At 65.6% G+C, this 113,323-nt stretch carries 108 protein-coding genes, 2 tRNA genes and 1 pseudogene (2 of these 111 only partly in view); 63 read left to right on the top strand and 48 right to left on the bottom strand.

All coding sequences use genetic code 11. The features are described from left to right. The 5 genes from RPC_RS22185 to RPC_RS22165 all read left to right on the top strand — a co-directional run. Positions 1-500: the 3' end of a four-carbon acid sugar kinase family protein gene (locus RPC_RS22185; protein ID WP_011474831.1), read on the top strand. 751 nt of this gene lie to the left of the window's left edge; only the last 500 of its 1,251 coding nucleotides appear in the window; its start codon lies off the left edge, out of view; it ends in the stop codon at positions 498-500. Beyond that, entirely contained in the window at positions 497-1,504 is a 1,008-nt protein-coding gene (pdxA, locus tag RPC_RS22180) for a 4-hydroxythreonine-4-phosphate dehydrogenase PdxA (RefSeq protein WP_011474830.1), read from the top strand. The genes RPC_RS22185 and pdxA overlap by 4 nt, the downstream gene beginning before the upstream one ends. A gap of 284 nt (positions 1,505-1,788) precedes the next feature. Further along, positions 1,789-2,565: a DeoR/GlpR family DNA-binding transcription regulator gene (locus RPC_RS22175; RefSeq protein WP_011474829.1), complete on the top strand. Its 777-nt coding sequence runs from the start codon at positions 1,789-1,791 to the stop codon at positions 2,563-2,565. A gap of 220 nt (positions 2,566-2,785) precedes the next feature. Further along, complete coding sequence (locus RPC_RS22170; RefSeq protein ID WP_011474828.1) at positions 2,786-3,244, top strand: helix-turn-helix domain-containing protein; 459 nt, start codon at positions 2,786-2,788, stop codon at positions 3,242-3,244. A 3-nt stretch (positions 3,245-3,247) separates the two neighbouring features. Next, positions 3,248-3,838, top strand: coding sequence for a PIN domain-containing protein (locus RPC_RS22165; protein ID WP_011474827.1), 591 nt, complete (start codon positions 3,248-3,250; stop codon positions 3,836-3,838). A gap of 254 nt (positions 3,839-4,092) precedes the next feature. On the opposite strand, the gene RPC_RS22160 is transcribed toward RPC_RS22165, so the two are convergent. Next, positions 4,093-4,167: transfer RNA gene (locus tag RPC_RS22160), tRNA-Thr, on the bottom strand. A 132-nt stretch (positions 4,168-4,299) separates the two neighbouring features. Further along, complete coding sequence (locus RPC_RS22155) at positions 4,300-4,743, bottom strand: nuclear transport factor 2 family protein (protein ID WP_011474826.1); 444 nt, start codon at positions 4,741-4,743, stop codon at positions 4,300-4,302. A 44-nt stretch (positions 4,744-4,787) separates the two neighbouring features. Here RPC_RS22155 and RPC_RS22150 point away from each other — a divergent pair, with 44 nt between their 5' ends. From RPC_RS22150 to RPC_RS22095, 12 genes are all read left to right on the top strand, one after another. After that, positions 4,788-4,985, top strand: a complete 198-nt coding sequence (locus RPC_RS22150) for a hypothetical protein (protein WP_041802205.1) — start codon at positions 4,788-4,790, stop codon at positions 4,983-4,985. A gap of 90 nt (positions 4,986-5,075) precedes the next feature. Then, positions 5,076-6,731, top strand: a complete 1,656-nt coding sequence (locus RPC_RS22145) for an FAD-dependent oxidoreductase (RefSeq protein ID WP_049766152.1) — start codon at positions 5,076-5,078, stop codon at positions 6,729-6,731. A 409-nt stretch (positions 6,732-7,140) separates the two neighbouring features. Then, entirely contained in the window at positions 7,141-7,965 is an 825-nt protein-coding gene (locus RPC_RS22140) for an alpha/beta fold hydrolase (protein WP_011474824.1), read from the top strand. 202 nt (positions 7,966-8,167) lie between these two features. Beyond that, positions 8,168-8,827 carry an NAD(P)H-binding protein gene (locus tag RPC_RS22135; RefSeq protein WP_011474823.1) on the top strand — a complete coding sequence of 220 codons (660 nt, stop codon included), beginning with the start codon at positions 8,168-8,170 and terminating at the stop codon, positions 8,825-8,827. 275 nt (positions 8,828-9,102) lie between these two features. After that, positions 9,103-10,392, top strand: a complete 1,290-nt coding sequence (gene murA, locus RPC_RS22130; protein ID WP_011474822.1) for a UDP-N-acetylglucosamine 1-carboxyvinyltransferase — start codon at positions 9,103-9,105, stop codon at positions 10,390-10,392. Between the two features lie 232 nt (positions 10,393-10,624). Then, positions 10,625-11,920, top strand: coding sequence for a histidinol dehydrogenase (gene hisD / locus RPC_RS22125; protein WP_011474821.1), 1,296 nt, complete (start codon positions 10,625-10,627; stop codon positions 11,918-11,920). Then, positions 11,917-12,408 carry a UPF0262 family protein gene (locus tag RPC_RS22120; RefSeq protein WP_011474820.1) on the top strand — a complete coding sequence of 164 codons (492 nt, stop codon included), beginning with the start codon at positions 11,917-11,919 and terminating at the stop codon, positions 12,406-12,408. Before hisD ends, RPC_RS22120 begins: the two co-directional genes overlap by 4 nt. 66 nt (positions 12,409-12,474) lie before the next feature. Continuing rightward, a complete protein-coding gene (locus tag RPC_RS22115; RefSeq protein WP_011474819.1) occupies positions 12,475-12,942 on the top strand; it encodes a low molecular weight phosphatase family protein in 468 nt (155 codons plus the stop codon). 309 nt (positions 12,943-13,251) lie between these two features. Further along, positions 13,252-13,875 carry a Maf-like protein gene (locus RPC_RS22110; RefSeq protein ID WP_011474818.1) on the top strand — a complete coding sequence of 208 codons (624 nt, stop codon included), beginning with the start codon at positions 13,252-13,254 and terminating at the stop codon, positions 13,873-13,875. Then, positions 13,865-14,050 carry a DNA gyrase inhibitor YacG gene (yacG, locus tag RPC_RS22105; protein ID WP_011474817.1) on the top strand — a complete coding sequence of 62 codons (186 nt, stop codon included), beginning with the start codon at positions 13,865-13,867 and terminating at the stop codon, positions 14,048-14,050. The genes RPC_RS22110 and yacG overlap by 11 nt, the downstream gene beginning before the upstream one ends. A 168-nt stretch (positions 14,051-14,218) precedes the next feature. Beyond that, positions 14,219-14,294: transfer RNA gene (locus tag RPC_RS22100), tRNA-Phe, on the top strand. A 268-nt stretch (positions 14,295-14,562) separates the two neighbouring features. Further along, positions 14,563-15,468 (top strand): DMT family transporter, encoded by a 906-nt coding sequence (locus tag RPC_RS22095; protein ID WP_011474816.1) that lies wholly within the window; start codon positions 14,563-14,565, stop codon positions 15,466-15,468. 15 nt (positions 15,469-15,483) lie between these two features. Here RPC_RS22095 and RPC_RS26385 read toward each other — a convergent pair whose 3' ends face one another. The 4 genes from RPC_RS26385 to RPC_RS22075 form a co-directional block, all read right to left on the bottom strand. Next, a complete protein-coding gene (locus RPC_RS26385; RefSeq protein WP_157043273.1) occupies positions 15,484-15,714 on the bottom strand; it encodes a hypothetical protein in 231 nt (76 codons plus the stop codon). Between the two features lie 601 nt (positions 15,715-16,315). Then, positions 16,316-16,993, bottom strand: coding sequence for a Crp/Fnr family transcriptional regulator (locus RPC_RS22085; protein ID WP_011474814.1), 678 nt, complete (start codon positions 16,991-16,993; stop codon positions 16,316-16,318). 86 nt (positions 16,994-17,079) lie between these two features. Beyond that, a complete protein-coding gene (locus tag RPC_RS22080) occupies positions 17,080-17,790 on the bottom strand; it encodes a Crp/Fnr family transcriptional regulator (RefSeq protein ID WP_011474813.1) in 711 nt (236 codons plus the stop codon). Positions 17,791-18,039: 249 nt separating this feature from the next. Next, a complete protein-coding gene (locus RPC_RS22075; protein WP_041802202.1) occupies positions 18,040-18,234 on the bottom strand; it encodes a hypothetical protein in 195 nt (64 codons plus the stop codon). Between the two features lie 235 nt (positions 18,235-18,469). On the opposite strand from RPC_RS22075, the gene RPC_RS22070 reads away from it, so the two are divergent. The 4 genes from RPC_RS22070 (at position 18,470) to RPC_RS22055 (ending at position 25,372) form a co-directional block, all read left to right on the top strand. Further along, on the top strand, positions 18,470-19,696 hold the full coding sequence (locus RPC_RS22070; protein ID WP_011474812.1) for a sensor histidine kinase: 1,227 nt from the start codon (positions 18,470-18,472) through the stop codon (positions 19,694-19,696). A 482-nt stretch (positions 19,697-20,178) separates the two neighbouring features. After that, complete coding sequence (locus RPC_RS22065) at positions 20,179-21,879, top strand: methyl-accepting chemotaxis protein (protein WP_011474811.1); 1,701 nt, start codon at positions 20,179-20,181, stop codon at positions 21,877-21,879. A 503-nt stretch (positions 21,880-22,382) separates the two neighbouring features. Further along, positions 22,383-24,083: a methyl-accepting chemotaxis protein gene (locus tag RPC_RS22060; RefSeq protein ID WP_011474810.1), complete on the top strand. Its 1,701-nt coding sequence runs from the start codon at positions 22,383-22,385 to the stop codon at positions 24,081-24,083. A 98-nt stretch (positions 24,084-24,181) separates the two neighbouring features. Then, complete coding sequence (locus tag RPC_RS22055; protein ID WP_011474809.1) at positions 24,182-25,372, top strand: hypothetical protein; 1,191 nt, start codon at positions 24,182-24,184, stop codon at positions 25,370-25,372. 229 nt (positions 25,373-25,601) lie between these two features. Here the strand turns inward: RPC_RS22055 and RPC_RS22050 are convergent, their stop codons facing one another. Next, entirely contained in the window at positions 25,602-25,919 is a 318-nt protein-coding gene (locus tag RPC_RS22050; protein WP_011474808.1) for a hypothetical protein, read from the bottom strand. A 241-nt stretch (positions 25,920-26,160) separates the two neighbouring features. Between RPC_RS22050 and RPC_RS22045 the strand changes: the two genes are divergently transcribed. Then, the gene (locus RPC_RS22045) at positions 26,161-26,634 is read left to right on the top strand and encodes a hypothetical protein (RefSeq protein ID WP_041803190.1); all 474 of its coding nucleotides are present in this window, start codon (positions 26,161-26,163) and stop codon (positions 26,632-26,634) included. Positions 26,635-26,671: 37 nt separating this feature from the next. On the opposite strand, the gene RPC_RS22040 is transcribed toward RPC_RS22045, so the two are convergent. Together RPC_RS22040 and RPC_RS22035 are read right to left on the bottom strand one after the other, a co-directional pair. After that, a complete protein-coding gene (locus RPC_RS22040; protein WP_011474806.1) occupies positions 26,672-27,883 on the bottom strand; it encodes an EAL domain-containing response regulator in 1,212 nt (403 codons plus the stop codon). Between the two features lie 380 nt (positions 27,884-28,263). Further along, positions 28,264-29,523, bottom strand: coding sequence for an MFS transporter (locus tag RPC_RS22035; protein ID WP_011474805.1), 1,260 nt, complete (start codon positions 29,521-29,523; stop codon positions 28,264-28,266). A gap of 151 nt (positions 29,524-29,674) precedes the next feature. On the opposite strand from RPC_RS22035, the gene RPC_RS22030 reads away from it, so the two are divergent. The 10 genes from RPC_RS22030 (at position 29,675) to RPC_RS21985 (ending at position 39,397) form a co-directional block, all read left to right on the top strand. Next, a complete protein-coding gene (locus RPC_RS22030) occupies positions 29,675-30,622 on the top strand; it encodes a TAXI family TRAP transporter solute-binding subunit (protein WP_011474804.1) in 948 nt (315 codons plus the stop codon). Positions 30,623-30,955: 333 nt separating this feature from the next. After that, a complete protein-coding gene (locus RPC_RS22025) occupies positions 30,956-33,073 on the top strand; it encodes a TRAP transporter permease (protein WP_011474803.1) in 2,118 nt (705 codons plus the stop codon). Beyond that, on the top strand, positions 33,070-33,444 hold the full coding sequence (locus tag RPC_RS22020) for a DUF1850 domain-containing protein (protein WP_011474802.1): 375 nt from the start codon (positions 33,070-33,072) through the stop codon (positions 33,442-33,444). The genes RPC_RS22025 and RPC_RS22020 overlap by 4 nt, the downstream gene beginning before the upstream one ends. Positions 33,445-33,730: 286 nt before the next feature. Further along, entirely contained in the window at positions 33,731-34,492 is a 762-nt protein-coding gene (locus RPC_RS22015) for a hypothetical protein (RefSeq protein ID WP_011474801.1), read from the top strand. Positions 34,493-34,622: 130 nt separating this feature from the next. Beyond that, entirely contained in the window at positions 34,623-36,533 is a 1,911-nt protein-coding gene (locus tag RPC_RS22010; RefSeq protein ID WP_011474800.1) for a propionyl-CoA synthetase, read from the top strand. 111 nt (positions 36,534-36,644) lie between these two features. Further along, entirely contained in the window at positions 36,645-36,908 is a 264-nt protein-coding gene (locus tag RPC_RS22005) for a hypothetical protein (RefSeq protein ID WP_011474799.1), read from the top strand. 247 nt (positions 36,909-37,155) lie between these two features. Continuing rightward, positions 37,156-37,848, top strand: coding sequence for an OmpW/AlkL family protein (locus RPC_RS22000; RefSeq protein ID WP_011474798.1), 693 nt, complete (start codon positions 37,156-37,158; stop codon positions 37,846-37,848). Between the two features lie 156 nt (positions 37,849-38,004). After that, positions 38,005-38,223: an alkylphosphonate utilization protein gene (locus tag RPC_RS21995; protein WP_011474797.1), complete on the top strand. Its 219-nt coding sequence runs from the start codon at positions 38,005-38,007 to the stop codon at positions 38,221-38,223. A 95-nt stretch (positions 38,224-38,318) separates the two neighbouring features. After that, positions 38,319-38,738 (top strand): RusA family crossover junction endodeoxyribonuclease, encoded by a 420-nt coding sequence (locus RPC_RS21990; RefSeq protein ID WP_011474796.1) that lies wholly within the window; start codon positions 38,319-38,321, stop codon positions 38,736-38,738. After that, complete coding sequence (locus RPC_RS21985; protein WP_011474795.1) at positions 38,738-39,397, top strand: hypothetical protein; 660 nt, start codon at positions 38,738-38,740, stop codon at positions 39,395-39,397. Before RPC_RS21990 ends, RPC_RS21985 begins: the two co-directional genes overlap by 1 nt. Positions 39,398-39,420: 23 nt before the next feature. On the opposite strand, the gene RPC_RS21980 is transcribed toward RPC_RS21985, so the two are convergent. Next, on the bottom strand, positions 39,421-39,681 hold the full coding sequence (locus tag RPC_RS21980) for a hypothetical protein (RefSeq protein WP_157043272.1): 261 nt from the start codon (positions 39,679-39,681) through the stop codon (positions 39,421-39,423). A 155-nt stretch (positions 39,682-39,836) separates the two neighbouring features. Beyond that, a pseudogene (locus tag RPC_RS21975) lies at positions 39,837-40,039 on the bottom strand (type II toxin-antitoxin system HicB family antitoxin). 344 nt (positions 40,040-40,383) lie between these two features. Between RPC_RS21975 and RPC_RS21970 the strand changes: the two are divergent. Further along, a complete protein-coding gene (locus tag RPC_RS21970; RefSeq protein ID WP_011474792.1) occupies positions 40,384-42,546 on the top strand; it encodes an anthranilate synthase component I in 2,163 nt (720 codons plus the stop codon). A gap of 56 nt (positions 42,547-42,602) precedes the next feature. Further along, positions 42,603-43,142, top strand: a complete 540-nt coding sequence (locus RPC_RS21965; RefSeq protein WP_041802201.1) for an adenine phosphoribosyltransferase — start codon at positions 42,603-42,605, stop codon at positions 43,140-43,142. Between the two features lie 579 nt (positions 43,143-43,721). On the opposite strand, the gene RPC_RS25720 is transcribed toward RPC_RS21965, so the two are convergent. The 4 genes from RPC_RS25720 to RPC_RS21945 form a co-directional block, all read right to left on the bottom strand. Continuing rightward, entirely contained in the window at positions 43,722-44,084 is a 363-nt protein-coding gene (locus RPC_RS25720; RefSeq protein WP_011474790.1) for a type II toxin-antitoxin system RelE/ParE family toxin, read from the bottom strand. Then, entirely contained in the window at positions 44,074-44,355 is a 282-nt protein-coding gene (locus RPC_RS21955; protein WP_041802199.1) for a CopG family ribbon-helix-helix protein, read from the bottom strand. The genes RPC_RS25720 and RPC_RS21955 overlap by 11 nt, the downstream gene beginning before the upstream one ends. Positions 44,356-44,647: 292 nt before the next feature. Beyond that, the gene (locus RPC_RS21950; protein WP_011474788.1) at positions 44,648-44,986 is read right to left on the bottom strand and encodes a hypothetical protein; all 339 of its coding nucleotides are present in this window, start codon (positions 44,984-44,986) and stop codon (positions 44,648-44,650) included. A gap of 220 nt (positions 44,987-45,206) precedes the next feature. Further along, positions 45,207-46,016, bottom strand: a complete 810-nt coding sequence (locus tag RPC_RS21945) for an IclR family transcriptional regulator (protein ID WP_011474787.1) — start codon at positions 46,014-46,016, stop codon at positions 45,207-45,209. 197 nt (positions 46,017-46,213) lie between these two features. Between RPC_RS21945 and RPC_RS21940 the strand changes: the two genes are divergently transcribed. The 3 genes from RPC_RS21940 (at position 46,214) to ilvD (ending at position 50,345) form a co-directional block, all read left to right on the top strand. Then, positions 46,214-47,125 (top strand): dihydrodipicolinate synthase family protein, encoded by a 912-nt coding sequence (locus RPC_RS21940; RefSeq protein WP_011474786.1) that lies wholly within the window; start codon positions 46,214-46,216, stop codon positions 47,123-47,125. A 178-nt stretch (positions 47,126-47,303) separates the two neighbouring features. Beyond that, entirely contained in the window at positions 47,304-48,590 is a 1,287-nt protein-coding gene (locus RPC_RS21935) for an MFS transporter (RefSeq protein WP_011474785.1), read from the top strand. Positions 48,591-48,623: 33 nt separating this feature from the next. Then, positions 48,624-50,345: a dihydroxy-acid dehydratase gene (ilvD, locus tag RPC_RS21930; RefSeq protein ID WP_011474784.1), complete on the top strand. Its 1,722-nt coding sequence runs from the start codon at positions 48,624-48,626 to the stop codon at positions 50,343-50,345. Positions 50,346-50,604: 259 nt separating this feature from the next. On the opposite strand, the gene RPC_RS21925 is transcribed toward ilvD, so the two are convergent. The 11 genes from RPC_RS21925 to RPC_RS21870 form a co-directional block, all read right to left on the bottom strand. Then, complete coding sequence (locus tag RPC_RS21925) at positions 50,605-51,264, bottom strand: hypothetical protein (protein WP_011474783.1); 660 nt, start codon at positions 51,262-51,264, stop codon at positions 50,605-50,607. 56 nt (positions 51,265-51,320) lie between these two features. Continuing rightward, positions 51,321-52,109 (bottom strand): hypothetical protein, encoded by a 789-nt coding sequence (locus RPC_RS21920; protein WP_011474782.1) that lies wholly within the window; start codon positions 52,107-52,109, stop codon positions 51,321-51,323. A gap of 198 nt (positions 52,110-52,307) precedes the next feature. Further along, entirely contained in the window at positions 52,308-53,417 is a 1,110-nt protein-coding gene (locus RPC_RS21915) for a M48 family metallopeptidase (RefSeq protein WP_041802198.1), read from the bottom strand. 205 nt (positions 53,418-53,622) lie between these two features. Continuing rightward, complete coding sequence (locus RPC_RS21910; protein ID WP_011474780.1) at positions 53,623-54,177, bottom strand: LemA family protein; 555 nt, start codon at positions 54,175-54,177, stop codon at positions 53,623-53,625. A 153-nt stretch (positions 54,178-54,330) separates the two neighbouring features. After that, a complete protein-coding gene (locus RPC_RS21905; protein ID WP_011474779.1) occupies positions 54,331-55,296 on the bottom strand; it encodes a small ribosomal subunit Rsm22 family protein in 966 nt (321 codons plus the stop codon). Between the two features lie 37 nt (positions 55,297-55,333). Continuing rightward, the gene (gene smc / locus RPC_RS21900; protein ID WP_011474778.1) at positions 55,334-58,798 is read right to left on the bottom strand and encodes a chromosome segregation protein SMC; all 3,465 of its coding nucleotides are present in this window, start codon (positions 58,796-58,798) and stop codon (positions 55,334-55,336) included. Between the two features lie 263 nt (positions 58,799-59,061). After that, positions 59,062-59,598 (bottom strand): REP-associated tyrosine transposase, encoded by a 537-nt coding sequence (locus RPC_RS21895; protein WP_011474777.1) that lies wholly within the window; start codon positions 59,596-59,598, stop codon positions 59,062-59,064. Between the two features lie 1,381 nt (positions 59,599-60,979). Beyond that, positions 60,980-61,645, bottom strand: a complete 666-nt coding sequence (locus RPC_RS21885) for a DsbA family protein (protein ID WP_041802196.1) — start codon at positions 61,643-61,645, stop codon at positions 60,980-60,982. 109 nt (positions 61,646-61,754) lie between these two features. Continuing rightward, positions 61,755-62,234 (bottom strand): DUF721 domain-containing protein, encoded by a 480-nt coding sequence (locus RPC_RS21880; protein ID WP_011474775.1) that lies wholly within the window; start codon positions 62,232-62,234, stop codon positions 61,755-61,757. A gap of 40 nt (positions 62,235-62,274) precedes the next feature. Beyond that, a complete protein-coding gene (locus RPC_RS21875) occupies positions 62,275-62,595 on the bottom strand; it encodes a HigA family addiction module antitoxin (RefSeq protein ID WP_011474774.1) in 321 nt (106 codons plus the stop codon). Further along, complete coding sequence (locus tag RPC_RS21870; protein WP_011474773.1) at positions 62,567-62,851, bottom strand: type II toxin-antitoxin system RelE/ParE family toxin; 285 nt, start codon at positions 62,849-62,851, stop codon at positions 62,567-62,569. Before RPC_RS21870 ends, RPC_RS21875 begins: the two co-directional genes overlap by 29 nt. A gap of 72 nt (positions 62,852-62,923) precedes the next feature. Here RPC_RS21870 and mutY point away from each other — a divergent pair, with 72 nt between their 5' ends. Beyond that, positions 62,924-64,039, top strand: coding sequence for an A/G-specific adenine glycosylase (gene mutY / locus RPC_RS21865; protein ID WP_011474772.1), 1,116 nt, complete (start codon positions 62,924-62,926; stop codon positions 64,037-64,039). Here the strand turns inward: mutY and RPC_RS21860 are convergent. Beyond that, positions 64,029-64,352 (bottom strand): hypothetical protein, encoded by a 324-nt coding sequence (locus RPC_RS21860; RefSeq protein WP_011474771.1) that lies wholly within the window; start codon positions 64,350-64,352, stop codon positions 64,029-64,031. The two genes, mutY and RPC_RS21860, sit on opposite strands and share 11 nt — an antisense overlap. A 161-nt stretch (positions 64,353-64,513) precedes the next feature. Beyond that, entirely contained in the window at positions 64,514-65,647 is a 1,134-nt protein-coding gene (locus tag RPC_RS21855) for a site-specific DNA-methyltransferase (protein ID WP_011474770.1), read from the bottom strand. Between the two features lie 257 nt (positions 65,648-65,904). Here RPC_RS21855 and RPC_RS21850 point away from each other — a divergent pair, with 257 nt between their 5' ends. Further along, entirely contained in the window at positions 65,905-66,831 is a 927-nt protein-coding gene (locus RPC_RS21850; protein WP_011474769.1) for a KPN_02809 family neutral zinc metallopeptidase, read from the top strand. Positions 66,832-67,127: 296 nt separating this feature from the next. On the opposite strand, the gene RPC_RS21845 is transcribed toward RPC_RS21850, so the two are convergent. Then, a complete protein-coding gene (locus RPC_RS21845) occupies positions 67,128-68,054 on the bottom strand; it encodes a bifunctional helix-turn-helix transcriptional regulator/GNAT family N-acetyltransferase (RefSeq protein ID WP_011474768.1) in 927 nt (308 codons plus the stop codon). A 68-nt stretch (positions 68,055-68,122) separates the two neighbouring features. Further along, positions 68,123-68,686, bottom strand: coding sequence for a glycosyl transferase (locus RPC_RS21840; protein WP_011474767.1), 564 nt, complete (start codon positions 68,684-68,686; stop codon positions 68,123-68,125). Between the two features lie 169 nt (positions 68,687-68,855). Between RPC_RS21840 and RPC_RS21835 the strand changes: the two genes are divergently transcribed. The 3 genes from RPC_RS21835 (at position 68,856) to RPC_RS21825 (ending at position 72,797) form a co-directional block, all read left to right on the top strand. After that, positions 68,856-70,019: a PA0069 family radical SAM protein gene (locus RPC_RS21835; RefSeq protein WP_011474766.1), complete on the top strand. Its 1,164-nt coding sequence runs from the start codon at positions 68,856-68,858 to the stop codon at positions 70,017-70,019. Positions 70,020-70,351: 332 nt separating this feature from the next. Next, on the top strand, positions 70,352-71,152 hold the full coding sequence (locus RPC_RS21830; RefSeq protein WP_011474765.1) for a ribonuclease HII: 801 nt from the start codon (positions 70,352-70,354) through the stop codon (positions 71,150-71,152). Positions 71,153-71,285: 133 nt separating this feature from the next. Further along, positions 71,286-72,797, top strand: coding sequence for a glycosyltransferase family 39 protein (locus RPC_RS21825; protein WP_011474764.1), 1,512 nt, complete (start codon positions 71,286-71,288; stop codon positions 72,795-72,797). A 166-nt stretch (positions 72,798-72,963) separates the two neighbouring features. Here RPC_RS21825 and RPC_RS21820 read toward each other — a convergent pair whose 3' ends face one another. Then, positions 72,964-73,797 (bottom strand): uracil-DNA glycosylase, encoded by an 834-nt coding sequence (locus RPC_RS21820; protein ID WP_011474763.1) that lies wholly within the window; start codon positions 73,795-73,797, stop codon positions 72,964-72,966. Positions 73,798-74,066: 269 nt separating this feature from the next. On the opposite strand from RPC_RS21820, the gene RPC_RS21815 reads away from it, so the two are divergent. The 4 genes from RPC_RS21815 to RPC_RS21800 all read left to right on the top strand — a co-directional run bounded on the left by RPC_RS21815 (position 74,067) and on the right by RPC_RS21800 (position 79,403). After that, entirely contained in the window at positions 74,067-75,725 is a 1,659-nt protein-coding gene (locus tag RPC_RS21815; protein ID WP_011474762.1) for an electron transfer flavoprotein-ubiquinone oxidoreductase, read from the top strand. A 216-nt stretch (positions 75,726-75,941) separates the two neighbouring features. Next, positions 75,942-77,723 (top strand): tetratricopeptide repeat protein, encoded by a 1,782-nt coding sequence (locus RPC_RS21810; RefSeq protein ID WP_011474761.1) that lies wholly within the window; start codon positions 75,942-75,944, stop codon positions 77,721-77,723. Continuing rightward, positions 77,707-78,627 (top strand): 4-(cytidine 5'-diphospho)-2-C-methyl-D-erythritol kinase, encoded by a 921-nt coding sequence (locus tag RPC_RS21805; protein WP_011474760.1) that lies wholly within the window; start codon positions 77,707-77,709, stop codon positions 78,625-78,627. Before RPC_RS21810 ends, RPC_RS21805 begins: the two co-directional genes overlap by 17 nt. Positions 78,628-79,112: 485 nt before the next feature. Further along, positions 79,113-79,403 carry a hypothetical protein gene (locus RPC_RS21800; protein WP_041802194.1) on the top strand — a complete coding sequence of 97 codons (291 nt, stop codon included), beginning with the start codon at positions 79,113-79,115 and terminating at the stop codon, positions 79,401-79,403. Between the two features lie 343 nt (positions 79,404-79,746). Here the strand turns inward: RPC_RS21800 and RPC_RS21795 are convergent, their stop codons facing one another. Continuing rightward, complete coding sequence (locus tag RPC_RS21795) at positions 79,747-80,757, bottom strand: polyprenyl synthetase family protein (protein ID WP_011474758.1); 1,011 nt, start codon at positions 80,755-80,757, stop codon at positions 79,747-79,749. 202 nt (positions 80,758-80,959) lie between these two features. Here RPC_RS21795 and RPC_RS21790 point away from each other — a divergent pair, with 202 nt between their 5' ends. From RPC_RS21790 to RPC_RS21760, 7 genes are all read left to right on the top strand, one after another. Then, a complete protein-coding gene (locus RPC_RS21790; RefSeq protein WP_011474757.1) occupies positions 80,960-81,187 on the top strand; it encodes a DUF2007 domain-containing protein in 228 nt (75 codons plus the stop codon). Continuing rightward, positions 81,180-81,941 carry a tRNA1(Val) (adenine(37)-N6)-methyltransferase gene (locus RPC_RS21785; protein ID WP_011474756.1) on the top strand — a complete coding sequence of 254 codons (762 nt, stop codon included), beginning with the start codon at positions 81,180-81,182 and terminating at the stop codon, positions 81,939-81,941. The genes RPC_RS21790 and RPC_RS21785 overlap by 8 nt, the downstream gene beginning before the upstream one ends. Before the next feature lie 283 nt (positions 81,942-82,224). Then, positions 82,225-83,133, top strand: a complete 909-nt coding sequence (locus RPC_RS21780) for a S49 family peptidase (RefSeq protein ID WP_011474755.1) — start codon at positions 82,225-82,227, stop codon at positions 83,131-83,133. A 102-nt stretch (positions 83,134-83,235) separates the two neighbouring features. Next, positions 83,236-83,430, top strand: coding sequence for a hypothetical protein (locus RPC_RS21775; RefSeq protein WP_011474754.1), 195 nt, complete (start codon positions 83,236-83,238; stop codon positions 83,428-83,430). Positions 83,431-83,977: 547 nt separating this feature from the next. After that, positions 83,978-84,955 (top strand): glycine--tRNA ligase subunit alpha, encoded by a 978-nt coding sequence (locus RPC_RS21770; RefSeq protein ID WP_049766150.1) that lies wholly within the window; start codon positions 83,978-83,980, stop codon positions 84,953-84,955. Next, complete coding sequence (glyS, locus tag RPC_RS21765) at positions 84,955-87,141, top strand: glycine--tRNA ligase subunit beta (protein ID WP_011474752.1); 2,187 nt, start codon at positions 84,955-84,957, stop codon at positions 87,139-87,141. Before RPC_RS21770 ends, glyS begins: the two co-directional genes overlap by 1 nt. Before the next feature lie 656 nt (positions 87,142-87,797). Next, entirely contained in the window at positions 87,798-88,895 is a 1,098-nt protein-coding gene (locus RPC_RS21760; RefSeq protein WP_011474750.1) for a hypothetical protein, read from the top strand. A gap of 134 nt (positions 88,896-89,029) precedes the next feature. Here RPC_RS21760 and RPC_RS21755 read toward each other — a convergent pair whose 3' ends face one another. Beyond that, positions 89,030-89,386 carry a DUF1236 domain-containing protein gene (locus RPC_RS21755; protein ID WP_011474749.1) on the bottom strand — a complete coding sequence of 119 codons (357 nt, stop codon included), beginning with the start codon at positions 89,384-89,386 and terminating at the stop codon, positions 89,030-89,032. Between the two features lie 250 nt (positions 89,387-89,636). Between RPC_RS21755 and RPC_RS25715 the strand changes: the two genes are divergently transcribed. From RPC_RS25715 to RPC_RS21745, 3 genes are all read left to right on the top strand, one after another. Beyond that, complete coding sequence (locus RPC_RS25715) at positions 89,637-89,792, top strand: DUF3096 domain-containing protein (RefSeq protein WP_011474748.1); 156 nt, start codon at positions 89,637-89,639, stop codon at positions 89,790-89,792. A 90-nt stretch (positions 89,793-89,882) separates the two neighbouring features. Beyond that, positions 89,883-92,810 (top strand): pyruvate, phosphate dikinase, encoded by a 2,928-nt coding sequence (gene ppdK / locus RPC_RS21750; RefSeq protein WP_041802193.1) that lies wholly within the window; start codon positions 89,883-89,885, stop codon positions 92,808-92,810. A gap of 338 nt (positions 92,811-93,148) precedes the next feature. Then, positions 93,149-94,579, top strand: coding sequence for a cell wall hydrolase (locus RPC_RS21745; protein ID WP_011474746.1), 1,431 nt, complete (start codon positions 93,149-93,151; stop codon positions 94,577-94,579). 352 nt (positions 94,580-94,931) lie between these two features. Here the strand turns inward: RPC_RS21745 and RPC_RS21740 are convergent, their stop codons facing one another. The 4 genes from RPC_RS21740 to nadA all read right to left on the bottom strand — a co-directional run bounded on the left by RPC_RS21740 (position 94,932) and on the right by nadA (position 99,505). After that, complete coding sequence (locus tag RPC_RS21740) at positions 94,932-95,597, bottom strand: hypothetical protein (protein ID WP_011474745.1); 666 nt, start codon at positions 95,595-95,597, stop codon at positions 94,932-94,934. Between the two features lie 176 nt (positions 95,598-95,773). Then, positions 95,774-96,652: a carboxylating nicotinate-nucleotide diphosphorylase gene (gene nadC, locus RPC_RS21735; RefSeq protein ID WP_011474744.1), complete on the bottom strand. Its 879-nt coding sequence runs from the start codon at positions 96,650-96,652 to the stop codon at positions 95,774-95,776. A gap of 16 nt (positions 96,653-96,668) precedes the next feature. After that, positions 96,669-98,273 carry an L-aspartate oxidase gene (locus RPC_RS21730; protein WP_011474743.1) on the bottom strand — a complete coding sequence of 535 codons (1,605 nt, stop codon included), beginning with the start codon at positions 98,271-98,273 and terminating at the stop codon, positions 96,669-96,671. A gap of 119 nt (positions 98,274-98,392) precedes the next feature. Beyond that, a complete protein-coding gene (nadA, locus tag RPC_RS21725) occupies positions 98,393-99,505 on the bottom strand; it encodes a quinolinate synthase NadA (RefSeq protein ID WP_011474742.1) in 1,113 nt (370 codons plus the stop codon). A gap of 348 nt (positions 99,506-99,853) precedes the next feature. Between nadA and RPC_RS21720 the strand changes: the two genes are divergently transcribed. From RPC_RS21720 to RPC_RS21705, 4 genes are all read left to right on the top strand, one after another. Beyond that, a complete protein-coding gene (locus RPC_RS21720) occupies positions 99,854-100,840 on the top strand; it encodes an MDR family oxidoreductase (protein ID WP_041803180.1) in 987 nt (328 codons plus the stop codon). A 114-nt stretch (positions 100,841-100,954) separates the two neighbouring features. Next, positions 100,955-101,542: a hypothetical protein gene (locus RPC_RS21715; RefSeq protein WP_011474740.1), complete on the top strand. Its 588-nt coding sequence runs from the start codon at positions 100,955-100,957 to the stop codon at positions 101,540-101,542. 91 nt (positions 101,543-101,633) lie between these two features. Next, positions 101,634-101,864: a hypothetical protein gene (locus RPC_RS21710; protein ID WP_041802192.1), complete on the top strand. Its 231-nt coding sequence runs from the start codon at positions 101,634-101,636 to the stop codon at positions 101,862-101,864. Beyond that, a complete protein-coding gene (locus tag RPC_RS21705; protein ID WP_041802191.1) occupies positions 101,861-102,058 on the top strand; it encodes a hypothetical protein in 198 nt (65 codons plus the stop codon). Before RPC_RS21710 ends, RPC_RS21705 begins: the two co-directional genes overlap by 4 nt. 160 nt (positions 102,059-102,218) lie before the next feature. Here the strand turns inward: RPC_RS21705 and RPC_RS21700 are convergent, their stop codons facing one another. The 5 genes from RPC_RS21700 to RPC_RS21680 all read right to left on the bottom strand — a co-directional run bounded on the left by RPC_RS21700 (position 102,219) and on the right by RPC_RS21680 (position 106,245). Next, positions 102,219-103,196, bottom strand: coding sequence for an NUDIX hydrolase (locus RPC_RS21700; protein ID WP_011474739.1), 978 nt, complete (start codon positions 103,194-103,196; stop codon positions 102,219-102,221). A 16-nt stretch (positions 103,197-103,212) separates the two neighbouring features. Then, positions 103,213-103,719: a tyrosine phosphatase family protein gene (locus RPC_RS21695; protein WP_011474738.1), complete on the bottom strand. Its 507-nt coding sequence runs from the start codon at positions 103,717-103,719 to the stop codon at positions 103,213-103,215. A gap of 68 nt (positions 103,720-103,787) precedes the next feature. Next, on the bottom strand, positions 103,788-104,405 hold the full coding sequence (locus RPC_RS21690) for a YfbR-like 5'-deoxynucleotidase (protein ID WP_011474737.1): 618 nt from the start codon (positions 104,403-104,405) through the stop codon (positions 103,788-103,790). 329 nt (positions 104,406-104,734) lie between these two features. Beyond that, complete coding sequence (locus RPC_RS21685) at positions 104,735-105,361, bottom strand: DNA-3-methyladenine glycosylase I (protein ID WP_011474736.1); 627 nt, start codon at positions 105,359-105,361, stop codon at positions 104,735-104,737. Between the two features lie 2 nt (positions 105,362-105,363). Further along, complete coding sequence (locus tag RPC_RS21680; RefSeq protein ID WP_011474735.1) at positions 105,364-106,245, bottom strand: YgfZ/GcvT domain-containing protein; 882 nt, start codon at positions 106,243-106,245, stop codon at positions 105,364-105,366. 132 nt (positions 106,246-106,377) lie between these two features. Between RPC_RS21680 and RPC_RS21675 the strand changes: the two genes are divergently transcribed. Further along, positions 106,378-107,712 (top strand): dihydroorotase, encoded by a 1,335-nt coding sequence (locus tag RPC_RS21675; RefSeq protein WP_011474734.1) that lies wholly within the window; start codon positions 106,378-106,380, stop codon positions 107,710-107,712. A 287-nt stretch (positions 107,713-107,999) separates the two neighbouring features. On the opposite strand, the gene RPC_RS21670 is transcribed toward RPC_RS21675, so the two are convergent. The 4 genes from RPC_RS21670 to RPC_RS21655 form a co-directional block, all read right to left on the bottom strand. Further along, positions 108,000-108,266, bottom strand: a complete 267-nt coding sequence (locus RPC_RS21670; protein WP_011474733.1) for a hypothetical protein — start codon at positions 108,264-108,266, stop codon at positions 108,000-108,002. 318 nt (positions 108,267-108,584) lie between these two features. Next, complete coding sequence (locus RPC_RS21665) at positions 108,585-108,962, bottom strand: TIGR02301 family protein (RefSeq protein WP_011474732.1); 378 nt, start codon at positions 108,960-108,962, stop codon at positions 108,585-108,587. 66 nt (positions 108,963-109,028) lie between these two features. Next, a complete protein-coding gene (locus RPC_RS21660) occupies positions 109,029-109,466 on the bottom strand; it encodes an NUDIX hydrolase (RefSeq protein WP_011474731.1) in 438 nt (145 codons plus the stop codon). A gap of 5 nt (positions 109,467-109,471) precedes the next feature. After that, the gene (locus RPC_RS21655) at positions 109,472-109,981 is read right to left on the bottom strand and encodes a hypothetical protein (RefSeq protein ID WP_011474730.1); all 510 of its coding nucleotides are present in this window, start codon (positions 109,979-109,981) and stop codon (positions 109,472-109,474) included. A gap of 63 nt (positions 109,982-110,044) precedes the next feature. Here RPC_RS21655 and RPC_RS21650 point away from each other — a divergent pair, with 63 nt between their 5' ends. Together RPC_RS21650 and RPC_RS21645 are read left to right on the top strand one after the other, a co-directional pair. Then, positions 110,045-110,818, top strand: a complete 774-nt coding sequence (locus RPC_RS21650; protein WP_011474729.1) for an SOS response-associated peptidase — start codon at positions 110,045-110,047, stop codon at positions 110,816-110,818. 224 nt (positions 110,819-111,042) lie between these two features. Beyond that, the gene (locus RPC_RS21645; RefSeq protein ID WP_011474728.1) at positions 111,043-111,351 is read left to right on the top strand and encodes a DUF930 domain-containing protein; all 309 of its coding nucleotides are present in this window, start codon (positions 111,043-111,045) and stop codon (positions 111,349-111,351) included. A 258-nt stretch (positions 111,352-111,609) separates the two neighbouring features. On the opposite strand, the gene RPC_RS21640 is transcribed toward RPC_RS21645, so the two are convergent. Together RPC_RS21640 and RPC_RS21635 are read right to left on the bottom strand one after the other, a co-directional pair. Next, complete coding sequence (locus RPC_RS21640; protein ID WP_011474727.1) at positions 111,610-112,056, bottom strand: GNAT family acetyltransferase; 447 nt, start codon at positions 112,054-112,056, stop codon at positions 111,610-111,612. Between the two features lie 20 nt (positions 112,057-112,076). After that, a protein-coding gene (locus RPC_RS21635; protein ID WP_011474726.1) for an FAD-binding oxidoreductase crosses the window boundary here: on the bottom strand, positions 112,077-113,323 show its 3' portion. The gene runs 178 nt beyond the window's last position; 1,247 of the gene's 1,425 nt are visible here — the last part of the coding sequence; its start codon lies beyond the right edge, outside the window; the stop codon is at positions 112,077-112,079.

Raw genomic sequence — 113,323 nt, 5'->3', positions numbered from 1 at the left:
TCGTGGTGGGGTCGCTCGCCGGCGCCTCGCGCTCCGCCGCCTGCAAGCTGGTGGCGACCGGCACCGTGGCGCATTTCCCGGTGACGCCGCAGACGCTGCTCAACGACGGCGGCGGCCGCGCCGAACTGGCGCTCGCCGTCATGCAACGCTTGTCCGGCGGCGGCGATGCGCTGGTCGAGATCGTGATGAACGATCATCCCGACATGGCGCTCGGCCCCAAGCTGGCGCAGCGACTGGCCGAAACGCTGCAAAGCGTCGCGCCGTCGATCGGCGCCTTTGCCGCCACCGGCGGCGAAACCGCGGCGGCCCTGTTGGCGCGTTTCGGCGTCAACGGCATTCGGCTCGCCGACGAAATCGAGCCGGGCGTTTCGCTCGGCCTTACGCTGGGCCGATTGTCGGTCCCGATCGCCACCAAGGCCGGCGCGTTCGGCGACGAACAGAGCTTGATCCGTATCAGCGAACGGCTTGCCGCCGTTCGAACCAAAGGAAGCTTCTCATGACCCGTCCGACCATTGCGATCACCATGGGCGATCCCGCCGGCATTGGGCCCGAGGTGATCATGAAGGCCTTGGCGCATCCCGACGCGCAGAAGAATTGCAACGCGCTGGTGGTCGGCGACGCCAACCGGCTGCGCAAGGCCGGCAAGATCTGCGGGCTGTCGCTGCAGGTCGACGCCTTGAGCGACGCCAAGGACGCGAATTTTGCCTCGAAGGCGGTGCAGTGCGTCGATCTCAAGATCGTCCCTGACGATCTGCCGTTCGGCAAAATGTCGCCGGTCGCCGGCGAGGCGGCGTTCCGCTTCATCGAGAAGGCGGTGCAACTGGTGCAGGCCGGGGTCGCGCAGGGCATCTGCACCGCGCCGCTCTCCAAGGAAGCGCTGCACGCCGCCGGCCACAAATTCCCCGGCCACACCGAAATGCTGGCGCATCTCACCGGCACCCCCGAAGTCTCGATGATGCTGGTGTCGCCGAAGCTGCGGGTGATCCACGTTACGACTCATATCGGCCTGATCGACGCCATCGCCAAGATCGAGCCCGGCCTGGTCGAGCGCGTGATCACGCGCGGCCACGAGGTGCTGGTCCGCGCCGGCATCAAGAATCCGAAGATCGGCGTCTGCGCGATCAATCCGCACGCCGGCGAGAACGGTCTGTTCGGCCGCGGCGAGGAAGCCGAGAAGATCACCCCCGCCATCGAAGCCTGTCAGCGCAAGGGCTGGGACGTCCGCGGCCCGCTGCCGGCCGACACGCTGTTCTTCCTCGCCGGCCGCGGCGACTTCGACATGGTGGTGGCGATGTATCACGATCAGGGCCACGGCCCGATCAAGGTGCTGGGGCTGGAAGCCGGGGTGAACATCACCGTCGGCCTGCCGGTGATCCGCACCTCGGTCGACCACGGCACCGCCTTCGACATCGCCGGCAAGGGCATCGCCGACGAGCGCAGCCTGATCGAGGCGCTGCGCCAGGCGGTCGAGCTGGCGCCGAAGCAGGTCGCCGAGCCGGTCTGAGCGGTTCGATCAATCGCGCTGGCGCGACTGAAAACGAGGCTGTCATTCCGGGGCGCGAGTTCGAAGAACGAGCGAACCCGGAATCCCGTATTGCAGGGCGGTGAGTACGAGACTCCGGGTTCGCTCGCAGCTTCGCTGCTCGTGCCCCGGAGTGACGGCTTAAGGTCGGAGAAGCGCAGCATTCCACTGCGCCGCGGCGTCATGCTATCGAAACGGCCGTGCCGCGGGTTTGCCAAAGGCGACGCCCGGCACGGCGTCACAGCGGAGCGGGTCTGAGAGTCGAGATGTCGATGCGCAGCAAGGAGCGTCACGCCCGCCTGTTGGAAGCGCTGAACGCCGGCGAGATCGATATCGACGACCTCGCGCGGCGGTTCGAGGTCTCCGCCTCCACGGTGCGGCGCGATCTGCAGCAGCTCTCCAAGATCAACGCGGTGCGCCGCACCTATGGCGGCGCGATTCTCACCGGCCACGCCATCGAGACCACCTTCGAGCAGCGGCTCGCGGTCGATGGCGACGCCAAGCAGGCGATCGCGCGCGCCGCGATCGAGCTGATCGAGGACGGCGACACGCTGATCCTGGATGCCGGGTCGACGGTCGCAGCGTTCAGCCGGCTGCTGCTGCAGCGGCGGCTGCGCATCATCACCAACAATCTGGCGCTGTTGCCGTTTCTCGCCAAGGCGCCGGCGATCGAGCTGGTCGTGCTCGGCGGCGCGTTGCGCTCGACCAGCATGAGCACGATGGGGCCGCTCGCCAACGAGGCGCTGCGCCGGCTGTCCGCGACCCGCGCCATCATGAGCGCCGACGGCGTGGTCGGCGGCCGCGGCTTGTGCGAGGCGGATCTCGAGCAGGTGGCGTTGAAGTCGCTGATGATGCAGCAGGCCAAGGAGCTGATCGTGCTCGCCGACGCCAGCAAGCTCGGCCGCGCCGAACAATTGGCCTGGGCGCCGCTGCCGCCGCGCTGGACGCTGGTCACCGACGCTGGCGCCTCCGAGCAGCAACGCCAACGCCTCGCCGATGCCGGCGCAAGGGTGATCGTCGCGCAGGGGTGCGTGGCTGCGTAGTTGCGCGGCTATGCGGCGGGCCGTTTAGATCAGGATGTCGGCGTCGAAGAACGGCCTCACCGCTCATTGGCCTCGTAGTGGTCGAACTTGCAGTCGGGAGGAATGGCCTAATTGGGTGTGTCTTCCGCAAGGTTTTTCCGAACCAAAGTCCGTTTCGAATGTTTCTTATATTGCGTTTATTTCGAATATCTGGTAGCGAACACCCTACGGAGTTCATAACATGACCATGCCAGCTTTTGCCGAGGGCCTCGGTGGCCGTTTGCCGTCTGAGAATGAAAAGGCGGCAGCCAATCAATTGCGGAAGATTCTCGCCACGCACGCCACTGGTGATGCAAAGCTGCGTGTGCTGAGCGAAAACGCCAAGCAACCGTCCGAGATAACGCTATCCCCAGCCTTGTCGAATCTTCTGATGGAATTGCTTCGTCACGTAGGTCGCGGCGATGCGGTGACGCTTGTCCCAGTTAGTAAGATGCTTACGACTCAGCAAGCAGCCGACATCTTAAATGTGTCGCGGCCATTCCTCGTGTCGCTTCTTGAGAAAGGCGAAATAGAGCATTCTTTGGTCGGTCGCCATCGCAGGATCAAAGCTGACCATCTCTTCGCCTATAAGCGTGCGCGCGATATGAAAAGAAGCGAGGCACTGTCCGATCTAGCAGAGCTTGATGCGGAGAATTTGTAAGCCTTGTTCGCCAATCGATTCACGGCGCTTGTCGACGCGTGCACACTTGCCGGTGCTCTAAAGCGCAATCTATTACTCACGCTGGCGGAGGCGGAGTTTTTTCGGCTTCGCTGGTCGGCGTGCATCTTGGACGAAACTCAAAGGGCCATCGAAAAAATACTGTCAGACAAAGGCGTCCCTGATGCCGCAGATCGTGCGGCAAGGGCTCGGGCGAGCATGGAGACGGCCTTCGAAGAGGCGATGGTGACCGACTTCGACGTATTCTTGCCGGCCAGCGGCGGCCTCCCGGACCCCGGCGACGCCCACGTCCTCGCCGCGGCGCTCAAGATTCAAGCGGCAATGATCGTCACTGACAATCTGAAAGACTTTCCAGAAAACGTTCTGAAGCGTCTCAATATAGAAGCGCGTTCTGCTGACGAATTCATTGCCGACACCATCGCGCTCGACCCCGGGCGTGCGGTGGCAGCAATTCGGCGTATGCGCGAGAGGTTCAAGAAGCCGGAAAAGACAGCGGAAGTGCTGCTGCTGGATATGGAAGCAAACGGCCTGACCGAGACGGTGGACATCCTGCGAGCTCACGTTGAGTCGCTTTGAGGCAGGTTTGCTGCACAACCCCTGTATCGCTCCGAAGAGCCCATTCGTGGGTTCTACCTCTGCGAGGCGCTCGAGGCACTGCGGCTTGACCACGACCCGATCCGCTGTCCCGAGCGAGATGCTGATCTCGTCGGCGAATAGCCATCACTCCGCCGTCTATGTCAGGTGAGGTTGTCGGCATATCCCGACCGCGCGGCGGCGGCCCCAGCGCCTTCGCACGCTGAGAGAACTAAACCATTAAATTAAAAGGAAAATGGTGCTGCCACACAGGGTCGAACTGTGGACCTCTCCATTACCAATGGAGTGCTCTACCACTGAGCTACGGCAGCATTTTATCGATGCGGGAATCAGCCCCGAGGACCGCCGCGCCGCGGGGCGATCCTTGCCACATTGAATCCGCCGACGCAAGCGCGAGGAGCGGTCTTTCCTGTCTCCTTTTGGCGGGGGAGGCGGCGGCGCGGTCAGCCGCCCGCGGCGCCCGCCTTCAGCGCCAGCAATTGCGGGCCGATCCGGTTCCCCATGGCCTCGCCGAGCGCCGCCAAGGCCTTGATCGGCCGCACCATCACCTCGAACTCGATCATCTGGCCTTCCTCGTTGAACCGGATCAGGTCGATGCCCTTGAGCTGCCATTTGCCGATATTCGCGGAGAACTCCAGCCCGGCATCGTGCGCGCCGGCAACGAACGTGCGGTGATACTGGAAATTCTCGAAAATCTGCGTCACCGTGGTCAGCACCAACAGCGTGGCGGTGCGGCCCGGGATCGGCGATTGCACGAACGGCGAGCGGAATACGACGTCTTCCGCCAGCAACGGTCGCAGCACCTCGCCGTCGCCGCTGGCGACGAAGCGATGCCACGCGGCGAGGGTCTGTTGCGGTGCGGCAGCCAGCGCATATGTTGTTGTCATCGTCGCCTTTCTTGATCGAACCACCGAGGAACGACCGCCACGCCATGACCGACGCGCCCGACCTCCCCAAGACCGATCGCAACATAGCGCGGCAAAGCCGCTTGCGCGACGCGTTGCGCGAAAACCTGAAGCGGCGGAAAGCGCAATTGCGCGGCCGCGCGGAAGCCATCGCGCCGCAGACTGACGACATATCGGCGGCGACATCGACGCCGTCGGACGCAGGCGAGGATCGCAACGCTTAACGCAGCAACGAGAGGGGGCGCCGCTCCATGTCGCTTCAGCCCGCAGAGCCCGCAGACGACAGCCCCCCGGACAATGCCTCGCGCTCGGCGATGCATCCGCGGCATGAACAGACCTTCCCCAGCCTGACGCCGGCCGAGATCGCCCGGATCCGCCGGTTCGGCGAACTCCGGCGCTATCACGATGGCGACACGCTGTTCGAGACCGGCAAGACCGGCCCCGGCATGTTCGTCATCCTCGACGGTCACGTCGCCATCACCCAGCGCGACGGCCTTGGCCATATCACCCCGGTGGTCGAGCAGGGCCCTGGGCAGTTCTTGGGCGAACTCGGGCAATTGTCCAACCGCTACGCGCTGGTCGACGGCCATGCCGAGGGCGAGGTCGAATGCCTGCTGATCCCGCCGGAGCGGCTGCGCGCGCTGCTGGTGGCCGAAGCCGACCTCGGCGAGCGCATCATGCGGGCGCTGATCCTACGCCGCGTCAGCCTGATCCAGGGCGGCGTCGGCGGCCCGGTGCTGATCGGCGCGCCGAATTCCGGCGACCTGGTGCGGCTGCAGGGCTTCCTCACCCGCAACGGTTATCCGCATCACCTGCTCGATCCGGCGCAGGACAAGGACGCCGCCGATCTGGTGGCGCGCGCGGCGCCGCAGCCGTCCGATCTGCCGCTGGTGGTGACGCCGGACGGCAGCATCCTGCGCAATCCCTCCGAGAGCGACGTCGCCCGCGCCATGGGCATGCTGGGCGCCGTCAGCCCCGATAAATTGTACGACGTGGCGATCGTCGGCAGCGGCCCCGCGGGGCTGTCGACCGCGGTCTATGCCGCCTCCGAGGGGCTGTCGGTGGCGGTGCTCGATGCGCGGGCGTTCGGCGGCCAGGCCGGCGCCAGCGCCCGGATCGAGAACTATCTCGGCTTCCCGACCGGGATCTCCGGCCTGGCTTTGACCGCGCGGGCCTACAACCAGGCGCAGAAATTCGGCGCCGAGATCATGATCCCGGTGTCGGTGAAGACATTGCAATGCGGCTGCGACGACGGCACCTTTGCGCTGACGCTGGACGACGGCGCGCCGTTGCGGGCGAAGTCGATCGTGGTGGCGAGCGGCGCCCGCTATCGCCGGCCGCGGATCGACAATCTCGACAAGTTCGAAGGCCGCGGCGTGTGGTACTGGGCCTCGCCGATCGAGGCCCGGCTGTGCAAGGACCAGGAGGTGATCCTGGTCGGCGGCGGCAATTCCGCAGGGCAAGCCGCGGTGTTCCTGTCGGCGCATGCCAGCAAGGTGCACATGGTGATCCGCGGCGGCGGGCTCGGCGCCAGCATGTCGCGCTATCTGATCGAGCGGATCGAATCGACGCCGAACATCGAGCTTCTGTTCAATACCGAGATCGTGTCGCTCGAAGGCGCGGCCGACGCCACGCTAGAGCGCGCGCAATTGCGCAGCCGGCTGTCCGGCGAGGCGAGCTGGAGCAATATCCGCAACGTGTTCCTGTTCGTCGGCGCCGACCCCGCCACCGGCTGGCTCGACGGCTGCGGCGTGGCGCTCGACCGCGCCGGCTTCGTCATCACCGGGGCGGCATACGAGCAGCGGCCGGCGACGCCGCTGGAGACCTCGGTGCCCGGCGTATTCGCGGTCGGCGACGTGCGCTCCGGCTCGGTCAAGCGGGTCGGTGGCGCGATCGGCGAGGGCGCCCAGGTGGTGGCGTCGCTGCACGGTTACCTCGCCGACGCAACCGCGGCGGCACCGCCGGTATGACAGACGGATGCCCTGTTCGCGACGCGATTTCTCAGCGCTCCATCGCGAGTATCGACTGATCCGAAGGCCGGACTGCTACGCAGCCGCGCCGCGGAGTTGATGACGAGCGTGCAACAAATTGCGGCGCGGTGCTCAACATTTTTTGATCGCCCCGGACCGAACATGCGCGCCGCGGCTCGCCGCTGTTGGTAGCGCTTTGCTAAGTTGTCGATTAGCATCTCGTCGGGTCCGAAAAAAGGAGGTGTCGACCTTTCCAGTTCTGCTCGGCGCCTATCAATGCCGACCCTGCTCGGCGCGCCGGCGAATAGGTCCAGTCCCTCCAACGACCTTTCCTCGACCACCTTTCCTCGACCACCTTTCCACGACCACCTGTCCACCACCGCGTTCGACAATCACGGAGAGGCTCTGCATGGCGACGATCACCAGCAAGGACGGCATCGACATCTACTACAAGGATTGGGGCTCCGGGCAACCGATCGTGTTCAGCCACGGCTGGCCGCTGTCGGCGGACGATTGGGATCCGCAACTGCTGTTCTTCTTGAGCAAGGGGTTCCGGGTGATCGCCCATGACCGCCGCGGTCACGGCCGTTCCAGCCAGACCGCCGACGGTCACGACATGGATCACTACGCCGACGATCTGGCGGCGCTCACCGCGCATCTCGACCTCAACGACGCCGTGCATATCGGTCACTCCACCGGCGGCGGCGAGGTGGTGCACTATCTGGCGCGCCACGGCGAGAGCCGCGCCGCCAAAGCGGTGCTGATCGGCGCGGTGCCGCCGATCATGGTGAAGACCGAAAGCAATCCCGGCGGGCTGCCGAAGCAAGTGTTCGACGGCTTGCAAGTGCAGGTCGCCACCAACCGCGCGCAGTTCTATCGCGACCTGCCGTCGGGGCCGTTCTACGGCTTCAACCGGCCGGGCGTCGCCGCGCAGGAAGGCCTCATCCAGAACTGGTGGCGGCAGGGCATGATGGGCGGCGCCAAGGCGCATTACGACGGCATCGTCGCGTTCTCGCAGACCGACTTCACCGACGACCTGAAGAAGCTCACCTTGCCGGTGCTGGTGCAGCATGGCGACGACGACCAGGTGGTGCCTTACGAGGATTCCGCGCCGCTCACCGCCAAGTTGTTGCAAAACGGCACGCTGAAAACCTACCAAGGCTTTCCGCACGGCATGATCACCACCCAGGCCGAGACCATCAACGCCGACATCCTGGCCTTCATCACCGGCTAATCACAGGCAAGTCATCACAGGCAAGTCATCACAGGCTAGCCATCGAAGCCGGTCATCGTTCGCGCGGCAAAGTTGTACCAGCGCGCCGCGACGCCCCGACGGCGTCGCGGCTAGTATCTGCCCCCCCAACTCGCGTATGATCGCGGCGCGGCCCGCATCGCATCAAGCGATCGCGGTTGCCGCGCGAGGGATGGACCGCACAATGAAAGTAATCCTGTTCGGCGCAACCGGAATGGTCGGGCAGGGCGTATTGCGCGAGTGCCTGCGCGATGCGGAGGTGGAACGCGTGCTGGCGATCGGCCGCACCGCGACGCACCGCCAGGTCGACAAGCTGCGCGAAATCCTGCGCGAGGATTTTCTGGATTTCTCCGATGTCGAATCTCAGCTGGCGGGCTACGACGCCTGCTTCTTTTGCCTCGGCGTCAGTTCGATTGGCCTCAACGAGCGGCACTACCGGCAATTGACCTATGACATCACGCTCGCCGCGGCGCGGACCCTGGCCAAGCTCAATCCGGCGATGACGTTCATCTATGTCAGCGGTCGCGGCACCGATTCCACCGAGCAGGGCCGGCTGATGTGGGCGCGGGTCAAGGGCAAGACCGAGAACGATCTGTTGAAGCTGCCGTTCAAGGGCTACATGTTCCGCCCCGCCATGATCCAGCCGCTGCGCGGCATCACCTCGAAGACCCGCTGGGTGCAGTTCTTCTACGATGTCGGCGCGCCATTGTGGAACTTGACCAAGAAACTGGTGCCGAACTACGTCACCACCACCGAGCAGGTCGGCCGCGCCATGATCAAGGTCGCCCGCGACGGCTATCCGAAGCCGGTGCTGGAGAGCGACGACATCAACAAGGTCGTGTGAACGCGTGCCCCGGACGCGGCGCAACGCGCCGCTTGCGGCGTGGTGCGCCGGGAGCCGGGGCGGTTACGGAACGCGGCATCTGGGACGGTCCCGGGTCTGCAGAGCAGCGCGAGAGCCGCTGCTCCTCGCCCGCGACACGCGCTCCTTTTGCTGAAAAGCGCCAAAACCGGCCCGATTTCCCATGAAATCGCCGCAAATCCAGCGGCTTTTGCAATCGTCGGCGGAGACGCCTAAGACGTCGGCACAGCAACCAGCAGGAATCGGCAGGACCAGGCATGGATCGGATTCGTATCGTCGGCGGCGCCCAGCTCAACGGCACCATTCCGATCTCCGGCGCCAAGAACGCCGCACTTCCGCTGATGATCGCCGGCCTTTTGACCGACGAGACCCTGATCCTCGACAACGTGCCGCGGCTGGCGGATGTCGCGCAATTGCAGCGCATTCTCGGCAATCACGGCGTCGACATCATGGCTGCCGGCAAGCGCCCCGGCGACCACGAATATCAGGGCCAGACCCTGCACATTTCCGCGAAGAACATCATCGACACCACCGCGCCCTATGAGCTGGTCTCGAAGATGCGCGCCTCGTTCTGGGTGATCGCACCCTTGTTGGCGCGGATGCACGAGGCGAAGGTATCGCTGCCCGGCGGCTGCGCGATCGGCACCCGTCCGGTCGATCTCCTGATCATGGCGCTGGAGAAGCTCGGCGCCACGCTCACCATCGACGGCGGCTATGTGATCGCCTCGGCCCCCGGCGGCCTCAAGGGCGCTGCGATCGAGTTCCCCAAGGTGACTGTCAGCGGCACCCATGTGGCGCTGATGGCGGCGACGCTGGCCCGCGGCACCACCGTGATCGGCAACGCCGCCTGCGAACCGGAAATCGTCGACGTCGCCGATTGCCTGAACAAAATGGGCGGCAAGATCAGCGGCGCCGGCACCCCGCGCATCACCATTGAGGGCGTCGCCAAGCTGCACGGCGCCCGCCACACCGTGCTGCCGGACCGCATCGAGACCGGCACCTATGCGATGGCGGTGGCGATGACCGGCGGCGACGTGCAATTGTCCGGCGCGCGGCCGGAATTGCTGCAATCGGCGCTCGACGTGTTGACGCAGGCCGGCGCCACCATCACCGTCAACAATGACGGCATCCGCGTCACCCGCAACGGCGCCGGCCTCAATCCGGTCACCGTCACCACCGCGCCGTTCCCGGGCTTTCCGACCGACCTGCAGGCGCAATTGATGGCGCTGATGGCCTGCGCCAAGGGCGCCTCGCACATCACCGAGACGATTTTCGAGAACCGTTTCATGCACGTGCAGGAGCTGGCGCGGTTCGGCGCGCGGATCCAGCTCGACGGCGAGACCGCCACCATCGACGGCGTCGCCAAGCTGCGCGGCGCGCCGGTGATGGCGACCGACCTGCGCGCCTCGGTGTCGCTGGTGATCGCAGGTCTTGCCGCCGAAGGCGAGACCATGGTCAACCGGATCTATCATCTCGACCGCGGCTTCGAGCGGCTCGAGGAAAAACTCTCCGCCTGCGGCGCCACCATCGAGCGCATCAGCGGATAAAAGGCGCAAGGTGACGCGGTGACCGGGCTGCTCAAGCTGATCGCGCTGGATGCCGACGCCCGCGCCGACGGTTTCGCTGCGTCCGGTCCCGCCGGAGGCGCGGCCGGCCCGTGATTCGCCCGACCACCTGCCATTCGGCCCATCTTGCAACATCCAAGGGTTGACGGCGATTTGTCGCCGCGCCATTGAGCAGGGGGCCCTTCGGACGAAGACCCCTGCTGGAAACCCGCAAATGCCCATTCGCCTCGATCGCCGCAGCGCCGATTTCGCCTCCCGATTCAACGCGTTCCTCGCCACCAAGCGGGAAGCTTCGATCGACATCGAGACCGCCACCCGCGGCATCGTCGACGACGTGGCGAAGCGCGGCGACGCCGCTTTGCTGGAAGCCACCGCCAAGTTCGACCGCTTGCCGCTCGAGGCCGCCGGCCTTGCGATCGGGCCGGACGAGGTCGCAGCCGCCGTTGCGGCTTGCGACGCCGAGACCATCGCGGCGCTGCAACTGGCTCGCGACCGCATCGAATCGTTTCACCGCCGGCAATTGCCGAAGGACGACCGCTTCACCGACGCGCTCGGCGTCGAGCTCGGCTGGCGCTGGAGCGCGATCGAGGCGGTCGGGCTGTACGTGCCCGGCGGCACCGCGTCCTATCCCTCCTCGGTCTTGATGAATGCGGTGCCCGCCAAGGTCGCCGGCGTCGAACGCCTGGTGATGGTGGTGCCGACCCCGGACGGCAAGCTCAATCCTCTGGTGCTGGCCGCCGCCTCGCTCGGCGGCGTCACCGAGATCTACCGGGTCGGCGGCGCCCAGGCGGTGGCGGCGCTGGCCTACGGCACCGCGACGATTGCGCCGGTGTCGAAGATCGTCGGCCCCGGCAACGCCTATGTGGCCGCCGCCAAGCGGCTGGTGTTCGGCAAGGTCGGCATCGACATGATCGCCGGCCCCTCCGAAGTGGTGATCATCGCCGACCAGACCGGCAATCCGGACTGGATCGCCGCCGACATGCTGGCGCAGGCCGAGCACGACGCCAACGCGCAGTCGATCCTGATCACCGACGACGCCGATTTGGCCGACCAGGTCGAGCGCGCCATCGCAGCACAGCTCACCACATTGTCGCGCGAAAAAATCGCCACCGCGTCCTGGACCGACTACGGCGCGGTGATCCTGGTCGGCAATCTCGACGAGGCCGCCGAGATCGCCAATGCGCTGGCCGCCGAGCATCTGGAAATCATGACCGTCGATCCCGAGGCGGTGGCGGGCAAGGTCCGCAATGCCGGGGCGATCTTCCTCGGCCCGCATACCCCGGAGGCGATCGGCGACTACGTCGGCGGCTCCAACCACGTGCTGCCGACCGCGCGCTCGGCGCGGTTCTCCTCGGGCCTCGGGGTGCTTGACTTCATGAAGCGAACCTCGATGCTGAAATGCGGGCCCGAGCAATTGCGAGCGCTGGGCCCGGCGGCAATGACGCTGGGCAAGGCCGAAGGCCTCGATGCCCATGCGCGCTCGGTCGGATTGCGCCTCAATTTGCGATGAGCCAGCAGGAACCAGACGATTCCCGAAATTGCATCGTCGCGGTGACGCTGGACGAGGAGTCGATCGGGCGTTCCGGGCCCGACATCGAGCACGAGCGCGCGATCGCGATCTACGACCTGGTCGAGAAGAACCTGTTCGCGCCGCAGGGCGGCGGCGAGGGGCCGTACACGCTGCATATCGGCATCACCGGCAACCGGCTGATGTTCGACATCCGCCGTGAGGACGGCAGCCCGGTGATGGTGCACCTGTTGTCGCTGACCCCGTTCCGCCGCATCGTGAAGGACTACTTCATGATCTGCGACAGCTATTATCAGGCGATCCGCACCGCCACGCCGGACAAGATCGAGGCCATCGACATGGGCCGCCGCGGCATCCATGATGAAGGCTCGCGCACGCTGCAGGAGCGGCTCGCCGGCAAGGTGCGGATCGATTTCGAGACCGCGCGGCGGCTGTTCACGCTGATCTCCGTGCTGCACTGGAAGGGCTGAGCGATGAACGCCGCGTGCGGGCTTGGATTGAGCCTTCGCCCGCGCGCCATCCCGCGGTCCTGAGCGATGCCGGCGTCGCCGCGCTCGCGCCATCCGCAAGCCGTGCTGTTCGCCTGCGGGATGAACGCCGTGCGCTCGCCGATGGCGGAGAGCCTGCTGCGGCAGATCGCGCCGCGCACCATGTACGTCCGCTCCGCCGGGGTGAAGAAGCAGGAGCTCGACCCGTTCGCGGTGGCGGCGATGGCCGAGCTCGGCGAAGACATTTCCAAGCACAAGCCGACCACTTTCGACGAACTCGACGACTACGAAGGGCTGAATTTCGACCTGATCGTCACGCTGTCGCCGGAGGCGCACCACAAGGCGCTGGAACTGACCCGCACCCACGCTATCGATGTCGAATACTGGCCGACCGCGGACCCCACCGGGCTCGACGGCAACCGCGAGCAGCGGCTGCAGGCCTATCGCGAGGTCCGCGACAGCCTGCAACAGCACATCCGCAAACGGTTCGGCCGCCACGGTCTGGGCAATGAGTGAGGCGGCCTTCGCCCATTATCCTCAGGCCTCTCAACGCACGTGCCCCGGACGCAGTGCAACGCGCCGCGAAGCGGCGTGGTGCGCTGCAGATCCGGGGCCGTTACGGACCGCAGCCTTCGCGACGGGTACCCCGAGACGCCGAATTCGTTACGGTCCCGGGTCTGCGGAACAGCGCGAAGGCGCGCTGCTCCGCGCCCGGGACACGGCGGCTTGATGCGTCGCCGCGGCGAAACTCTCCCTGCGCGGTTGTCGAAGCCGGACGCATCCGATAGGTTCCGCGCGCAGCCCTCAAGCCCCCGAAATCCCCGCATGCTCGGCCGTCCCAAATTCGTTCTCGCGTCCGGTTCGCCGCGGCGTCTCGCCCTGCTCAACCAGGCCGGCATCGAGCCCGACGCGCTGCGTCCGGCGGATATCGATGAGACGCCGACGCGCGGCGAGCTGCCGCGCTCCTGCGCCAATCGCCTGGCCCGCGCCAAGGCCGAGGCGGCGCTGAAATCGGTGCAGCTCGACGACGACCTGCGCGGCGCTTTCGTGCTCGCCGCCGACACCGTGGTGGCGGTCGGCCGCCGCATCCTGCCGAAGGCCGAGCTGGTCGACGAGGCCTCGCAGTGCCTGCGGCTGCTCAGTGGCCGCAACCACCGGGTCTACACCGCGATCTGCCTGGTGACGCCGAAGGAGAGCTTCCGGCAGCGCCTGATCGAGACCAAGGTGCGGTTCAAGCGGCTGAACGAGGACGACATCGAGGCCTATGTCGGCTCCGGGGAATGGCGCGGCAAGGCCGGCGGCTATGCGGTGCAGGGTATCGCCGGCACCTTCGTGGTCAAGATCGTCGGCTCCTACACCAATATCGTCGGGCTGCCGCTGTACGAGACCATTTCGCTGCTCGGCGGCGAGGGCTTCCCGATTCGCGCCGGTTGGCTCAATGCCAGCTGAGCCGCCGGCCAACGGCGCCAAGCCGGAGAAGCGCTGCCCGATCTGCGGCAAGCCGGCCACCGCGGCGTCGCGGCCGTTCTGCTCGGAGCGCTGCCGCGACGTCGACCTCAACCGCTGGCTGTCGAATTCCTACAGCATCCCGGCCGCCAAGGACGACGACGACGACGCCGATTGAGCGCTGCCGGCTGCTGCCCGCCCCGGTGCGCGGGCGGATCCGGCGCGCGGCGCCACGGCTTTCGATCGCCAGAACTTTTCACGGGATAAATCGACATCGGGCGGGTGGACAGCGCTGTCCTGCCTGACTATAACCCGGCGCTCCCCCGGTTTCGCGCCGGCGGACGACGCCCAGGTAGCTCAGTTGGTAGAGCATGCGACTGAAAATCGCAGTGTCGGTGGTTCGATCCCGCCCCTGGGCACCATTCACTTGAAGATGTCTTTCCCTTCAACAAGTTAAGCCCTTACAGTGAGCTGCGTGCGCCCGACTGTGTAACAACGGTGCGCAGCAATGCCGTCTCGACCGGTCCGCGAAGTGTGAGAGCTACCTTGCGGCGGCATTCTTCCCTGCCGTTCCGCACGACAAAGCGGCTCTCCGCGCGTGTCTCACCGCCGATCACCACGAAACCGATATTGCGAGGTTGTGCGGGTTGGTCAAAGATCTGACCCGGAATTGAAATTCTGCAGTGCGCCATGACTGGATCCCCCTGGCTCGGGCTGTCGCTTCTGCTCGCGGTGTCGCTGCTGTGGGGCACGTCCTTCGTGCTGATCGAGATCGCCGCGCAAGACTACGGCGCGCTGTCGATCGCGCTGTCGAGAGCCGCCGTCGCCGCTGTGGTTCTCGGCGGGGTCGCGGTGCTGTCCGTGCGCCGGCTGCGGATCGCGGCGCGCATCTGGCCGCGCATCGTGTTGCTCTCGGTGGTCGGGCAGGTGGTGCCGTTCTTTCTGCTCGGCCTCAGCGGCCGTCTCACCAGCAGCAGCAGTTCAGCCGTGATGATGGGGGCAGCTCCGATCGCAACGATCGTCGTCGCGGGGCTGATGTTGCAGGAGCGCTGGTCGGCGGGGCGCTGGCTCGGCGTGGTCGTCGCGGGTGCCGGCGTGGTGATCGCGTTCGGATGGAACGGCATCTTTCCATCGCCCGCGCCGGCGGGTTTCGGATCGGACGACGCGCTCGGCAAGCTTTGCGCGCTGGGCGCCGCTCTCGGCTACGCGTTCGGCGCGATCATCTTCCGGTCGATCCCGCCGCAGATTCCGCCGATGGTCGTGGCGGCCCTGTCGCTGTCGTGCTCGTCGCTGCTGTTGGCGGCTGGCGCCGTGCTGCAGGGAGATGCCCTGATTGCCTTTGGCCGTGCCGGCGCCGCGTCGTCCACCGCGATGGTTGCTCTCGGTGTTCTGAATACCGGGTGCGCCTACGCGATCTACTACAAGCTGATCTCGATTTCGGGGGCGGGCTTCGCGTCGCTGAACAACTATCTCGTTCCGATCATCGGCGCGACGGCGGGCGCCGTTCTGCTCGGCGAAGCGATCTCGTGGAATTTGGCGCTGGGCCTGCTGATGATCGTCTGCGGCATTCTGCTGTCGGCTCTGCTGCAAAACTAACACGAGAGTCCGCCGTCAGTGGCGCTGCCGACCGACCAGCACCCAAGGCAGCGCGCTGCCGTATTTGACGGTGTATTGCGCGACATAGCCGCATTTCGAGCACTCGAAGCTGCGCAGATCGCGGCCGCAGGCCATCGGCGCGATCCGGGTGACGCACATTCGCCCGCCGCAGCGGGCGCACGGCATCGGCGGGGCTTCCCGCAACACCTGGGTGCCCGGTGCAGAGCGGTGAGGATCGGTTGGCATAGGGGATCCTGGCTGTTTGGCGGGAGCACTAAACTCTTTCGCCATGCGCTGATTCGACGGCGCGAATGCAACCCTAGGAAGTTCAGCCGCAGTAATCTATCCAAATAAGACGCGTGGCAATTTGCGAAGAGGTCCGGACCTTGAGCGTTCCGGACCTTGCCGGCGTCCTGTCGACCCCAACGCGCCCTACGGCCGCTCGTTCCCCTTCGACATGCTTGGCCGAGGCAGCGGCGTGCTGGCGGTCCGCTCGGAGCCACAGACCACGCACCTGTAGAGCACGGCGTCTTTGCCGCAATACAGCAGCGGGTAATGCGCGATTGCCGACATCGGCTGTTCGGAGCCGCAGTAGCGGCAGTGCATGGCGGGCGAGCGACCGGAGCAGGCGGTTGCCGGAAATTGCAGCGACAACTGGCGCATCTCGTCTCCTCCGGAATAAGGCGGAAGCGCTACACTCCCTGTCCCCGGCAGCGGGCTAATGAGCGATTTGGCAATGCTGCATCGTAAAGCTACGGGGGCTGATTCGCTGTGCACTATTGGACGCCGTCGGACTGGGCGGGCAGTGCAGCATGGTTTCGGCCCGGCGGGATTCGCCGGCGCTGTGCTACTCGCGCTCGATGTGCGGCTTGTCGTGCAACACGGCGTTGAGCAGCGAACTGTTCACTTCGATCTTTCCGTTGTAACTGATCAGCCCGAGCTTGCGGAACTTGTTCATGAAGAAACTGACGCGCGAGCGCGTGGTGCCGATCATTTCCGCCAGGGTCTCCTGGCTGATATGCGGGGTGATCGGCTGCGGGTTGCCTTCCTTGCCGAAGTTCGCCAGCAGCAACAGCAATCGCGCCAGCCGCTTCTCGCTGGAGTTGAACAGCTGGTCGATCAGATCCTCTTCGATCCGGCTGTTGCGGGTGAGCAGGTAGGCCATAAAAAGTTCGGAGAATTTCGGCTGATCGTGCAGCGTCCTCAGCATGGCTTCCTTGGTAATCGACGTCACCAGCGACTCCTCCATCGCCACCGTGGTGGCCATGCGGTGCGAATGGCCGTTGAGGCAGCCTTCGCCGAAAAACTGCCCCGGCTCCATGATCGCCACCACGGCTTCCTTGCCCTGTTCGGACAGCACGGTGAGTTTGATCCGGCCCTTCTGAATGTAGAACACCGCGTTCGCCGCATCGCCCTGGACATAGACGGTCTGATTCTTGCGAAATTCCAGGATCGCCTTGCCCGCGCCGACCCCGGCGAGGAAGGCTTTTGAATCGAACGTATCCTTGACTGCGCGCTCCAACATAGCTTCCCTTTGTCTTGGTGCGTTACCGTACACAACTAGAACGTGTCGGTCGAGAGAAAGGTCCAGCGATGATCGACGAAATCGCGCTACTCGGCCGTGGCGCGCCCGCGGCTGTGGCCCTGCACCGCGGTGGCCGGCGGCTTCAGAAAGGCGTCGAACCGCTCTTTGACGATGGCGTAGCACTCGCAGGACGCCTTCTCGAGCCCCCGCCGGTCCAGTACCTGGATGGTACCCCGGTGGTAGCTGATGAGCCCCGCGGCCTGCATCGCCTGCGCCGCCAGCGTCACCGATTTGCGGTTGGCGCCCAGGATGTGCGACAGAAATTCGTGGGTATAGGGCAACGCCTCGCCGCCGGCGCGGTCATGCATCATCAACAGCCAGCGGCACATGCGTTGCTCGGTCGAATGCATGGCGTTGCAGGCCACCGTTTGCTGCACCTGCGAGAGCAAAGTTTCTGAGTAGCTCACGAACAGATTGCGGACGTGCTCGCTGGTCTTGAATTCGTATTGCAACAGCTCGATCGGACAGCGCGCGGTGTGGCCTTCCAGCTGCACGATGCAGCGGTTGAACGACACCCGGCTGTACATCGCCGCGAACAGTCCGAAGCCACCCTCGCGACCGATATTGGCGGTCTCGATCGCGTCGCCGTTCTCCAGCACGGTGAGCAGCGACAACACCGATCCTTGCGGAAAATACGCATGTTTCAGCAGGCCGCCGGCGTCGCACACCATGTCGCCGAGCTTGAAATGCGTCGGCTCCAGATGGGGTTCGATCCGTCGCCGGCTCGCCGGTTCCATCGCCGCCAGCAATTGGTTGGGCCGGTCGGCGTGATCGACGAGAGGGGGTGGTTCACGTCAAGTGGGGTCGCCTTCCGGGTTGTCGTCGTCGAACATCCGCGCGCATGGGTGTTCGACACCTCGGCGAATGCAAGCACGGCGCCGCGCCGAAGTCTGACTAAAATCGCTCACCTTGCTATGAAGCATGCGCATCGTCTTCCACGATGAGAACCACCGGCGGAGAAGGGGAGCTGCCCTGATGACTTGTCATCAGTGAGCCGCCAGGCTGAGCGGCGCGATCCGTTCGGTCGGGCCGTCAGTTGCGGGCTCGGACCATAGCTTCGCCATCCGCAGGCACTGGATTCTCAGCTCCGGGTTCAAAGTATCGCTTGCGATCTGCCGAAAATCCGCGGCCAGCCGCAGGCATTCAAGCTCAAGTCGGCGCTCTTCGTCACGGTCGAACATCGCGTATCTCCTTGGGACCGCTCATTCATTGCACGCAAATCAGCGCCGTGTCGGTGGTCCACACCACAGACGTCAGGGAAAGATCGCCGGCAGAAAATCGCCGCCAGACGCTTCCCCTTGTCCGGTTTTGCTCAGACCGAATCGGCGAAACCCGGCAGAATTACGGGACAGTGCGGAACTCGCATCGGCGCAAGGCACTTGCGGCGGGATACGAGTGGATTCGGCGGAGCCCTTCATGCTGGAGCAGCCCTTCGAAAAGACTGCGGATTTCCCAATCTTTCTGCAATCTGAAGCGGTGCGTGACCAACTGCAATATCGGCTTCGGCAGCAATCCCTGTTGGGCGAGTTCGGCCGTTTTGCGCTGCAAACCCGCGGTGTCCCTCAGATCCTGCAGCGCGCCGCCGAATGCTGCGCCGAAGGGCTTCAGGCGCGGTTCGCCAAGGTGCTGGAATTTCTGCCGGACCAGAACCGGCTGCTCTGCCGCGCCGACGTCGGCTGGGCACCGGAACAGATCGACAGCGCGTCGCTCGGCACCGCCGTCGGCTCTCCTGCCGGATACGCCTATCAGACCGGTGAATCGGTGATCTCGAATCATTTGCCGGACGATCTCCGGTTTCACACCCCGCAAAGCTTGGTCGACCACGGCATCATTCGCGTCATCAACGTGCCGATCGCGCGCGGCGGCGAGGGCAAGGATTATTTCGGCGTGCTCGAGGTCGAAAGCTCGGATCCCGGTCAGTTCGACCAGGCCGACGCGGATTTTCTTGCCGCTTTCGCCGGTCTGCTCGGGATCGCGATCGAACGCGAGCAAGCCGACGCCAGGCTGGCCGAAGCGCTCGAGCATCAGGCGCTGCTGACCCGGGAAATGAGCCACCGTATCAAGAACAGCCTGGCATCGGTGGTCGGGCTGCTGCGCGTGCAATCACGTAGCGCGCACTCCGACGACGTCAGGGCCGCGCTCCAGGAGGCCTCGTCGCGGGTCGCCACCATCGCCCAGGTCCACGACAATCTGGCGCGCGGCTCGCGCATCGGCTTCATCGATCTCGCCGACTTCATCGAGGAGTTCTGCGGACGGCTGCAGGCCACGGCGAACGGAAACCAATTGTGCTTTCGCGCCGACCCGATCCCGCTGCCGGCCGATCATGCCATTCCGCTCGGGCTGCTGATCAACGAACTCGTCACCAACGCAGTCAAGCACGCCTATCCCGACCATTGCGGCGTGATCGAGCTGTCGGCCAGCAGGATCGACGGTCGGCTTTACGTCGAGGTCGCCGATCAGGGCGTCGGACTGCCCGCAGGATTCGATTTCGACGCGCCGCGGTGCAGTCTGGGCTTCAAGGTCATCAACGGGTTGGTGCGGCAGCTGCGCGGCCGTCTGCAGGCGCGGGCGAACCAGCCTTGCGGCGCGCGATTTCAGCTCGACCTGCCGATCCTGCCGGCGGCCGCGCAGATCGAGCGCTGACGCTGCATTGCGCGTGCGGCGCTTAGGACGTTTCGGTTAGGATTGAATCATCCAACCAAAATCGGCGTCATTCCGGGGGGCGAGTTCGAAGAACCAGCAAGTCCGGAATCCATACTCCCGGCGATGGTTATGGGATTCCGGGCTCGCTCGCGGCTGACGCTACTCGCGCCCCGGAATGACGGCCAGAACTCTTGAACCGCATCAATCCTAACCGAGAATGCTCTAGCAGTCCGCTGAAAAACTCAATTTCGCCGCGGTTCGATTTCGTTCTAGACTCTCTTCGATTCCGTTTTGTTCACGGGTTTGATGCCCTGCGCCGCAGTTTTTCAGCAGACTGCTAGTGCCGCACTCGTAACTCTACCCGGCGGAAAGTTAACGCATGGGTGACCTGCAAGCCCTATCGCTCTTGCCAGGTGCCGGCATTTTTCGGATCAGCTACGCACTCCCTGCGCTTGATCAGCGTCCTTGTGTCGGAGTGCGAGATGTCGCTGCTGAACAATTTCAAGATTACATTCAAGATCGTGCTGATCGTTACGTTGATGGCGATGCTGACGATCGGCGTGGCGAGTTTCGCGTCCGTCCGCTTGAAAGCCGTCGATGAAAATTACACGGATCTGGTGGATCGGGTCGGCAAGTTCACCTCGATGACCCTGCTTGCCTCCAGCCAGGCCAACGCCTATATCGCCGCGACGTTTCAATTGGCGGTGGAAACCACCGACGCCGGCAATACCAAGTACCTCGGCGCGCTTGGCGACAGCCGCAAGGCTTACGAGACGATGATCGCCCAGGTGCAGCGCGGCCTGCCGGAGCGGGCCGCGCTGATCGAGCCGGTCGCCGCGAAATTTTACAGCGCCTTCGGTGCTTGCGCCCCGGTAATCGATTTTGCGTCGAAGACCACTTCGCCGGAGGGCGCCCTGAAGGCCGCGGCTCGGCTGCAGGCCGAATGCGTCCCCTTGATCGAATCCGCGATCGCGGCGCAGACCAAGCTGGTCGAGGCGCTGCTGCTGGCTGCCGCGAAAGGGTCCGACCAATTGACCGTGGATACCAACTCCGCGGTGATGACGGTGCTGGCCGCCAGTGCGGTTGGTTTGCTGGTGATCTTTGCGCTGGCGATGTGGATCGGCATTAAGGGAATGGCGCAACCGATCGGCCAGTTGAAGGTCGTGATGGAAGCCTTCGCCCGCAACGATCTCACCGCCGACGTTCCCAGCAAGGAGCGCCGCGACGAGATCGGCGAGATGGCCCGCACCGTCGAGGTGTTCAAGACCAACGGCCTCGAAGTCGAACGGTTGAAGCAGGAGCAGATCGTGGCCGAACAGAGCGCGATCACGGTGCGCAAGACCGAGATGAACAAGCTGGCCCATGATTTCGAAAGCGCGGTCGGCGAGATCATTCAGACCGTGTCGTCGGCGGCGACCGAGTTGGAAGCCTCCGCCACCACTTTGTCGGCGACGTCCGAGCGCGCCGAGCAACTCACCACGGTGGTCGCCGCGGCTTCGGAAGAAGCCTCCACCAATGTGCAGTCGGTGGCTTCGGCCACCGAGGAGATGAGCTCGTCGGTCAACGAGATCAGCCGCCAGGTGCAGGAATCCTCGCGCATTGCCAACGAGGCGGTGCAGCAGGCGCAGAAGACCAACGACCGGGTCGGCGAACTGGCCAAGGCGGCGGCGCGGATCGGCGACGTCGTCGAACTGATCAACACCATCGCCGGGCAGACCAACCTGTTGGCGTTAAACGCCACGATCGAGGCGGCCCGCGCCGGCGAGGCCGGTCGCGGTTTCGCGGTGGTCGCCTCCGAGGTGAAAGCGCTCGCCGAGCAGACCGCGAAGGCGACCGGCGAGATCGGCCAGCAGATCACCGGCATTCAGGCCGCCACCCAGGAATCGGTCGGTGCGATCCGGGAAATCGGCGACACTATCGGCAAGATGTCGGAGATCGCCGCCACCATTGCCTCCGCGGTGGAAGAGCAGGGCGCCGCCACCCAGGAAATCTCCCGCAACGTGCAGCAGGCGGCGCTGGGCACCCAGCAGGTCAGTTCCAACATCACCGACGTGCAGCGCGGCGCCTCCGAGACCGGTTCGGCCTCCTCGCAGGTACTGTCGGCGGCACAGACGTTGTCGCGCGACAGCAGCCGGCTGAGGCAGGAAGTCAGCAAGTTCATGGACACCGTGCGCGCCGCTTAAAGCATTTTCGGTTAGGATTGCTACGGTTCAAGAGTCCCGGGCCGTCATTCCGGGGCACGAGCAGCGTCAGCTGCGAGTGAACCCGGAATCCATAACCACCGCAGGGAGTATGGATTCCGGACTTGCTCGTTGTTCGAACTTGCAATCCGGAATGACGACGACATTTTGATTGGATGATTCAATCCTAACCGAAAATGCTCGAGCACCGCGGCCCGCCACCGCCGCCCTCGCCTGCTCCGGAGCAGGACGCCGACTGGGCGACCTATTGCCGAGGCGTTGCTGTCCAGAGCAGACGCGTGGTGGAGTCGTCGTCCTGCTCTGGCTTTTCGATTGCGCATGATCGTTTCCGAAAGCACCCAGTTTCGGATTGGTCCAGTAATTGTACTTGGTCGCAAATTAACGCTGCGTAGAGCGACGCGGGGTTAGTTACCAATGTATCACCGCGATCGGCATCCGGCCCGGCACGCCGATCCTTATCACGCGACATCGCGCTGGAGCACTGAATGTCCTGGCTCAATAATTTCAAGATCATCTACAAGATCATCCTGATCGTCGGCCTGATGGCGATAGTGACGCTCGGGATCGTCGGCTTTGCGGCCGGCCAGATGCAAGAGATGGATGATGCCAACACCGATATGGTGACCCGGATCGACAAGTCGTCGACGCTGGCGGTGCGCGCCGCCAGGCGTGCCGAGAACTACGTCTCGACCGCGTTCCATCTGCTGGCGGAAACCTCCGGCGCCGGTAACGCCAGGTTGCTGGCGCAGGCCAAGGAGAGCCGGCAATCGTTCGAGAAGGGCATGGCATCGGTGCTGCAAGCCATGCCGGAGCAGGCCACGCTGATCAAGCCGGTGATCGCCCAATTCCAGACCGCGTTCGCTGCGTGCGACCCGGTCATTGAATTTGCCTCCACCACGTCCTCGACCGAGGACAATCTGATCGCCGCGACGCGCCTCAAGACGGAATGTGTCCCGGTGGTCGAGGCCGGCATCAAGGCCCATATCGCGATGGTCGATACCATGCTCGCCGATGCAGGCAAGGCGTCCGATTTGATGTCGGCGCGCGCCGCCAGCTCGATCCGTACGGTGTGGGCGGCGGGAATTGTCGGTCTGCTGTTAGCGTTCGCTATCGCGATGTGGATCGGCAGCAAGGGATTGGCGCAGCCGATCGGCTCGCTCAAAAGCGTGATGGAAGTGTTCGCGCACGGCGATTTCAAAGCCAGCGTACCCAGCATCGAGCGCCGCGACGAGATCGGCGAGATGGCCCGCACCGTCGAGGTGTTCAAGACCAACGGCCTTGCGGTCGAACGAATGAAAGAAGAGCAGGCCACGGCCGAACGCACCGCCATCACCCAGCGCAAGACCGAGATGAGCAAATTGGCCGCCGATTTCGAAAGCGCGGTCGGCGAGATCATCCAGACCGTGTCGTCGGCGGCGACCGAGTTGGAAGCCTCCGCCGGCACCTTGTCGGCGACCTCGGAGCGCGCCGAGCAGCTCACCACGGTGGTTGCGGCGGCTTCGGAAGAGGCCTCCACCAATGTGCAGTCGGTGGCCTCGGCGACCGAGGAGATGAGCTCGTCGGTCAACGAGATCAGCCGCCAGGTGCAGGAATCCTCGCGCATCGCCAGCGAGGCGGTGCAGCAGGCGCAGAACACCAACGACCGGGTCGGCGAACTGGCCAAGGCGGCGGCGCGAATCGGCGCCGTGGTCGAACTGATCAACACCATCGCCGGGCAGACCAACCTGTTGGCGCTGAACGCGACGATCGAAGCCGCGCGCGCCGGCGAGGCCGGTCGCGGCTTCGCGGTGGTGGCCTCCGAGGTGAAAGCCCTCGCCGAGCAGACCGCCAAGGCCACCGGCGAGATCGGTCAGCAAATCGCCGGGATTCAAGCTGCCACCCAGGAGTCGGTCGGCGCGATCAAGGAGATCGGCGATACTATCGGCAAGATGTCGGAGATCGCCGCCACCATTGCCTCCGCGGTGGAAGAGCAGGGGGCGGCCACGCAGGAAATCTCCCGCAACGTGCAGCAGGCGGCGCTGGGCACCCAGCAGGTCAGTTCCAACATCACCGATGTGCAGCGCGGCGCCTCCGAGACCGGCTCGGCCTCCTCGCAGGTGTTGTCGGCGGCACAGACGTTGTCGCGCGACAGCAGCCGGCTGAGGCAGGAAGTCAGCAAGTTCATGGACACGGTGCGCGCCGCTTAAAGCGGTTTGCAACCGGTTTTCATCGCGCCGCAGGCGTCAATCGTCATGTCGCGTCGGTTCGGGGCTGACTTGCGCGCCATGCTTGCTAAAACACCGTGATGAAACCTGATCCGATTCGTCTGCTCGGCTCCGCGCTGGCGGTGCTGTGGCTGGTCGCGGCGCCGGCCCGCGCCGAGGACGCCGCCAAACGTCCCGTCGACGCGATGGCGCAGCTCGCCTCGCCGCAGGCGATCGCGGAGTATCGCGCCCGGCTGCAGCAATATCTCGAGGCCCGGCAGGAGTACGAGGCCGACGCCAGCGCCTATTGGAGCGCGATCTCGGAGAAGCGGCGCGGCCGCAACGCCAAGCGCCGCGACGGCGAGCCGGTCACGCCCGACGACTACGTGCTGGTGCAACCGCCGGTCTATGACGGCCCGAAGCGGCCGGTGGATCCGCAGCCGGCGGAGAAGCCCGCGCCCGGCCGCGAACGCAAGGCCATTCCGCTGGTCGGCGATCTGCTGCAGGCCGCCGCCCAGCATTATCAGATCGCCCCGCAGCGCCCCGCCGCCGAACTCGAATTCAAGCGCGCCTATGCCCGCGCCGCGCTCGCCGCCGGGTTGACGCGGGAGCAGGCGGTGCGGGTCTATGCGTTCGAAACCGGCGGCAATGGCGGCCACGACATGCAGTCCGGATTGAGCGCGTCGCGTCCCGGTTCGCGGGCGATCTCCACGGCGATCGGCTACAATCAGCTGCTCACCACCAACAGCGTCGAACTGATGGCCGAGCAGGGCCACGCTATCGTCGCGGCGCTGATCGAGAAAGCCGCGCGGTTGAGCGGGGCGCCGCGCCAGGCACTGGATCGCAAGATCGCGGTGGTGAAGCGGATGGTGGCGTTCGCCCGTTCGGTGCCGGACCAATGGAGCGAGCATGAGAAGCTCGGCAACCAGCCGCAGGGCTGGGCGATCCACGCCATGGTGCTGGATCTCGACGTCGGACCGCTGCTGCAAGTCCACAAGCTTCTAACCTCGGTGCGGTTTGCGCGGCAGAAGGGCCACAGCCGTCCGCTCAGCGCCGCCGAACTGGAGATGATGAATCTCACCGGCGATGGCACCGGGCTCGACATGGTGACGATGCCGCAGGCGCTGCGCGAACAGGTGCCGACCGCGAATTTCTTCCAGCGCAGCGGCTATGAGCGCAATCCGGTGGCGATTCGCCACAACACCGTGGCCAAACTGTTGGCGGTCACCGACGCCCGGATGGACAGCAACAGCAACAACCCCGGCGCCCGCGAATTGGCGGCGGCGTTCTAACGCGGCGTGCGGGTTGGTCGCATTCAATTAAGCCGTCATTCCGGGGCGCGAGGGCGTCAGCGCGAGCGAACCCGGAATCTTGCCGCGAGGTAGGCGTGACAGCTCGTTGCGATATTCCGGGTTCGCGCGCAGCTTGCGTTGCTCGCGCCCCGGAATGACGTCACATAGTCGATGGCGTCTCGCCCGGCGAACGACGCTCACGCGACGGATCATGAATTCAGGTCCCGCGCTATCCCGGGCCGAATTTGAATTTGCCGTCGTCCTCCAGATACGGCCCGCTGCGCATGTAGAGCTGGCCGTTGCTGCCGATGAAGAACAGCGTGTTCTTCGGCACCTTCTTGGCGCCCTTCAAGAGATCCTTGGCGTTGCTGGTGCCCATCTTGTAGGACCACGTCTTGCCGTTGCTCTCGTAGGCGTAGCCGACGTCCGGCGCCAGCACCCACGGCGTCGGCGCCGGCGCCGGCGCCGCGGTCTGCGCCAGCGCCGTGCTCGCCACGACGCCGAGGGCCGCGATGCCCGGCCACGTCTTGAGATATCCTGAACTCATCCTCCGTCTCCCATTGCGCGCGATCCAGCACTCAGAGCCTCAAGCCTGCGAATACTGCTTGAACAAATCACGAACGCGCTTTGTTCGTCAAACCCGACGACGTGAGGCTCGCAATTTTGTCATCCCTCGGAACCGGGCTAATCTGCTGCGCTGGCAGACTACGGCTTGGGACAAGATTTCGCCGGCGCAAAACATGACCGAGTGGCTGGCGGCCGCGCGCCGTGGCGAGAGGATGATTGGCATGGGTCAGATCGTGAAGCTGTCACTGCTGCTCGGCGCGCTGGCGCAGGCGGCGCCGGCATTGGCCGACGAGTTCAAGCTGGCCAGCAACCAGCGGATTTCCTGCGGCCGCGGCTTCAGCGCCGGCAAGCTCAGCACCGCGACCTGCCGGTCTTTCGCGTATCTGTTCAATGTCCGCAGTTCGGAATATTTTCGCTGCACGGTGAGCCTGTCGATGACCCGCGACAGCAAGGAAATCCTCAACGTCCAGACCGACGGCGGCTGCGTCAAGAAGCCCCGGGTGTTCGACACCGACTCCAACTATTCGTTCGACGCCGCCGAGACCGAGCCGCCGAACACCAACTCGTTTTTCGGCACCGGCGGCTACGCGGTGTGGGTCAGCGACAACACCGCGCAGAAGGTTCGCGGTTGCATCATCATCAGCTCCGGGCTCGGATCCGATGTCGCCAAATGCGTCGACATGACGTTCGACTGACGGGGGAGGATGGCGGCGAAGGCGGATCGCGCGCCGCTCAATCGTACAGCCGCAGCGGCTGCGCCGTCGCCGAGCGGGCGAACTTCTTCAGTCCCATCGGCTTGCCGAACAGATAGCCCTGCACGGCGTCGAAGCCGATCTCGTGCGCGGTGAGAAAATCGGCGCGGTTTTCGATTCCGGTGGCCACGGTGCGCGCGCCATAGCCGTTGGCGAGTTCGACGATGCGGCGGCACACCGTCTGTTTCAGCCGGTCGTCGGCGCAGCCGGCGATGAATTCGCGGTCGACCTTCAATTCGACGAACGGAAAGCTGTCGAGGTCCATCAGCGCCGGCCAATCGACCCCGAGCCGGTCGATCGCAATCGCGATGTTGCGCAGCCGCAGCCGCTTGGCGGTATCGACCAATAGGTCGACATTGGCGATCACCTCGGCCGCGTCGACCTCGACGATCAGGCCGCGGAACGCCGGATGGGTCGGCATCCAGCTGCACAGGTCGTGCACGGCGTCGCGGTTGGCGAGAAACGAGATCGGCAGGTTGATCGACAGATCGGTCGCGCCGTGGCGTTCCAGAAGATAGTGCCAATCGGCGATGGTGCGGTTGATGACGAATTCCGACAGCGTGCGGAAGTGCTGATCGTCTTCCGCGGGAATGAAATGCGCCGGCGGCACCACGCCCCAGGTCGGATGCCGCATCCGCACCAGCGCTTCGGCGCCGCACGGCATCAAGCTGCGGGTGTCGATCTTGCGCTGATACCAGAGTTCGAGCCAGCCGGCCTTGAGCGCTTCGGCGACGTCGACCGCGGGACTCGGCACCGGCTCGGCGGGCAGCAGCATCGCCAGGCCCTGATGCAGCGTGCCGGCGCTGAACGGCGTCGGCAGCGGCGGCAGCATCGCCAGGCCGTGCTCGCGCCCCATCTGCTGAATCGCCGCGGTCATGATCGACTCCCGCGGGCAGATCGCCAGCACGTGTCCGGCAAAGCCGCGCTCGGCGAGCATTTCGATCATCCGCCCGGCCTCGACGCCCTCGACCGAGGAGCCGAGCACCACCAGATCCGGCTGATGCTGATCGAGGGCGGCGGCGAACTCGTCGGCCTTGCCGCATTCTCCGGTGATGAAGCCGAGGTCTTCGAGCGCGTCGGCGAGGAAGGTCCGCAGGTGCCTCTTGCTGTCGGCGATGCAGACCCGCGGGGCCACCTTTCGCCGTCCGAATGTCGCGAGTTGCGCTCTCCCAAGCTGGTCAACGCTCTTCATAGAAGTCCCCCAAAAGTCGGGTTTCGTTCTACTTAGCCGCAGCGGATTAAATTATGGAATCTTTGAGATGTCCTCATGAAGTCGCAGGTAGGGTTAAGCATGCAACAGAGATTCAAATTTGAATGATAACGATGCCGGTTGGTGCCGATCGCGTGTCATTTCAATACACGATGACCGGGCGCCGGCGGATTATCCGGGATTGACTTGCCGGGACTGCTCGCGATCCGGCACAGCGCCACGACATTCGCGCGACTAACGGCGATCCGGTGCGGCTAAGACCTTAACGTTTTCAGCGCGAGCCGCTCGCAGCTTGCCCGCGTTGGCGTGTTCGCGTCGTGACGGCGCCGCGGTTTCTGGCAATCTCGGCTTTGCGGCCGCACTCAGCGCAACGGTTGCGGCGACAGTTCGGCGGCTGCATCCGGCGCGGCGGCCGTCGCGGTCTCCGGCATCGCGATCAGAAACAGCGCCAGCGCCGCGGTCGCGACCGCGGCGAGAAACAGGAACGCCGCGGAATAACCGGCGGCGACCACGATCACGCCCGCCACGGCGCTGCTCAGCGCGCCGCCGAGCCCGGCCGCGGTGGCGATCGCACCCTGGCTGACGTTGAAATGCCCGGTGCCGCGGGTGAGGTCGGCGACCACCAGCGGAAACAGCGCGCCGAAGATGCCGGCGCCGACGCCGTCGAGTAGTTGCACCCCGACCAGCCAATACGCATTGTCGGACAACGGATACAGCGCGCCGCGCAGCGCCAGCACCCCGAGCGCGGTGGCGAAGATCGGTTTGCGGCCCCAGACGTCGGCCTTGTGTCCGACCAGCATCGCCACCGGCACCATCACCAGCTGCGCGGCGACGATGCACACCGACAGCAGCGTGGTGCCGAGATCCTTGTTGGCCAGCGCTAGCTTCTGCCCGACCAACGGCAGCATCGCGGCGTTGGCGAAGTGGAACAGCACCGTCGCGCCGGCGAAAACCAGCAGCGGTTTGCAGGTCAGCAGCACGCTGAAGCCGGACGGCTGGTCGTGATGTGGCGCGCCCGGCTCGGCCATTCCGTCGAGGCCGCGCGCGACGTGATCGTCGATGGCGTCGCGCGGAATCGCCAGCGTTGCGGCAATGCTGGCCAGCGCCATCACCGCCAGCAACCAGAACACCACGATCGGTCCGAACCCGTAGGCGAAGATCCCGGCGAGCGTCGCCGCGGCGGCGTTGCCGGCGTGATTGAACGCCTCGTTGCGGCCGATCCGTTTGGCGAAGGCGCGCGGGCCGACGATCCCCAGCGTCACCGCGGCGACCGCCGGCGGGAAGATCGCCGCCGCGGTGGCGGCCAGCGCCTGGGTCGCCGCCACCGCCGCGAAGCTCTGGATGAACGGCAGCGCCACCGAGGTCAGCGTCACCGCGATCGCGGCGATCACGATCAGCGCCCGCTTCGCCTTGCTGGCATCGATCAGCGCGCCGGCCGGAGTCTGCGCCACGATCCCGGCGACCGCCGCCACCGCGATCACCGCGCCGATCGAGGCCTGGTCCCATTGCTGTTCGGTGAGCAGATAGATCGACAGATAGGGCCCGAGGCCGTCGCGGACGTCGGCCAGGAAGAAGTTCAATGCGTCGAGCGGACGCCGGGCGGTGGTTTCATGCTGCGGCACGTCGGCCTCGCGGTGGGAATGGGTAGCCCGGTGCAACAGCCGCCGCGGCGGCGGGTTCCGGGCGCCGGCTCAGGCTTGTTCTATCGGACGCCTTGACCGCGGCGGTCGATCCGTCCACTTTCGCCGCAAAGCTAAAGGGAGAAGATCGCTCATGAAGTCCAGGTTGCTCGGCGTCGCGATTGCGGCCGCCTGTGTTCTGTCGGCGCCGCAGGCCCGCGCCCAACAATTCATCAATATCCTGACCGGCGGCACCTCCGGGGTGTACTACCCGCTCGGCGTCGCGATGGGCAAAATCTACGGCGACAAGATTCCGGGCGTGAAGACCCAGGTGCAGGCCACCAAGGCCTCGGTGGAAAATCTGGTGCTGCTGCAGCGCGGCAGCGGCGAGATCGCGTTCTCGCTCGGCGACTCGCTGAAGGCGGCGTGGGAAGGCGACGAGGAGGCCGGCTTCAAGAGCAAGCTCGACAAGCTGCGGGTGATCGGCGCGATCTATCCGAACTACATCCAGATCGTCGCCACCGCCGAGAGCGGCATCAAGACGCTGGCCGATCTGAAGGGCAAGAGCCTGTCGGTCGGGGCGCCGAAATCCGGCACCGAGCTGAACTCCCGCGCGATCCTGAAGGCCGCCGGGATGGACTACAAGGACATCGGCAAGGTCGAGTACCTGCCGTTCGCCGAATCCGTCGACCTGATGAAGAACCGCCAGCTCACCGCGACGCTGCAGTCCGCCGGCCTCGGCGTCGCCTCGCTGAAGGATCTGAGCAATTCCAGCGAGATCACCGTGGTGTCGGTGCCCAAGGAGGTGGTCGACAAGATCGGCCCGCCGTTCGTGGCGGCGACCATTCCGTCCGGCACCTACAAGGGCCAGGACAAGGACGTGCCGACCGCGGCGGTGATCAACTACCTGGTGACCAGTTCGGCGGTATCGGACGACGTCGCGTATCAGATGACCAAGCTGATCTTCGACAATCTGCCCGAACTCGCCAACGCCCACGCTGCCGGCCGCGAGATCAAGCTCGAAGGCGCCGCCACCGGCAGCCCGGTGCCGCTGCATCCCGGCGCGATCCGCTACTACAAGGAAAAGGGATTGATTAAGTAATTGCCCTCATCCTGAGGGGCCCGGCGGAGCGCGTAGCGCGAGACCGGGCGTCTCGAAGGATGAGGCCGCCGAGCCTTATGGTGTGGAACGCCGGCCGAAAACGCCACGAAAGCGATCAGGCACTTCGCTCAATACGTCATGGCCGGGCTCGTCCCGGCCATCCACGGAAACAGCCAAGGCGTCGCTGGTGGGCGTGGATGGTCGGGACGAGCCCGGCCATGACGCGGAGAGGGGACGCATCTTGCAGATACGTCGCCAGCTTGGAAATTGCGTTTGGATTTAGCGCCAGGGCGGCAGACATCACCGAGCCTTTGCTAGCTAGGAACACGACCCATGCTGCAGCCTGAAACCACCGCCGACCACATCCCTGGCAGAATCGAGTTCGACAATTTCGAACACGGCTTTCCGGAAGGTTTTGGGCCGCGCGGCTGGGATCATCTGGCCTACGGCGTCGCCATTGCGTTTGCGACATTCCAACTCGTCATCGCGGCCTGGAATATCTTGCCAAGCCAGGTGGTGCGCGGCGTCCATGTCGGCTTCCTGATCCTGTTGACCTTCGGGCTGATCGGCAATTTCACCGCCAAGAGCAATCTCGGTCGCACGCTGGGTTGGCTGGTCGGTAGCATCGGTTTTCTCTGCGGCCTGTACCAGTGGATCTTCTACGCCGACCTGATCGCGCGCGACGGCGATCCGACCAACACCGACCTCGTGATCGGCACGCTGCTGGCGATCCTGATCTTCGAGGGCACCAGGCGGCTGATGGGGCTGGCGCTGCCGCTGATGTGCGGGGTCTGCCTGCTGTACTGGTTCTTCGGGCAATATCTGCCGGCGCCGCTCAATCATCGCGGCTACGGCTTCGACCAGGTCATCACCCATCTGTCGTTCGGCACCGAGGGCTTCTTCGGCGTGCCGATCTACGTCTCGGCGACCTACATCTTCCTGTTCATCCTGTTCGGCTCGTTCCTGGAGCGCGCCGGCATGATCCAATTGTTCACCGACGTCTCGCTGGGATTGTTCGGCGGCACCCGCGGCGGACCTGCCAAGGTCGCGGTGTTTGCCTCCGGCATGATGGGCACGATCTCCGGCTCCGGCGTCGCCAACGTCGTCACCGTCGGCCAGTTCACCATCCCGTTGATGATCCGCTTCGGCTATCGCCGCGCCTTTGCCGCCGGGGTCGAGGCCACCGCCTCGATGGGCGGCCAGATCATGCCGCCGGTGATGGGCGCGGTGGCCTTCATCATGGCCGAGACGCTGGGGGTGGATTATTCCGTGGTGGTCAAGGCGGCGGTGATCCCGGCGATGTTGTATTTCGCCTCCGCCTTCTGGATGGTGCATCTGGAAGCCGGAAAATTCGGCCTGGTCGGGATGAAGAAGGCCGAGATCCCCAACGCCTGGAAGGCGCTGGTCCGTGGCTGGTATCTGGTATTGCCGCTGGCGGCGCTGATCTTCATGCTGTTCGAGGGCTTCACCCCGCTCTACGCCGGCACCATGGGGCTGGCGCTGACGGTGGCGCTGATCCTCGGCGCCAGCATCGTGCTGGGCGTTTCCAGCACCGCACTCCGCGTCATCTTCTGGATCGGGCTGGCGCTGATCGCGGGCGTGGTGTCGCGCCACGGCGTCGATATTTTCGCCATCGCCGGCATCGTCGGCGCGCTGGTGCTGCTCTCCAGCCTCAGCCAAGGCGGCCGGGCGACGCTGCATGCCTGCCGGGATTCGCTCGCGGTCAGCGCCAAGTCGGCGCTCACCGTCGGCATGGCCTGCGCCATCGTCGGCACCATCATCGGCATGATGACGCAGACCGGGGTCGGCACCATCTTCGGCGGCTGGGTGATCGGGCTCGGCGAGCACAGCCTGTTCCTGGCGCTGGTGATGACCATGCTGCTGTCGATCCTGCTCGGCACCGGCATTCCGACCATTCCGACCTACATCATCACCGCCGCACTGGCCGCGCCGGCGCTGGCGAATCTCGGCGTGCCGTTGATCGTCAGCCACATGTTCGCGTTCTACTACGGCATCATGGCGGACCTGTCGCCGCCGGTGGCACTCGCCGCTTTGGCGGCGGCGCCGATCGCCCGGGAAAATCCCGACAAGATCGGCTGGGAGGCGATGCGGATCGCGCTCGCCGGCTACGTCATTCCGTTCATCGCGGTGTATTCGCCGGCCTTGATGCTGCAGGACGGCGATCCGATGGCGGCGAAGATCGGGTTCACCGGCGCGGTGGTCTATGCATCAATCAAGGCGCTGGTGGCGATCGGGCTGTTCGGGATGGCGGCGATCGGCTTCCTGTTCACCCGGATGAGCGCGATCGAGCGGATCGTCGCGCTGGCGGGCGGGCTGTGTCTGCTCGGCGAATTTCCCTACAGCGACTGGGTGGGCTTTCCGCTCGGGCTCGCCATCGTGGCGTGGCAATGGCGGCAGCGGCCGCCGCGGCCCGAGGTCGCTCACGCGTGAGCCTGTGCCTGGTCTCGGCGGGCGCGCTGAAGACGTTGCAGATTGCGGCGTTCACGTTGGCCTGGACGCATTCGATCGAGAAGACCGCGTGGCAGGAAGACTGGCGCGTCACCGCGCAGGGGCTGCAACTGGTCGAGGCCCGCATCAAGGGGTTTGGCGCCGGCATGGAGCCGCCCCCCGACGCGCGATTGATCGACGGCTGGTTTCGATGGCATCCGCACAACCCGCCGCAGCCTGAATTGGCGCTCGGCAATTCGGCGGCCGCCGGCGAGTGGCGGCTGTGCGAAAGCGGGCGCTGCGCCACGCTGTCGGAGATTCTCGGCCACGACGTCGGCGTCCATGTCACGACGTTGAGTGCCTGCGAGCCGTAGCCGGGTTTCTCGCGGGCGACGAATCGCGCTAGGTCACCGGCATGGAGCGTCGATAAGGCGCCGTGTCCCGGGCGCGGAGCAGCGCCCTTCGCGCGGCTCCGTCGAACCGGGACCGTTACGAAGGCAGCCTCCGTAACGGCCCCGGCTCTGCAGCGCACCACGCCGCAAGCGCGGCATAGTGCGCTGCGTCCGGGGCACGCGTCCCGTCGATCTCATCGACACGGGTCGGCCGCCGGAGCTAGGCCGATTCACAATGACCTCGTTGCCACCCGATAGGACTTCATCGATGCGCCGGTTTTTGATCATCGCGGGGCTCAGTCTTGCCGCGCTGTTCGGCCTCGCCGCGCCAAGCTTTGCCACCGTCAGCGAGCCGGACGACGATCCTTTGATCGATCCCGCGCCCTGCGTGAATGCCGCGACCGACGGCGACGCCGACAACGTCATCGCGGTGTGCACCCCGCTGATCGATCAGGAGAAGACCGGCAAGCCGGAGCGCGTCAAGGCGCTGCTGGCGCGCGCCGCCGCGTTCGATCGCAAACAGCAATTCGATCGTGCGCTCGGCGACTATGACACCGCGTTGATGCTCGATGCCACAAAGCCCGACGGCTTCAATGCCCGCGGCGAGTTGCGGCGCCGGCAGGGCAACCGCCCCGGCGCGCTGGCGGATTTCGCCGCCGCGGTGAAACGCGACCCTCAGCACCAGGCTGCGCGCGCCAACTACAAATCGCTGGCGCTGGAATTGGAGCGGCTCGGCGCCCAGCTCGCGGTCAAGAACAAGCCGAGTTTCGATTGCAAGCAGGCCAAGCGGCCAGTGCAGAAGGCGATCTGCGCCGATCCGGAATTGGCCGATCTCGATCGCGAGATCGACGCTGCGCATCAGGCGAAACTACGCCACGCCGCTGCAGGAACGGTATCCCGCCGCGCCTTGCTGCGGGCGCAGGACGCCTACCTCGCCGAACGCAATGCGGCGTTCGGCCGCTCCACCGATGAGCTGCGCGCCGCGATGAAGGCCCGGCTGCGGCAATTGCGCGGCGGCAAGGCCGATTAGCCCGGCTGATCGACGCAAAACCCCCGTTCCAAGCGGCCGACGTCGTTGATTAGGAACAAAGGCGGGGTTGCTAACGCCGGCTAAAAGCTGGAGATGGCGGCAAACCGCCAATACGAGGGGAGAACGCGCCATGAATATCCATGAAAACAGCCGCTATCGCGAGGTCCACGCCCGATCGCTCGCCGACCCGGAAGGTTTCTGGGGCGAGGCGGCGCGTGAGATCGACTGGATCAAGCCCGCCGACAAGGTGTTCGACGCCTCGCTCGGGCTGTATGGCCGCTGGTTTGCCGGCGCCCAGGTCAACACCTGCTACAACGCACTCGACCGCCACGTCGAACGCGGCCGCGCCGATCAGCTGGCGCTGATCCACGATTCGCCCTTGACCGGCACCGTCACCAAACTGACTTACGCGCAATTACTCGAGGAAGTCGCGACGCTCGCCGCGGTGATGCAGGATTTCGGCGTCGCCAAGGGCGACCGCGTCATCCTCTATATGCCGATGGTGCCGGAGGCGATGGTGGCGATGCTGGCCTGCGCCCGGATCGGCGCGGTGCATTCGGTGGTGTTCGGCGGCTTCGCGTCGAAGGAACTCGCCACGAGGATCGACGACGCCAAGCCGAAGCTGATCCTGTCGGCGAGTTGCGGCATCGAGCCCGGCCGCATCGTCAAGTACAAGCCGTTGCTCGACGACGCCATCGCGCTGTCGGCAGCACCTCCGCAGGCCTGCATCATCCTGGAGCGGCCGCAGCAGACCTGCGAACTCACCCCCGGCCGCGATCACGACTGGGCCAGCTTGCGCGCCGCTGCACTCGCCGCCGGCAAGAAGGCCGATTGCGTGGCGGTCGAGGCCACCGACCCGCTGTATATCCTCTACACCTCCGGCACCACCGGCAAGCCGAAGGGCGTGGTGCGCGACAATGGCGGCCACCTCGTCGCGCTGAAATGGACCATGGAAAATCTCTACGGCGTCAAGCCCGGCGAAGTCTGGTGGTGCGCCTCCGACATCGGCTGGGTGGTCGGCCACAGCTACATCATCTACGGCCCGCTGATTCACGGCGCGACCTCGATCATGTATGAGGGCAAGCCGGTCGGCACCCCGGATGCCGGCGCGTTCTGGCGGGTCATTGCGGACTACGGCGCGGTGGCGCTGTTCACCGCGCCGACCGCGTTCCGCGCCATCCGCAAGGAAGACCCGGACGGCACCTTCTTCGGCAAATACGATCTGTCGAAGCTGCGCACCCTGTTCCTGGCCGGCGAGCGCGCCGATCCGCCGACGGTGGAATGGGCCGAAGAGATGCTGCACGTGCCGGTGATCGATCACTGGTGGCAGACCGAAACCGGTTGGTGCATCGCCGGCAATCCGGTTGGGCTCGGGCTGTTGCCGGTCAAGCACGGCTCGCCGACCGTGCCGATGCCGGGCTACGATATCAAGGTGGTCGACGAGGCAAGCCATCCGGTGCCGCTCGGCACCATGGGCTCGATCGTGATCAAGCTGCCGCTGCCGCCCGGCAACCTGCCGACGCTGTGGCAGCAGGACGAGCGCTGCCGGGAAAGCTACTTCATCGATTACCCCGGCTACTACAAGACCTCGGACGCCGGCTACATGGACGAGGACGGCTACGTCTTCGTGATGGGCCGCACCGACGACATCATCAACGTCGCCGGCCACCGGCTCTCCACCGGCGGCATGGAGGAAATTCTCGCCTCCCATCCCGACGTCGCCGAATGCGCGGTGCTCGGCATCAACGACCCCATCAAGGGCGAGGTGCCGTGCGGCTTCCTGGTGTTGAAGGCCGGCGTCACCCGCGACGCCGTCACCATCGAGCAGGAAGTGGTCAAGCTGGTGCGCGACAAGCTCGGGCCGGTCGCGGCGTTCAAGCTCGCCATTACGGTCGGCCGGCTGCCGAAAACCCGCTCCGGCAAGATTCTTCGCGGCACGATCAAGAAGATCGCCGATGGCGAGGAATGGGCGATGCCGGCGACCATCGAGGACCCGAAGGCGCTCGACGAGATCAGCGACGCGTTCAAGAGCCACGGCTGAGCCGGGGCACCGGGGCAGGCGGGCCGTCACGGCCGACTTGCCAGCGCAAGACTTGCAATTGCCGCGATCGCGGGGCAACTGGGCGGGCGAAATGCCCGTCCAGGAGAGCGCATGACCATCCCGACCCGCCCGATCGCGCTGCTGCTGGCGGCGCTGACGCTGTCCGCCTGCGCCACCCGCCACGACGTGCCCGCCGCCGCCAACATGGGCGACGACGACGAGTTCTGCCGCGCCAACAATGTCGCGGTGGGCTCCACCGACTATGTCAACTGCCGCAAGAACCGCGACGTCCAGCGTAGCAACGCCATCACCCGCGCCAACCGCGCCCAGCGCAATCTCGGCGAGTTCATGATGGATCACCCCGACCGACCCTGAGCGCGGCGCGGCCTCAGGCCGAGTAAGCGACGCGCTATGTCTGCGCCTTTCGTCTATACTACCCGCACATGGTACCGGTGCTTATTCGCGCCGCGAACCGTTGCGCGCGTAGCTGTGACAATGCCGCCACGCACACACCAAAACACCGTCGATTTGATTTAGATCAAACTTAGAAAAGCTCTTCCTGCGCTGGTTCCCGCCAGCGGGCGCGCTCGCGCCCGCGGGGTAATCCTAACAGGGGCAGGTAATGAGGAAGCTATTGGTTGCGATGTCGGCGCTGATGTTGGCGACGGCGCTGAATGGGGTATCGGCGACCGCCGAGGCCGCCGACATGCCGGCGGGCAAGCCGTTCTACAAGGCGCCCGTGGTCGAGGCGTGGAATCCCTGGATGATCCGGCTGCGCGCGCTCGGCGTCGTGACCCGCGATTCCGGCACCGTCAACGGCATCGCCGGCTCCGACCTCGCCACCTCCGACGTCGTGGTGCCTGAGCTCGACATCTCGTATTTCTTCACCCGCAACATCGCGGCGGAATTGATCCTCGGCGTCACCAAGAACCACGTCACCGGCGCGGGCTCGCTGGCCGGCGTCGACGTCGGCAAGTCCTGGCTGCTGCCGCCGACGCTGACGCTGCAATATCACTTCACCGATTTCGGCGCGTTCAAGCCCTATGTCGGCGCCGGCGTGAACTACACGTTCTTCTTCAGCCAGTCGGCGGCGGGCGGCACCGTGACCGACAGCCACCTCAAGGACACCGCGGCGCCGGTGGTGCAGGTCGGCTTCGACTACATGATCAACAATCATTGGGGCTTCAACGTCGACGTCAAGAAGCTGTGGCTGCGCCCGGATTGGAACGGCACGCTGGCCGGCGGTGTGCCGGTCTCCGGCAAGGTCAACCTCGATCCGTGGCTGATTGGCACCGGCATCACCTACAAGTTCTGATTTTTCATAATTGCGCGCGGGGCGGGGCGGAGCGATCCGCCCCGCTTTTGTTGTGTAGCGGTCTGTTGGCGGAGCAGCGCCACATTGCCTTCGCCCGCCAGTTCGGCTTTGGTGCCGGCCATTCATCCAATGCGCGCGGCGCCACGAGGACACCACATGGACATCAAGGTCAGGGATTCCAACGGCGCGCTGCTCGCCGAGGGCGACACCGTCACGCTGATCAAGGATTTGAAGCTGAAGGGCTCCTCCACCGTGCTGAAACGCGGCACCGTGATCAAGAACATCCACCTCACCGAAGACCCGGCCGAAATCGAAGGCCGCACCGACAAGGTCAAAGGGCTGGTGCTGCGCACCGAGTTTCTGAAGAAGGCGTGAGGGCAGGGGGCGACCTGACGGCCACGGGATCCGGTTGAGCCGGCCCTTTAACGCGCTAAGCTTGGTTTCGGCGGCGCGGTGGGGCGATCGACGACATGGGCGCGGACATCCAATTCCCGCTGGAATTTCTTGTGGTGGGAACGCCGGTTTCCTTGCAGGCCAAGCGGCGGGAATCGATCGAACAGTGGAAGGCGCAGATCATCGCCGCCAGTCGGGCGGCGCTGCCGGAGGGGCATTTCGCCAGCGGCAGCCCGATCGCAGCAACGTTGTTCTACTTCCCTGCCTCGGAAATGGCCGGCGATATCGACAATATCATCAAGCCGGTTCTCGATGCACTGGGGCGCAATGTCTATCTGGACGATCGACAGGTGCACCGTGTGCTGGTTCAGAAGTTCGAGCCCGGCAACGTATTCGGGTTCGGCTCGCCTAGCCCGGTCTTGCAGCAGGCCTTAATCCAGAGCGAGCCTGTCCTATATATCCGGTTGTCCGACGATCCATTCGAGGACCTCACCTGATGAACCGTCTCGAGAGCAGTCTTGGCAGCAGCGAAGCGGAAGTGATCGAGAGCCTGCTGCCGAAATACCAGGCGGAGGGCTTTGACGTTTATGTGAACCCTTCGCCGGCGATTCTTCCGCCTTTCATGCAGGCCTATCGGCCCGATGCCATCGCGCTCAAGAAAGGCAAGAAGATTGCCATTGAGATCGTCGGCCCGACGTCTCCATCCGACAACAAGATTGAAGGGCTGCAGTCGCTATTTGCCGGTCAGAGCGATTGGGAGCTGCAGGTTTTCTATGCCTCGCCGTTGGCCTCCGGCAGAAACTTGGGGATAGCCTCTCGCCAATTGATCGATGGGTCGATTCGGCAGGTGGAGACGTTGCTCTCCGCCGGTCATCGTCACCCGGCGCTGGTGATGGCCTGGGCGACCTTCGAGGCGGTCGGGCGGGCGCTGCTCCCCGATCAGTTGCAGCGCCCGCAGACGCCGGCCCGCCTGGTCGAGGTGCTGGCGTCGGACGGCTATGTCACGCCCGACGAAGCCCATGTGCTGCGGCGCGCCATCGCGCCACGCAACGCGGTCGCGCATGGCGACCTCGATGCCGTGGTGGATGACGGACTGCTCGAGCGGTTCGTCGCGATTCTGCGGACCTTGGCCGACATGGTGCCGGCGGCGGCGTAGACCGACACCGCGCACCGACAAGGTCAAAGGGCTGGTGCTGCGCACCGAGTTTCTGAAGAAGGCGTGAGCGGAGCCTGTGGCTGCAGCGGGCTTTCGTCGGCACAGTTCGCGACCGGAGCCGCCGCCTGCAGCCGCGCGATCTCGGATTCCAGCCGCTCGTTGACCAGGATCAGCGCCTTGATCGCGCCGACGAGGTTGCCGTCGCAGGAAGCGATGATGTCGTCGATCTGCGCGTCAATCCGGTTACCCATCACGCCACCTCGGTCGGTTGCTGCTACGGTCACTTGCCGTATCGACGAAGTATCGTCGCCGGATTGAGGCGGAATTTTTCCGCCATTCCGGCGCGATTGAGATCTGCGACTTTTCCACAGGGGGCACAGCCGCCTGCGGCGGGATGAGGTTCGCTTGACGGCCATTGCAGCCGGGCGGGTCGCCCCGATCAGGTTTCGACGTAAGCCGCGATGCTGGTGGCGGCGGGTACCGGCAGGCCGTCCTCTTTAAAACCGTCGATGTGAAAGCGAATGGCGGCGCGGATTTCAGTCTCGACCGCCGCGACGCTGTCGCCGGTCGCGACGCAGCCCGGCAGGTCCGGCACATAGGCCGAATAATTGCCGCCTGTTCGATTACGATGGCGTAGCGCATCAGCGCCGCTCCTTGAGCCCGCCCGCAGCTTAGCCGAGTGCAACAGCCCTGCAACCGGGGCCTCGCGCCTGCTCCGCGCCTCCCCCTTTGGTCGGGGCCGCTCCGCGCCGCTCGGGCCTTGACATCGCCGGCCGTGGATGATGGTTTAGCCGCCATGCGCACGGCAGCCCGCCTTTCCCGTCTCTGGTGGCCCACCTTCTGAAGGTGGCCGGTGCGATTTCCATTTTTCCAATCGTCAAGGCCGTCAACGCAGTGCGACGGCCTTTTGTTTGTTTGCCCTGCGTTCCCAGCCTTCCGCAACACCGAGTTTTGCGACGGGGCCAGCGTTTAAGGAGCAAGGACAGATGAACCGAACCGTATTCGCGCTGCCCGCGCGCAGCGATTACGCCACCGCCGGCGGGCTTTCGGTGACGCGCAGCGTGCAGCAATTCACCGGCGGCGACGCGCTCGACAATCTGATCGACCTGCTCGACCACCGCCCCGGCGTGATGCTGTCGTCCGGCACCACGGTGCCCGGCCGCTACGAGAGCTTCGACCTCGGCTTCGCCGATCCGCCGCTGCGGCTGGTTTCCACCGGCGACAACTTCGCGTTGACCGCGCTGAACGCCCGCGGCGAGGTGCTGCTGGCGTTCCTCGCCGCCACCCTGCAGGAGCCCTGCGTGGTGATCGACAAAGTCGCCGGCCGCCAGATCGACGGCCATATCATCCGCGGCGAAGCGCCGGTCGACGAGGACCAGCGCACCAGGCGCGCCAGCATGATGTCGCTGGTGCGGGCGCTGGTGGCGGCGTTCGCCTCGCCGGGCGATCCGATGCTCGGGCTGTTCGGCGCCTTCGCCTATGACCTGGTGTTTCAGTTCGAAGATCTGAAGCCAAAGCGCGCCCGCGAAGCCGACCAGCGCGACATCGTGCTGTACGTCCCGGACCGGCTGTTGGCCTATGACCGCGCCACCGGCCGCGGCGTGCATCTGGCCTACGAATTCTCCTGGAACGGCCGCTCCACCGAGGGGCTGTCGCACGACACCCCGGACAGCGTCTACGCCAAGAGCCCACGGCAGGGCTTTGCCGATCACGCCCCCGGCGAATATCAGGCCACGGTGGAGGTCGCCCGCGCGGCGTTCGCCCGCGGCGATCTGTTCGAGGCGGTGCCCGGGCAATTGTTCGCCGAGCCGTGCGAGCGCTCGCCGGCGGAAGTATTTCAGCGGCTCTGCCGGATCAATCCGTCGCCCTACGGCGCCTTGATGAATCTCGGCGACGGCGAATTTTTGGTGGCGGCGTCGCCGGAAATGTTCGTGCGCTCGGACGGGCGCCGCATCGAGACCTGCCCGATTTCCGGCACCATCGCGCGCGGCGTCGACGCCATCGGCGACGCCGAGCAGATCCGGCAATTGCTGAATTCGGAGAAAGACGAATTCGAGCTCAACATGTGCACCGACGTCGACCGCAACGACAAAGCGCGGGTCTGCGTGCCGGGCACAATTAAAGTTCTCGCGCGCCGCCAGATCGAAACCTATTCAAAACTGTTCCACACCGTCGACCACGTCGAGGGCATGTTGCGGCCGGGCTTTGATGCGCTCGACGCCTTCCTGACCCACGCCTGGGCGGTGACGGTGACCGGGGCGCCGAAATTATGGGCGATGCAGTTCGTCGAGGACCACGAGCGCTCGAGCCGCCGCTGGTACGCCGGCGCGATCGGCTGCGTGAATTTCGACGGCAGCATCAACACCGGGCTGACCATCCGCACCATCCGGATGAAGGACGGCCTCGCCGAAGTCCGCGTCGGCGCCACGCTATTGTTCGATTCCGATCCGGTCGCCGAAGAGAAGGAATGTCAGACCAAGGCCGCGGCGCTGTTCCAGGCGCTGCGCGGCGATCCGCCGAAGCGGCTGTCGGCGCTGGCGCCGGACGCCTCGGGCTCCGGCAAGAAGGTGCTGCTGATCGATCACGACGACAGCTTCGTGCACATGCTGGCGGATTACTTCCGCCAGGTCGGCGCTCAGGTCACCGTGGTGCGCTACATCCACGCGCTGCCGATGCTGGCGAACAACGACTACGATCTGCTGGTGCTGTCGCCCGGCCCCGGCCGGCCGGAGGACTTCAAGATCAAGGCGACGATCGACGCTGGGCTGCAGAAGAACATGCCAATCTTCGGGGTGTGCCTGGGCGTGCAGGCGATGGGCGAGTATTTCGGCGGCCAGCTCGGGCAATTGGCGCAGCCGGCGCATGGCCGGCCGTCGAAGATCCAGGTCCGCGGCGGCACGCTGATGCGCGGCCTGCCGGACGAGATCGTGATCGGCCGCTATCACTCGCTCTATGTCGAGCAGGACAGCATGCCCGAGGTGTTGGCCGTCACCGCCGCCACCGAGGACGGCATCGCCATGGTGATCGAGCACAAGACCTTGCCGGTCGGCGGCGTGCAGTTTCATCCCGAATCGCTGATGTCGCTCGGTGGCGAGGTCGGCCTGCGGATCGTCGAAAACGCCTTCCGGCTTGGTCTTCCGGCCAATTGACCGCCACTTGGAAAGGACGTCTTGGAATGTCCGTCGCAGCAGTGAAAGACCTTACGATGACCATCGCCTACGATCTCAAGGCCAGCGTCCGTACCATCCCGGACTATCCGAAACCGGGCATCCTGTTCCGTGACATCACCACGCTGCTCGGCGACGCCCGCTCGTTCCGCTGCGCGATCGACGAATTGGTGCAGCCCTGGGCCGGCTCCAAGATCGACAAGGTCGCCGGCATCGAAGCGCGCGGCTTCATCATCGGCGGCGCCATCGCGCATCAGGTGTCGTCGGGCTTCGTGCCGATCCGCAAGAAGGGCAAGCTGCCGCACACCACGGTGAGCATGTCCTACGCGCTGGAATACGGCTCCGACATCATCGAGATGCACGTCGACGCCATCAAGCCCGGCGAGCGCGTGATCCTGGTCGACGACCTGATCGCCACCGGCGGCACCGCGGAAGGCGCCATCAAGCTCTTGCGCCAGACCGGCGCCGAGATCGTCGCCGCCTGCTTCATCATCGACCTGCCGGAGCTTGGCGGCGCCGCCAAGATCCGCGACATGGGCGTGCCGGTCCGCGCGCTGATGGAATTCGAAGGCCACTGAGCGGCGGCCGTCCACGCGATTCTGCGTCATCCTGAGGAGCCCGGCGATGCGCATAGCGCGAAGTCGGGCGTCTCGAAGGATCGGCGGCAAGCGCGTCGCCGGCGCCCGTCGCGTCACCCGGTTTCGCAGGCCATAGCCGGTTCGCGGCAACGGAAGGGTATTGGTGCCGTCAAGCAGGTTGGGACTGCACCAATGTAAGGATGTCTTCTAAAGGGTATAGCATTTTAGGAAGCTTGGTATTCTCAGAATAGATTCTGAATCCAAGGCTCTCGTAGAACGCCGTGGAATCAGCATCGACCGAGATCAGCTCGAGCTGGTTGATTCCGTCCGGTCTGAGCGGCCTTACAGCAGGCGTTTGCCGGGACGGCCCGTGCTGGCGCGCCGGCGACATGGCGAAGAGCGGTTCACTGCTCGCTATCGGCATCCGCTGCGGCCGATCACGGTCGATATGACGGACGGCGGCCCGGCGGATGCTCAGACGAGAAACTAATCCAGAACGTCACACAGGCGAATTCTAGGATGGCCTGTTCATAAGCCCGTCAGCAGCACGCCACTGCGGTAGGGTCGCCGAATCCACAATTAGATCGACGAGATTGGTGGCGATGTTCCGCCGTCGTTGTCGTCGTCATCCAGATCTAGAGCTTCTATCGGCTTGTACGCGTCTGATTGTCCAGGATGCCTGATCGCGGCGATCTCAACGACGCCATTTCGCTGTCGAACCGTGAGAATATAGGGATTTACTACCATTCGGCGCGTGCCGGGGATCAACCCCGGCGGAGCGCTGTGCGGATGTTCCGCCAATAGGCGTCGAGCTTCCTGCATACGAGCGATGATTTTTTCGGCCGCCGCTGGACTTCGCTCGGCGATGTAAGTGATTTGCTCCAAAACCACTGTCGGGCTTTCGGAGTCATCCGGGCAAGACGCGGAGCCATCAGCCGGCAATCCCGCGACGCCTTAGCTTGGCTTGATCAACGATCCTGGTAGCTTCGTCCATAACTCCATCAAAATCGACGCCGTCACCACGATCCAGCGCAGCCAGACCGTCCGCCTCTCGCAGGATATCGGCACCCTCTTCAGCCAGAAAATGACTGAGGGCCCGCAGCATCACCCAAGTGCGGTCGCGATCCAGTGCTCTTGCGATCTGCTCGAAGGCATCAACCGTAGATGTGGGGACCCTGAGAGAAATTTGAGTTTTATCAGTCTGCTCGGACATCGAATGGCCCTCTAATCTCATGTAACCCAGTGTATCCCAACGTATCCCATGGATCAAGCTTGGAATCACGTTACGGATGAGACGTGCCAAAATGCGTCACTCGATGTGTCCAGATCTCGCAGCGCCGCGGACGATCAAGGTCGATATCACGAACGTCGGCCCGGCCTCGCCCAAACCAGCCGCCAAACAAGAACGTCGCAACGGCAAACTCCGAGATCAGCTGTTCAAAAACCCGTCGGCAAGACGCGCTGCGGGACAAACCCTGACGAATCTCGCAAGGTCTTCCGAACGTTCATCCCCTTGGCTCCAAGGGGAGGGATAAGATAGTGCCACTATATTTGGCGTGTCCCTGAGTAAACGGGATAAGCAGTAAGCCAGCATGCGCAGTGATCGCGGTAACTTTTGAGAAGACGTCCATCAACAGATGCGACCCCAGAGCTTGACGCTGATAATTCGTATCGACCGCCAAGAAACTCAAATTCACGGCTGGAAACGCTGTGTAGTTCCGGATGTACTTGTCTTTGTTGGTCTCGGAGAGTTCTGAAACGCTGTCGGAACCGAGCTGCAAAGCGTAGTATCCGATGACGTTGTCGGAGCCTTCAAGGAAGGCGCAAAAGACCCCGTGCTCCATCCTGCGCGCGGCCTTTTTCGTTTGTTCTTTAAGAAATTATCGAGCGGTTCCGTTGCGTAGCGCAAGGGCGTTCCACCAGCGCATAAAGGCTAAGATGACGGGGTTGCTCATGGGCCTAATCCAGTGGGTTGCCGCTAGGCCAACTGATTATCCTTTAAAAATAGTGTTCTTTCCAAAAAGTTCAATTGAGGCATCTCAAGAGCATGCCGCATCTTTGGGCTCACAGCCGCTCGACCTGGCCGTAGCCGAGATTGGCGGAGATTTCCGCCGCGGTGGCGCAGAGCTTTTCGGCCAGCACCGGGAAGCGCTCCGGCTCGATGTCGAGCACTGTGCCGACCGCGCTGATCGCTGCGATGATGCGGCCCTTCATGTCGAATACTGGGGCTGCGACGCAGCGAATGCTCGGCGCGTCCTCCTCGTCGTCGAACGCCCAGCCGCGCGCTCGCACCGCTTTCAGCAGCGCGCGGAATTTCGCCGGATCGGTGATGGTCGACGGCGTCTTCGCCTCCCAGGTGGCGTTGCGCAGCTTGTCCTCGATCTCGCCAGGCGACAGCCACGCCAGCAGCACTTTGCCGAGCGACGAGGAATGTAGCGACAACCGCTTGCCGATCCAGGTGTTGACCCGGATCTCGCGTAAGCCCTCGACCTTCATCAGATAGACCGCCTCGGTGCCCTCCATGACGCCGAGGTGGCAGGTCAATTCGACTTCCTGGGCCAGCCGCTTCAGCGCCGGCAGCGCCGACTGCTCGATCTTGCGCTGGCTGGCGGCGATGGTGCCGAGTTCGAACAGCCGAAGGCCTAGCACATAGCCGCGGTCGGCCTGCAATTGCAGCGCGCCGACCTTGCACAGCGTGCTGATCAGGTGGTGGCAACTGCTGTTGGGAAGGCCAAGCCGGGACCTGATCGCCGCGAAGCCGATGCCGGGCTCTTGGGCGATCAGATCGAGGATCGCAAAACCCTTGGTCAGGGCAGGGGCCGCCGAGCGCTCCTCGGGCGCGACCGTCCGGTCATTCACAGTCTCCATGCTCATCTCAACCTCCGTCGTCATTCGGCCGTGGATCGCCTGGATCGCGCGCCGAAGCAACTTGCCGTCCGGCTGCGCGGCGGGACGCCCCCGACGAACTGCGTAGTTTTACGGAACTTGACGATTCCGCCGCATCATAATACTGCCTATTCCACACCAGGAAATCAAGTTCCATATACGGAATTACTATCGGAGACCATCCCATGCCCCTTCCCCTGCTTCGCGGCGTCATCCCGCCAGTCCCCACCATTCTGCATGACGACGGCACTTTCGATTCGGTAGGCATGGGGCGTGTGATTGACCGATTGCTGGAGAGCGACGTCAACGGCTTCCTGTTCCTGGGCAGCGCGGGGGAATTCGCCCATCTGACCACGGTGCAGCGCAAGGCGATCGCCGAGTTCTGCATTGCGCGGGTCGCGGGTCGCAAGCCGGTGATCATCGGCACCGCCGCCTGCGGCACCCTCGAGGCGATCGAACTCGGTCAGCACGCCGCCGCCGCCGGCGCCGATGCGGTGATCGTGGTCAATCCCTACTACGCGCGGCTGACCGAGGAACGGATCTACCTGCACTACCGAAGCATCGCGGAAGCGGTGCCGGTGCCGGTGCTGCTCTACAATTTCCCGGCCCTGACCGGCGAGGATCTGTCGATCGAGTTGGTCGGCCGGCTGGCGCGCGACTGCCCCAACATCGTCGGCATCAAGGACACCGTCGACTGCCTCAGCCACATCCGTCGGCTGATCACCGAGGTGAAGAGCGTTCGGCCGGACTTCCTGGTGTTCTGCGGCTTCGACGAATACGTGCTCGACACCTTGATGCTCGGCGGCGACGGGGTGATCCCGGCGACCTCGAATTTCGCCCCGGAAGTGACCTGCGGCATCTACGCCGCCTTCAACCGCGGCGACTTTGCCGCGCTGGGCCCGCTGATGCGCCGGCTCGCGGTGCTGTGCCAGATCTACATCACCGACGTTCCGTTCACCGGTCTGGTGAAGGAAGCCCTCGTCAAGACCGGGCTCGACATCTCGACCGCGGTCGCGGCCCCCGCGACACGCCCCGATGCTGCCACCTGCGCGCGCCTGGACGAGATCCTGATCTCGGCCGGCGTCATCGCCGCCTGACCCCCGGGGACGGCCCTCGGGCCGTCCCCGCCAAGATCCAACACCAAGATCCAACACCAAGATCCAAAACCAAGCCCCAAACAATGCCGGCGCTTTGGTCCCGGCACGGTGAACCACAGCGGACCCGGGCGCCAACCGGGCCGGACCCTTCCAAGACAACTCAATGGGAGCCACAGTTATGACCGCCATAGCCATCGACAATGCACGTCCCATTCCCTCCGCACGCTGGTGGCGGATCATCCCGCCGGCGATCCTGGTCTACATCTTCTCCTTCATGGACCGCACCAACATCGGCTTCGCGATGGCCGGCGGCATGAACGAATCGCTGCAGATGACCGCATCGATGTCCGGCCTCGCCGCCGGCATCTTCTTCATCGGCTACGTGATGCTGCAGGCTCCGGCCGGCCACTGGGCCGAGCACCGCAGCGCCAAGAATTTCATCGGCTGGTCGATCCTGGTCTGGGGCGGCTTGTCGATTCTGTGCGGCTTCGTGCAAAACTCCACCCAGCTTCTGATCATCCGCTTCCTGATCGGCGTCGCCGAGGGCGGCGTCTGGCCGGCGATGCTGGTGATCCTCAGCCACTGGTTTCCCAATGAGGAACGTGGCCGCGCCAACGCGTACTTCATCATGAACATCGCCATCGCCTCGATCATCACCGGGCCGTTGTCCGGCTGGATCATCTCCTCGTTCGGCTGGCGCTGGGTGTTCATCGGCGAAGGCGTGTTGTCGCTGCTGCTGATCCTGGTGTGGTTTCCGCTGATTTCCGACAGTCCCGCGACCGCGAAGTGGATCTCCAAGGAAGAGCGCGACTATCTCACCACGCGTCTCGCCGCCGAACAGGAAGAGATGAAGAGCAAGGACCGTGCGCCGATCTCCTACGGCGCGGTGATGCGCGATCCCAACATGTGGAAGCTGATCCTGCTGTATCTGTTCTATCAGATGGGCATCTACGGCTTCGCGATGTGGCTGCCGACGCTGCTCAAGGAATTGACCAACACCGGCATGACCGGCATCGGCTTCCTGTCGATGTTCCCCTACATCGCGATGATCTTCGGCCTGTACGGCTTCGCCCAGCTGTCCGACCGCTCCGGCAACCGCCGCCGCTACACCGCGCTGCCGATCCTCGGCTTCGCCATCTGCTTCCTGCTGTCGACCTTGCTCAAGGACCACATCTGGGTGTCGTTCGGCTTCCTGGTCGCCTGCGGCTTGTTCATGCAGTCGGCCTCGTCGATCTTCTGGACCATCCCGCCGCTGTTGTTCCCGTCCGAAGTCGCCGGTGGCGTCCGCGGCATCATCAATGCGCTGGGCAATCTCGGCGGCTTCGTCGGCCCGTTCGCGGTCGGTTGGCTGCGCACCTCGTTCGATAGCTACGACGTCGGCGTGTACTTCCTGGTCGGCATGTTGGTGATCGGTTTCTTCATCGCCCTCAGCCTGCCGGCCAAGACCACCGGCCGCACCGCCTGACCCCCGCAGCACGCGCACAAAGGAGTAATTCCAATGTCTGACCAGAAATGCGGCCATGTTCGCGATCTGTGGGCCCAGGTCGACGCCCTGATGATGGGGATGAACTGGACCGAGGAGGATCTCGAAAAGAAGCAGATCCTGATCGACGACGTCCAGGGCGACAGCCATCCCGGCAGTTTCCACCTCGACGTGCTCGCCGACGAAGCCTCGATCGGCGTCTATGAGACCGGCGGCAAACCCGCCAAGTTCCACGTCACCGACATCTGCGACGGCTGGGCGCAGGGCCACGAGGGCATGAACTACATTCTCGCCTCGCGCGGCATCATCGCCGACATGGTCGAGATTCATGCCTCGGTGATCCCGTGGGACGGCATGATCCTGTTGTCGGGCTGCGACAAGTCGACCCCGGCGCATCTGATGGCGGCGGCGCGGATGGACATTCCGACCATCCACATCCCGTCCGGAGCGATGCGCTCGGGGCCCGGCAACTCGACCTCGGGCCTCGCCGGCCCGCTGTCGGCGCGCAACAAGAAGGGCGAGGTCGGCAAGGCCGAGATGACCAACTACAAGCTGACCGGTTGTCCGTCCTGCGGCGCCTGCCAGTTCATGGGCACCGCCAGCACCATGCAGTGCATGTCGGAAGCCCTCGGTCTCGCGCTGCCCGGCACCGCCTTGATGCCGGCGACGATGACTGAGATTCGCCGCGCCTCGCGCGCGGCGGGCAAGCAGATCATGCGTCTCGCCGCGGCCGGCCTGACCGCGCGCAAGATCATGACCGAAGCCGCTTTCCGCAACGCCATGATGGTCCATGCGGCGATCGGCGGCTCGACCAACGCCTACATCCACATGCCGGCGATCGCCCATGAATTGGGGATCTCAGTCGATCCGCGCGAAATGGACGCCATCGGCCAGAAGGTGCGCTACCTGACCTCGATCCAGCCCAGCGGCAAATACACCGCGGAGCTGTTCTGGTTCGCCGGCGGCGTGCCGATGATCCAATGGTTGATGCGCGAGCAGCTCGATCTCGACGTCATGACGGTGACCGGCCGCTCGCTCGGCGACAACCTCGAACTGCTGCAGAACGACGGCTTCTTCGAGCGTGGCCGCGGTCATCTGCGCAGCTACTCGATCCCGGCGGAGGAGGTGATCCGCCCGTTGGCGAAGTCCGACAAGTTCGGCTCGATCGCCGTGCTCGAGGGCAATATTGCCCCCGACGGCGCGGTGGTGAAATACGCCGCGGTCAAGCCGGCGATGCATGTCCACACCGGTCCGGCCGCGGTGTTCGACAGCGAGGACGAGGCCCAGGTCGCGATCGTCGCCGGCAAGATCGATCCCGGCGCCGTTGTGGTGATCCGCTACGAAGGCCCCAAGGGCTCCGGCATGCCGGAGATGTTCATGACCACCGACGCGATCGTCTATGACGCGCGGCTGAACGGCACGGTCGCCATCGTCACCGACGGGCGTTTCTCAGGCGCCACCAGCGGTCCGTGCATCGGTCACGTGTCGCCGGAAGCCGTCGATGGCGGCCCGATCGCGCTGGTCGAGAATGGCGATCTGATCGAGATCGACATTCCCAGCCGCGCGTTGCGGGTGGTCGGCGTCGCCGGCGCGCCGCGCACGCCGGACGAGGTCGCGGCGATCCTGACCGCGCGCCGCGCGGCCTGGACGCTGCCCGCCCGCGCGCCCAAGAAGGGCGTGCTGGCGCGCTATTCGAAGTCGGCGGTCTCGGCGATGGCCGGGGCCTACATGGAGTAACGACGGCGACGGCGGTCGTCGTCGCGGCCCATAGTGGCTGAAAGCAACAAGCCCTCGCGTTCGCGCGAGGGCTTTTTGCCGACTGCCCCCAATTCAACCGCGGACGTCATTCCGGATTGCGAGTTCGTCAGAACGAGCAAGTCCGGAATCCATAATCCCTGCGGTGGTTATGGATTCCGGGCTCGCTCGCAGCTTGCGCTGCTCGCGCCCCGGAATGACGGCCAGGGATTTTCCTAGCGCATCAATCCGAACGTCTCGACTACCGCTGCCTCACCAGTTCCAGATCGCGGAAGCTGAAATAGTTCTTCCGGATCCACTGGTGCAGCTCGGTCGAGGAATCCTTCTCGGTGCGCAGATAGCCGGTGAAGGAGAAATTCAGCCGGTCGATATAGGTCTTCAGGAACGTCGGCAGCGCGTCGATCGGCAGCACGCGGCCGCGCGCGAACACCGCCGGCATCTCGCCGCGCAGCGCGTAGTCGTTGGCGACGGTGACCAGCGCGCGGGGCGGGATCTGCGCCTGCAGCATGTCGTAGCCGCGCAGCGAGCCGCGGTCGGTGTCGGCGACGAACAGGATCTGCGGCGCCACCTGGCGGCGCGCCGCCTCCTTGAGATAGCCGATCTCCTCCGACATCTTGAAGAACTCGTCGAAGGCGTGGAAACCGAGATCCACCACCTTGGCGATGCCGTCGTCGAGGATCAGCCGATCCATCAGCGCCATCTTGCCGAAGGTGTCGTCGACGCTGGCGGTCTCGGTCAGCCGCGGCAGGTAGTCGAGCAGCGACGGCTCTTTCAGGTTGACGTCGAACGCCACCACGTCGCCGCGCTGCAGCGCCAGAAATTCGGCGAGCAGCCGCGCGATCAGCGTCTTGCCGACGAACGGCCGCGGCGAGCAGATGATGTAGACCGGGGTGCGGGCCATGGGGCGATATCAGGCGAGGTGATCGCCTGATTCAACCAAATTCCGGCGCTTTGCAACTATTTCTCACCGTCGTGGACGCCGCCCGCCACGGCGTTGCTCGGCGGCCGGCCGGTCGGCTTTTCCTTGCCGACAATGTCGGTCAATTTGATGCGGTCGAACTCGCTCCAGACGTTGGCGAGCCAGTGCCGGACATAGCCGCGCAACACGAAGGAGTAATTCGCCGGCTCGTCCTGGGTGCCCTTGTTGGCGACGAATTTCAGGAACGGCACCGACGAGACCTCGACCTGCTCGTAGGCCATCTCGTTGAGCTTCGGGATCACCAGCTCGGTGGCGTCCTTGATGCGGTGGAAGTACGAATTGTAGGTCGCCTGGTCCCACTCGAAGAAGCTGGTGTTGTTGATGAAGTTCTTCACCAGGAAGTATTTGGCGCCCTGCATGAAGCCCGCGGTCTCGGCGATCTCGTCCAAGGATGCGATCGAGGGTCCCAGTATATGGAACACCGCGAAGGTGATCTGGCCGGATTTCGCGGCGTCGAGAAAGCCGATGTCGCGCAGATTCGCCAGCGCGTTGGACATCAGTCCGGCGCGGACGTCGATCACCGTCACCGACGGCGACGCCGAATTCAGCGTGTCGAAGATCTTCATCTGGTCCGCGGTCGTCGTCATGTCGACGATCTCGGTGATGTCGGGATGGAAGCGCTTCAGGGTGCCGCGCGGCGATTCGGTGTCGAACGCCCGGGTCGGCACGTTGTTGGCGCTGAAATAGTCGAGCAAGGTGCGCGAGACCGTGGTTTTTCCGACGCCGCCTTTGTCGGCACCCACAACAATCACTGCTGGCTTCGCCATGAGAATCCTTCTTGGGGCCGGTGTGTTGCCGCCAGCGCGTGAGCGAGACTCACGCGCGCGGACCGCCCCTTCTGCTTTGGTCGAGAACATGGCAGAAACAAGGGATATTTCAATCGGCGAGGTTGCCGCCCACCGAATAGCTCACAAATTCCTGGTGCTGCGTGCCGGCGCGGCACCGCGCATCGGGCCGGACCGGGGTCAACGCGGTCCCCACGGCCCGGGCGGGGCGGGCTCGCGCCATGGCCCCGCTGGCGGCAACGCCCGATCCGCCGCCTCGGTTGGCGGCGCCTCGGCGGCCGAGGCCTCCGGCGGCAGCGCCAGCGGTCCCGGATCGTGGCCGCCGGCATAGCTCACCAGCGCGTCGATGCGCGCCTGCACCGAGGGATGGGTCGCGAACAGGTCGGCGAAGCCGGAGCGCGGATTGTCGACACACATCTCCATCACCGCGGAGGTGGCCCCGACCAGCTCGCCGCGGCTCTCGATCTTGCGCAACGCCATGATCATCGCGTCGGGGTCCTTGGTCAATTCCACCGATCCGGCGTCGGCGAGAAACTCCCGCGCCCGCGACAGCGCCAGCCGCACCAGCTGCGACAACGCCCAGGCCGCCGCGATCAGCGCGACCGCCAGGATGATCGCCACCAGCGCGCCGCCGCCCGACCGCTTGTCGTTGTTCGACGACGAGCGGCCGCCGCCGAAACGCCAGCCGGCGTTGAAGAACAGCCGGACCACCAACTCTGCGAAGAAGCCGATGACGCCCGCGATGATCACCGCGATCACCATCATCTGCACGTCGCCGTTGCGGATATGGGTGAGCTCGTGGCCGAGCACCGCCGCGATCTCGCGGTCGTCGAGCGCCTCAAGCAGGCCGGTGGTGACGGTCACGGCGTATTGCCGCCGGTTCAACCCGGTGGCGAAGGCGTTCAGCGCCGGGCTCTCCATCACCTTCAGCTGCGGCATCGGGAGGCCGCGCGAGATGCACAGGTTCTCCAACAGATTGTACAGTTTGGGCTGCTGCTGCCGGGTCACGCTGCGGCCACCGGTCAGCGCGTCGATCATGTTCTGGTGGAAGAAATACGCGATGGCGATCCACAGCGCCGCGCCGAGCGTGGCGAACGGCAGCGCCTGGATCAGATCGCGGGTCGCCGCCGCCAGATAATATTGCATCGGGTAGCCGCTGTCGCCGATCGCCTCGCCGACCAGCGCGGCGGCGAACACCAGCACATAGATCAGCAAAAATAGGCCCGCGAGCAGCAGCACCGACCGAGATCTGTTCGCGGCGATGTGGGTGTAGAGACCGTAGGCGGCCATCGCGCGCAACTCCTGGGGGCGAGGCATTTTTCGACGGCCCCCACCGTCGTCATTCCGGGGCGCGAGCAGTGCGAGCGAACCCGGAATCTTGCAGCGCCTGGCGGAGGCTGCCACCTCGCTTGCTGCAACCTCGCTTGATGCGAGATTCCGGGTTCGCTCGCGGCTTCGCTGCTTCGCGCCCCGGAATGACGGCTCTAGAATGAGTTCAGAACTTGACCTGCGGCACTTGTTCGACCTCGGCGCGGCTGGCGCCGAGGTCGAAGAACTCCTTCGGGGTGAAGCCCAGCGCGCCGGCCACCAGCGCCATCGGCATCTGCTGGATCCCCGTATTGTATTCCTGCACCGCGTTGTTGAAGAAGCGCCGGCTGGCGGCGATCTTGTTCTCGATGTCGGACAATTCCGACTGCAATTGCTGGAAGTTGGCGTTGGCCTTGAGGTCGGGATAGGCCTCTGCCAGCGCGATCAGCCGGCCGAGCGCGCCGGACAGCGTAGTCTCGGTGGCGGCGATCTGGCCCGGGCTATGCGCCGACAGTGCGGCGTTGCGTGCCGTCACCACGGCTTCGAGCGTGCCGCGCTCATGCGCGGCGTAGCCCTTCACCGTCTCGATCAGATTCGGGATCAGGTCGTGGCGCTGCTTCAATTGCACGTCGATGTCGGCGAACGCCTGGCCGATCCGCTGGCTCAGCGCCACCACCCGGTTATAGGCGCCGAGCGCGAACAGAAAGACAATGCCGAGGAAGCCGAGAACGATCCAGGTCATGGATGACAGCTCCTGAATGAGACCAAACCTGCGCCGAGATGAGTCCAAATCGCCGTCGCGGGGCAGGGGCCGCGAAAGCTGCGGCCTGCATGAGTCGGTGCTCGGTCGCGAACCGTTCAAATCAGGAATGGCTCGCAGAGTCGAGGCTTTCGATCAGACCGTGTCGCCCCAGTCGAGTTTCCTGAACCGCGCGTAGTCCGCTTTGTGGCGCCGTGGCGCCGTGGCGATGTCGAGGCCGTTCGCGGTGCACAGCTTGGCGGTGACGGCGATCTTGGTGGCGAGCGGCTGCGCCAGCAGCCGCGCCGGGCGCGGCAAAAGCGGCGCGCGGGTCAACGCGACGTAGCTGAATTTTTCGTCCTCATAGGCGAGTTCCGCGCCCTTGAGATGCTGATGCGCGCGCGAGCGCGGCAGCCGCTGGGTGAAGTGGCACCAGTCGGGTGCGACCAGTGGACACGCACCGTCGTGCGGGCAGGGCGCTGCGACCTGCGCGCCCTGCGCGATCAGCCGCGCCCGCAGCGAAAGGATGCGCGCATAGCCCGCCGGCGTGCCGGGCTCGACGATCACGAGCGTGTCGGTGGTCTTGGCCCACGCCAGATCGGCAAAGACGTTGCGCTGCGTCTCGCTCAACTCGTTGACCATGTAGCTGGCGATCAGCAAATCCGCCGGTTCCGCCTGGGCCAGCAGCGTCGCCGCGTCGCCCTGGGTGTAGCAGGTCGCGGCCAGACGCTGGCTGCCTTGCATCAGGTCGCCTGCCAGCGCGCGCAATGCGGCATTGGCGTCGAACAGCGCGAAGGTTTGCAGCGAGGCGAAGCCTTCCGCCGCCGCCCAAGTGGCGGTGCCGGGGCCGGCGCCGCAATCCAGCAGACTGCGCGGCGCGAAGTCCGGCCGCTGCGCGCTCAAGGCATCGAGGCAGGCGGTGACCGCCGCATAGGTCGCCGGCATCCGCGCCAGCGCATAAGCCAGGGCGTCGGCCTCGCTCCTGATCGCCAGCGAGCCGCCGCCTGCGCGATAGGTCTGCGACATCGCCGCAGCGCGGGTGGCGGCCTCGTTGAGCGACAGGCCGTGGGATTTGCGCGTCAGCGCAGCGGCGAGTTCGGCGGGCAGCGCGGCGGAGGTCATCGGCTGTTCACCCTCCGCTGGAGGGGGAGCGCAAGCTTCACGCCACGTTCTGATCGAGGATTTTCACCGCGGCCTCGAGCCCGACCGAGACCAGCTGCGAGACGCCGCGCTCCGCCATGGTGACGCCGAACAGCCGGTTCATCCGCGCCATGGTGATCGGGTTATGGGTGATGACGATGAAGCGGGTCTCGGTGGTCGAGGTCATCTCGTTCAACAGGTCGCAGAACCGTTCGACGTTGTGGTCGTCGAGCGGCGCGTCGACTTCGTCGAGCACGCAGATCGGCGACGGGTTGGTGAGGAACACCGCGAAGATCAGCGACAGCGCGGTCAAGGCCTGTTCGCCGCCGGACAACAGCGACAGCGTCTGCGGCTTCTTGCCGGGCGGCTTGGCGACGATCTCGAGCCCGGCTTCCAGCGGATCGTCGCTCTCGACCAGCTTCAATTCGGCCTCGCCGCCGCCGAACAGCACCACGAACAATCGCTTGAAATGGCTGTTGACGGTCTCGAACGAGGTCAGCAGCCGCTCGCGGGCTTCCTTGTTGAGGCTCTGGATGCCGGTGCGCAGCTTTTTGATCGCTTCGACCAAGTCGTCGCGCTCGGTGGCGAGCGAGCCGTGCTGGGTCTCGACCTCGCGCAATTCCTCGTCGGCGCGCAGATTGACCGCGCCGAGCCGTTCGCGGTCGCGGCGCAGCTTGTCGAGTTCGGCCTCGACCTCGTGCTGTGGCGGAAGCTGGGTGTCCGGGGTGATCTCGGCGAGCCCGCCGACCGCGTGCGGCTCGACTTCAAGCATGTCGCGGATCTCGCGCTCGATGTCGTCGAGCCGTCGCCGCGCGCCCTCCATCCGCTCCTCGGCGCGCGCCACCGCTTCGCGGGCGCTGGACAGCGCTTCCAGCGACGACTTCGCGTCGCGGTCGGTCTCGGCCATCGCGGTTTCGGCGGTGGCCAGCGCGTCGGCGGCGACGCGGCGGTCGGTTTCGGCGAATTGGATTTCGCTGATCAGCGCGCTGCGCTGCTGCGCGAACGCCGCCGGGGCGTTGTCGAGCTCGGCGCGCTCTTCGGTGAGTTCGGTGAGCCGGGATTCGATGGTGGCGATTTGCGAGGCGGCGCCCTCGCTGCGGCGCTGCCATTCGGCGCGCTCGGCGACGATCGCCTGCAGCCGCTTGTCGGCGAGTTCGGCTTCGCGCGCCAACGCACTCGCTTCGGCGCGGACCTGCGCGGCCAAGCGGCGGTGGCCTTCGATCTCGCTGCGCACCGCGGCGAGCTGCTGCTCGGTGTCGCTGGTCGGCGGCAGTTCGGCGAGCGTTTCCTCCGCGGTGTACATCGCGGCTTCGGCCTCGGCGCGGTCGGCGGCAAGCCGCGACTGCGCTTCGGTCAAGGCCGAGCGCCGCGCGGCGTGGCGGTTGATCTCGCGTTCGGTGGCGGCGTGGCGCTCGCGCGCGCCGTCGACCTCGCGCCGGGTGGCGCGCAGCGTCTCGCGCGATTCGCTCTCCATCGCGGCTGCGGCCTTCAGCGCCGCTTCGGCGATCTCCAGCGCCTCGCGCTTGGCGGCGGCTTCAATGCGCGCCTGCTCGAGATCGGCTTCGATTTCGGTCAGCCGCGCGCGCTCCGCGAGCCGCCGCGCCGCGCCGGTCGGCGCATGGGCTGCGGCGACGAAGCCGTCCCAGCGCCAGACGTCGCCGTCGCGCGACACCAGCCGCTGCCCGGTCTTCAGCTGCGCCACCAATTCGGCGCCGCGCTCTTTGGAAACCACGCCGATCTGCTTCAGCCGGCGCGCCAGTTCGGGCGGCGCGGTGACCAAGGCGGCCAGCGATTCGACGCCTTCCGGCAATTCCGGATCGCCGTCCTGCACGCCGATATCGCTCCAGCGCATCGGCGCCGAGGCATCCACCGGGGCATCGAGATCGTCGCCGAGCACGGCGCCCAGCGCCTTCTCATAGCCCTTGGCGACGTGGACGCCGTCGATGATCGGCGGCCACAGATTCTTGGATTCGCCGTTGAGGATCTTGGAAATGGTGCGGGCTTCGGTCTCCAGCCGCTGCACTTTCTTCTCGGCCTCACTGAGCGGGCCGCGCGAAGCCTCCAGCGCCTGCCGGGCGGCGACATGGCCGGATTCCGAGGCCTGCGCCAGCGCTTCGGACTCCGCCAGCGCGTCCAGCGTCGCTTCGACCGCGCCCTGCAGCGCTTCCAGATCGCCGAGGCTGCCGGTCAACTGCGTCAGCTTGGAAATCTCGGCCTCGACATTGCCGATTTCATTGTCGAGCCGGGCGAGGCGCTCGCGATGGGTGCGCACGCCGGATTCGAACTGCCGGCGCCGCGCGGTGAGATCGGCCAGCGCGGTGGTGAGTTCGGCGAATACCCGCTCGGCCGCGGCCAGCGTGGCTTCGGCCTCGGCGACGCGCTCGTCGACGCCGCTGCGCTGTTCGACCCGCGACTTGATCTCGTCCTTCAGCTCGACGTCTTCGGTAGCGAGCCGCTCCAGCGCCACCACGGCGTCGGAGGCCTGCTGCTGCTCGCGGGCGACGTCGGAGGAGAACTGCGACAGCCGGCGATCGAGTTCGGCGGCGCGCTCCTTGGCGCGGACCTCTTCGCGGTCGAGCTGTTCGCGGGCATTGGTGAGCCGCTGCAGCCCGGCGGCGGCGCGTGCTTCGGCATCGCGCAGCGCCGGCAATTCGGAAGCGCGGATCGCCTGGATGCGGGCGGCTTCGGCCTGCTCGCGGGTGCGCTCGGCGTGCTCGCGCACATTGAGATCGTGGGTCTGCGCCGCGGCCGCCACTTCGGTGTGGGCGTCGAGCCAGCGCAGGTGAAACAGCGTGGCCTCGGCCTTGCGGACTTTCGCCGCGACGTCCTTGAAGCGGATCGCCTGCCGCGCCTGCTTCTTCAGGCCTTCGACCTGCGAGGACAATTGCCCGATCACGTCCTCGACGCGGGTGAGGTTGGTTTCCGCCGCCTTCAGCCGCAATTCGGCCTCGTGGCGGCGGGCGTGCAGCCCGGCGACGCCGGCGGCGTCTTCCAGCACGCGCCGGCGCTGCTCCGGCTTAGCCTGGATGATTTCGCCGATCTTGCCTTGGTGCACCAAGGCCGGCGAGCGCGCGCCGGTGGCGGCGTCGGCGAACAGGATCTGCACGTCGCGGGCGCGGACATCGCGGCCGTTGATGCGATACACCGAGCCGGCCTCGCGCTCGATGCGGCGCGATACTTCGAGGATTTCCTGATCGTTCATCGCCGCAGGCGCAGTGCGGTCGGTGTTGTCGATCGTCATCACCACTTCGGCGTGGTTGCGCGACGGCCGGTTGCCGGAGCCTGCAAAGATCACCGCGTCCATGTCGGCCGCGCGCAGCGACTTATGCGACGTCTCGCCCATCGCCCAACGCAGCGCTTCGACCAAGTTCGATTTGCCGCAGCCGTTCGGCCCGACCACGCCGGTCAACCCCGGCTCGATCAGGAAATCGGTGGGCTCGACGAACGACTTGAAACCGTGAAGGCGAAGGCGCGTGAGTTTCATGGACACGTTGCTCTGTTGACGAAAGCGGCTGCCGCGAATCCCTGTGGCCGAACAATACCATAGAAGGGTACCGCCGTGCCGCCACCGACTCGCAATCCGCGGCTCTCAAGCGGCCGACAATGGCGAGCCGAAACCGGCAGGGCAACCGCGGAACCCGGCTTTTCCAGAGGTGATTTTGCGGCATATCGCGGAAAAAACAGGGGATTTCGTGATTTTACGAGGCGATCATCTGTAGCCCGGATGAAGCGAAGCGAAATCCGGGATCAGTCGTTCGGTTCGCCGAAGCCTTCAATGTCGGTCTTGCCGTCGCCGCCCCAATCGCAATCTAGGATACCGGCGCGGATGTATCGGTGCAGAGAGGAATATGGCCAGGCGTTCGGAGCCGCGACCAACCCGTGTTTGACTGGGTTGATGTGAATGTAGTCGGCGCAGCGTTCGAAGTCGCGATCGTCGCGGATCGTGTGCTCCCAGTACCGTCGCTGCCACAGCGCATATTCGCCACGGTGATCGCGGGGGATCGACGCTCCGGTGGCGACCACGCCGCGCGTGAAGGCGGCCTTCACCGCCTTCCAACGTCCGGGAAAATCGGAATCGTCCGCTGGTAGCGTGAAGATGGCGTGCAAGTGATCAGGAAGGATCACGATAGCGTCGATGGCAAAGGGCTTTTGATGCTTCGCTTTACGAAAGGCGTCGCGTAGCAGGTCGATATGGGTGACGAGTGCGGACGAGCGACGGTCGGCCAACGTCACCGTGAAAAAGAACGTCCCGCCGGGAAGGAAATTACGCCGATAGAGGACCATCGCGGAAAGCCTGTCGCCAGCGATCCATGACTGATTGTGATCAGCAGCCTATCTCTGTAGCCCGGATGAAGCGAAGCGAAATCCGGGAGCAAATAGCGCTCACCTCTCGACAAGATATCACGCCGGCGACGCCGGCGTGGAGATGCTGTCCCGGATTTCGCTTCGCTTCATCCGGGCTACAGCGTCGACCCCATTGACAATTTCCCGATAAAGATTATATTCCTAGATGTCCTGTCCGTGAGGGGCGCTTTCGCGAGGCGTCAAGATTGCGGGACAGAGCGAGAAGTGGGGCAACCCACGGATCGCTACCGAAAGGGAGCTTGCTCCCGATCGGTCGACGCGGCGTCCCGCGCTGGTGCCTCGCAAGCACCACCCGGGAGGCCCCAGGCCACCGTCCGGGCCCACTACGAGGCTCTGCCACTTGCTGGTTGGCTGGACGCGGGACAGGTGAACGGCGAGAGATCGCCGGAATCGGCGGTGCGGAGTGCATCGCGCCTGTCCCCGGAAGCACGGTCCCGGGGCCCAGAATCGCCGCAGGACGGCGCGCCGCAAGGCGACGCGCGGTCTTTTGCGGCTGGCCTTGCGAGGCAAGCCGCAGACCGCGAAACTCCACCCCCGCGCCATGCGGCGCGCCTCCCCCCTCATCGGTTCGAGGGGGCTCTTGCAAAGCTCGGGCGCATCGCGCCGCGAGATCGCGAGCGCACATCCAGAGCTTCTTGATCGTGGCTGTTTGACATTTTGCACGCATCGGCGGGCGATCGCCGCCCATTTCAGCGTCATCCTGAGGAGCCCGGCAAAGCGCGCAGCGCACAGCCGGGCGTCTCGAAGGATGGCCGCGGGCGTGGCGCTGCCACAGAGCGGGGCAACCGCATCGTCGCGGCGCCGCATCCTTCGAGGCCCTCGCTGCGCTCGGGCACCTCAGGATGACGACTTTGGGCTTGGATCTGGGCTTGGATCATCAGCACCGCAATCAGCGTCATCCTGAGGAGCCCGGCGCAGCGCGGAGCGCGAAGCCGGGCGTCTCGAAGGATGGCCGCGGGCGTGGCGCAGCCACAGGCCGGGGCAACCGCATCGATGCGGAGCCGCATCCTTCGAGGCCCTCGCTGCGCTCGGGCACCTCAGGATGACGACTTTGGGCTTGGATCTGGGCTTGGATCATCAGCAACCCAATCAGCGTCATCCTGAGGAGCCCGGCGAAGCGCGCAGCGCGACGCCGGGCGTCTCGAAGGATGGCCGCGGGCGTAGCGCAGCCCCAGAGCCCGGAGGCCGCATCGATGCGCAGCCGCATCCTTCGAGGCCCTCGCTGCGCTCGGGCGCCTCAGGATGACGACGTTCCCGTGGTAGAACGCACGGGCGCCGCAGGCCGCGATTGGCGTGCGTCTCAGCTCTTCAACAGCGCCTTGATCTTCTTGCCGAACTCTTCGAACGACGCCTCGCCCCTCAGCATCTCGCCGTTGATGAAGAAGGTCGGCGTCGAATTCACCTTCAGCACCTCGTTGGCGAATTTCTGGTCGGCGGCAATCTTGTCCAACAGCGCCTGGTCCTTCAGGCAGGCTTCCACGGCGTCGCCGCTAAGGCCGGCCTGCTTGCCGATCCGCTTCAAGGTTTCGGTGGTGTTCTTCAGCACCCAGTCGGTCTGCTGCTTGAACAACATGTCGTTGACGGCGAAGTATTTGCCGGCGTCGTCCTTGGCGATGCAGCGCGCCAGCATCGAGCCGGCGGCGGCCTTGATGTCGAGCGGGAATTCGCGGAACACGTATTTGACCTTGCTGGTGTCGATGTATTCCGCCTTCAATTTCGGAAACACCGTCTCGTTGAAATTGGCGCAGTGCGAGCAGGTCATCGAGGCGTATTCGATGATGGTGACCGGGGCGTTCGGGGCGCCGAGCGCCATGTCCGGCAGCGCGCCCGGCTTGGCGACGTCGGCGGCGGACGGCGCGTCCTGCGCGAACGCCTCGCCGATCAGGCGCAGCGGCGAAAATCCAGCCAGGGCGGCAAGCCCGGTCAGCGACAGGGCGGCGGTGAAGGCGCGGCGGGTGATGATCACGTCAAAACTCTCCCAATTCGGCGGGGCACGCCGCACAGAACCGTTGTTCGCTAGCTTGAAACGCCAATTGTGGCAATGGTGGGCTGTGTGACGGATGATCGCCGCGAACTCACCTTCGCTTGATCGAGGCGCCGAGCCGGGCCAGCGCGCTGCGCAGCTCCTCGTCCTCCACCGAGCCCAAGGTCTGCGCCAAGGCGGCGACCGCTTCGGGATCGGGGCCCGGCGGCGGTTTCGGCTTGCGCCGCCGCGACAGCGGCGCCTGCCGCAGCGCCAGTTTGGCGACCGCATTCCACCCGAAAAACCGGTTGACCCGCTGCAGGATGACGTCGGAGGCGTGCTGGATTTCCAACGCCATCGGGCCTTCGACCCGCAGGATCAGCGTCGCCGGTTGGGTCTGTTGTCCCTCGACCGGGCGCGGCCACTGGATCCTGATCGGCTCGGCGAATTCGGCGACCTCGGGGCCGGCGATCTCGGCCCAGCGCGCCACCAATTCGCGCGAGGCAAAGCCCTGCCGCGCGAAGGCGTCGGAAAACACCCCGCCGAGCAGGACGGACAACGGCTTGGCGGAACTTCGGCCGGGCTTGAGCATGGCGCGTTATAGCATTGGTTGGGGGAGAGCGGCAGCGCGATCACGCCGCCCGCGGCTGAATCGCCTTGAGGTCGCGGCCGATCTGCCGGCGGCGCTGCATCAGGTCGTAATCCATCTGCAGGCCAAGAAAAAACCCCTCAGACAGCCCGAAATAGCGCGCCAGCCGCAGATCGGTATCGGCCGTGATGTCCCGCTTGCCGAGCACGATCTCGTTGATTCGGCGGGGCGCCACATGGACGGCACGGGCCAGCGCGTTCTGGCTGAGACCCATCGGCTTCAAAAATTCCTCGAGCAAGATCTCGCCGGGATGCGGGTTGGGGATCAGCCCGCGCCTAGCCGTGGTAGTCGACGATTTCGACATTGATCGGGCCTCTGTCGTCCCACACAAAACAAATCCGCCATTGGTCGTTGATGCGGATCGAATGCTGACCCTGCCGGTCCGCCCGCAACGCCTCGAGCCGATTGCCAGGCGGCACCCGCAGATCACCCAGCACACGGGCCTGATTGAGAAGACGGAGTTTTCTCAAGGCCACACCCTGGATGTCCGACGGCAGCTTGCGGCTGCGTCGGCCCGACCAGATCAGTTCGGTTTCCGGATCGGCGAAACTTACAATCATATTATAACGCGGCGCGTTACGGCCGGCAATCTGCGGACTGGCGCCGGCGCGAATCCGATCCTAGATTGCGGCGTGCCCGTATCGCCAGCCAGACAAAAAGCCCGCCGCCAGGCTGCCCCGGGCTCTGCTTATCCCCGGCTGCTGCTGGCCTGGTACGATCGGCATCGCCGCGCGCTGCCGTGGCGGGCGCTGCCGGGGCAGGCCGCCGACCCCTACCGGGTCTGGCTCAGCGAAATCATGCTGCAGCAGACCACGGTGAAAGCGGTCGGGCCGTATTTCGAGAAATTTCTGGCGCGCTGGCCGAATGTTGCGGCACTTGGCCGCGCCAGCCAGGACGACGTGCTGCGGATGTGGGCCGGGCTCGGCTATTATTCGCGGGCGCGCAATCTTTTCGCCTGCGCGGTGGCGGTTTCGCGCGACCATGGCGGCGCCTTCCCCGACACCGAGGCCGGCCTGCGGGCGCTGCCGGGGATCGGGCCCTACACCGCTGCGGCGATCGCGGCGATCGCGTTCGGCCGTCATTGCATGCCGGTCGACGGCAATATCGAGCGGGTGGTGTCGCGGCTGTTCGCGGTCGAAGACGCGCTGCCGCAGGCCAAGCCGAAGATTTCGGAGTTAGCGCTGACGCTGGCGGGCGAAGCGCGCGCCGGAGACTCGGCGCAGGCCCTGATGGATCTCGGCGCCACCATCTGCACGCCGAAAAAGCCGGCCTGTGCGCTGTGCCCTTTAAACGAAGATTGCGTCGCCCGCAGCCGCGGCGATCAGGAGACGTTTCCGCGCAAGGCTGCCAAGACCACCGGCAAACTGCGGCGCGGCGCCGCCTTCGTGGTGAGGCGCGGCGACGAGCTTCTGGTGCGCAGCCGGGCGGAAAAAGGCCTGCTCGGCGGCATGACCGAAGTGCCGGGCTCCGACTGGATCGCCGACCAGGACGACACTATCGCGCGACAACAGGCGCCGGCGCTGCCGGGCGTGGCGCGCTGGCAGCGCAAGCCGGGCGTGGTCAATCACGTCTTCACGCATTTTCCGCTGGAACTCGTGGTCTACACCGCAACCATGCCGGCGCGTAGCCGAGCGCCGATCGGCATGCGCTGGGTCAAGATCGCGACCTTGCAGCACGAGGCGTTGCCGAACGTGATGCGCAAGGTGATCGCGCACGGGCTCGGTGACGGCAAACCGATCAGACGCTGATGTCGGTGATGAAGCCGGTCTTCTTTTCGGTCTGGTTCTCGGCGGCTTCCTTGATCTTCTCTTTGATCTTGTCCTCGATCGCCTCGCGGTCTTTCGGCGACATGGTCTTCAAGTCGTCCTCGGTGACGCCGATGCTTTTGAGCAACGAATCGCGCAGCTTCTCGGCCGGCGTCATATTGGCGTAGGCGAGAAACTTCTCTTCCACCGTCTGCGGTTTCAACGCGTCGAGCAGCGGTTTGGTATCAAGCGGTTTGTTCGACAGCGGTGACGACGATGAGGATGTGAAAGCGATAGGACTGATGAAGCCGGACATCGGACTCTCCCGACGGGTTGCGTCGCGGAGAGTCACGCAAGAAACGGACCAACACAAAACGTCATTGATTGCAATGATTTGCAACATCACGCAGGCGTCGCACCGCGTCCTGCCGGCAGTTATTGCCGGCAGTTCTTGACCAGTCGTGAACAGATTTGCCGCTAGCTCGCGGCCATCTCGCTGCGGATTTCGGCGCGCAATTCGTCGATCAGCCGCAGACCCTTGTGGGTTTCGACGTGCCAGAAGGTCCAGCCGTTGCAGGCTTCCGAGCCTTGCGCCACCGCGCCCATGCGGTGGATCGAGCCGACCTTGTCGCCGAGCATGATGGCGCCGTCGGCGCGCACCAAAGCGCCGTGGCGCTTCTTGGAATCCACCAGCTTGGTGCCGGGCGAAATGATGCCGCGTTCGATCAGTTCGGAGAACGCCACCCGCGGCGCGCTGCGCGCGGTCATGAACGGCGCCAGCGTCGCATCGGGCAACGGCTCGATGGCGTCGATCCGCGCGCGGGCGGCGGCCGCATAGTCATGGTCGCGTTCGAAGCCGATGTAGTGGCGGCCTAATCGCTTGGCGACCGCGCCGGTGGTGCCGGTGCCGTTGAACGGATCGAGCACCAGGTCGCCGGGCTTCGACGACGACAATAGCACGCGGGCGAGCAGGCCCTCCGGCTTCTGCGTCGGGTGAATCTTCTTGCCGTCGGCGCCCTTCAGGCGTTCCTCGCCGGTGCACAGCGGGATCAGCCAGTCGGAGCGCGCCTGGACGTCTTCGTTGGCGGCCTTCAGCGCTTCGTAGTTGAAGGTGTAGCCCTTGGAATTCTCGTCGCGCGCTGCCCAGATCATGGTCTCGTGCGCGTTGGTGAATCTGCGGCCGCGGAAATTCGGCATCGGATTGGTCTTGCGCCAGACGATGTCGTTGAGCACCCAGAAGCCTAAGTCCTGCATGATGGTGCCGACGCGGAAGATGTTGTGATAGGAGCCGATCACCCACAGCGTCGCCGTCGGCTTCATGATCCGGCGGCAGGCCAATAGCCAGGCGCGGGTGAAGTTGTCGTAGGCGGCGAAGGAATCGAACTTGTCCCAGTCGTCGGTAACGGCGTCGACATGGGATTCGTCAGGGCGTTTGAGATCGCCCTTCAATTGCAGATTGTACGGCGGATCGGCGAACACCAGATCGACCGAACCGGCTGCCATCTTTGACATCTCGGCGACGCAATCGCCGATGACGATTTGCGAACTCGGATGAGACTCGAATTTGGTGCGGGGCGCCCTTGCAGACGCCCCGCGACGCGACACAACCATGACTCAATTACTCTGACTCAGGCGACGCTGTCGGCGACGCGGGACTAAACAACCGACTGACCGTACATTGCCGCGTCGAGGTAAACAGCGGGTTAGCGAACTGCGGAAGATGAGCGCTTCTTGCTAGGCAATATTTGCCCGGCGGGTTAATGCTAACCGGATGGAAATATTGGCCGCGCGGCGCGTTACGCCTGCGCGCCGGAGCGCCGCGCAGACACCGATGCCGACACACCCCAATGCCATGAAGGAAAAGCCAGATGCGTTACGATGATTTCCGTCGCAGCGACAATATCGACGACCGCCGCGACGACGAAGGTGGCGGCGGCGGTGGCGGTGGTTTCCAAATGGGCGGCGGCGGGCTTGGCATCGGCGCCATCGTGGTGCTCGGCCTGATCGGCTGGGCCACCGGTATCGATCCGCGGATCCTGATCAGCGGCGCCGAGGTTCTGACCAACGGCCGTGAATCGTCGGGCTACGAAAGCGAGCGTCGTCCGGGACCGCGCAAGGAGGGCGCTCCGACCGACGAGATGGGCAGCATGATCTCCGGCGTGCTCGGCGAGATCGACGACCGCTGGACCGAAATCTTCCGCGACAGCAACCAGAAATATGTCGGCCCGCGAATCGTGTTGTTCAAGGGCCGCACCAATGGCGGTCGCTGCGGCATGGCGCAGGCGGCGATGGGGCCGTTCTATTGTCCGCCGGACAAGCAGATCTATCTCGACACCGGATTCTTCAAGCAGGTCGAAACGCGTTTCCGCGGCTGCTCCGGCAGCGCCTGCAAATTTACCGCGGCCTACATCATCGCCCACGAGGCCGGCCACCACGTGCAGAACCTGCTCGGCATCCTGCCGCGGGTGACGCGCTTGCAGCAGCAGTCCGGCGACAAGGCCGAGTCCAACGCGCTGCAGGTCAAGGTCGAGTTGCAGGCCGATTGCCTGTCCGGCGTCTGGGTCAATCGCGAAGCCAAGAAGCGGCCGAACTTCCTCGAAGACGGCGACATCGACGCCGCGCTGAAGACCGCCACCGCGATCGGCGACGATACGTTGCAACGCAACGCCGGAAGGGAAGTGGTGCCGGACTCCTTCACCCACGGCTCGGCCGAACAGCGCAAGCGCTGGTTCATGACCGGCTATCAGCAGGGCACGGTCGCGGCCTGCAATACGTTTGGCGCAGAGCGGCTTTAGGTCGGGGCGTGTGTTGCCGTCGTCCTAGATCGTCGTCGGTTGATGATGCGCGAAGCTGACTGCCCCGATCATCAGGCACGTCGCCTAACACGTCATGGCCGGGCTCGTCCCGGCCATCCACGCCTACACGTCATGTCGTGCCTGTTTCCGTGGATGGCCGCGACAAGCGCGGCCATGACGCGGAGAGGCCAATGCTCGCCGAAACACCCCGTGCGCAGCAGCGTGAAGGACTGCACCGAGTGAGGGCGCGCGCCCGAGGGGTGCGGTCCGGCGGGACGCTGCGCGGCGCACCGCGGCTAAAGCTGCAGCTCCCAGGTCTCGCCGATCAGATCCTGGCCGAAGCTGCGATGCGGCTTGGTCTCGACCAGTTCAAAGCCAGCCTGCTGATAGATATTTCGCGCGGCGGTGAGATTGCTCTGGGTCCACAGCGAGATGGTGCGATAGCCGCAGTGCCGGGCAAAGCCTGTCGCCTCGTCGACCAGCCGCTGGCCGAGATGCTGGCCGCGGCCTTGCGGCGTCACCAGCAACAGCCGCAGCTTGGCGACGGCGTCGCTGTCGCGCACCAGCAACACCGAGCCGACCGGCTCGCCGTCCAGCTCGGCGATCCAGCAGCGTTCGCGCGCAGCATCATAGGACGCGAGAAACTTGCCGGCGATCTCGGCGACCAGCGCCTCGAACGAGGCGTCGAAGCCGTAGTCGGCGGCATACAGCGTGGCGTGGCTTTGCACCACGAAGCCGATGTCGCCGGGTCGCGGGCCGCGCAGCGTCGCGAGCGGCGACGTGGCGGCGGGCTGCAGCAGCCGTTCGATGCTTTGCATCGCCGCGACAAGCCGCTCCGCCGCGCCGCGCGGCAGTTGCGCCAGCAGTGCTGCGACCTCGGCCTGGGAGGCGCGGTCGAGCTTGGCGAAGGCGGCGCGGCCCTTGGCGGTCAGCGCCAGCCGGTGTTGCCGCTTGTCGGTCGGCAAGGCGGCGCGACTGATCAGGCCGTTGTGGTGGAAATTCTGAATGATGCGGCTGAGATAGCCGGCATCGAGCCCGAGTTCGGCGCCGATCTGCTTGGCCGCGACGTCGTCGCGCTGCGCCAGTTCGTACAGCACCCGCGCTTCGGCCAGCGAGTACGGGCTCTGCAGCAGGTGCTGGTCGAGCACCCCGAGTTTGCGGGTATAGAAGCGGTTGAAGGCCCGCACCGCAGCGACCTCAGGGTCGGAAACCGCGTCCCTCATCGTGCCCACTCCAGACTTGCTATCGTCAAATGATTATTTGACGGAGGCAAGTATCTTTCGCGTGAGCTTCAGACCAGGACGATGCTGCTGCGCAGCTGGGTGCGGCAGGAGCGGCCGAGCTGCCGCAGCAGCTTGGCCTCGGAGCGGCGGACGTCGTAGCCGCCGAGCCGGTCGTAATGATCGCGGGCGATCAACAGCCCTTGGTCGGCCAACGGTCCGGTGATGGCGCGGGCCAAGGCATTCAATCCATCGCGCCAACTGCGCTCCGCATAGGGCGAGCGGGCGTAGCGAAAGATCCCGGCGCGCGGACGGCCGCTGTCCGAGACCCGCTGGATGAACTGCGCGGTCTCGTCGATCCAGCCGGCGTCGAGCACCGCTCCGGCGTGCAGGAACATCAGCCACGGCGAGCGCGTCTGCCGGGCGCCGGCGGCGAGTGCTGCGGCGCGCGAGCCTTCGAAGGCCAGGAAATGGCAGCCCGCGACATCGGCGACCCGCTCGATCACGTCGGAGCCGCCACGATCGACCAGCATCACCTCGCTCACCACGCCGGCGGCGGCGCCGGGCACCAGCGCGGCCAACGTGGCGACCGCGGTGCGCTCGATGCCGTCGGTAGGAATGATGACGCTGAGCATTTGGGCGGATGTGACCTTTCGATGAAAAACGCCGCATCGTTAGCACCTTGCCGCAACGAAATCAGCCGGAATCCGTTGCGATGGCATCAGCAGAAGGTCGGCGGGCGGCGGCCCGGGCGATCGCGATTAATGTTCTTGCTTTGTTCTTTTTCAATGTTATCTTGGTGGCATGAGAAGCACATCAACTGCCCTCAAGCACCCGCCGGTCCCGGCGCCCCCCACCGAACCGGCGGGTGCGACCACGCCATTTCCGCAGCTGGAGGTCGCCATCGACCGGCAGCGGCGGCGCGGCCGCGGCGCGCAGTCCAACGACAGCGGCCGCTTCGAAGCCGAAGCCCGGGTGGCGTTCGACGACGGCTGGCAGTCGCTCGACGAGTTGCCGCCGTTCAAGACCACGGTCGGCCTCGACACCGCGCGCAAAGTCATCACCCGCAACGATTCGCCCGATATCGGCTTCGATCGCTCGATCAATCCTTATCGCGGCTGCGAACACGGCTGCGTCTATTGTTTCGCGCGGCCGACCCACGCTTTTCTCGGGCTGTCGCCGGGGCTGGACTTCGAATCCAAACTGTTCGCCAAGCCGGACGCCCCGGCGCTGCTGGAGAAGGAGCTGGCGGCTCCCGACTACGAGCCGAAGATGATCGCGATCGGCACCAACACCGATCCGTATCAGCCGATCGAGCGCGACAGCAAGATCATGCGGGGCATTCTGGAAGTGCTGGAGCGCGCCTCGCATCCGGTCGGCATCGTCACCAAATCGGCGCTGGTCACCCGCGACATCGATATTCTGTCGCGAATGGCCAAGCGCAACCTCGCCAAGGTGGCGCTGTCGGTGACCACGCTCGATCCCAAGCTCGCCCGCTCGATGGAGCCGCGCGCGTCGACCCCGGCCAACCGGCTGGAGGCGCTGCGGCAATTATCCGACGCCGGGATTCCGACCACGGTGATGGTGGCGCCGGTGATTCCGGCTTTGAACGACATGGAGATCGAGCGGATTCTCGACGCCGCGGCCCATGCCGGGGTCAAGGAGGCGAGCTACGTGCTGCTGCGGCTGCCGCTCGAGGTGCGCGACCTGTTCCGGGAATGGCTGATGGCGAATTATCCCGACCGCTACCGTCACGTCTTCACCCTGATCCGCGACATGCGCGGCGGCCGCGATTACGATTCGCAATGGGGCACAAGGATGAAGGGCACCGGGCCGATCGCCTGGATGATCGGCCGCCGGTTCGAGATCGCCTGCGCCAAACTCGGCCTCAACAAGAAACGGGTGAAGCTGACCACCGACCATTTCGCCCGACCCAACCGCGCTGGACAGCAGCTGAGCTTGTTTTGAGAGGGATGTTTTGAGGGAGATGTTTTGAGAGGGATGTCCGGGGGGACATCGACGCGTTTGGTTTGAGTGGTTTGAGAAAAACGGGGGGAGCCTTTCCCCGAGCACTGAGCGTCCCCTCTCCCGCTTGCGGGGGAGGGCTAGGGAGGGGGCGACACGAGCGCGGGGCTGACGAATTCCCCCACCCCACCCCTCCCCCGCAAGCGGGGGAGGGAGCGTGCTGCCGGTGGCGCCTAGGCATCGCCTCAATGGTCAACCCAAAATGGGATCCATCACCCAATTGGGATCTCAACTCAAATGGATGCCGCTCTTGGATCTGTGCGTCTCACCCGTGAATGTCGGGCACAGGCCGCCAGTTCCGGGTTGCGCGCGCCGTCATCAGCCCGCAGCATCCCGGCATGATTCGGGACAAGGAAAAACCTGCGCCGACCAAGCCGGGCAAGGGCGTCATCGCGGTGGCGCCGCCGAGCTTCCGGCGCGAACGCGCGCTGCTGAAGCGCGGCGTTTGGCCGGTGGCGGGCTGCGACGAGGCCGGCCGCGGCCCGTTGGCCGGGCCGGTGGTCGCCGCCGCGGTGGTGCTCGACCCCAAGCGCATCCCCAAAGGCCTCGACGATTCCAAGCGGCTCACCGCCGACAAGCGCGAACAGCTGTTCGAGCAGATCTGCGCCACTGCCGCCTTCGCGGTGGCCTATGCGTCGCCGGCGCGGATCGATCGCGACAATATTTTGCGCGCGTCATTGTGGGCGCTGGCCAAAGCGGTGCATGCGCTGCCGGAGATGCCGCGGCACGTCTTCGTCGACGGCCGCGACAAGATCGCGACAAGCTGCGACTGCGACGCGGTGATCGGCGGCGACGGCCTGGTGCTGTCGATCGCCGCCGCCTCGATCATCGCCAAGGTGTCGCGCGACCGGCTGATGTGCCGGCTGGCGGAGGATTGCCCGGGTTACGGCTTCGAGAACCACAAGGGCTACGGCGTGCCGGAGCATCTGGCGGCGCTCGACCGGCTCGGCCCCAGCAAGCATCACCGCCGGCTGTTCGCGCCGGTGGTGGCAGCCCGGCAAAAACACCAGCCGGAAACCGCAACGGTGCCGGCCGTTGCGGCCGATCTGTTCGAGTTCGGCGCCCCGCCGGTCTGACGCGGCGCTTGGCCGCCACCGTCAATCTGCCCATCAGCCTTGGCGGCCTGGCCGCTTTCCGCTGGTCCTTGGCGCCTGAACTTGGCTATTGGTAGGCTCGCAGCGGAATTCGACTCAGGATGCTAGCTGGTTCATGCGTTTCACCTCCCTGATCGTCGAATTGATCCGCGCCCGGCCCGGACTGGTGTTCTGGCTGGTGGTGACGATCCAAGCCACGATGTGGTTCGTGGTGCCGCTGCTGCTGTATTCGGCGCCGCCGCCGGATCTGGCGCTGACCCTGGCCTACGGCCGGGAATATCAGGTCGGCACCGAACTCGGCCCGCCGCTGGCGTTCTGGCTGGCCGATCTCGCCTATCGGCTCGCCGGCAATCACCTGTTCGGCGTCTATCTCTTGGCGCAGCTGTGCGCCGTGGTGACGTTCTCGGCGCTGTATGCGCTGGGTCGCGCCGTCGTCGGTCCGCAGCACGCCGTGGTGGCGGTGCTGCTGACGCTGACCGTCACCGCTTTTGCTGGGCAGGGCGTGGACTTCGGGCCGCTGGTGCTGGCGCGGCCGCTGTGGGCGCTGCTGCTGCTGCACGCTTGGCGCCTGATCGGCCAGGGCCGCCGCAACGCCTGGTTCGCGCTGTCGATCGAGGTCGGGCTGCTGCTGTTGACCACCACCGCGGCGCCGTTGCTGTTGCTGCTGCCGATCGGGTTTGCGTTGGCGAATTCCCGCAGCCGCCGCGCGCTGGCCTCGGTCGATCCGCTGTTCGCGCTGTTGGTGATCGTGGTGCTGGTGCTGCCCTATCTGGTGTGGGTGGTGCGCGCCGATCCGTTCGCGCTGCCGCCGCTGCCGGTGGCGGACGATCTCGTGCCGCGGCTCACGCTCGGCGGCGAACTGGTCGTCGACCTCTTGGTGGCGTTGGCCGGCATGGCGCTGCTGATCTTGCTCAACCTGCGCCGCATCCACCGCGGTCCGGAAGATCCGCCGATCCTCGCCCGGCCGCCGGTCGGCGCATTGGCGCGGCAATTCGTCTATTTCTTCGCGCTGGCGCTGGCGCTGATCGGGGTGCTGCTGGCGGCGTTGTTCGGGCTCAATCACGTGGTCGGCGGCGCCGGCATCGCGCTGCTGATGTCCGGATTGGCCGTGGTGGTGATGACCGGCGATAGCATCGCGCTGCGGCGGCAGCGGATCTTGCGGGCCGCCTGGGCGGCGGTGGTGGCGGCACCAGCCTTCGCGCTGTTGGCGGCGACGCTGGCGCAACCCTGGTTCGGCGGCGCCGAGCGCGCCACCGCGCTGCCGGCCAGCGACATCGCGCGGTTCTTCGGCGACAGTTTCGAGCGCCGCACCAACCGGCCGCTGCCGGCGGTGGCGGGCGATCCGCAGCTCGCGGCGCTGATCGCCATGGGCGCCTCGCGGCCGCATCTGTGGCTCGACGCGGCGGCGCAGAAGACGCCGTGGCTGAGTGCGGCGAAGTTCAACGAGCTCGGCGGCGTGGTGGTGTGGCGGGCGTTCGACACCATCGGCCAGCCGCCCGAGGACATCGCCAAACGCTTCCCCGGTCTGGTGCCGGAAATCCCGCGCGCCTTCGCCTGGCTGATCACCGGCCGGCAGCCGCCATTGCGGATCGGCTGGGCGATCGTGCGGCCGAAGCCGACGCCGTAACGCGGCCACGCTTTTCGTGTCCCGGGCGCGGTGCAGCGCGGTGCGCTGCTCCGCAGAACCGGGACCGTTACGAAGGCAGCATCCGTAACGGCCCCGGATCTGCAGTGCACCACGCCGCAAGAGCGGCGCGTTGCACCGCGTCCGGGGCACATCCCCTCACTTTCATTCACGCCTTCGGCGGCAAATCTTCCAGCGCCTTGGCGATGGCGCGCAGATCCTGCCAGGCCATCCGCTTGTAGGATGGCGAGCGCAACAGATAGGCCGGATGAAACGTCGGCAGCGCGCGGATGCGGCGCGACCCGGTGTCGTAATCGACCCAGCGGCCGCGAGTCTTCATGATGCCCTCGCGGGTCGCCAGCAGGGTCTGGGTCGACGGATTGCCGAGCGTCACCAGGAGATCCGGATCGACCAGTTCGATCTGGCGCTGGGTGAACGGCAGGCAGGTCTGGGTTTCCTGCGGCGTCGGCGTGCGGTTGCCGGGCGGTCGCCACGGAATCACGTTGGCGATATAGACCGTGCTGCGGTCGAGCCCGATCGAAGCCAGCATGCGATCGAGCAGCTTGCCGGAACGGCCGACGAACGGCAGCCCTTCGATGTCCTCTTCGCGGCCGGGCGCCTCGCCAACCAGCATGATGCGGGCCTGCGGATTGCCGTCGGCAAACACCAGTTGGGTCGCGGTGGCCTTCAGCGCGCAGCCGTCGAACGCCGCCAGCAGCTCGCGCAAGGCTTGCAGCGACGGCGCGGTGCGCGCCGCCTCGCGCGCCGACAGAATTGCCGCATCCGGCGCAAGCGCGGGCGCCGCGGCTGTCGGCACGGCGCGCGGCGTGGCCGGCTGCGGCTGCGGCGAAACCAGGCGCGGCTCGGCCGGCGGACGCGCCGGCTCCGGCGCGATGTCGTCGAGCAGCCGGTTGACCGGCTCATCCATCAACGCGCAGTCGACGCCGGCTTCGAGATAGAACGCCAGCAGCTCCCGCGCGTTCGGTCGTGGCTCAGGCGTCATGGCGATCGATCAGACGTTGGCGCGGCAGAGTGTTCATGGGCCTATCGTAACACGCCGCCGCGGTCGAGCGTAGTTCGCCGCGCCGCGGCATTCCGCACGGCGGTTCCAAGCGCGCATCGCGCCCGGCTGGCGGAATATCGCTCTGCCACGCTAGCGCGGATTGCCGCGCGGCGAAACCATTGAAGGTACGTTTGGAAGGGTTGTTCTTCCCCGAAAAATCGGAAACAACACAAATTGGAAACGTCCCAAGTGTGTCTGTGAGATCAAGCATGAGTGCTGAACCGCTGCCGCCCCGCGAGTCCATGGAATTCGATGTCGTGATCGTCGGTGCGGGGCCCGCGGGGTTGGCCGCGGCGATCCGGCTGAAGGAGCTCAACGCCGAGCTTTCGGTCGTGGTGGTTGAGAAAGGGTCCGAGGTCGGGGCCCACATCCTGTCCGGCGCGGTGATCGATCCGACGCCGCTCGATCAACTCGTGCCGGGCTGGCGCGACGACGCCGAATGTCCGCTGAAGACCCATGTCAGCGACGACCATTTCTTCGTCATGACCGGCAAGACGTCGTTCAAGGTGCCGAGCTTCCTGGTGCCGCCGATGCTCAACAACCACAAGAACCTCATCGGCTCGCTCGGCGATCTGTGCCGTTGGCTGGCGCCGAAGGCCGAGGCGCTCGGCGTCGAGATCTATCCCGGCTTTGCCGCCACCGAAGTGCTGTATGGCGAGGGCGGCGAAGTCCGCGGCATCGCCACCGGCGACATGGGGATCGGCCGCGACGGCGAACCGAAGGCGTCGTTCACCCGCGGCATGGAGCTGCACGGCAAGTACACGTTGTTCGCCGAAGGCGCCCGCGGCAGCCTGGCGAAACAGCTGATCGCCAAATACCAGCTCGACAAGGACTCCGAGCCGCCGAAATTCGGCATCGGCCTCAAGGAGGTCTGGCAGATCGATCCGAACAAGCACAAGAAGGGACTGGTCGCGCATTCGTTCGGCTGGCCGCTCAGCGACAATATCGGCGGCGGCTCGTTCCTCTATCACTACGACGACAACCTGGTGGCGGTCGGCTTCGTGGTGCATCTGAACTACGAAGATCCCTATCTGTCGCCGTTCGACAGCTTCCAGCGCTTCAAGACCCACCCCGCGATCAGCAAGATCTTCGAGGGCGGCAAGCGGCTGTCCTATGGCGCCCGCGCCATCACCGAAGGCGGCTATCAATCGGTGCCGCGGTTGAGTTTCCCGGGCGGCGCGCTGATCGGCTGCGCGGCGGGCTTCGTCAACGTGCCGCGCATCAAGGGCGTGCACAACGCGATCGGCTCGGGCATGCTGGCGGCCGAACACGTCGTCGCCGCGCTCGGTGCCGGTCGCAGCAATGATGAGCTGTCGAGCTACGAGGACGTCTGGCGCGCCTCGCCGGTCGGCAAGGATCTGTTCCGGGTCCGCAACATCAAGCCGCTGTGGTCGAATTTCGGCACCCGGGTCGGCGTGGTGCTGGCCGGATTCGAAATGTGGTGCTCGACGCTCGGCTTCTCGCTGTTCGGCACGCTGTCGCATTCCAAGCCGGATCGCGCCACGCTCAATCCGGCGAGCGATCACGCCCCGTTCCCGGTGGTGAAGCCCGACGGCAAACTGACCTTCGACCGGCTGTCCTCGGTGTTCCTGTCGAACACCAACCACGAGGAGGACCAGCCGGTTCACCTCAAGGTCGCCGACATGGCGCTGCAGAAGGCGTCCGAGCACGACGTCTATGCCGGTCCGTCGGGGCGCTATTGCCCGGCGGCGGTGTACGAATGGGTCGAAGGCCCGGACGGGCCGCGCTTTGTCATCAACGCGCAGAACTGCGTGCACTGTAAGACCTGCGACATCAAGGACCCCAACGGCAACATCACCTGGGTGCCTCCGGAGGGCGGCGGCGGTCCGAATTATCAGGGCATGTGACCACGATCGCGTGTGGCCGCAGTTGCGGTCACGATAACGCCATACTGCGAGCGCCTTCAATCCGATGCGTGGAACGTGCGCACGGTGTAGGCTGGCCGGCGGTTCCGGGTCTATCCTTGCGGTTGAACGTCAAACGCGGCATGTTGCTGACTTGCAGCTGCCGGTTTCGGTTGCGCATCCGATCTCATCCGTCAATCTGGAGCTGGGCGAACCTTGATGCTTTCAACTCGACTTCGTCGCTCGATGATCGCTGCCGTCGCGCTGGCCGCGCTGCCGCTGTCCAGCCCGGTGCTGGCGCAGACGCCGGATCACCAGAACGACAGCTCGGTGCCGTTTCCGACCAGCCGCGATCTGAAATCGCTGACCACCGCGGGCAGCTATCTGGCGGCGCGCCACGCCAGCGTGCAGCGCGACGCCAGTGCGGCGGCGACCTTCTATCGCTCGGCGCTGCGCGCCGATCCGAAGAACAACGAATTGTTGGATCGCGCCTTTATTTCCTCGCTGGCCGACGGCGACATCGACGAGGCGGTCAAGCTCGCCGATCGCATTCTGGCAATCGACAAGACCAACCGGGTGGCGCGCCTGGTGGTCGGCATTCGTGACCTGAAGCAGAAGAAATACGCCGCCGCCCAGCAGAACATCAATCAATCGGTGCGCGGTCCGATCACCGATCTGGTCGCGACGCTGATCTCCGGCTGGGCGAGCTACGGCGCCGGCGACGTCAGGACCGCGGTCGGCAATATCGACAAGCTGGCCGGTCCGGAATGGTATCCGATTTTCAAGGACCTGCATTCCGGCATGATGCTGGATCTCGCGGGCAAGCAGAAGGACGCCGGGGTCCGGCTGGAACGCGCCTACAAGCTCGACGACTCCGCGTTGCGGGTGGTCGACGCTTACGGGCGCTGGCTGTCGCGCAACAAGGACGACGCCGCGGCGAGCGCGGTCTACGAGGCGTTCGACAAGAAGCTGGCGCGGCATCCGTTGGTGCTGGAAGGCATCCGCGAGACCAAGGCCGGCAAGAAATTGCCGCCGCTGGTCGATTCGGCGCAGGCCGGCGCCGCCGAGGCGCTGTACGGCATCGGCGCCTCATTGACCCGGCGCGGCGGCGAGGATCTGGCGCTGGTCTATCTGCAGCTCGCTCTGTACCTGCAGCCGCAGCATTCGCTGGCGCTGTTGTCGCTCGGCGATCTCTACGAGTCGGTGAAGAAGCCGCAGATGGCGATCAAGGCCTACGAGCGCGTGCCGGCCAATTCGCCGCTGAAGCGCAACGCCCAGATCCAGCTCGCCACCGATCTCGACGCCGCCGACCGCAGCGAGGAGGCGATCAAGATCTTGAAGGACGTCACCGCCGAAGATCCGAAGGATCTCGAGGCGATCATGGCGCTCGGCAACATCGAGCGCGGCCGCAAGAAGTTCGCCGATTGCGCGGTGACCTACTCGCAGGGCATCGACGTGCTGTCCGGCGCCGAGAAGAACAACTGGGTGTACTACTATTTCCGCGGCATCTGCGAGGAGCGCTCCAAGCAATGGAGCAAGGCCGAAGCCGACATGAAGAAGGCGCTCGAGCTGCAGCCGGAGCAGCCGCACGTCTTGAACTATCTCGGCTACTCCTGGATCGATCAGGGGATCAATCTCGACGACGCGATGAAGATGATCCGGCGCGCGGTCGATCAGCGCCCGGACGACGGCTACATCGTCGACTCGCTCGGCTGGGCCTATTACCGCATCGGCAATTACGAGGAGGCGGTGAAGAACCTCGAGCGCGCCATCGACCTGAAGCCGGAAGATCCCACCATCAACGATCATCTCGGCGACGCCTATTGGCGGGTCGGGCGCACCCTGGAGGCGAAATTCCAGTGGGTGCATGCCCGCGATCTGAAGCCCGAGGCGGAAGAACTGCCGAAGATCGAGGCCAAGATCGAGAACGGGCTGCCGGACGACGCCGGCGCGTCGGCGGCCTCGGCGGACAAGAAAAAAGAAGATGGCAAGGGCGGCTGAGTTGAGCGACGTGATGTCGGTGCAGGCGCTGCACGATGAGGCGCGTGCCAAGGTCAATCTGACGCTGCGGGTGCTGGGCCGCCGCGTCGACGGCTATCACGAGTTGGAAAGCGTGGTGGCGTTCGCCGACTGCGCCGACCGGCTGACGCTGCAAGCCGGATCCGAACTCAGCCTCACCGCCACCGGGCCGCGCGTCCAGGAATGCGGCGACAATGCCGACAACCTGGTGATCAAGGCGGCGCGGCTGCTCGGAGAACGCGTCGCCGATCTGCGCACGGGAAGCTTCGCGCTCGACAAGCAGCTGCCGATCGCCGCCGGCATCGGCGGCGGGTCGGCGGATGCCGCGGCGGCGTTGCGGCTGTTGGCCCGCGCCAACGATCTGGCGCTGGACGATCCCCGACTGATCGATGCCGCGCGAAAGACCGGCGCCGACGTGCCGGTGTGCCTAGCCTCAAAATCCTGCATCATGACCGGGATCGGCGAAACCCTGCTGCCGCTGGCGCTGCCGCGGCTGCCGGTGGTGATGGTCAATCCGCGCGTCGCGGTCGCCACCAAGGACGTGTTCGCGGCGCTCGGGCTGCGCAGCGGTCAGTTGCGGGTCGGCGTCACCGACGTCGTCACCGCGCCGAAATGGCCGGACCAGGCCGCACCGCTCGATGCCTGGATCGCGGTGCTCGCCGCCGGCATCAACGATCTCGAAGCGCCGGCGAAGAAGCTGCAGCCGGTGATCGGCGAGGTTTTGAAGCTGCTCGGCAAGGCCCGGGGCGCGCGGCTGGCGCGGATGTCGGGGTCGGGTGCCACCTGTTTTGCGATCTTTGCCGACGCCGCCGCAGCCGAGGCCGCGGCGCAAAGCGTCAGCGCAGCGCATCCCGACTGGTGGGTGCACGCCGGGACGCTGGGCTGAACGCACGCTTGCATCGAGGTGATCTTCCTCGGAGACAACCATGCCGTCATTCCGGGGCGTGAGCAGCGAAGCTGCGAGCGAGCCCGGAATCTATAACCACCGCCCTGGAATACTAGATTCCGGGTTCGCTCGGGCTTTCGCCCTCGCGCCCCGGAATGACATCAAACGATGAGTGTTGGCTCGCACGCCCGCCCTCCATCGGCGCCACGCGCCAATCCTCAGCTCCCACGCAATGCAACCCTAATCCCGAACGCTTTGGTCATGATTGCCCGCCATCGTGGGGGCAGACGACACTGCGGCGCACTTGCAAGGCCTGCCCAATTAGGCGGCTGCGCGCCGACGACAGGCACCCGGCCAATTCGCGACGTCGGCATTCCGTGTTCCGGGATGGCGCGCGGCTTGTCCGATCTGAGCTGAGACCAAGCGACTGCGGGCGCCGCTTAAGGCCACCGCAGCATTACCCCTCAACCCAAGGACGGCTTGTCATGACCTATCGCATTCTCTCTCCCCGCGTTGCTCTCGCGGCCCTGGCGCTGTCGATGCTCGGCCTGGTCGCCGTCGATAGCCGGCCGGCCGAAGCCGCGGTCTGCGGACCGCGCGGCTGCATCGGCGGCGTCGGATACGCACCGGTTGCCCGCGCCGCCGTTGCCGGGCCGGTCGGTGTCGGCCGTGTCGGCGTCGGTCGTCCGGGTTACGGCGTCGGTCGTCCCGGCTATGGCGTCGGTGGCGTCGGCCGCAACATGGGCGGCCCGGTCAATCGCGTCGGCCGCCGCTGAGGCGTCGACGGCCGCGTCACCGCGTGGCGATGCGGCCCATCCTTCGAGACGCCCGGCTTCGCTCTTCGAGCTACGCCGGGCTCCTCAGGATGACGCGGGAGTGTGCTGAGAAGCTGATATCAGCAATTCCGCATCGATCGTGATCCGTCGATCGAGCGTCGTGTCTCTGCAATTGCTGTTGCGTGAGGCCCGGCACGATAGCGGGTTCGGCTGTTCAACGCATTTAAGCCGTCATCCTGAGGAGCCTGGCATCGCGCATAGCGCGAAGCCAGGCGTCTCGAAGGACGAGCCGCGCGATGAGCAGCCGCCGCGACGCTCGATGCGGCCCGGCCATGCGACCTGTTTAGTGCGACCGCGCCAGGCAGAACGCCACCACCTGCTCCAGCGCCGCCTTCATCGGCGAGGTCGGGAACAGCGCCAGCGCGTCGACCGCCATGGCGCCGTAGTGATGCGCGCGCTGGATGGTGTCTTCGAGCGCGCGATGCTTGGTCATCAGCCCGATCGCCTGATCGAGGTCGGGCTCGGTGATCTCGCCGCGCTCCAGCGCCTTGATCCAGAACGCCCGCTCGGCGTCGTTGCCGCGGCGGAACGCCAGCACCACCGGCAGCGTGATCTTGCCCTCGCGGAAATCGTCGCCGACATTCTTGCCGAGCTTGGCGGCCTTGCCGCCGTAATCCAGCACGTCGTCGACCAATTGGAAGGCGATGCCGAGATTCATGCCGAACGAGCGGCAGGCCGATTGCTCGGCCTTCGGCCGACCGGCGATCGCGGGCCCGACTTCGCAGGCGGCGGCGAACAGTTCGGCGGTCTTGCCGCGGATCACCGCGAGATATTCGTCTTCCGTCGTGGCGGTATTCTTGGCCGCGGCGAGTTGCATCACCTCGCCTTCGGCAATCGTCGCCGCGGCGGAGGACAGGATGTCGAGCGCGCGCAGCGAGCCGACCTCGACCATCATCCGGAACGCCTGGCCGAGCAGGAAATCGCCGACCAGCACGCTGGCCTCGTTGCCCCACAGCATCCGCGCCGACTTCTTGCCGCGGCGCATCTCGCTCTCGTCGACCACGTCGTCGTGCAGCAGCGTCGCTGTGTGCATGAACTCGACCGCGGCGGCGAGCTTGATGTGGCCTTCGCCGGAATAGCCGGTGAGTTGCGCCATCGCCAGCGTCAGGTTCGGCCGCAGCCGCTTGCCGCCCGAGGAGATCAGATGGTTGGCGACCTCGGGAATCATCGTCACTTCGGAACCGGTCCGCGACAGGATGACGGCGTTGACGCGCTCCATATCGGCGGCGACAAGCTCGACGAGTTGATCTATCGAAGCGGTCGGGGGTCCCTCGAAAGGTACGATAACGGCCACGCTGGTCTCCAAAGTCCGAGGAGCGTTCCGCGCCAGCCGAACCCGACGGGCATGAAAGGCTCTGATTCCAAAGCTTGGCGCGATATCACGCCAAGGTCGAAGGTCACACTATAACATTTGGTTTGCCGTGTAACGCGGCAACGCGGCGGGCGCCGCGCGGCTGGCGGGCAGCTATAATGCAGGGATCAAGGGAGACGCAAGCGTGCGCGAACTGGTGCGAACCAACGACGTGGTGCTGGTATCGGCGATCGGGGCATTGCTCGACGCCGCCCGGATCCACCATCTGGTGCTGGATCAGAACATGAGCGTGATCGAAGGCTCGGTCGGCGTGATTCCCCGCCGGATCCTGGTGCATGACGACGACAACCAGGAGGCCCGGCAGCTGCTTACCGAAGCCGGACTGGCGCACGAACTGCGGGCCGATGTCTGAGCCGTCCGATCTGACCGAGGATGGATTTCTCGGCGGCCGGCTGCGCTTGCGGCAGCCCAAATCCGGCCATCGTGCGGGCCACGACGCGATGCTGCTGGCGGCGGCGACCGCGGCGCGGCCCGGCGACCGGGTGGCCGATTTCGGCGCCGGGGTCGGCGCGGCCGGGCTGGCGCTGGCGCGCCGCGTCGCCGGTGTCGATCTGATGCTGCTCGAAATCGACGCCGGCCTGGCGGAACTGGCGCGGGGCAACGCCGCGCTGAACCAGCTCTCCGCCGCAGTCTTTGTGCTCGATGTCGAGGCCGGCGCCACGGCGTTCGCGGAGGCCGGGCTGTTTCCCGACAGCGTCGATGCGGTGCTGATGAACCCGCCGTTCAACGACGCCGCGCGGCATCGCGGCTCTCCCGATGCGGGGCGGCGGCTGGCGCATGTCGCGGCGCGGTCCACGCTCGAGGGCTGGGTTCACGCCGCCCGGCGGATTCTGAAATCCGGCGGCGAATTGACGCTGATCTGGCGTGCCGACGCGATCGCGGAGGTGTTGGAGGCGCTGGACCGCGGCTTCGGCGGTCTGGTGATCCTGCCGGTGCACCCGCAACCCGGGCTGCCGGCGATCCGTGTGCTGGTGCGGGCCAGCAAAGGCGGACGGGCCCCATTGTCGCTGCTGCCCGGGCTGATGCTGAGGGATGAGGCCGGTACAGAAACTCTCAAGGCCGCCGCGGCGCTGAGAGGCGAGGCCTTGCCATTGTCAGCGACCTGATTGTCAGCGACCGATTTGCCGGCGACCCGATTGCCGGCGACTTGATGTCGCAGCTGCGCGGTTCTTGAGCAGCCGGATTATTGCGACAGCGTTTTCGACTCCGGCTCCGGCGTCGCAGTGAAACGCACGGCGGTCAGAAGTGCGCCAATCAACGTCACCAGCAGATAGATTTTCATGTTCTTCTCCACCGCCAATTGCCGCTTATATAACCACTGCAATGCAAAACGCGTTCCAGCGTTGGTGAGCGTAGAGTAAACATCATTGATTAATTTTGAGGTAACTTATGAGCGAGCAGACGGCTGAACATCGGGCGAGTGCGGGCGCGTTGCAGGGACTGCTGGGCTGGCTGCCGGAGCGTTGGCGGCCCGGTCAAGTCGTGGTGCCGGTGGTGCGGCTATCCGGTGTGATCGGCGCGGTGACGCCGCTGCGCCCGGGGTTGTCGCTGGCTGGCACGGCCAAGATGCTGGATCGCGCTTTCGCCACCCGCAATGCCAAGGCGGTGGCGCTGGCGATCAATTCGCCGGGTGGCTCGCCGGTGCAGTCGCGGCAGATCTATCTGCGAATCCGCCAGCTCGCCGCCGAGAAGAAGCTGCCGGTGATCGCCTTCGTCGAAGACGTCGCGGCCTCGGGCGGCTACATGCTGGCTTGCGCGGCCGACGAGATCTACGTCGATCCGTCGTCGATCGTCGGCTCGATCGGCGTGGTCGGCGGCACCTTCGGTTTTCCGGAACTGTTGAAAAAGATCGGCGTCGAGCGGCGGCTCTACACCGCGGGCGAACACAAGGCGCAGCTCGATCCGTTCCTGCCGGAGGATCCCGAGGATGTCGCCAGGGTCAAGGCGCTGCAGCGCGAGATCCACGCCATGTTCATCTCGTTGGTCAAGGACAGCCGCGGCGCCAAGCTGAAAGGCGCCGAGGATCTGCTGTTCTCCGGCGAATATTGGGCCGGCGGCACCTCGGTGACGCTGGGCTTAAGCGACGGCATCGGCGATCTGCGCGGCACCCTGCGGGCGCGGTTCGGCGACAAGGTCCGCACCCCGGTGATCGCGCCGGCCTCCGGCATGTTGGCCGGGCTGTTCGGCCGCCGCTCGGCGGCAACTTCGCTCGGCCCGTTCGATGCCGTGGCGGAGTGGCCGGATCAGTTGATTTCGGCGCTGGAAGCCCGCGCCGTATGGGCCAAATACGGCTTTTGAGGGTCGGCGGCCCGCGCCATTTGGTCCCTGCAACGCCGATTGAAGGCCGCGTTCGGTTGCGCCATGATGCCGCGTTGGAAGCCGCAACACGAGGATCGACCGATGCCGCCGCTGATCGCCGTCGCTGCCGCCCTGGGTGGCCTTGCCGTGGTGCGCTGGGCTTACCGGACCGCGCAGCGTATCAACCTGGAGCTGGAAGAGGTTCGCAACGCGGTGCTGAACGAGCAGCAGCCGCAGCCCGCCAAGATTCCGACGCTGCGCCGCGATCCGATCACCGGCGCCTATCGGCCCAGCTAGAGACTCTTCGAATTAGATTGCTGCGCTTCAAGATTCCCCTTGCTGTCATTCCGGGGCGCGAGCAGCGTCAGCTGCGAGCGAGCCCGGAATCCATAACCCCTGCAGGGAGTATGGATTCCGGACTTGCTCGTTCTTGCGAACTCGCAATCCGGAATGACGGCTGTCATGGGGTAGATACTGCCATCTCAACCGAAAATGCTCGGGCGGCCGTTGCGGCCACACTTGCGCCGGCCTCCGGGCGAGGCACCACCCTGAGACCGGCTAGCAAGCTTGGAGGTTTTCGAAATGCCTCAGCGAGCCGAGGCGTTTCCGCGCGGTCGCGTCGCAACCTTGCGCCGGCCGATCGCTGTAGGCACGCAGCGTCGAACGGACCCAAATCTAGGACGCGATTTCCTAACAATCGGAAAACTCCGAGGGCCGCGCGGGTCGCATGGTGAATGCCGGGTTAACGCCGCGATGGTCTTGGCGCCGGACATTGCCTTGATTCCAGGGGGCTGCGCCGATACGGTCCGCGCGCTTTCCATCCCTCGCGAATCCGAAGCCGATCATGGACATTCTTCCCCCGCATATGCGCCCGGAACGCTCGTTCCAGGGACTGATCCTGGCGTTGCAGCGCTATTGGGCGGATTACGGCTGCGTGATCCTGCAGCCCTACGACATGGAGGTCGGCGCCGGCACCTTCCATCCCGCCACCACGCTGCGCGCGCTCGGCCCGAAGCCGTGGCGCGCCGCCTATGTGCAGCCGTCGCGGCGGCCGAAGGACGGCCGTTACGGCGAGAATCCGAACCGGCTGCAGCACTACTACCAGTTTCAGGTGATCCTGAAGCCGTCGCCGCCGGACATCCAGGAGCTCTATCTGAAGTCGCTGGCCGCGATCGGCGTCGATTCGCATCTGCACGACATCCGCTTCGTCGAGGACGATTGGGAGAGCCCGACGCTCGGCGCCTGGGGGCTCGGCTGGGAGTGCTGGTGCGACGGCATGGAGGTCTCGCAGTTCACTTACTTCCAGCAGGTCGCCGGCGTCGAATGCGCGCCGGTGGCGGGCGAACTGACCTACGGTCTCGAGCGCCTCGCCATGTATGTGCAGGGCGTCGACCGGGTCTATGATCTCAACTTCAACGGCCGCGACGGCGCCGACAAGGTGACCTATGGCGACGTCTTCCTGCAGGCCGAGAAGGAATATTCCCGGCACAATTTCGAGCACTCCGACGCCGCGATGCTGTTCGAGCAGTTCAAGATGGCGGAGAGCGCCTGCCAGAAATATCTCGCCGCCGGCTGGGACAGCGACAAGCGCGAGGCGCATCTGATGGCGCTGCCGGCCTACGACCAGTGCATCAAGGCCAGTCACGCCTTCAACCTGTTGGACGCCCGCGGCGTGATCTCGGTGACCGAGCGGCAGAGCTACATTTTGCGGGTCCGCGAACTGGCCAAGGCCTGCGGCGCCGCCTGGCTGCACACCGAGGCGGGCGGTTCTTCACCCTCCACTTCGAGGCAGGGTGAAGCCCCGCGTGGGGAGAGCCAGTAATGCCCGATCTTCTGCTCGAATTGTTCTCCGAAGAAATCCCGGCCCGGATGCAGGCGAAAGCCGCCGAGGATTTGCGCCGCATGGTGACCGACAAGCTGGTCGCCGAGGGGCTGGTCTATGACGGCGCGAAAGCGTTTGCGACGCCGCGGCGGCTCGCGCTCACCGTGCACGGCATTCCGGCGCGGCAGTCGGATCTGAAAGAGGAGCGCAAGGGCCCGCGGGTCGGCGGGCCGGACGCCGCGATCCAGGGCTTTTTGAAAGCCACGGGGCTCGCCTCGCTCGACGAAGCAAAGATCCAGCGCGACCCGAAGAAGGGCGATTTCTACATCGCATTGATCGAGAAGCCCGGCCGCGCCACGCTCGACGTGCTGGCGGATATCCTGCCGGTGATCGTGCGCACCTTCCCGTGGCCGAAATCGATGCGCTGGGGCGAGCGCTCGGCCAAGCCCGGCGCGCTGCAATGGGTGCGGCCGCTGCATTCGATCGTCGCCACCTTCGGCATCGACACCGAAGATCCCGACGTGGTGGCGTTCGACGTCAGCGGCATCAAGGCCGGCCAAGTCACCCGCGGCCATCGCTTTATGGCGCCCGGCGAAATCTCGGTGCGCCGCTTCGAGGATTACGACGCCAAGCTGTTCGACGCCAAGGTCGTGCTCGATCCGCAGCGCCGCAAGGATATCATTCTGCACGACGCCCGCACGTTGGCGCAGGCGCAGAATTTCGAACTGGTCGAGGACCCGGTGTTGCTCGACGAAGTGTCGGGCTTGGTCGAATGGCCGGTGGCGCTGATGGGCTCGTTCGACCCGGCGTTCCTGGCGATCCCCGGCGAAGTGATCCGCGCCACCATCCGCAACAACCAGAAGTGTTTTGTGGTCTCGGACCCCGCGACCGGCAAGCTCACCAACAAATTCATCCTCACCGCCAACATCGAAGCGTCCGACGGCGGCAAGGCGATCGTCGCCGGCAACGAGCGGGTGATCCGCGCGCGGCTGTCGGATGCGAAGTTCTTCTACGAGACGGACCTCAAGACCAAGCTGGAAGACCGGCTGCCGAAATTTGCGCAGATCGTATTTCACGAAAAGCTCGGCACCCAGGCCGAGCGCATCGCGCGGATCGAACGGCTGGCGGCGGAGATCGCGCCGCTGGTGGGCGCCGATGTCGAGAAGGCGCGCCGCGCCGCGCAGCTGTGCAAGGCGGATCTGCTCACCGAAGTGGTCGGCGAATTCCCCGAGCTGCAGGGCCTGATGGGCAAGTACTACGCGCTGGCGCAAGGCGAGGACGCCAGCGTCGCTGCCGCCTGCGAGGAGCACTACAAGCCGCAGGGGCCGAATGATCGCGTGCCGAGCGATCCGGTAAGCATCGCCGTGGCGCTGGCCGACAAGATCGATACGTTGGTGGGCTTCTGGGCGATTGATGAGAAGCCGACGGGAAGCAAGGACCCCTATGCGCTGAGGCGGGCGGCGCTGGGGGTGATTAGGTTGATCTTGGAGAACAATATCAGACCAAATTTGATCTCAGCTTTCGAAGGGCATTCGAGTGCTGTGGATCAGACAACGATGAGAATAGCGCAAACGAAGGCGAAAAGTTCGGGGGGATTCTCTCTCGTCTTGAATGCGCATTCGACCCAATCATGGAATGACCGTCAGACCCGCACGACCAGCGTCGATCTTCTCTCCTTCTTCGCCGACCGCCTCAAAGTCCAACTCCGCGAGCAAGGCGCCCGGCACGACCTCGTCGATGCCGTGTTCGCGCTCGAAGGGCAGGACGATATCCTGATGATCGTCCGCCGCGTCGAGGCGCTGGCGGCGTTTCTCGCGACCGACGACGGCAAGAATTTGCTCGCCGGCGTCAAGCGCGCCGCCAACATCCTGCGCATCGAGGAGAAGAAAGACGCCCGCGCCTTCGACGGTGCGCCGGACGCTTCGCTCTATGTCGCCGACGAGGAAAAGACCCTCGCCACCGCGATCGATCAGGTGAAGCTTGAGGCGTCGAGCGCCGTCGCGAGGGAAGACTTCGCCGCCGCGATGAGCGCGATGGCCAAGCTGCGGCCTGCGGTCGATGCGTTCTTCGACAAGGTGAAGGTCAACGACGACGACGCCCGCGTGCGCGACAACCGCCTGAAGCTACTCAACGAGATCCGCGCCGCCACCCGCGCAGTAGCGGATTTCTCCAAGATCCAGGATTAGGTCGCGCCGTCGCGACTAACACGGCGTCGTCATCCTGAGGTGCGCGCCGGAGCACAGGCTCGCTCCGCGGCGCAGGCTCTCGTCGGCGCGCCTCGAAGGATGCGGCCGCGGGGTTAGCGGCGCCATCGGGCGCCTCGCCGGTTGATGCGGTCCGGTCGGGCGCCGGCCGCGCGGCGCATCCTTCGAGACGCCCGGCTTCGCTCTTCGAGCTGCGCCGGGCTCCTCAGGATGACGCTTTGCTCGTTGGACAGCGCTGTGAAACCGCTTCGGTGAGCGTCGCGGGCACGGCGTCGTCATCCTGAGGTGCGCGCCGGAGCACAGGCTCGCTCCGCGGCGCAGGCTCTCGTCGGCGCGCCGCGAAGGATGCGGCCGCGGGGGAGCGGCGCCATCGGGCGCCTCGCCGGTTGATGCGGTCGGGTCGGGCGCCGGCCGCGCGGCGCATCCTTCGAGACGCCCGGCTACGCTCTTCGAGCTGCGCCGGGCTCCTCAGGATGACGCTTTGCTCGTTGGACAGCGCTGTGAAACCGCTTCAGGCGTCCGCGACGCGCCTCAGAAATATCCCGAAACATAGCGAAATCTTTACGCGTCATTAACCATCGCCTGAAAAAGTTGCCCCGGCTAACGGTTTCTTAACCGCTGCGCTTTCGGAGGCGACCATGACGTCGGTTTATACCGGCTACAGCAATCCCTATGCGGGCTCGGCCTATTCGCGGGCGGTGGCGACGCAGCCGTCGCTGGCCAATACGCTGGCGACCATCGACGACTCCGCGACGGGCAGCGGCAACGCCGCCACCAATCTGACGCTGTCGGACGGCGCGCGCGCCCAGCTCGCCACCGCGTCGTCGCTGCCGGATTTCGCCACCATCACCACCGTGGCGCGGGCCGCGCTCGACAAGCTGTACGCCGCCGCCAAGGCAACCGGGCCGCTCGACGCCGACGGCAAGCTGACCGTCAGCCTGACCTCGTTCGATCGCCGCGCGCTGTTCGCTGTCGCCACCAACAACGGCGGCAAATTCACCCCCGACGAACAGAGCGTCGCCGCGGCCGCGCTCGACAGCCGCTTCAACGCGGCGCTGGCGCCGGCGGCGCAGACCACCAAGCTCACCGGCGATCACGGCGCGATCTACAAGGCGGCGCTGGATTATCTCGACGCCGCGAGCCCGGAAGAGAAGGCCACCAGCATCTGGACGGCGCAACGCAACGCCGTCGCCAAGGGCGTGCAGGCGACGCAGACCGAGCCCTCGAAGCCGCCGTCCGGCATCAGCAACGATCCGGTCGCCGCCTATCTTGCGCAATATCCGAACGGCAGTGCCGCGCCGACGCAAGATTTCTCCAGCGTGGCGAAGACCGTGCGCGCCACGCTCGACGCCCAGGCCAAGTCGGCCGCGGCGCTCGGCCGCGAATTGGTGTTCGATCGCGGCCGCAAGACTGGACAGCTCGCCGACCTCTCGACCATCGACAATCGCTCGCTGTCGGCGATCGCGCTGAACCAGGATCAACTGTTCTCCAAGCAGGAAAGCTTCGCCGCCAAGCAGGAGTTGGATTCCCGCAGCCGCGCCAGCATCCTTACGGCGCTGAAGCAGAGCCAGAAAACCGGCGATCCGACCCAGCTCAGCCTCGGCATCCTCAACGCCTATTCGGCGATGAGCAACGAGGAGCGGCAGGCGACGCATTGGACCACCAGCCTGCGCGACACCGCGGTGCAAAACTACAAATCGACCCACACGCTGCTGTCGATGCTGAAGGGCGGCTAGCTGCAAACCTTCCGGTCGGACCCGGCGTCGAACGAGAACCAAGAAAAGAGCCCCGCCCGGCGGGGGGACGCGGACGGGGCTCTCTTAGGTCCGGTCGCAGTACGCTGCGTCCGTCCCGTTCGAATTCATCGGGTCTAGTCGATCACCTGAACGACGCGCCGGGTGCGCGGCTCCACCAGCACGGTTTCGCCGTTCACCACGGTGTAGCGGTGGGTGGTGGCGCCGAAGCTCTGCGGCACGTCGTACATGATCACGCCGGTTTCAGGTAACACCGAGCCAACGGTGACGCGCTGCTGGATCGAGTAGTCGGGCACGCGCTCGCGCACGATGTAGGCGCGAAACGCCGAGCGTTGTTCGCGGGCGATTCCGCCGCCGGCATCGGCCGCGACCACGCCGTCGGAAGCGGAGCCGGTGGTGAGGCTCTGCGCCTGCGCCGCCAGCGGAGCGCAGACGCCGGCCAATGCGGCGAGGCCGACAATGCTATTTCGCATAGCTGATCTCCTTGGCAGGGATGCGAGTGCATCGCAATTTGCGCGGCGTACCCGGATCAATTCCTCCGGCGCGGCCAGGTTCCAGAAAATCCTTCCGCCCGCCGGGCGGAATTTTCGTCGCGCCGGGCCTGCATCGGATGTGGAAGCGCCGTCGGCGGGGCGCACGGACCTTTGAGGTCGCTAGGCGGGGCGCGCCGCGCCGGATAAGTTCGGCCACCGATTCGACGTCAGCGGTCATGAGGAGAAAAACATGGTGATTACCAGCGCCCACATCCCGGCCATCGTGGCTCTCATCGCTGGCCTGCTTATTCTGGTGATGCCCCGCCTGCTCAATCTGGTGGTCGCGATCTATCTGATTTGCATAGGTCTTATCGGCCTCGGCGTGCTGCGCTGGTTTCATCTTTAGTCTGGAGCCGCGGCCGCGCGGCTTGCGCGGACTCGCCAAAACGTGGTGTATGGCGCCACCCTTTCCCATTATTGCGGACTGTTGAGCGCCATGGCTAAAGCAGCTTCCAAGACCAAAAAAGTCGCCGCGAAATCAAAATCTTCCGTCACCGCCCGGGCCAAGGCCGCGGTGCGCAAGACGGTGGCGAAAAGTCCGCCGAAAGCCGCCGTGAAGGCGGTGGCGAAGCCTGCCAAGAAGGTCGTCGCCAAGCCGATGAAAGCGCCGGCCAAGGCAGCCGTGAAAGCGCCGGTGAAGGCAGCGTCGAAAGCGCCGGCGAAAAAGCCGGCGGCCGATGCCTTCGCCAACAAGTGGGTGTTCAGCTTCGGCGACGGCAAGGCCGAAGGCAACGCCAGCCTGCGCAACCTGCTGGGCGGCAAGGGCGCCAACCTCGCCGAGATGGCAAATCTCGGTCTGCCGGTGCCTCCCGGCTTCACCATTCCGACCACGGTCTGCAGCTATTTCTACGCCCACGACAAATCCTACCCGAAGGAGCTCGCGAGCCTGGTCGACAAGGCGCTCGCCACCGTCGGCAAGATCACCGGCAAGGGGTTCGGCGACGCCAAGAACCCGCTGTTGGTCTCGGTGCGCTCCGGCGGCCGCGCCTCGATGCCCGGCATGATGGACACCGTGCTCAATCTCGGGCTCAACGACGTCACCGTGGAAGCGCTCGCCGCATTGTCGGGCGATCGCCGCTTCGCCTATGACAGCTATCGCCGCTTCATCACCATGTATTCCGACGTGGTGCTCGGCTTCGACCACCATCATTTCGAAGAAATCCTCGACACCTACAAGGACGGCAAGGGCTACACCCTCGATACCGACCTCGACGGCGACGATTGGATCGACCTGGTCGGCCAGTACAAGGAAGCGGTCGCCCGCGTGACCGGCAGCGATTTCCCGCAGGACCCGCACGCGCAATTGTGGGGCGCGATCGGCGCGGTGTTCTCCTCCTGGATGAACGCCCGCGCGGTGACCTACCGCAAGCTGCACGACATTCCGGAATCCTGGGGCACCGCGGTCAACGTCCAGGCGATGGTGTTCGGCAATATGGGCGAGACCTCGGCGACCGGCGTGGCGTTCACCCGCAACCCGTCGACCGGCGAGAGCAGCCTGTATGGCGAATTCCTGATCAACGCCCAAGGCGAAGACGTGGTGGCGGGGATTCGCACCCCGCAAGACATCACCGAATATGCGCGAAAAGCGTCGGGCTCCGACAAGCCGTCGATGGAAGTCGCGATGCCGGACGCGTTCAACGAACTGACCCGGATCTATACCCTGCTCGAGAAGCACTATCGCGACATGCAGGACATGGAGTTCACCGTCGAGCAGGGCAAGCTGTGGATGCTGCAGACCCGCGGCGGCAAGCGCACCGCCAAGGCCGCGCTGCGGATCGCGGTCGAACTCGCCAGCGAGGGCGTGATCAACCAGAAGGAAGCGGTGTCGCGGATCGATCCCGCCTCGCTCGACCAGTTGCTACACCCGACCATCGATCCGAACGCCAAGCGCGACGTGATCGCCACCGGCCTGCCTGCCTCGCCGGGCGCGGCTTCCGGCGAGATCGTGTTCTCCTCGGACGAGGCCGCCAAGCTGCAGGCCGACGGCCGCAAAGTGATCCTGGTCCGCATCGAGACCAGCCCCGAGGACATCCACGGCATGCACGCCGCGGAAGGCATCCTCACCACCCGCGGCGGCATGACCTCGCACGCCGCCGTGGTGGCGCGCGGCATGGGCAAGCCCTGCGTGTCCGGCTGCGGCGCGATCCGGGTCGATTACGGCCGCGGCACCATGAGCATCGGCACCCGCACCTTCAAGACCGGCGACATCATCACCATCGACGGCGCGGTCGGCCAGGTGCTGGCCGGGCGGATGCCGATGATCGAGCCGGAACTGTCCGGCGAGTTCAACACGCTGATGGGCTGGGCCGATCAGGTGCGCAAGCTCGGGGTTCGGGTCAACGCCGACACCCCGGTCGACGCCCGCACCGCGATCAAGTTCGGCGCCGAAGGCATCGGGCTGTGCCGCACCGAGCATATGTTCTTCGAGGAGACCCGGATCCGCACCGTGCGGGAGATGATCCTGTCGGAAGACGAACAGTCGCGTCGTCAGGCATTGGCGAAATTGCTGCCGATGCAGCGCGCGGATTTCGTCGAACTGTTCGAGATCATGAAGGGCATGCCGGTGACGGTGCGGCTGCTCGATCCGCCGCTGCACGAGTTCCTGCCGCACAGCCAGGCCGAGATCGAGGAAGTCGCGCGTGCGATGAACACCGATCCACGTAGGCTCGCCGATCGCGCCCGCGAATTGGCCGAGTTCAACCCGATGCTCGGCTTCCGCGGCTGCCGTCTGGCGATCGCCTATCCGGAAATCGCCGAGATGCAGGCCCGCGCCATCTTCGAGGCCGCGGTCGAGGCGCAGAAGCGCACCGGCGTCGCGGTCGGGCTCGAAGTGATGGTGCCGTTGATCGCCACCAAGATGGAGTTCGATCTGGTCAAGGCGCGGATCGACGCCACCGCGCATTCGGTGTTCCGCGAAACCGGCGGCAAGATCGATTACGCGGTCGGCACCATGATCGAACTGCCGCGCGCCTGTCTGAAGGCCGGGCAGATCGCCGAGACCGCCGAATTCTTCTCGTTCGGCACCAACGACCTGACCCAGACCACCTTCGGCATCAGCCGCGACGACGCCGCGAGCTTCCTCGGCACCTACATCGCCCGCGGCATCCTGGAGATCGACCCGTTCGTCAGCATCGATCGCGTCGGCGTCGGCGAGTTGGTCAAGATCGGTGTCGAGCGCGGCCGCAAGACCCGCCCCGACCTCAAGGTCGGGATCTGCGGTGAACACGGCGGCGATCCGGCGTCGGTGGCGTTCTGCCACGAGATCGGCCTCAACTACGTGTCGTGCTCACCCTACCGCGTGCCGATCGCGCGGCTCGCCGCCGCGCAAGCCGCGCTCGGCAAGGAAGTCGCAAGCCAGGCCTGAACGCGGCGCGATCGCTGCGATCGCCTGAACTGATCGTCATCCACAGAAGCGGCCGGAATTCTTCCGGCCGTTTTTTTTGTGCCATCGACGGGGTGCATGGAACTCGGATGCGCTGCCGTCGCGTCGCATCGCTGCGTTGACGCGATGTTTACCACTTTGCTGAAGTCGCGGTTTACCAAGGTTTTTGCAATGCTCTGCGCATTGCACCTGGTACTTGCCTGTGGCAGCGGCGCATCGCCGATTAACCCCCCGGCAACTTTAATTCTCTAACAACGCAATAGATCGAATTCGACGTAAATGTGCTTTCGATCAGGTGTAAGCGTTGCGTGAGCGTATCGATGTCAGTCATGCGTAACCGGCCGAAGGGCGCGAAATTTGCGTCCTTCGGTCTTGGTCTTTGCGTCTTCGCATTGATCCCGTCAGAGCTCGGATATCAGGATATCGCGTCGCTGCTCGCCCGGCAGCCCGGCGTCGCCGAGCGCTGGCAGAAGCGGGTGTTCTCCTCGTCGGTCGCCACCATCCAGCTCGCGACGTTTTCGTTCGGCCGCCCGATCGGCACCTCGTTGCCGCCGAGCGCCGACGTGCAGCTCGCCAGTCTCGACCATCGAACCCGCGACATCACCGGTTCGCTGACGCGCAATCCGCTGGCGCAGCCGCCTGGCCGTTACGAGGCCGCGGACTTTCCCAAGGTCGATCGCACCTTGAAAGGCGATCGCCTCGCTACGGTGACGCCGGACACCACGCCGATCGAGACTTCGCCGTCGTCGCAGGACGATTCCGCGGCACCCAACGTCGCCGGCGCCAAGACCGCGGCGCAATTGCCGGCCGGGCCGGCCGCCCCGCTCGATCCCGAACTCGCCGAAGCCTTGCAGGCGCCGCCGCTGTCGCAATACGACGTGTCGTTGTCGCTGGAGGCGCAGCCGCTCGGCGACGCCAGCATCGGCGCGCCGACGGTGGCGCCGGCGCATGACGGCTTTTCGGTGAAGACCTCCAGCCTGTTCTTCGGCAGTTCGTCGCTCGGCGCGCCCGGTGAGAGCATGGAGCAATGGCAGCCCGGCGAGGAGCCGATGATCGTGCTGCCGACCGGCATCGATCCCGACATGAAGGTGACGGCGGCGTTGCCGGAGACGGCTGCGCCAAGCGAGGCCGCCAAGGCGGGCGAAAGCATCGCCAGCAAGGGCGAAGTCAACGCCGACAATCAGCGGGTCAAGACCCCGGCGGAGCGGCTCGGCCTGTTCGACGCCAAGCTGCGCGCCAAGCACGAGAAGTGCCTGACCGACGCGATCTATTTCGAAGCCCGCGGCGAAGCGGTGCGCGGCCAGATCGCGGTGGCGCAGGTGGTGCTGAACCGCGCGTTCTCCGGCTTCTATCCCAGCAATGTCTGCGGCGTGGTGTATCAGAACAAGCACCGCCATCTGGCCTGTCAGTTCACCTTCGCCTGCGACAACGTCGCCGACGTGGTGCGCGAACCCGACATGTGGGACCGCGCCAAGAAGATCGCCAAAGCCTCGCTCGACGGCCAGCTGTGGCTGCCGGAAGTCGGCAAGTCGACGCACTATCACGCCTATTGGGTGCGGCCGTCCTGGGTGCACGAAATGAAGAAGATGTACAAATTCGGCGTGCACACCTTCTATCGGCCGCGCAATTGGGGCGACGGCAGCGACGCGCCGAGCTGGGGCAACTCGGCGGAAACCGCGGCGATCTCCGCCAAACTCGCCGAAGTCGGCAAGAGCTCGGCGGAAATTACGAGTGCCTCCGAGCGGCGCTGAGGCGGTCTATCGATGAGATGCCTCGACCAATAAAACACGTGTCATTCCGGGGCGCGAGCAGCGAAGCTGCAAGCGAACCCGGAATCTTGCTGCTGGTGTAACAGCCGCCGCCGTTCCGAGATTCCGGGTTCGCTCGGGCTCTAGCATTTTCGGTTAGGATTGAATCATTCAACCGAAATGTCGTCGTCATTCCGAATTGCGAGTTCGTCAGAACGAGCAAGTCCGGAATCCATACTCCCTGCGGTGGTTATGGATTCCGGGCTCACTCGCAGCGAAGCTGCTCGTGCCCCGGAATGACGGCGGATGATTTGCTCGGCCGGCTGCTTTATTTCCGGAATGACTATCAGTCAGGTCAGGCGCTGCGATCGGCGCTGCGACCCGCCGGTGTCTGCGACGCGCTATAGGCGGACGCGCCTGCGCTGCTGGCCTTCTGGCCGTCGGCCAGCATCGCCTGATAAGCCGCGTCGAGTTCGTCGCGGCTATACTCCCGATACCAGCTTTGGTGCGGCGTGAATTGCGACTGGGTGATCGCGGTCGGGGCCTTCTCGACCGTTCCGCCGAGCAGCTTGGCGTAACTGTCGGCGCGCCACTGCGCCAGGTTGGGGCCGCTCAGACCCGGCGGATCCTGCAGTTTGCCGACCATCGCCGCGGCCGCGTTGCTCATCGTCGAGCATCCGCCATTATCGAGCGTGACGACCACCTTGCCGTCGACCTTGACCTGCGCATAAGTTTTCTGAGACGCATCGTCGGAGACCGCCGGTGGCGAGGCCTCGGCGCTCTGCGTCCTCAGCCAGTTCGCCGCCATCACGTCGCGCAGCTCGGGAATGTCCGCCACCGAGATCAGCGTGGCTTGCAACGGAATGAGCTTCGACACATCGACCCGGTAGCGGCTCGTTGCGGACTCCGTCTTCGCTGGGGCCTCCGGCAGGGCGTCAGTCCGCGTCCATGTCGGAGTTGAACCGTATGTCGCCGATGCGCGCGGATAATTCGACGTGATGCCAGTGATGCCTGCAACCATGCGCCGGCTCCTCGCCAACCGTGTTTCCTCGCAGAACGAGCGAGCAAGGGTCGCGCCAAAGCGAAGGCTTGAAAGCAAACGGGTTTTTCCGACCGGCCGGGCCATCAATCGGAAATTGCTGCCGCGGAAGGCAGAACTTGCCGGTCGCGACGCGCTCGCGTCAACGATCAGTTGGACTACGCGTCGATGTCCAGCGCGACGTCGAAATTCGGCGCCGAATGGGTCAGCGCGCCGGCGGAGGCGTAGTCGACGCCGGTCGCCGCGATCGCCGCGACGGTGTCCTGGGTGACCCCGCCGGAGACTTCCAGCACCACGCGGCCATCCGCGAGCCTGACCGCCTCCTGCAGCGTCGCGATGTCCATGTTGTCGAGCAGCACCACGTCGGCGAGCCCGGAGGCGAGCACTTCCTTCAGTTGATCCAGCGTGTCGACTTCGATCTCGACCTTGACCAGATGGCCGATCCGCGCCCGCGCCCGCTCCAGCACCGGGCGGACGCCGCCGGCCACCGCGATGTGGTTGTCCTTGATCAGGATCGCATCGTCGAGCCCGAAGCGGTGGTTGAAGCCGCCGCCGCAGCGCACCGCGTATTTCTCCAGCGCGCGCAGTCCAGGCGTGGTCTTGCGGGTGCAGCAGATCCGCAGCTTGCTGCCGGCGGCGTGGCGGACGTAATCGGCGGTCAGCGTCGCGATGCCGCTCAATCGGCCGACGAAATTCAACGCGGTGCGCTCGCCGGCCAGCACCGCGCGGGCCGGGCCGGAGATCGTCAGCACCGGGATGCCGCGCGCCACCGGATCGCCGTCATGGACGTGCGGTTGGATGAAGATGTCAGGCGACAGCGCCTGAAATGCCGCGACCGCCAGCGGCAGGCCGGCGATGGTGCCGGCCTGGCGCGCCACCATGGTGGCCTGGGCGTGCGCCTCGGCCGGAATCGTGGCGTTCGAGGTGATGTCGCCGGCGCGGCCGAGATCCTCCTCCAGCGCGCGGCGCACCGCCTCCGCAATGGCGAACGGCGACAGGAATGCATCGGTGTGCAGCAGCGCGGAAGGAGTGATCATTGCAAGTGTGGTCCTTTCAGGCGACCACCGGGCGCGAGCGGCGCGCGGTGTCGGAAAGCGAGGCGGCGGTGTCGCGGGCGTCCGCCAGCGTGGTCATGGTGCGATCGGCGAGCGCCGGGTTTTCCGCCGGATGGTCCGAGCGATAATGCGCGCCGCGGCTTTCCAGCCGCGACCAGGCTGCGGTCGAGACCAACAGCGCGGTGGTCGCCATGTTGAGCATCGCGGTGCTGCTGGCTCCGGCTTCCATCGCGGCGAAGCGGCGCACCGCGGCGGCGAGGCCGTCGGCGTTGCGGATCACCCCGACATTGCCGCTCATCAGTTGCCGCAGCTCGGCTTCCTGCGCGGCGCCGAGCGCGGCATTGCGCGCCATCGGCAACTCGTCGATCCGTCCGCTGGCGGCGCCGAATTCGCGGCCGCCGATGTCCTCGGCGATCCGCGCCGCATAGACCACGGCCTCCAGCAGCGAGTTCGAGGCAAGCCGATTGGCGCCATGCGCGCCGGTGCAGGAGACTTCACCCGCCGCCCACAGCCCGCGCAGCGAGCTGCGGCCGTGCATGTCCACCGCGATGCCGCCCATATGGTAGTGCGCCGCCGGCGCGATCGGGATCGGCTGCGTTGCCGGATCGACGCCTTCGCTGATGCAGCTTTCATAGACGGTAGGAAATTCGGCGGCGAAATGCGCGCCGAGCGCGGTGCGGGCGTCGAGAAACGCGCCGCGGCCCGCCGCGATCTCGGCGAACACGCCGCGGGCGACGATGTCGCGCGGCGCCAGTTCGGCCAACGGATGCAGCGCCAGCATGAAGCGTTCGCCCTGGCCGTTGATCAGCGTGGCGCCTTCGCCGCGCAGCGCTTCGGTGGCGAGCGGCGCCGGGTCGCGGCCGACCATGATCGCGGTGGGGTGAAACTGCACGAATTCCGGATCGGCGATCAGCGCGCCGGCGCGGGCCGCGATCGCAAGGCCGAGCCCCGAGGCTTCCACCGGATTGGTGGTCACCGCGTAGAGATGGCCGATGCCGCCGGTCGCCAGCACCACGGCGCGCGCCGGCATGGTGATCGGCCGGCTGATCGCAACGCCGGCCTGGCGCAGCTGCAGACCGACCACCGAGCCGCCGTCGGTCAACAGCGCTTCGGCGAAATAGCCTTCGATCACCTTGATCGACGGCGTGGCGCGCACCGCCTTGATCAGCGCGGTGATGATGGCCTGGCCGGCCATGTCGCCGCGCACATGGACGATTCGGCGCGCCGAATGCGCGGCCTCGCGCGACACCGCGAGCCGGCCTTCGAGGTCGCGGTCGAACGGTACGCCGTATTCCAACAGGTCGCGGATTCGCGGGCCGGCCTCGCGCGCCAGCTGCAGCGCCACGTTCTCGTCGACCAGGCCGGCGCCGACCGCGATGGTGTCGGCGGCGTGCGATTCCGCGCTGTCGCCTTCGGCCACCGCCGCGGCGATGCCGCCCTGCGCCCAGGCGGTCGAGGCGCCTTCACCGAGCGGGGCTGCGGTGATCACGGTGACCGGCCGCGGCGCCAGCTTCAGCGCGCAGAACAGTCCGGCCAATCCGCCGCCGACGATCACCACGTCGGTGCCGCTATGGGCGAAATCGAGGTCCGACGTCGTACTCATGACTTGGTCCAACTCTGCCGCTGAGCGGCGCTGCGCGCAGATTTTGGCTGGCGCGCGGTCGATCGGGGACGATACGAAACAGCGACGGCGCAACGTCCCGCTTGCGCCGTCGCCTGCGATTAGTTCTTCAGGTTGATCATCCGCTCCACCGAGCGGCGGGCGCGGTCGATGATCATCGGATCGACGGTGACTTCCTCACGCAGATAGATCAGGCTGTCGAGGATCTTCGGCAGCGTGATCCGCTTCATGTGCGGGCACAGGTTGCACGGCCGCACGATTTCCATGTCCGGCAGTTCGGCCTGCATGTTGTCGGCCATCGAGCACTCGGTGACCAACACGACGCGCGCCGGATTGTTGTTGCGCACCCAGTTGATCATGTGCGCGGTGGAGCCGGTGAAGTCGGCTTCGGCGATGACGTCGGGCGGACATTCCGGATGCGCGATGATGCTGATCGACGGATCGGCCTCGCGATAGCTGCGCAGCTCGTCGCCGGTGAAGCGCTCGTGCACTTCGCAGGCGCCCTTCCAGGCGATGATCTTGACCTTGGTCTGCGAGGCGACGTAGCGCGCCAGATACTGGTCCGGCAGCAAGATCACGGTGTCGGAGTTGAGGCTTTCGACCACGTTCACCGCGTTGGACGAGGTGCAGCAGATGTCGACCTCGGCCTTCACCTCGGCCGAGGTGTTGACATAGGCCACCACCGGCACGCCGGGGAAACGCTCGCGCAACAGCCGCACGTCGGCGCCGGTGACGCTGGAGGCCAGCGAGCAGCCGGCGCGGGAATCCGGGATCAGCACGGTCTTGTCCGGACTGAGGATCTTCGAGGTCTCGGCCATGAAATGCACGCCGCATTGCACGATGACGTCGGCCTTCACCTTGGTGGCCTCGATCGCAAGCTGCAGCGAGTCGCCGCCGATGTCGGAGACGCAGTGGAAGATCTCGGGGGTCTGATAGTTGTGCGCCAGGATCACGGCGTTGCGCTCGCGCTTGGCCTCGTTGATCGCCTTGATGTAGGGCGCCATGAACGGCCACTCGATCGGCGTGATCACCTTCTTGACGCGTTCATAGAGATGCGCGGTGGCGCGCTCCACCTCGGGCGTCCATTCCAGTGACGGCATCGGCAGCGCGCGGCCGCGCTCCAGCGCGCTGAGCGGCGCGCGGGGGCGCGACTCGGGCCGGCCATGCAGCGGGTGGCCGAAATTGTCCGGGCCGTAAATTCCAGCAAGCGCCATGGTACTCTCTCCGTCTCGGCCTTATATACTCAACATGAGCATATTCTGGTTTTGAGAAATCCGGCCACGACGGGCCGGCAGTCAAAACGCTGCTCATCGATCCGACCTCCGCGCACTGCCGCGGGCACCTCAGATCTCATGAGGAGTTATCCTCATTAGGAGCAAATCAAATATAGCATGTCACAATGGGTTCCGCCAGAGCCGCGACCGGTTAAATCGTCACAGCTGACGCCAGGAAATGCATTGCTGCATGGCGGCGGCCAAAGCGATCCAACAAACGCGGTTGGGATTCTCGCGGCGACGCTTTAGGTTGCCGCGCATTCAATGAAGCGCGTCAGGGAGCAGATGGTGGGAACGTTCAAGGCGATCCGGATCGACAAGGCGGACAAGGGCACCGTGGCGGCGCTGACCCAGTTCGACGAAGCCGAGCTGATGGAGGGCGACGTCACCGTCGCCGTCGAATGGTCGACGGTGAACTACAAGGACGGTCTCGCGGTCACCGGCAAGGCGCCGGTGGTGCGGCGGTTTCCGATGATCGCCGGGATCGATCTCGCCGGCACCGTGCTGCAATCGTCGCATCCGGATTGGCAGGCCGGCGACAAGGTGATCTGCAACGGCTGGGGCATGGGCGAGACCCATTTGGGCGCCTATGCGGAGAAGGCCCGGGTCAAGGGCGACTGGCTGGTGCGGCTGCCGGAGGGGCTGTCGACCCGTGACGCGATGGCGATCGGAACCGCCGGCTACACCGCGATGCTCGCCGTGCTGGCGCTGGAAAATCACGGCCTCACGCCCGCCGCGGGCCCGATCGTGGTGACCGGCGCCGCCGGCGGCGTCGGCTCGGTGGCGATCGCGGTGCTGTCGAAACTCGGCTATCACGTCATCGCCTCGACCGGCCGGATCGCCGAAGTGCCGTATCTGCGCGAGCTCGGCGCCTCGGAGGTGATCGAGCGCAGCGAATTGAACGGCCCCGCCAAGCCGCTCGCCAAGGAGCGCTGGGCCGGCGGCATCGACAGCGTCGGTTCCACCACGCTGGCCAACGTGCTGTCGATGACCAAGTACCGCGGCGCCATTGCGGCCTGCGGTCTCGCCGCCGGCATGGACCTGCCGACCTCGGTGGCGCCGTTCATTTTACGCGGGGTGTGTCTTCTCGGCATCGATTCGGTGATGTGCCCGATCGCGTTGCGGCAGTTGGCCTGGCTGCGTCTGGCGAGCGACCTGGACAAGGGTAAACTCGCTGAGATCACTCACGAAATAAATTTGGACGAGGTGATCGCCGCCGGCGCCAAGGTGCTGGCCGGCGAGGTGCGCGGTCGAATCGTGGTAAAAATATGCTGACCCGTTCAGACTTTACCAACCAAGCTGCTCCAATGTTGCCACGGTGATATGGTGAGTGCCGGGTAAAGAGACGTAGTCATTGGCGGTTCCGCGCCCAGTCAGTCGGAGTTCAGGATGTTCGTGCGTTTTGTGGTGGGGGCCCTGGCGGCCGGCGCGATGGTGGCGCCGGCTTTGGCCGGCTCGATGAACGCGGACGAGGCGCGCAAATTCGTCGCCGGCAAGGTGTTCGCGTTCACCTGCTTCGACGGCACCCGCGGCGCCGGACGGGTGTTCGACGATGGCGGCGCGGCCGGGGCGGTGCAGTTTTCCGGCTCCGGTCCGAGCCGCAACATGCGGCTTCCGGGCAATACGTTGCAGGTGCGCGGCCAGGCGATCTGCGCCTCGATCAAGGGCATTCCGTTCGAGCCCTGTTTCAACCTGACCAAGATGGACGACCGCAGCTTTCGCGGCGCGGTGTCCGGCATGGGCTTCGCCTATTGCGATTTCCGCCACCAGGGTGCCGGCCAGATGCTGATGGCGCGGGCGACGATGCCGCGGGCACACGGGCCGCGGCACACCGGCGCGACCCGCTCCGCCGACGCCGCGCGCGTCGAGGTGACGCAGCGGGTCGAAACCCCGCGCGTCGAGTCGGCCAAGATCGAGCCGGTGAAAGCCGCGCCCGCCGCCGAAGGCGCTTCCGATCTGCGCCGCTCGACCGAATAGCTGCGGGCAGCGGCGCGTCGCTCAACGGTTAACAACGGGTTGACGGTTTACAGTTTATTCTCTGCAAAATTGTTGAGCAGGGAATCGAACAATGGGCGCAACCCGCCGCAACGAACTCAGGAAGCATATCGCGAGCTGGCTTAACACGCTGGGAGCGTTAATTCTTTCCGTAGGGTGCTTGACCCCTACCGTGGCGTTGTTGTTGGGAGTACAATCATCGGCGACGAGGGATACGATCCTTTTTGTGATCTCAACGTCGCTGTTGACCGGCATTTCCTTCCATTTGCTTGGGCGGGCGGTGCTGTCAGGATTTGAAGAATGAGCCTTCAGCTTGTGGCCATCGCTGCTCCACTTGTTGTTTTGATAGCCGTCGCTATCGTGACCTTCTTGGAATGGCGAAGCATTGAAAAATCAAAGCGCGAGGACGTGCCGGATGTCGGCAACGTCGATGGTGTTCCCTATCAGCTGACCAAAACCGCTTATCGCGTTCGGCAGACGGATTACTTCGTCAAATAAGGGGCGTTCTCCCCCTGTTCGCCAAGAGCCTTTTGATCCATTCCTGTGCGCTGAGTTCGGCGGGGCGTCGTTGTTATTCGATGTGTGAACCGAGCTTGCGTAGATAGGATTTTGCTATCCAACCTGGCTCCGGCGTCAGCCAGAAAGCAAACAGCTCAAATCACCGCCGTCCGCGCACCCGCAGTCCGGGCGCCGGGCGTTCCTGCAGCACTTCGCGGCGGAAGCGGAACAGCGCCGCCGGGCGGCCGCCGGTGTGGGTCGACATTTCGCCGGTCGGCTCGACCAGCGCGCCGGCCTCGACCAGCCTGCGAAAATTCTGCTTGTGCAGATGCCGGCCGGAGATCGCCTCCACGGTGCGCTGCAATTCGGTCAGGGTGAATTCCGGCGGCAGCAGTTCGAACACCACCGGGCGATATTTCAGTTTGGCACGCAACCGCGCGATCGCGGTGGCGAGAATCCGCCGGTGATCGAACCGCATCGGGACGCCAAGTAGTGGGATAGTGTTCCGCGCCAGCGCCGCAGGGCGGCCGTCGCGGCGCGCTTCCTCGATCAGTCCAGCTTCGTACAACAGCTCGTAGCGGTCGAGCACGCGCTCCTCATCCCATTGCGCGCCGTCGACGCCGAAGAACAACCGCACCCGGTCCTTGCGCCCCAGCGCGCGCGCGGTGTCAGGCGTCTCGGCCTCGGCCGCCCAGGCGGTGAGTTCGGGGATGATGGCGCGGGCGATGATGTCGGGCTGTGCGGCGCGCCAGTCTTCCCAGGGGAAATAGCGGTACCAGGGCTCGAAGCTGGCGCCCGGCGCCCGCGATACGTTGTCGGCGGCCCGCGTCAGTGCCAGATAGCCGATCGAGGCGACATGGACGTCGGTGTCGCCGATCCGGGCGTGGCGGCCGCGGTCGCCGAAGGTGTAGAGCTGCTCGACATAGCCGAGCCGCAGCCCGGTCTGTTCTTCCACCCAGGCGCGCAGGCCGATCTCGAAGGTGCGATGCGTCACCGCCTCGAACGGGCCATAGGGCAGGCCGGCGAGATTTTCGCCGTCGCCGCCGGACGCGGTGAGGATCAACGGCTCGTTGTCCTCGATCGCCACGATGGCGGCGGTCAGCCCGATCTCGATCGGCGTCGGTAGCTTATCGCTCATCGGGCGATCATCGGCATCATTCGAGGTCGACGCGAAACGGCCGCCCCTCGACCACCAGGCTGCCCGGCCCGATGGCGTCGAGCGCGCGCAGCATCCGGCCGTCGCGGCGCAGCGCCCGATCGGCCAGTGCGACGATCAGCCGGTTCGGCGAGGCGCTCGGCGAGGCGTTGCGGATCTGCTGGGCGATCGAGATCTCGTCGCGATGCGGATTGAGCGCGCAGGCGGCGGCAAAGGCGCTGGCGGTGGAGCGGCTGATCCCGGCGTAGCAATGCACCACCAGGGGCGCGGCGCGGTCCCAGGCACGGACGAAATCCAGCACCCGCTCGATATGCGCCACCGACGGCGCGGTGAAGCCGTCGAGTTGTTCGGTGATGTCGTCCATCGAAATCCGCAGATGATTGGCTTCGCTCACCGAGCCCGGCCGCTGCACCTGGCCGACATTGGCCATCACCGTGAGGATATGGCTGGCCCCCGTCGCCTCGACGGTCGGATGCAATGCAGCGAGCGAGCAGACGTGAATCATCGCGGTCCTTGGGTTGTGCCGATTATAGGTCCGCGGCCCCGGGGGGGAAAGCGCGATCGCTCGGCGGATCAGTCCCGCAGCGTTTCGAAGCGAGAAAGGAACCGCTTCGCCGCCTTGCCGGCCGACCACGGCGTCAGATAGTCCTGCCGCGTCGTCTCCGGTAGCCCGGGATCGTTGCCGAACAGCCGCTTGGCCTCGGCCTTGGTGAAACCGGCGAGTTCGGTCGCCTCCAGATAGGCTGCGCCCATGTCGGCGGCTTTGATCTGCCGCTCCAGCGCGTCGTCGAGTGTGGCCGGCAGGCCGAAGCGAATATGGATCGCCCCCAGCAGCCGGTGTTCGACCGCCTTGTAGGAGCCGCCGATCACCGCTTTGAACGGCGAGATCATATCGCCGACGACATATTCCGGTGCGTCGTGTAAGAGCGCCGCCAGCCGCACCCGGCGGTCGATCCGCGGCGCGTGCGCCCGCATCACCGCTTCGACCAGCAGCGTATGCTGCGCCACCGAGAAGATGTGGCTGCCGTGGGTCTGCCCGTTCCAGCGCGCCACCCGCGCCAGGCCGTGGGCAATGTCGGCGATTTCGATGTCGAGCGGCGAGGGGTCGAGCAGATCGAGCCGGCGGCCCGACAGCATGCGCTGCCAGACCCGGGGGGAGACGTCGGAGGTGTTTGGTTTGGCCGTCGTCATGTCGCGTGAGCCGATTGCAATTCTGATTCACAGCGGGATATCACGGCGGGCAAACCCCGGTCACGGTCTGTGTGATCGCGGGCGTGGCGGCGGCGGTGGCGGATGCGGCGGAAATCAGAAGGATTTCGGTTGGGTTCGATGCGGGTCCAGAAAATCAGCCGTCGTCCCGGGGCGCGAGCAGCGTGAGCTGCGAGTGAGCCCGGGACCCATAACCCCTGCAGGGAGTATGGATTCCTGACTTGCTCGTTCTTCGAACTCGCAATCCGGAATGACGGTTTCGTTTTGGTTCGGGCGCCGCAACCCACCGGCGAACGGGCTGTTGCCGCTCGTTACTTGCGCTTAGCCTTCGCCGCCGGCCGTTTCATCGCGCCGCAGCGCTCGTGACAGAAGCAGCTCACCAGATGATCGTTGACGAGGCCGGTGGCCTGCATGAACGCGTAGACGATGGTCGGGCCGACGAATTTGAAGCCGCGCGACAACAACTCTTTCGACATCGCGGCGGACAGCGGCGTCGCCGCCGGCACGCTGGCGGTGGATTTGAAATTGTTGACCAGGGGCTTGCCGTCGACGAAGTCCCACAACAGGCTTGAGAAGCCGGGGCCTTTTTCCATGATCTCCAGATAGGACTTGGCGCTGTTGATGGTGCCTTCGATCTTGGCGCGGTTGCGCACGATGCCGGCGTCGTTCATCAGCGCGTGGACCTTCTCCGCGTCGTAGCGCGCGATCTTCTCGGGGAGGAAATCGTCGAAGGCTTTGCGGAAATTGTCGCGTTTGCGCAGGATAGTGATCCAGGACAGCCCGGCCTGGAAGCCGTCGAGGATCAGCTTTTCGAACAGCGCGCGGTCGTCATATTCCGGCACGCCCCATTCGCTGTCGTGATAGGCGACATAGAGCGGGTCTTCTCCCGGCCATGGGCATCGCGTCAGCCCGTCGCTGTGCCGCACCGCGCGCGTCATAACTATGCCAGCGTCCGGGTCGGCGCCTTCGGCGCCTCGACCGGATCGAGCAGCCGCACCGCGACGCCGCCGGCGCTCAAGGCCGACGCCGCTTCGACCGCCTCGGCCAGACGATCGATCCGCACCAGCGCCAGACCCACGCCGTCGGCCAGCGAGCCGAGGTGACCGACCGGCTTGTCAGCGGCCAGCAATTCGCTGCCCGGTTCAGGCTGCGCGCCGTCGAACCCCAGGCGCACGGTGCGGGTGCGCGCGGTGCCGCGATGCTGCATCCGCGACACCACTTCCTGGCCGACGTAGCAGCCCTTGTCGAAATCCACCCCGTGCAGCCGGTCCATATTGGCTTCGTGCGGAAACGCGTCGCCGTAGCGGAAATCGACGCCGCCGGCCGGCGCGCCGCAGCTGATCCGACGGGCGTCGTACAGCACGGCGTCGACCAGTGGCGCGCCGATCCACTCGGCGGTCTTGTTGGCGAGTTCCACCGGCAGCAGGCAGCGCCAGCCGAGCTTGGGATCGCGCGGATCGGCGAAGCACGCCTCCGGCAGCGTCGTGAGTTCGCCGTCCCAGATCGCCAGCACGCCGAGCCGGTCGGAGAGGTTTTCCACCAGAACTTTGGCGCGCAGCTTGTAGAATTTCAGCTTGTCGGCGAGCGGCTGCGCCAGCTCGCGCGGGCAGTCGAGCAGGAATCCGCCATCGTCGGCCGCGGGAAGTTCGGTGACGAAGAAATCCGCGACGATCTTGCCCTGCGGCGTCAGCAGCGCACCGAACCGGCCTTGACTTGGCGTCAGCTTGGTCATGTCGGTGGTGACGAGGCCGTTGAGAAAATGCCGGGCATCCTCGCCGCTGATCTTCACCACGCCGCGATTGGCGAGAAACGCTGACTTCATGTCGGTTCTTTCGCTCGATGGCCGGCAGCAAGGCCCCGGCCGGATAGTCCATTTCAAGTTAAGTCGCTAAGGTGGCTGCAACAAGCCCGCATGATCGGCGGCGTTGCCTGCCAAACGGGCGAACGAGGACCCATGACCCAACGTTTCGATACGATTCTGAAATCCGGCACCATCGTCAATCAAGACGGCGAGGGCACCGGCGATATCGGCATCACCGCCGGCAAGATCGCAGCGCTCGGCGACCTCGGCCAGGCCTCGGCCGACGAGCTGATCGATTGCCGCGGCCTGCACGTGCTGCCCGGGGTGATCGACACCCAAGTGCATTTCCGCGAGCCGGGATTGACCCACAAGGAAGACCTGGAATCCGGCTCGCTGAGCGCGGTGATGGGCGGCGTCACCGCGGTGTTCGAAATGCCCAACACCAATCCGTTGACCGTCACCGCAGAGGCCTTTGCCGACAAGGTGAAGCGCGGTGAGCATCGCATGCATTGCGATTTCGCGTTCTACATCGGCGGCACCCGCGACAACGTCGCCGAGCTGCCGGACTTGGAGCGCGCCCGCGGCTGCGCCGGCGTCAAGGTGTTCATCGGCTCCTCCACCGGCAGCCTGCTGGTCGAGGACGACGACAGCATCCGCAAAATCCTGCAGGTGATCCAGCGCCGCGCCGCGTTTCACGCCGAGGACGAATATCGCCTCAACGATCGCAAGGCGCTGCGCATCGAGGGCGATCCGCGCTCGCATCCGGTGTGGCGCGACGAGATCGCGGCATTGACCGCAACGCAGCGCCTCGTGGCACTGGCGCGCGAGACCGGCAAGCGGATCCACGTGCTGCACGTCTCGACCAAACAGGAGATCGAATTTTTGCGCGAGCACAAGGATGTGGCTTCAGTTGAAGTGACGCCGCATCACCTGACGCTGGCCGCGCCGGACTGCTACGAGCGGCTCGGCACGCTGGCGCAGATGAATCCGCCGGTGCGCGACGCGGCGCATCGCGACGGCATTTGGCATGGCGTGGCGCAGGGCATCGTCGACGTGCTCGGCTCCGACCACGCACCGCACACGCTGGAAGAAAAATCCAAGACCTATCCGGCGTCGCCGTCCGGCATGACCGGGGTGCAGACGCTGGTGCCGTTGATGCTGGATCACGTCAACGCCGGCAAATTATCGCTGGCGCGATTCGTGGACCTCAGCAGCGCCGGCCCGGCGCGGCTGTTCAACATCGCCTGCAAGGGCCGCATCGCCGCGGGCTATGACGCCGATTTCACGATCGTCGATCTGCAGCGCAGCGAGACCATCAGCAACGCCTGGACCGCATCGCGCGCCGGCTGGACGCCCTATGATGGGGTGACGGTGAAAGGCTGGCCGGTCGGCACTTTCGTGCGCGGCGCCAAGGTGATGTGGCAGGGCGAATTGCTGACGCCGTCGACCGGCGAGCCGGTGCGGTTTCTGGAAACGCTGGGGGCATAGCGCCACGCGTTTTGCGTCAGCGCGCGCTACGGCTTCTGCGCGATGGAGCGCCACGCGGTTTGCGTCATCCTGAGGTGCCCGAGCGCAGCGAGGGCCTCGAAGGATGGGCCGCAGGCACTCCGCTCACCACGTCATGGCCGGGCTTGTCCCGGTCATCCACGCGCGCAACCGACGCCTTACTTGTTTTCCGTAGATGGCCGGGACAAGCCCGGCCATGACGCGGAGAAGTAGCGATCTGCCGAGACGCCGGCGTCGCGGAAAGCCTGATCGAATGTCGGTCCCGCTGATTACTGCCGCGCCAGCGCCAGCGAGAATTCGCCGTTGCGAACCCGGCCGGGCAAGCCTTCCACGAACTTCGCCACCGCGTCCTCGCCATAAGTGCCGACCAGTTCGGCGAACGCGGCGAACAGGCTGGCCTGCGCCAGGCAATCGCCGTCGACGCCGTCGTGCCGGGCTTCGGCCCAGGCTTCGTTCAAATAACTGAGCGCGGCCTGCTTCTGTTCTTGATCGGGCAGCGGGTCGCGGGCGGAGGAAAATGACGATTGCTGGCTCATGAAACTCAACAGGCTGAATGCGCGACCCACAACGGACCGCGGCGAATGTGTGAGCATTAGCATGCGAATTAACCAGCGATAGGGCAGTTCTTTAGGAAAGGTTAACGGCGCAACGGCGGTTCGCGGTGAACGGGAACTGCGCGTATCGGTACACATGAGGCTCGTGTCCCGGACGCGTTGCCGCGCTTGCGGCGACGCGAGCCGGGACCGTTTCAAGGGATGCGTTCCGTAACGGTCCCGGATCTGCGGCGCACCACGCCGCTCCGCGGCGCGATGCACCGCGTCCGGGACACCGTGCCGCCTCCGCACCACGCGAGCCTAATTCGCGTAGCGCGCCGTCAGATCCCGCGAGATCCGCGAGCCTTCTTCGAGATAGCGGCGGATCGCGATGTCGGCCGCCGGGGTGCAGGTCCGATAGGTCTGCTGGAAGCCGTTATAGCCGCGGTTGAAGCCGGCGATCATCCTGGTGCGACGCTCGCCGGAGGGGGTTTCGGCGTCGACCAGCGCCTGCATCTCGTTGCGCCATTTGGTGCCCTCGTTGGCGCCGCAGATCCCGCGCAGGTAATGCAACGCGCCGAGAATTTCCGCCAGTCGCTGCAGGTCGCCGTCGAACGGCGCCGCGGCGTCCTGCGCCCGGACTGGGGCGAGGCCGCAGGTCGCGACGACGATCAGGATGGCGATAAATCGGCTGAGCATGACGGGTCCAAGCGTGGCCTGATATGCCTTTTCAGGTCGGGCGGCGCAAGGCGCCTGCCGGCGCGCTCAGCTGCGGAGCAGGGCGCAGGCGGCGGCGGCGATCGCCGGCAGCCCTTCGGTGTGGCGCATTTCGGCAACAGCCTCCGGCGCGATCCAGCGGAAATCGTCCAATTCCTCGTTCAGCTTGGGCTCGCCGCCGATCCAGCGCGCCGCGAAGCTCATGATCAGATAATGCCCGGCGTGATGCGGCCCCGGCAGCACCTCGTGCCAGCCGGCCAATGCGGCGATTTCGATCGACAGCGAAGTTTCCTCGGCGACCTCGCGATGCAACGCGGCGCTGAGCGATTCGCCGTATTCGACCCGGCCGCCGGGCAGCGAATAGAAACCTTTGGCCGGGGCGCGGGCGCGGCGCACTAGCAACAGCCGGTCGTCGCGGAACACCGCGGCGCTGACCGCGAGTTGCGGCCGGTACGGCGGCGAATCGAGATCTGCCGGCGCGGCCATGGCGCTCAATGCGCCATGATGTAGTCGACGTCGGCCTCGACGCCCTGGCCGTTGATGATGCCGCCGGCGCGGGCGACCAGCGGCTTGACCCAGCCGACCGCCTGCTCGGCCAGCGCCGAGCGGGTCCTGTCCTGCTTGGCCTCGCGCATCGCCGTTCCGACGGCGTTCAGGATCGAGGTCATGTTGCTCGTGATATCGTCGAAATCGGCGCGTATCGACGGATCGGCGTTGTCATAGGCTTCGATCGCGAGGTCGCGGGCTTTGAAATTGGAGGCGTGGAAGTGCTCGGCATAGGACAACGGCTGCCATTCGAGAAAATCCTCGAAACATTCCGGCAGGTCCGGAATCATCTCCAGCAGCATGATCGCTTCGTTGAAATGGTTGAGATAATCGGTCGCCAGCCCGGTCTTCGGATTGATGTTGGCGGCCACCAGCTGGGCGGCGCGCGCGTCGGCATCGGCGCTGGACGGCGCCGGGCGAGCAGAGTGCGCCGATTGCAGGGTCATCGATGACATCGCGGTAGTGTTGATGCTTTTCCGTTAAGGGGTGCTGAAGATGACGTTTTTTTGGCGCGGCCGATGTGCGGCCGGTTCGTAATCACCTCGCCGCCGGCTGCGGTGCGGTTGGCGTTCGGCTATGCCGAGCAGCCGAATTTCCCGGCGCGCTACAATATTGCCCCGACCCAGCCGATCCCGGTGGTGATCCTGGACAACGGTGCCCGCCGGTTCCGGCTGATGCGCTGGGGGCTGATCCCATCCTGGGTCAAGGATCCCCGCAATTTCAGCCTGTTGATCAATGCCCGCTCGGAAACCGTGCTGGACAAGCCGGCGTTCCGCAACGCCATGAAGCGGCGGCGCTGCCTGGTTCCGGCCGACGGCTATTACGAGTGGCAAAGCGGCGGCAAGCCGAAACAGCCGTATTTCATCCATCCCGCCGACGGCGTGCCGCTCGGCTTCGCTGGCTTGGCGGAAACCTGGGTCGGCCCGAACGGCGAGGAACTTGACACCGTGGCGATCGTCACCACCGCGGCGTCGAAGCCGATGGCGGTGCTGCACGATCGGGTGCCGGTGACGATCGCGCCGGGCGATTATGCGCGCTGGCTGGACTGCGCCGCGGTGTCGGCTGAGGAAGCGGCGATGCTGCTGCATCCGCCGGCCGAGGGCGCGTTGCGCTGGCATCCGGTGTCGACCGCGGTCAACCGCGTCGCCAACGACGATGCGCAATTGATCCTGCCGATCGCAGTCGGAGAGCCGGCGCCGATCGAGCCGCCGAAGCCGGCCAAGGCCGCGGCGACGTCCCGCCGCGCCGTCAAGGCGGCGTCCGGCGACGAGGGACAGGGCTCGTTATTCTAGCAGCCGCGCGGTTCGCCGCCCGGCGCGCGCCGAAGCGGCCGGCGCAAAAACGCCCTTATTCTGTCGGAAGCCGCTCTGCCCGATCGGCTGCGCTCGTCGTCTCACCCTCCAACCGCGGTTTCCATTCCATGAAAGCCTCTTTTTGCCTTGCCTTCGTTGCGACGGCCGCGACGGCGGGGTTCGGCACTGGTCCCGTGCAGGCGAGACAGTCTCAGGATCAGCAGATGATGAAGCTGTCGCCGGAAACCCGGCTGGAGCAGCGCTGTAACGCCAAGGCGATGGGCACGGTGAACCGCGAGCACAAGAATTTCAAGACCGACGAGTTCGTCGCCTATGCGTTCGCCGACACCATCATCCAGGGCGAGCTGGTCAAGGCGCCCGGCGGCGCGATCCGCAACGGTAATGCCTGGTATCACCTGGCTTACACCTGCCTGACCGCCGACCAGGGGCTCGCCGTCAAATCGTTTTCCTATCAGCTCGGCGACGTCATCCCGCGCAGCGATTGGGATAAGCACTTTCTGGTGCCGAAATAGTCCGCGCGGCGGCGCTCAGAGCATTTTCGTTTTGGATTGAAGCATCCAACCCAAATGCAGTCGTCATTCCGGATTGCGAGTTCGAAGAACGAGCAAGTCCGGACTCCATACTCCCTGCAGGGGTTATGGATTCCGGGCTCACTCGCAGCTGACGCTGCTCGCGCCCCGGAATGACGGCGAGAGAATCTTGAAGCGCATCGATCCACTCGAAAGGTCTCTGACGCGCTTGAACGCTTTCTTCAATCTCTTAAGTCACAGCTACGGCGTCGGCTCGCGGCCATCGAGCCATTTCGCGAACACCGCGCGGTCCTGCTCGCCGTAGCCGAGCTGCTGATAGAACGCCTTCACCGGAAGATTGTCGCCGCGCACCAGCAGCATCAGCTTCTCGATTCCGCGCCCGCGCAGCCAGGCTTCCGCGGTGTCCATGATGGCGCGGCCGAACCGCTTGCCGCGATGGTTGGGATCGACCGCGACGTAATACGCCCAGCCGCGATGGCCGTCATGGCCGACCAGCGCCGTGGCGACGATCGCGTCGCCGATCCGCCCGGCCAGCACGTCGGCGTTGGCGCCGCTGCGCGCCAGCGTGATGTCGGCGCCGGGATCGTTCCACGGCCGGGTCAGCCCGCAGCGCTGCCAGAGCGCGATCACTTCGGGAATATCGGCGTCGGCGATCGGCGCGATCGCAAGCGTCTCGGTGCTAGTCATTTGGGATTTGCCGTTGTTGCTTATGGGTGAGGATGCGCCAGCAGGACCTTGCCGGGATTCATGATGCCGAGCGGATCGAGCATGGTCTTCAGCGAGCGCATCAGCTGCATCGCCACCGGGTCCTTGACCCCGGGAAGCTCCGCGACCTTCAACAGGCCGATGCCGTGCTCGGCGGAGATCGAACCGCCCATTTTCATCACGATCGCGAACACCACCTCGTTGACCTCGTGCCAGCGCGCCAGGAACGCCGCGGTATCAGCCCCGACCGGCTGGCTGATGTTGTAGTGGATATTGCCGTCGCCGAGATGACCGAACGGCACCGGCCGGGCGCCGGGAATCAGTTTCACCACCGCCTCATTGGCCTCGGCGATGAACGCCGGCACCGCGGCGACCGGCACCGAGACGTCGTGCTTGATCGAACCGCCTTGCGGCTTCTGCGCCGGCGAGATTTCTTCGCGCAATTTCCACAACGCGGCGCGCTGGCTGAGATTTTCCGCTATCACCGCGTCGTCGATGAGTTCCTCCTCAAGGCCGCGGGTCAAGATCGCTTCCAGCGTGTCGCGGCAATCGGCGCGCGACGACGACAATTCGATCAGCACGTACCAGGCGTGCTGGCTCTGCAGCGGATCGCGGTTGCCGAGCGCCACGCTGAACCGCACCGCGATGTCGGCGATCAGTTCGAAACTGGTCAGCGCGCCGGCCGCCTCGCTGCGGGCGATGTCGAGCAGCTTCAGCGCATCGTCCGGCGATTTCAGCCCGACAAAGCCGGTCTCGATCGCGCGCGGCTTCGGAAACAGCTTCAGCGTCGCCGCGGTGATGATGCCGAGCGTGCCCTCGGCGCCGATGAACAGGTCGCGCAGATCGTAGCCGGTGTTGTCCTTCTTCAGCTTCGACAGGCCGTTGAGAATCCGGCCGTCGGCCAGCACCACTTCGAGGCCGAGCGCCATGTCGCGGGCGAGGCCATAGGCCAGCGCGGCGGTGCCGCCGGCATTGGTTGAGAGGTTGCCGCCGATGGTGCAGGAGCCCTGCGCGGCGAGCGACAGCGGGAACAGCCGGTCGGCGTCGGCGGCGCGGCTTTGCGCGTTCTGCAGGATCATGCCGGCCTCCACCGTCATGGTGTTGGAGGCGAGGTCGATGTCGCGCACCTTGTCCATCCGCCGCAGCGACACCACCACCTCGCCATTCAGCGGCGTTTGGCCGCCGACCAGACCGGTATTGCCGCCCTGCGGCACCAGCGCGATGCGCGCGGCGGTCGCGAGCTGGCAGA

The organism is Rhodopseudomonas palustris BisB18 (assembly GCF_000013745.1).
GTDB lineage: Bacteria > Pseudomonadota > Alphaproteobacteria > Rhizobiales > Xanthobacteraceae > Rhodopseudomonas_A > Rhodopseudomonas_A palustris_F.
Note: the sequence above shows the minus strand (reverse complement) of the source record. Positions and strands in the feature narration are given on the sequence as shown.

Excerpts from the sequence above, each read along its gene's own strand:
- RPC_RS21880 (WP_011474775.1), bottom strand. The coding sequence starts at position 62,234 with ATGCTCAAGCCCGGCCGAAGTTCCGCCAAGCCGTTGTCCGTCCTGCTC.
- RPC_RS21800 (WP_041802194.1), top strand. The coding sequence starts at position 79,113 with ATGACCTATCGCATTCTCTCTCCCCGCGTTGCTCTCGCGGCCCTGGCG.
- RPC_RS21760 (WP_011474750.1), top strand. The coding sequence starts at position 87,798 with ATGACGTCGGTTTATACCGGCTACAGCAATCCCTATGCGGGCTCGGCC.
- RPC_RS21685 (WP_011474736.1), bottom strand. The coding sequence starts at position 105,361 with ATGACGCGCGCGGTGCGGCACAGCGACGGGCTGACGCGATGCCCATGG.
- RPC_RS22030 (WP_011474804.1), top strand. The coding sequence starts at position 29,675 with ATGAAGTCCAGGTTGCTCGGCGTCGCGATTGCGGCCGCCTGTGTTCTG.
- RPC_RS21895 (WP_011474777.1), bottom strand. The coding sequence starts at position 59,598 with ATGGTCCTCTATCGGCGTAATTTCCTTCCCGGCGGGACGTTCTTTTTC.
- glyS (WP_011474752.1), top strand. The coding sequence starts at position 84,955 with ATGCCCGATCTTCTGCTCGAATTGTTCTCCGAAGAAATCCCGGCCCGG.
- RPC_RS21830 (WP_011474765.1), top strand. The coding sequence starts at position 70,352 with ATGTCGGGCACAGGCCGCCAGTTCCGGGTTGCGCGCGCCGTCATCAGC.
- RPC_RS21785 (WP_011474756.1), top strand. The coding sequence starts at position 81,180 with ATGTCTGAGCCGTCCGATCTGACCGAGGATGGATTTCTCGGCGGCCGG.
- hisD (WP_011474821.1), top strand. The coding sequence starts at position 10,625 with ATGCCCATTCGCCTCGATCGCCGCAGCGCCGATTTCGCCTCCCGATTC.
- RPC_RS21985 (WP_011474795.1), top strand. The coding sequence starts at position 38,738 with ATGAACCGTCTCGAGAGCAGTCTTGGCAGCAGCGAAGCGGAAGTGATC.
- RPC_RS21640 (WP_011474727.1), bottom strand. The coding sequence starts at position 112,056 with ATGACTAGCACCGAGACGCTTGCGATCGCGCCGATCGCCGACGCCGAT.
- RPC_RS22025 (WP_011474803.1), top strand. The coding sequence starts at position 30,956 with ATGCTGCAGCCTGAAACCACCGCCGACCACATCCCTGGCAGAATCGAG.
- RPC_RS21670 (WP_011474733.1), bottom strand. The coding sequence starts at position 108,266 with ATGAGCCAGCAATCGTCATTTTCCTCCGCCCGCGACCCGCTGCCCGAT.
- RPC_RS21970 (WP_011474792.1), top strand. The coding sequence starts at position 40,384 with ATGAACCGAACCGTATTCGCGCTGCCCGCGCGCAGCGATTACGCCACC.
- RPC_RS22060 (WP_011474810.1), top strand. The coding sequence starts at position 22,383 with ATGTCCTGGCTCAATAATTTCAAGATCATCTACAAGATCATCCTGATC.
- RPC_RS21820 (WP_011474763.1), bottom strand. The coding sequence starts at position 73,797 with ATGACGCCTGAGCCACGACCGAACGCGCGGGAGCTGCTGGCGTTCTAT.
- yacG (WP_011474817.1), top strand. The coding sequence starts at position 13,865 with ATGCCAGCTGAGCCGCCGGCCAACGGCGCCAAGCCGGAGAAGCGCTGC.
- RPC_RS21950 (WP_011474788.1), bottom strand. The coding sequence starts at position 44,986 with ATGGAGCACGGGGTCTTTTGCGCCTTCCTTGAAGGCTCCGACAACGTC.
- RPC_RS22170 (WP_011474828.1), top strand. The coding sequence starts at position 2,786 with ATGACCATGCCAGCTTTTGCCGAGGGCCTCGGTGGCCGTTTGCCGTCT.
- RPC_RS21810 (WP_011474761.1), top strand. The coding sequence starts at position 75,942 with ATGCTTTCAACTCGACTTCGTCGCTCGATGATCGCTGCCGTCGCGCTG.
- RPC_RS21745 (WP_011474746.1), top strand. The coding sequence starts at position 93,149 with ATGTCAGTCATGCGTAACCGGCCGAAGGGCGCGAAATTTGCGTCCTTC.
- RPC_RS21915 (WP_041802198.1), bottom strand. The coding sequence starts at position 53,417 with ATGGCCGCCTACGGTCTCTACACCCACATCGCCGCGAACAGATCTCGG.
- smc (WP_011474778.1), bottom strand. The coding sequence starts at position 58,798 with ATGAAACTCACGCGCCTTCGCCTTCACGGTTTCAAGTCGTTCGTCGAG.
- pdxA (WP_011474830.1), top strand. The coding sequence starts at position 497 with ATGACCCGTCCGACCATTGCGATCACCATGGGCGATCCCGCCGGCATT.
- RPC_RS21695 (WP_011474738.1), bottom strand. The coding sequence starts at position 103,719 with ATGATTCACGTCTGCTCGCTCGCTGCATTGCATCCGACCGTCGAGGCG.
- RPC_RS21855 (WP_011474770.1), bottom strand. The coding sequence starts at position 65,647 with ATGGTTGTGTCGCGTCGCGGGGCGTCTGCAAGGGCGCCCCGCACCAAA.
- RPC_RS21775 (WP_011474754.1), top strand. The coding sequence starts at position 83,236 with ATGCCGCCGCTGATCGCCGTCGCTGCCGCCCTGGGTGGCCTTGCCGTG.
- RPC_RS22055 (WP_011474809.1), top strand. The coding sequence starts at position 24,182 with ATGAAACCTGATCCGATTCGTCTGCTCGGCTCCGCGCTGGCGGTGCTG.
- RPC_RS21815 (WP_011474762.1), top strand. The coding sequence starts at position 74,067 with ATGAGTGCTGAACCGCTGCCGCCCCGCGAGTCCATGGAATTCGATGTC.
- RPC_RS21690 (WP_011474737.1), bottom strand. The coding sequence starts at position 104,405 with ATGACGACGGCCAAACCAAACACCTCCGACGTCTCCCCCCGGGTCTGG.
- RPC_RS21870 (WP_011474773.1), bottom strand. The coding sequence starts at position 62,851 with ATGATTGTAAGTTTCGCCGATCCGGAAACCGAACTGATCTGGTCGGGC.
- RPC_RS22145 (WP_049766152.1), top strand. The coding sequence starts at position 5,076 with ATGCATCCGCGGCATGAACAGACCTTCCCCAGCCTGACGCCGGCCGAG.
- RPC_RS21905 (WP_011474779.1), bottom strand. The coding sequence starts at position 55,296 with ATGACCTCCGCCGCGCTGCCCGCCGAACTCGCCGCTGCGCTGACGCGC.
- RPC_RS21780 (WP_011474755.1), top strand. The coding sequence starts at position 82,225 with ATGAGCGAGCAGACGGCTGAACATCGGGCGAGTGCGGGCGCGTTGCAG.
- RPC_RS22050 (WP_011474808.1), bottom strand. The coding sequence starts at position 25,919 with ATGAGTTCAGGATATCTCAAGACGTGGCCGGGCATCGCGGCCCTCGGC.
- RPC_RS21875 (WP_011474774.1), bottom strand. The coding sequence starts at position 62,595 with ATGTCGAAATCGTCGACTACCACGGCTAGGCGCGGGCTGATCCCCAAC.
- RPC_RS21845 (WP_011474768.1), bottom strand. The coding sequence starts at position 68,054 with ATGAGGGACGCGGTTTCCGACCCTGAGGTCGCTGCGGTGCGGGCCTTC.
- RPC_RS21835 (WP_011474766.1), top strand. The coding sequence starts at position 68,856 with ATGAGAAGCACATCAACTGCCCTCAAGCACCCGCCGGTCCCGGCGCCC.
- RPC_RS22095 (WP_011474816.1), top strand. The coding sequence starts at position 14,563 with ATGACTGGATCCCCCTGGCTCGGGCTGTCGCTTCTGCTCGCGGTGTCG.
- RPC_RS21740 (WP_011474745.1), bottom strand. The coding sequence starts at position 95,597 with ATGGTTGCAGGCATCACTGGCATCACGTCGAATTATCCGCGCGCATCG.
- RPC_RS21675 (WP_011474734.1), top strand. The coding sequence starts at position 106,378 with ATGACCCAACGTTTCGATACGATTCTGAAATCCGGCACCATCGTCAAT.
- RPC_RS22110 (WP_011474818.1), top strand. The coding sequence starts at position 13,252 with ATGCTCGGCCGTCCCAAATTCGTTCTCGCGTCCGGTTCGCCGCGGCGT.
- RPC_RS21940 (WP_011474786.1), top strand. The coding sequence starts at position 46,214 with ATGCCCCTTCCCCTGCTTCGCGGCGTCATCCCGCCAGTCCCCACCATT.
- RPC_RS21805 (WP_011474760.1), top strand. The coding sequence starts at position 77,707 with ATGGCAAGGGCGGCTGAGTTGAGCGACGTGATGTCGGTGCAGGCGCTG.
- RPC_RS22005 (WP_011474799.1), top strand. The coding sequence starts at position 36,645 with ATGACCATCCCGACCCGCCCGATCGCGCTGCTGCTGGCGGCGCTGACG.
- RPC_RS22070 (WP_011474812.1), top strand. The coding sequence starts at position 18,470 with ATGCTGGAGCAGCCCTTCGAAAAGACTGCGGATTTCCCAATCTTTCTG.
- RPC_RS21945 (WP_011474787.1), bottom strand. The coding sequence starts at position 46,016 with ATGAGCATGGAGACTGTGAATGACCGGACGGTCGCGCCCGAGGAGCGC.
- RPC_RS21965 (WP_041802201.1), top strand. The coding sequence starts at position 42,603 with ATGACCATCGCCTACGATCTCAAGGCCAGCGTCCGTACCATCCCGGAC.
- RPC_RS21645 (WP_011474728.1), top strand. The coding sequence starts at position 111,043 with ATGATGAAGCTGTCGCCGGAAACCCGGCTGGAGCAGCGCTGTAACGCC.
- RPC_RS22065 (WP_011474811.1), top strand. The coding sequence starts at position 20,179 with ATGTCGCTGCTGAACAATTTCAAGATTACATTCAAGATCGTGCTGATC.
- RPC_RS21920 (WP_011474782.1), bottom strand. The coding sequence starts at position 52,109 with ATGGCGAAGCCAGCAGTGATTGTTGTGGGTGCCGACAAAGGCGGCGTC.
- RPC_RS21955 (WP_041802199.1), bottom strand. The coding sequence starts at position 44,355 with ATGTCCGAGCAGACTGATAAAACTCAAATTTCTCTCAGGGTCCCCACA.
- RPC_RS22075 (WP_041802202.1), bottom strand. The coding sequence starts at position 18,234 with ATGTTCGACCGTGACGAAGAGCGCCGACTTGAGCTTGAATGCCTGCGG.
- ilvD (WP_011474784.1), top strand. The coding sequence starts at position 48,624 with ATGTCTGACCAGAAATGCGGCCATGTTCGCGATCTGTGGGCCCAGGTC.
- RPC_RS21925 (WP_011474783.1), bottom strand. The coding sequence starts at position 51,264 with ATGGCCCGCACCCCGGTCTACATCATCTGCTCGCCGCGGCCGTTCGTC.
- RPC_RS21700 (WP_011474739.1), bottom strand. The coding sequence starts at position 103,196 with ATGAGCGATAAGCTACCGACGCCGATCGAGATCGGGCTGACCGCCGCC.
- RPC_RS21755 (WP_011474749.1), bottom strand. The coding sequence starts at position 89,386 with ATGCGAAATAGCATTGTCGGCCTCGCCGCATTGGCCGGCGTCTGCGCT.
- RPC_RS21650 (WP_011474729.1), top strand. The coding sequence starts at position 110,045 with ATGTGCGGCCGGTTCGTAATCACCTCGCCGCCGGCTGCGGTGCGGTTG.
- RPC_RS22120 (WP_011474820.1), top strand. The coding sequence starts at position 11,917 with ATGAGCCAGCAGGAACCAGACGATTCCCGAAATTGCATCGTCGCGGTG.
- RPC_RS22000 (WP_011474798.1), top strand. The coding sequence starts at position 37,156 with ATGAGGAAGCTATTGGTTGCGATGTCGGCGCTGATGTTGGCGACGGCG.
- RPC_RS21825 (WP_011474764.1), top strand. The coding sequence starts at position 71,286 with ATGCGTTTCACCTCCCTGATCGTCGAATTGATCCGCGCCCGGCCCGGA.
- RPC_RS21840 (WP_011474767.1), bottom strand. The coding sequence starts at position 68,686 with ATGCTCAGCGTCATCATTCCTACCGACGGCATCGAGCGCACCGCGGTC.
- RPC_RS21705 (WP_041802191.1), top strand. The coding sequence starts at position 101,861 with ATGAGCCTTCAGCTTGTGGCCATCGCTGCTCCACTTGTTGTTTTGATA.
- RPC_RS22015 (WP_011474801.1), top strand. The coding sequence starts at position 33,731 with ATGCGCCGGTTTTTGATCATCGCGGGGCTCAGTCTTGCCGCGCTGTTC.
- RPC_RS22045 (WP_041803190.1), top strand. The coding sequence starts at position 26,161 with ATGGGTCAGATCGTGAAGCTGTCACTGCTGCTCGGCGCGCTGGCGCAG.
- RPC_RS22135 (WP_011474823.1), top strand. The coding sequence starts at position 8,168 with ATGAAAGTAATCCTGTTCGGCGCAACCGGAATGGTCGGGCAGGGCGTA.
- RPC_RS21910 (WP_011474780.1), bottom strand. The coding sequence starts at position 54,177 with ATGACCTGGATCGTTCTCGGCTTCCTCGGCATTGTCTTTCTGTTCGCG.
- RPC_RS22115 (WP_011474819.1), top strand. The coding sequence starts at position 12,475 with ATGCCGGCGTCGCCGCGCTCGCGCCATCCGCAAGCCGTGCTGTTCGCC.
- RPC_RS21850 (WP_011474769.1), top strand. The coding sequence starts at position 65,905 with ATGCGTTACGATGATTTCCGTCGCAGCGACAATATCGACGACCGCCGC.
- RPC_RS21860 (WP_011474771.1), bottom strand. The coding sequence starts at position 64,352 with ATGTCCGGCTTCATCAGTCCTATCGCTTTCACATCCTCATCGTCGTCA.
- RPC_RS22010 (WP_011474800.1), top strand. The coding sequence starts at position 34,623 with ATGAATATCCATGAAAACAGCCGCTATCGCGAGGTCCACGCCCGATCG.
- RPC_RS21655 (WP_011474730.1), bottom strand. The coding sequence starts at position 109,981 with ATGTCATCGATGACCCTGCAATCGGCGCACTCTGCTCGCCCGGCGCCG.
- RPC_RS22040 (WP_011474806.1), bottom strand. The coding sequence starts at position 27,883 with ATGAAGAGCGTTGACCAGCTTGGGAGAGCGCAACTCGCGACATTCGGA.
- RPC_RS21665 (WP_011474732.1), bottom strand. The coding sequence starts at position 108,962 with ATGCTCAGCCGATTTATCGCCATCCTGATCGTCGTCGCGACCTGCGGC.
- RPC_RS22080 (WP_011474813.1), bottom strand. The coding sequence starts at position 17,790 with ATGGAACCGGCGAGCCGGCGACGGATCGAACCCCATCTGGAGCCGACG.
- RPC_RS22175 (WP_011474829.1), top strand. The coding sequence starts at position 1,789 with ATGTCGATGCGCAGCAAGGAGCGTCACGCCCGCCTGTTGGAAGCGCTG.
- RPC_RS21770 (WP_049766150.1), top strand. The coding sequence starts at position 83,978 with ATGGACATTCTTCCCCCGCATATGCGCCCGGAACGCTCGTTCCAGGGA.
- RPC_RS21990 (WP_011474796.1), top strand. The coding sequence starts at position 38,319 with ATGGGCGCGGACATCCAATTCCCGCTGGAATTTCTTGTGGTGGGAACG.
- RPC_RS21995 (WP_011474797.1), top strand. The coding sequence starts at position 38,005 with ATGGACATCAAGGTCAGGGATTCCAACGGCGCGCTGCTCGCCGAGGGC.
- RPC_RS21660 (WP_011474731.1), bottom strand. The coding sequence starts at position 109,466 with ATGGCCGCGCCGGCAGATCTCGATTCGCCGCCGTACCGGCCGCAACTC.
- RPC_RS21680 (WP_011474735.1), bottom strand. The coding sequence starts at position 106,245 with ATGAAGTCAGCGTTTCTCGCCAATCGCGGCGTGGTGAAGATCAGCGGC.
- RPC_RS22140 (WP_011474824.1), top strand. The coding sequence starts at position 7,141 with ATGGCGACGATCACCAGCAAGGACGGCATCGACATCTACTACAAGGAT.
- RPC_RS25715 (WP_011474748.1), top strand. The coding sequence starts at position 89,637 with ATGGTGATTACCAGCGCCCACATCCCGGCCATCGTGGCTCTCATCGCT.
- RPC_RS22150 (WP_041802205.1), top strand. The coding sequence starts at position 4,788 with ATGACCGACGCGCCCGACCTCCCCAAGACCGATCGCAACATAGCGCGG.
- ppdK (WP_041802193.1), top strand. The coding sequence starts at position 89,883 with ATGGCTAAAGCAGCTTCCAAGACCAAAAAAGTCGCCGCGAAATCAAAA.
- RPC_RS21730 (WP_011474743.1), bottom strand. The coding sequence starts at position 98,273 with ATGAGTACGACGTCGGACCTCGATTTCGCCCATAGCGGCACCGACGTG.
- nadC (WP_011474744.1), bottom strand. The coding sequence starts at position 96,652 with ATGATCACTCCTTCCGCGCTGCTGCACACCGATGCATTCCTGTCGCCG.
- RPC_RS22155 (WP_011474826.1), bottom strand. The coding sequence starts at position 4,743 with ATGACAACAACATATGCGCTGGCTGCCGCACCGCAACAGACCCTCGCC.
- nadA (WP_011474742.1), bottom strand. The coding sequence starts at position 99,505 with ATGGCGCTTGCTGGAATTTACGGCCCGGACAATTTCGGCCACCCGCTG.
- RPC_RS21715 (WP_011474740.1), top strand. The coding sequence starts at position 100,955 with ATGTTCGTGCGTTTTGTGGTGGGGGCCCTGGCGGCCGGCGCGATGGTG.
- RPC_RS21935 (WP_011474785.1), top strand. The coding sequence starts at position 47,304 with ATGACCGCCATAGCCATCGACAATGCACGTCCCATTCCCTCCGCACGC.
- RPC_RS22085 (WP_011474814.1), bottom strand. The coding sequence starts at position 16,993 with ATGTTGGAGCGCGCAGTCAAGGATACGTTCGATTCAAAAGCCTTCCTC.
- RPC_RS26385 (WP_157043273.1), bottom strand. The coding sequence starts at position 15,714 with ATGCCAACCGATCCTCACCGCTCTGCACCGGGCACCCAGGTGTTGCGG.
- murA (WP_011474822.1), top strand. The coding sequence starts at position 9,103 with ATGGATCGGATTCGTATCGTCGGCGGCGCCCAGCTCAACGGCACCATT.
- RPC_RS21710 (WP_041802192.1), top strand. The coding sequence starts at position 101,634 with ATGGGCGCAACCCGCCGCAACGAACTCAGGAAGCATATCGCGAGCTGG.